Origin of the sequence: Maledivibacter sp., assembly GCA_025210375.1 — a bacterium.
Lineage (GTDB): Bacteria > Bacillota > Clostridia > Peptostreptococcales > Caminicellaceae > JAOASB01.
In genome coordinates this window covers 1-93515 of the sequence record JAOASB010000026.1, presented here as the reverse complement: position 1 = coordinate 93515, position 93515 = coordinate 1, and the positions used below count along the sequence as shown (strand labels likewise).

Below are 93515 nucleotides of genomic sequence, written 5' to 3'. Positions count from 1 at the left end.
TTCTATAAAAACCATCTACTACATGTAGTTTAAAAATCTTCAAAGCTATACCACCAAATATGCTTATATCTTAAGTAATTAAATTAAGGATGATATTCGCATATGCAATTGTGCCAAGTAAGAGTTATGCAATTTCCTCAAATATCTATTCCTTTTAAAATGTTATTTTTTCGATATTTTATATCCCCAAACCCCAAATAATCATTTAGTTTTAGAAATAGTTAGTCAATATAAAAAGCTTCAGTGAAAAATTTTCACTGAAGCTTTTTATATTGACTATTTTACAAAGAAATTCATAAAGAACGTAATTATACCAATATTAAAGAAGTCTATAAACAAACTACCTATTAAGGGTAATATGAAAAATGCCCTTGGAGAAGGTCCAAATTTGCTAGAAATAGCATTCATATTAGCCATCGCATTCGGTGTAGCTCCCATACCAAATCCACAGTGTCCACATGCCATAACTGCAGCTTCATAGTCCCTACCCATTACATTAAATGTCACAAAGTAAGCAAATAATCCCATAAGAACTGCTTGAGCCAATAGCATCACAACAAGTGGGCCGGCTAAATCAGCTAACTGCCATAGTTTTAATCCCATCAATGCCATTGCAAGGAATATGGACAGTGAAGTATTTCCGATAATATCGATTTCTTCTCTATAAACTTTATAGGCACCTGAAAAATCAGATATATTTCTAATAATCGCTGCCGCAAACATTGCTCCAAGGTATGGAGGGAATGTCCTACCGGTCTTCTGAATAAGCATTGATATTATGGTTCCTATTCCCATGGCTAAAATAATTTGTGCAGCCCCTGCCATAAAACTACTTGAATTCAATTCACTTTTTAGACCCACTTCCGCGATTGCTGCCTCTGATAATCCTATATTATCCTTCTTCTGAACTTTTTCTAAGAGATTATTTTTTTCAATCAATCGTTTTCCTAAAGGTCCACCAAGCATACTACCCATGATTAATCCAAATGTTGCTGATGCCATGGCAACTGTAGTCGCTCCTACAGCTCCTTTTTGTTCAAACACTGGGGCAAATGCACCAGATGTACCATGTCCTCCCGTCATTGGTACGGAACCTGTACTAAGTCCTATAAGTGGATTAATATTGAAAACCTTTGCCAAGCCTATGCCAACAACATCCTGTAAAATTACTAATATAATAGCAAATACTAAAAATACTCCGACCTGTAATCCACCTTTTTTAAGCAACTTAAAGCTTGCTGTAAATCCAACGGTTGTAAAAAATGCTGTCATAAATAAATTCTTAAGTGTCATATCCATCTCTAAGGTAAAGATTCCCGTTTGCCTAGATATTAAAATTAAAATTGCAAATATGATTCCACCAATTACCGGAGCAGGAATACAAAATTTCTCAAAGAAATTTACCTTTTTCTTAATTCCTTGACCTAGAAATAAAATTACTATTGCTAATGCAAGGGTTTGTACCACATCAAGATTTAATACCATTCATCATACCTCCATATAATAATTTTATGTAGCGATTACATACTAAAATTATTATACATACGTACGACTTCATCTCCCCTTTTCCGACAGAATGGCACAGCATTTTTTTAGATTTTTCTAATATTTCATTTTCGGTGAAATTTATATTTCATTTGTCTGATAATTCAACTTGGAAATCATACCTTCAATAAATTTTTTAATAGATATCTTTCCACGCTCTTGCTTGGGATTATCAATATGCCTCATTTCTTGTTTAACTTGCTTGAAGTCAAACAACGTTGTACTATACTCTGAAAACTTGGTGTTGTAATAATCATCATGTCCTAATTCCGCAATGGTTTGAAGAGATTTTTGAATAGTTCTTCTGATCCTTTTCTCAATAGTCCTTTTATTAGCAACTTCATCTTCCCCTAAACTCTTTTCCTTTGCAAGCTCATCATATATTTTTTGCAATTGATATGTGGTAGAGGGATTTCTTCGCTTCATATCTATTATTTTATAAATGACTTTTTTTAAATCGCTACTTCCTGTATTTCCAACAATCCCTATGTCGGTGAATATATTAACGATTTGCTCATCTAGGCCAACTTCCCCTGAGGAATCTCTACCCTTTATTTCGCCAATATTTAGTACGGCATTTTTTATTAGTGCCACGGACTTTTCAAGTTCGATATTACGACAGACCCCCTTAATAACATTAATAGCTTCTATATTATTAATTGGCTTACTAATAAAGAATAGTATTCCGCTTTCATAGGCCTTTGAAATCATTTCTTCATCCTCAACCTGAGAGATCATAATAAACTTTCCCTTGTAGCCTTCTAACTTAGCCATCTTAATTATCTCAATTCCATCTTTAATAGGAAGAAGTAAATCTATAAGTATGATATCCGGATTGTAAAAAATGATTTCTTGAACTGCATGTTCTCCGCTATCCAGCTCAGCTACAACTTTCCCAAGTTTCTCTTTGCGTATCAAAAACCCCAACATTTTTCTGATATTAATATCGTCATCAATTATTAAAAAAGTCTTATCCATAAGCATCACCCGATCAATGAATTTTTGGGTATTATTAGGCTTATCCGTGTTCCCATATTTATATTTGATTTTATTTCAATATCACCATCTAGATCCTCAATAATATTTTTTATATGGGGGAGTCCAATACCCGTAGACGATTTTCCCGTTACTTCATCATATTTAGTTGTAAAGCCTGGATTAAAAATATAAGGAAGAATTTCTTCTTCTATACCTTCTCCAGTATCCCTAACTTCAAAGCAAACATTTTCCCCATCATTAAATTGTATGACTTCTATTATATCCCCGTTTCCACATGCATCTATACTATTTATTATTAAATTGTTAAGCATAGAGAATAAAGAATAATAATTCTTTATCTCAAGGTTATCTTTGAAATCAAAGGAAATTTTTATCATCTTATTGGTTTCCCTAAGATATCTAGTTATATTATCTCTAATAATCGCAAAAACATCTTCGAGTGTCATTGTACCATTATTTTCAAAATTTTTCAAAAAACTTTCAAAGCCCTTTAATACCCTATAATAATCCTTTTTTATTTCATGTACTTCCCTTGATATATTCAGAGTTTTTTCCTTCAACTTTTCATTATCTTTGTATTCTTCATATAAACTATAGCTCTTACTCATTACCCTTTCAATATCCTTCATTGATTTTTTCAAGTAGAACATTTCAGCCTGAATATCTGAAATTATCTTATTTAGTTGACTATATCTTTTTTGATGCTCCCTAGCCAATATAAATAATTCCTGCTTTTTATAAAACCAATATATAAAATATGCCATGAAACTCCTAATTAAACCTACGAGAAAAATAACTTTTATCATATTCAATGAAATATTATTCCTTATAACCGCCTCTAGAACATTGCTTAATGAATCAATCACCGTCAGAAACAAAACAGTTCTTAAAAGATTATCCTTATCATTTTTAACCTTCATCCCTTTCGCAAGTAAACCATACAGTATGTAGTAAAACATTGAAGGTATGTTTAACAAAGCAGCCCCACTAATAGTCATGTCTTTAAAAAGAATACCTATGATATTTCTAATTAAAAAAACTGCTAATCCACATAAAAATGATAACTTCAGTTCAGAAATATCATTGATCATCAAAATAAATAGGCTAAGTGCTATAACACCTACGGAGAACCTTAAACTACTGGCGAAGGGATAGAAATATATTTCACTTAAAAAAGCTATAACCAATGTTAACAATAGATATGTTTTGTGGTTTTTCATCTCAACCTCCAATTTTTAGTAAATATAAAAATTCTAATAAATCTCTTGAAAATCATATCGAAAAATTGGTAATGTCAATTGTATAAGCCCATCAGTTATAACTATCTTTATCATACTTTCAAAGAAATATTAGTAAGATAAAATCACCTTCTTATTATTTATAGGTGGTTACATAAGAAGGTGATCTTTAGCAGATTGATAACTTAAAGCTTTTATCATATAGCGATTTCCTTTTAGCTCCCTTTACAAACCAATTTTGTCCTGTTAAAGTAATGCAGTCTATTTACTCTTAGCAAATACCATAAAATTTCCCACGAACCTTCAGTTCATTCTAAAATTTTATTAACTAGATGAAAAACTGGTTTGTAGGAGGAGCATAAAGGGATTATCAGTGACTACTTGAATAGGCAAAACTTTATAAGCGTAAACCTATAACTTCGTCAAATTATAATAGATATTGATTGAATATGAAGAATTCCCGCTATTACCTCGGAAATATTATTACTTGTACATTTTATTGATTGCGTTTTGAATTTCTTCATTTCCAAGGAATTCATCAAAGGTAATTTGTTTATCAAACACTCCATTTGGAGTTATTTCAATAACTCTGTTTGCAATAGATTGAACGAACTTATGGTCATGGGAAGTAAATAGCATAGTCCCCTTAAAGGCTATTAACCCATCATTTACAGCTTGAATAGACTCTAGATCCAAGTGGTTAGTTGGTTCGTCAAGAATCAATACATTTGCCCCTGAAAGCATTAATTTTGAAAACATACACCTTACCTTTTCCCCACCAGAAAGAACACTAGCATTTTTCAAAGGTTCATCACTGGAAAACAACATTTTTCCTAGGAAGCCTCTTATAAATGTCTCAGATTTTTCTTCGGAGTATTGTCTAAGCCAATCAATTAGATTCATATCAACATCTTCAAAATACTCAGCATTATCCTTCGGCAAATATGCTCTTTTGGTGGTAACCCCCCACTTTATGGTTCCCTCGTCGGCTTCAATTTCACCCATTAATATCCTAAATAGAATTGTCTTTGCCATCTCATTTTTTCCAAGAAAAACAATTTTATCTCCCTTGGTTAAAGTAAATGATATATTATTTAAGACCTTTACCCCATCTATTGTTTTACTTATTCCATCTACAATTAAAATGTCCTTACCAGCTTCTCTATCCGGTGTAATTCCCACAAAAGGATATCTTCTTGATGATGGCTGTATATCATCTATGGTAATCTTGTCCAATAATTTTTTTCTTGCTGTTGCCTGCTTTGCCTTTGAAGCATTGGAACTAAACCTTGCAATAAAGGATTGGAGTTCTTTAATCTTTTCTTCTTTTTTCTTGTTTTGATCCTTTATTAGCTTTAATGCCAATTGACTAGATTCATACCAAAAATCATAGTTACCCACAAATAATTTAGCCTTTCCAAAATCTATATCCAGCATATGTGTACATACCTTATTTAGAAAATGTCTATCATGGGATACAACTATAACAGTATTTTGGTAGTTAATTAAAAATTCCTCTAACCAGTTTATGGTCTTGAAATCCAAGTGATTTGTAGGCTCATCTAACAAAAGAATATCTGGATTACCGAAAAGAGCTTGGGCTAATAGAACCTTAACCTTGTCACTACCCTTTAATTCTTCCATTTTCTTATAATGTAAATCCTTAGTTATTCCCAAGCCTAATAATAACTTTTCAGCATTTACTTCTGCTTCCCAACCATCCAATTCTGCAAACTCGCCTTCAAGCTCAGAAGCTTTTATTCCATCGGCTTCACTAAAATCTTCCTTTTGATAAAGAGCATCCTTCTCTTGCATTATCTCATAAAGCCTTTTATATCCCATTATTACTGTATCTAAAACAGTATATTGATCAAATTCAAAATGATTTTGTTTTAGTACGGCTAATCTTTCCCCCGGTGTTATAGACACATCTCCAGTATTTGGTTCTATTTCACCGGATAATATCTTTAGGAAAGTTGATTTACCCGCTCCATTAGCACCTATTACACCATAACAATTCCCTGGGGTGAATTTTACATTCACATCTTCAAATAATTTCTTATCCCCAAATCTTAGTCCAATTCCTGTAACTGTAATCAATTTAATTTGTTATACAACTATATAGAATGTGAATTTATCACCATATCTATACTTGCATAACATCCTCCTCTCAGTTTTATAACTAGAAACAAAAGGGTCTTAAACACTTTTGTTTTTTATGATTTCAAAAAAAATTACACAACTGAGAAAAGCTAAAATTATATAATTTCCTCAATTAATTGTGCAATGTTTTGTACAACCTATTCTATTATACAATCTTTATCTAAATAATTGAATACTTTTTATTTATTTTCATTTTAAGATTTGTTATAATGTATGGGTCTAAAATTATAGTTTTCAAACCATAATTTCCTAGATATTAAAATACATTAAAATACAAACAATATTAGTGGGTGATAATATGACTTATGAATTGAGCATTAAGGAAAATAATACTATTAAAAATTTTGACATCGAAGCAAATGAGCCTGAACTTGCACTCTATGAAGCCGTAGATACTCTACAGCTGTGGATGGGTGCGGATTGGATGAACAATGCAAAGGATAGACTAAATAAATCCTTTAATACCTTCGAGAAAGAACTGGAATCAAAGGGCAAAACTGAATTGGGATATAATATAATACTGAAAAAGAAAAGATAGACGACATCATAGTCGTCTCAGATTGTAGCCAAAGTCTACAAGATGGCAGGTTGCCTAAGAATTCGAAGTTCGAGGCGTGCTGAAAGCAAGAGGCCGCAGCGTATATAGATATACGTAAGGGTTCTTGGTTTCAGCAACAACGAAGAAATTCGGGTTTTTAGGCAGCCTTAGACGACATAATAGTCGTCTTCTTTATTATTACCTTCCCTCGTGGCATGCTTGATCTAACACGATTACCATAGCTAGTATAAAGGGATGACTTTCCCCTTCAGATATATCAACTCCATAGGTATCGGAAAAGGTGAACCATTCTTTACTGATATTTGCTACCACTAGCCCTTGGGATAATATTTTATACTCATGGGCTAAGAAATCGCCTTCTAAAATATATTCTTTTCCCTTACTTTCAATAGAAAATTCAGTTCTGAACAGTGTAAACTTCTTCTTCACTTTAGCTATAACCTCACCATTAACATATATATTGTATACGGGTAAAAAATTGAAAAGCTGCTGCTCGATATATACTAGTTCTCTATCCTCTAGGTCATATAATCTTAGTTTTTTGCCTAAAGAAAATACCTCGCCCTTTATACTATATACATCCTCTTCAAGCTCGTTTTTGATATAAAAGCTCGTTCCTAAGCTAAATATTTTTTGTTTTATAATATATTTCATATTAAACTCACCTCATATAATATTTTATATAAATCTATAGATATCCTAGCTAAAACCTTGACTTATACAAGTCCAAAATGCCCAGAAACATCGCATATTTGTCCATGTATAAGTTAAGTTATACTATGAAAACCCTATATATATAATACATTAAAATTCAAAAATAATCTGTGATATTTTGTGAAAATTTGAATTTAAGGAAATTGCATAACTCTTACTTGGCTAAGTTGCATAATATATACGGTATAGTTCTTAAGGTTTTTTGACTATATATAGTAGATAGTTTTTGCAGAAGGTAATTATGCAATTTGCTCATTTGTTATATCTCATTCACTAAATGCCACTCAAATGAATATTATATATAGATATACTTATATAAGAACGGAGGTATTAATGGTGAAAAGGCTAAAGCCTGAGAAATTAAATGTGGAATTTCGATTAGGGGTCACTCCTAGAAACCCTATTATCCCTCGGCATTATACATTGACCCATTCAGATATAACGGGAGATCTTTTTTTAACAATTGGTAGAAATTATGCATATGATAAGATTATGCCAATTAGGGATGAGGTCTTAGGTAAATGGAGTTTAATAAATAACAGGTATGTTCTTTCCGTATATGTTCACGTTGACGGCCAGAATGGTTTAGCTACGACCTCAAGACGTAATGAAATATTTATAAGAGAACTGCCCTTAGCACTGGAAGCTATACGTTATGGAGACAAGGATTTCTTTAATGCCCATCCTTTTTTAGATAATGCTCCTATATTTGTTCACTTTTATTCAATTTATCCTAAATTTAATCGTATTGAATATTGGGGAACTCCTTCTAATTATAAATAGAATATAACACCACCTTTATATGATCTTAATATTCATATAAAAGTGGTGAGATTATTTTGCCCCTTATTATTTATTTTCAACTATCCTACTAATAAGATCTTCTTGGACAAACTCACTTTTACTCATTCCTTTTTTGAAATTAAAATATCTTATTTGCTTATATTTAATATTATCTATTTCAAAATCCAGTACATCGATTCTATCTCCTTTATAAATCAATGGTTCCCTTTTACCCTTAATAAATATTTTAACCTCCATATCTATTTCTCCTCTTTATACATTTTAGTATCTAATATAAATTGTATAGCTTTTAGGCTAGTCCCAATGCTTTTTTTGCTAATTGATCTGCTTCTTCATTATATCGGTCACCAGAATGTGCCTTAACCTTGACAAATCCTATTTTTACTTTCTTCGATGCTTCATTATAATATTGTTTATATTTTATTGTCCCTGGCTTTCTAGCCTGCCAAGCACCGCTACACCATTTTTCAATTCCTTCATAATCATGATATATTGTTAAGCTGGAAGCATTTTCATCTAAAGCAAATTTCATAGCTATTTCTGCACCTTTAATTTCCCCAGCCACATTCCTCATATCAGCCAATTCCTTATCTTCACCTAATTTGCTCATGGTGATTTTTTCATTGTCATATAATATTACAATACCTGAGGAATACTTATGTGTCCTATTATCATAGCTTCCATCTACATAGGCAATAATTTCACCATTAGAATCATTGGTGATATATATATTAGAACTATCCCCTTTATCAGTATTATTGGCATTAGACCCCTTTATGTATTCTAATGCTTCACCTTCTGTCTTAAATTTTTTAAACTCAGCTCCTGAATATCCCTTTACTTGTTTTTCACATTCTGCCCAGCTATTAAACATCCCAACTTTTTTACCTTTTCTTACAGCGTATATGTATTTATTTTTTTTCTCAGACATTGTTGCCTCCCCATGTGTACTTATATTTATATTCCCCAATTTTCAAACTAATATAAAAACACCACTTTTATATGTTTTAAATAACATAAACAAAAGTGGTGTGATTTTCCATAGCTTAGCTATAGTATATCATTATTTACAGCCAAAAATCAAGGAGTGAACCATTCTATGATTTTTTGAAATATACTATGCACATCTTTTCTTATTTCTCACATTATAACCATTAACTACTTTGTATATTCCTTTCCTATATCCCAGCATTTCGCAACTGCATTTCCTGTACTTAGATATTGTCTTTTATGCATTTCAAATAAAATTGGCTTTGCTTTTTCATAATCGATTTTTCCATCGTCGGATAATACTTCTTCATCCGCATATGTATTTACAGGCTTTACGATACAATGATCATAGGTTTCTGTTTCATATACCTCTACTATTTCACATTCCATAGCAATTGGTGATTTGTGAATAAGGGGTGCCCCCTTTAACTCTCCATTAAAGTATTCAAATACATCTGATTTATCAACTTTTTTACCCGATACCATTCCTACATAATCCGCTTCTGCTAACATACCCTTGTCGACCATATTAACGGAAACAGTCTTATTTTCTTTTAATCCCGTATTTGTATAGTGACCCTTTGCTATACTAAGAAGCATCTTATCCATTCCCCATATGCCTAGATGTGCCACATTCATCCAATTAACCTTTCCCTCAATCTCAGTCCCTATAATAGCCACCGGTGTAGGATATAATCCTACTACTGATCCCAAATTCTTTTTCAAAATCAACACCTCACTTTTTAATTTTAATTCAATCTTGAACTATTTATCTAAAACTTTACTTAAGAACCTGTATAATGATTCTTAAGTAAAGTTCGTAATTGCTTTTACCATCAATGATACAAATTTATCCTTTTCTTGGGGTGTAAATCCTTCATATAGCTTATCTATTAATCTTTCAGAAATTTTATCAAAATCTTCCTTGAGATGAATAGTTTTTTCAGTCACCACGACATAAGTAACTCTTTTGTCGTCCTTACATCCTTCTTTCATCAAATATCCTAGTTTTACAAGCCTGTTTATCATTTCAGTTATGGTGGATTTTTGTTTGAGCATAGTCTCATACAGGGTTTTTATCTGTACCCGCCCACCATTTATATATACAATAGACAACAGTCTTCCATGACTGGGTAGTAAATCCTTATGTCCTATTTCTAGAAGTTCATTTCTAAAAAAGTTATTAATCTTGGTTTGCAGTAAAGAATTATATCTAGCAATGCTCCTATTTTGTTCATACATTATATCACCTATCTTCATTATAGTTCAATGTTGAACCATTGTCAAACTCACAAGTCCCAAAGGAGCAATATGGTGATTTACCATATTTATTTATTTCATCATTCCCTTTGACAAACAATATACAAAAAAGAACATATATATTGTAAATTGGGACTAAGAGATATAAAAGATGTTCTAAGGGTCTATTTAGATCATGTAGTCTTTGAACCATGAGACATGATATACTCCAAACCTCAGCCAATCTTACTATATACCCTAAAGTTTTATGGATTATTATATGGATTCCATCATAGGGATATGCTGTGACAAGGGCACCTATACTTGATTCCAATATCATTAACATAAAAAGATACCCCCAGAAATGACTACGACGTATTCTACCATTTGGTGTAAAAATATTATGCATAAGATCAGCTCCCATCTAAACCGCTAGCCATATTATAGCAAAATCATTAAAACAAGTCTAAATTCACACACAGCCATCCCAAGAAAATTTATGTCAACAGGAACTTAAATATTTTTTCAACTTAAAGAGACTACCCTATCAAACTAAGGTAGTCCCATCATACATCATGGTTTGTCTTTACCTACTATACAAACCAGGTTTTCCAACACTTTTACATTTCTTCATAATTCGTATAAACGTTCTGTACATCATCACAATCCTCAAGAAGATCAATAAGCTTATTCATCTTCTTGATCTGGTCTTCATCTGTAAGAGCAGTCATGGTTTGTGGAAGATATCTAAGCTCTGCCATTGAGAACTCGTAGCCGTCTGCTTGTAGAGCATTTCTAACGGCAGCAAAGTCACCTACCTCAGTATATATCTCGAAGTGAGTTTCCTCTGCCATAAAATCCTCTGCTCCAGCTTCAAGGACTTGCATCATTACTTCTTCTTCGTCCATTGAATCAGTTCTGTCAATTACTAAAACGCCTTTATGGTCAAACATGAATGCTACGCACCCATTTGCCCCTAAGTTTCCATCACACTTAGAAAAATAACTTCTTACATCGGCAGCAGCTCTATTTTTGTTATCAGTCAATATCTCAACTAATACTGCAATTCCACCTGGTCCATAGCCTTCATATGTGAACTCATCAAATATAACACCCTCAAGCTCTCCTGCTCCCTTTTTTATGGCTCTATCTATATTATCATTAGGCATATTCGCGGCCTTAGCTTTTTCAATAGCAGTTTGTAATGCTGCGTTATATTCAGGATCAGAACCGCCTTCTCTTGCTGCAACCATTATATATCTTCCAAGCTTTGTAAATACTTTTGCTTTCTTAGCATCCTGCTTATTTTTTCTATTAACTATAGTACCTATTCTACCCATAAAAAATCCTCCCTTTTTGCATCTGCAAATATTTTATCATATTAAACTGCATTCAACAATAAATTCTAGTCATATTTGGGAGGTGATGGAGGCATTTTTCTTTTATGCTCAGTTCTTTTATTAAGCCCCTCAATTATATCTCTATGCTTCTGGGGTATTTCCTTTCCTTCTACTAAATCATCTATCATATTGTATGTAGTTCCCATCTCATTTTCATCGGTTTGGCCTTCCCAAAGTCCTGCTGAAGGGGGTCTATCTAATACTGTCTGAGGTACCCCTAAATATCTTGCCCATTCATATACTTCTCTCTTTGTTAGATTAGCTATTGGAAGAATATCCACTCCTCCATCTCCATATTTAGTAAAGTATCCAGTATAAACTTCAGCAGCATTATCAGTCCCTACCACTAAATAATTAAGTGAGTTTGCCACTGTATATAGGGTACTCATTCTCATTCTTGCTCTAAGATTTGCATCAGCTAGTTTTCTATTTTTATCTGCATCTAGTTTTTCCTTTATAAGCTCATTAGTTACTTTACCAAAAATATTGTCTTGATCGTCAGTCAAATCCACAGTAATATGTCTTAATTCAGCAGCCTCAGCAACGTCTATAGCATCATTTTTATCTTTTTCGTTACTTTTACAGGGCATAATAACTCCCATAGAATCTTTAGGAAATGCCTTTTTAATAAGAAAGGCTACTACGGAGGAATCAATTCCACCGGAAAGTCCTACAATCAACCCATCGGTTCCTGAATTTTCAACTTGGCTCCTAAGCCACTCAACTATGCGATTAATTTTTTCATCAATAGTTCTATTCATTTTACCACCTCATGTTTTTATATTCAGTTTTATCTTTATTGAGGAAATTGCATAATTCTTACTTGGCTAGGCCTAATATGCGAATATCATCCTTGATTTAATTTCTTAAGATATAAGCATATTTGATGATATAGCCTTGAGGATTCTTAAACTATATATAGTAGACAGTTTTTGTAGTAAGGCAATTATGCAATTTGCCCTATTATCTATATAATAAGATATTATAACATAATTAACGGATTATACCATAATAAAAACTTATTAACCATAGGCAACCGCGAGTTTTACCCAAATACCTCTTTAAAAATTGTGTCCGTTGAAATAATAGCAACTCTATTAACTATATTATATAACCATATAAAATAAATCCCCCCCTACAACAGTTATTGTCATAGGGGGTATTTACATACTCAAGTAGAGTATACTTATACTAAATATTATCTAACTTAGATTATTCATTAAAGTCATAATTTGAATTTTCTAATATGAGTTTTCCTATTTCTAACAAATCCTCATCATCTATTTGTCCATTTACAACGATATCCGTGTTATACTTAGTTAGTTCTGAAGATGCCGGGTCTTTAGAAAAATGTCTGGCATCAATACCTAGGTCAAGCAATGTAAATTCTCCACTATTATTGACATCTGCTACTGCTTCTATTATGATTGTTCCCTGGTCACATTCTTTATCGGCTAAGTCTTTTTCCATATCAATACCGTCTGTTACTCTACCCTTTGTTATATCCACAAGAGCGTCTCCTACTTTGATTCCTTTAAATTTTAATTTAAGCAATATTTTTTTAGAATCTATGATATTTGCTTCACCTTTACTTGCTACTATAACCCTTAAGTCCCCGGTTTCTGCTTTTTCAACGGATTTTACTAACTTCATTCCATCCACTTCTTCGAATCCTAAGAACTCTAATTTTTTTTCATCGTAATCTATTCGTATATCTTCTGCTGATATTTTGCTAATGTTATCTATGACTAAATTAGCAGTTACTATTTCATTTACTTTTATTTTCTCTTTTTCTGGTTCTATGTCCAATACAATAGAATTCCCAATAGGTTCTTTATATTCTATCAATTTTCCGTCTTCATCTATGTCTATGGCGTCTAAAGAAAAATATTTGTTACTACTTAAAGTATTATTAATTATCTCAACTGTATGTTCATCTTGTGATAAACCAGTTTTTTCATATGCAATGGCAATTCCTTTATCTCCGCTAGTAATATATTCACTATAATTATCAATAACACTACCATCCACTTTGACGATAATATTGTTACTTCTATTGTGATTTAAACAAGTAATGATACGAAACTTTGTACCATGGAAACTAAATTTAAAACTATCATCCAATGTTCCATTGTACGAAATACTCCCATTATACGTACCGCCAGCCGACTGACTTAACCAATTCCCTTCTAATTCTATTAATGAATTTTCATCATCATATCTTCTCCATCCATCTTCTGGCTCCGGCAGTCTATCACCAATCTCTACTGCAAAAGCCTGTATTCCTAAACTAGTAAAAACAAAACATACCATCAATAACACTACCCACGATTTTTTACTCTTCATCTTTCGTCCTCCTTAATTTATGTCATTTTACACATATTATAATTTATATTTTTCGACATTTGTAGTAATTTTTACCGACATTTTTCGACTCGCAGCAAAAGTAAGGGTTATTGTCCACCGATAACCTGAATTAGTCCCTTACAGCAAAAAAGATCGCCTTAGCGACCTTTTGATACGATTATAATAAAAAATATTACTTTATTTATTCTTCTGGATAAAAGTTGCTAACGGATAAATATCGTTCACCATAGCTTGGAATTATAACAACTATCTTTTTGCCCTTTCCTAATATCTTTGATTTTTCTATTGCTGCATATACAGCTGCTCCCGATGAAATACCTACTAGAATTCCTTCCTCTAAAGCTACTTTCCTAGCTGTTTCTAATGCATTCTCATCCTCTACTCTGTATATTTCATCAATTATATCCGTATTTAAGATATCTGGTATAAAGCCGGCTCCGATTCCTTGTATTTTGTGGGGGCCTGGTCTTCCTCCGGATAATACAGGGGAGTTTTCAGGCTCAATAGCTACAACCTTGACCTTATCTAATTTACTTTTTATGACTTCGCCAATACCAGTAATAGTGCCACCCGTACCTACCCCTGCTATAAACATATCGAAATCATCATCCATTTGGTCAAGTATTTCTAAAGCAGTACTTTTTCTATGGGCCTCTGGATTTGCTTTATTCTTGAATTGCTGGGGCATAAAATAGGATGGATTTTCCTTAACAATTTCTTCTGCTTTATCGATGGCTCCCTTCATTCCCTTAGCACCTTCTGTTAAGACTATCTCGGCTCCAAAAGCCCTTAAAAGCTTTCTTCTCTCAACACTCATAGTATCCGGCATAACCAAAATAACATTATATCCCTTAGCTGCTCCAATCATGGCTAGCCCTATACCCGTATTCCCACTAGTAGGCTCTACTATTGTTCCTCCTTCTTTTAGGTAACTATCCCTTTCAGCAGCTTTAATCATACTAGCAGCGATTCTGTCCTTTATACTACTGCCTGGATTGTAAAACTCCAGCTTCAAATAAATATCTGCACCATTTTCGGGTTTTAGTTTATTTAATCTTACGATAGGTGTATTTCCTATTAGTTCCATGATACTATTTGCTACTTTCATTTTTGAGGCCTCCTCAATCCATAGTATTCATATCGGTTTTTATGGTTTTATTTTATTCCATATTTAATTTTATGTCAATAGCCACATAGTTGAACTTTAATCCCTATAATATATATTTGCATCTAATACTATTTTATGTATCTAAGCCTTATAAAAGGGTTAAATTAATATAGATACTTTAAATATATATGGTATATAGAGATTCCAGTCAAAACTTCAATTTATACATCTCAAAACTCCCCAGAAACATCGGATATTTAGATATGTATAGATTAAGATTTACCCTAAACTCTCTATAGCGAGGATGGTCTTTATGAAAATTAATATATTCAAAATTAGTATTTTAGGGATATTCACTGGTTTGACAAATGGCCTATTTGGTTCGGGGGGTGGAACTATATTGGTCCCTGGAATGATATTTCTATTAGGAATGGAAGAACATAAAGCACATGCTACAGCTATTTCAATAATTCTCCCCTTAACAATTGTGAGTACTTATATTTATTTGAAATCCGGCATAGTTTCATATAATGTCACTTTTAAAGTGGTTGCTGGAGGTGTATTAGGGGGATATGTAGGTGCTAGACTTCTTAATAAAATTCCTAATAGAATTTTAAGAAAAATATTTGCTATTTTTATGATGATAGCAGCCTTTAGGATGGTGTTCTAAATGTTCTTTTCCATAATTGGCTTTTTCTCTGGCATCATCAGTGGAATGGGTATCGGCGGGGGAACCATACTTATACCCGCTTTAATATTATTCACAAGTTTAACGCAACAACAGGCACAAAGCGTAAACCTTTTTACCTATATTCCAATAGCTTTGATTGCTGTAATCACCCATATAAAGAACAAAAATATAGAAAAGAAAATCTGGATACCATTAACTCTAACGGGGATTATCGGTGCTTATTTTGGGGCCAAGCTAGCGGTCAAGCTTCCCTCTAATCTATTAAAAAGGATCTTTGGAATATTTCTATTTATAATGGCGATATATCAATTTTTTTATAAAGATAAAGATAAAAATAAAAGACCACATAAATAACATGGTCTTTTGCCCTTTATCCTAATGCAACCAATACACAATCATAATAAACATATTTTAAATCCTTTGCTTCCGCCAAATCAATAGTTTCTGCATCGAAGGTACCCGGTTGAAACCACACATATTTTATTCCATTATCAGCAATTTCTTCAACCATTGGTTTACTTATTTTAGGTGAAACCACCATATCTACACAATCTGGTTTAACTGGCAGCTCTGAAATGCTTTTATAAAGCTTTTCACCCTCAAGCTCTTCATATTTGGGATTTATACCATAGACCTCGTATCCTCTGGACTTAAGCTTTTTGAATATCTTATATCCAAACTTTGATTCATCTGGAGTTGCCCCAACAACGGCCCAGACCTTTTTCCCTAACATTTCTTCTTTTACTTTTTCTATATTATCCATTTACTTTCCCTCCAGTATTTTATAAAGACATGTCTTCCTATTTAAAATTATACCCATTTAAGGCGGATTCAAAAGATAAATTATCGAGTTAAGGTATATAGAAAAATCAGTAACCTTTTAATCCTCAATAACCTTTCCGTCATATATGGTTAGATAGACTTGATCCTTTTCTTCTATCATTGCTGTTCCACTGCTTATATCAGTGATTTTGTTGACAAGCTTCTCACTTTCAGAGGGGCTACAATAAACGTAGATATTTACTTTATCATCATACACCGTATCCTTTATACTATATTCCCCATTCATTAGTTCATTTTGAATCTTGCCATGCAATGTATAGTCTATTCTAAATAAATACACATCATTTATGGCCTTTTTAACTACCTTGGCATCCTTTATCGCCAGTTTAGCAGCACTAGTATATGCTCTCACTAGTCCACCGGTTCCCAGCTTTATTCCTCCAAAATACCTTGTCACAACCATAACAACATTCTTTATTTCTTCTTTTTTTAGCATTTCCAATATAGGTACTCCAGCAGTTCCAGAGGGCTCACCATCATCACTATATCTTTGTATTTCATTATTTTCTCCAATTACATAAACCGGTACATTATGAGTTGCATTCCAATGCTGTTTTTTTATTTTTTCAATAAATTCTATAGCCTCTTGTTCAGTGTTCACAGGTTTTGTATATCCAATAAATTTAGACTTATTTATTATTTCCTCCGCCTGTGCATACTGGAGTAACGTCTTGTAATCCTTAGCCATAAATTCACCCGCCAATCTAATATTTAAATTTATACTTAAACCCCCATGTACAGAGAGTTCCAAGTAAATCTTAATTTATACACATCAAAAATCCCTAGAAACATCGGATATCCTGAGATGTATAAATTAAGTTTAACTTTGGGAAATCTATATTATATAGGGATTTTAGTATAGACTTTAACTTATACTATGAAAACCCTATATATAAAATCTAATGCTTACAGGAGTGAGGTTAAATGCATATTGTTTATCATTGTGTCACAGGATGTCATTCTTCATCCACAGCTGCCGCTATTCATCTGGGAATGCTTCCCATAGATTATAAGCCTAGTTACCATGATCTAATAAGTGTTCCTTTTTATGATGAATTGGAAGAAAAGGATCGAGGCAAATTAATTAATAGAGGAACAGATGATAAGGGTAATAGTATATATACCCTTAGCAGAAAATATTTACCCCATCTTATTTTACCAGTAGTCTTAGATACATGGAAAATCTTCAATCAATCCCAAGACCAACTGATGCTTATTAATACACAACCATGTGTAAATGGCTTCATGAAATTGGGAGGATATTTATCTAGAGGCATGAAGTTTACTAAAATAGGTAGACCCATGGTTGCAAAGGGAACGCTTTATTCCTACAATGATATTGCCAATATAGTAAAAAACACAAGAAGTTTACTTAGTTAATCTCAAATTTATATTCTCTATTGATTGTAAATATGCCCTCTTCACGTAATCTTTCTCATGATTTTTCTTTATGGCTTCATTAAGCATATGTAGTGAAGCTTTATTTCCTATATGCCTAAGGGCTTTAGCCGCATACTGCCTAACCTGTGGTTTGTCATCACTCAATGCCTTATGTAGTATTGGTAAAGCTTTTTCACTTCCTATTTTGCCAAGGGCAGAACAAACCATCCTTCTAACATTACCATTGTTATGCAGTATATCTTTAGACAATAATCCTATTAAGCTAACATCCTTAATTTCACCAATCAGCCATATCAATGCAGCTTTATCCTCTGGGTTTTTTATGGAGCCATATTCTTTCCTAATTTGCTCCATGAAATTCTCTAATTCTTCCCTTGGCTTTTCTTGAATACATCTCAAACGTTCTTCCTTAGTAAGCTCCAATACCTTGTCTAGTAAACCTTTTTCATTCTTATCAGATTGAATGGTCCTCAGTTTAATCTTAGCATCAATTATATCCTTTTCTACTTTTTCCCTGGAAATATTTCTAATCCTGCCTATGATTTCTATTGTTTTTCCTTCCCTATATAACATATATGTTATTATACAATCATCAAATTTTTGGGCATCATCCCATGACATTTTTGAAGTACCCACGGTATTTTTATCACCTTTCCTATATATTTTCTAATTCCCAATTATGTATGATTTGTATTTATTGTAATCAGCTTCATTCAACTCAGCCTCTAGATACGTTCCCTTCTCCTCATATTTTACATTATCCACCTTTGTCTTTTCATGCAAATATGAATATATATGTCCCTTTTCATAGGGAATGAGCATTTTACAATTTATCATATCCTTAAACACATGTTTTTTTATTGACTTTATAAGCTCTTCAATACCATAACCTGTTAAAGCAGATATGAAAACTGCATCCTTAGATTTTCCTAATGTATCATTAATATCTTTATCACATTTATTAAAAGCGTAAATCATCGGATTATTTAAAGTATTCAAATCCTTTAAAACTTCATTCGTTACATTCATCTGCATCTCATAATTATCATTGGAGGAATCGACAACATGGATTAACAAATCCGCCTCCACGACCTCCTCAAGGGTTGCTTTAAATGCCTTAACAAGATGATGGGGCAATTTACTTACAAAACCAACTGTATCTGTTAAAACAAACTCCTTTTTATCATCTAAAACTATCCTTCTATGGAAGGTATCTAATGTAGCAAACAACATATCCTCTGAATAAACCTTTTTACTTTCTGATTCCCCTATACTTAAATCAAGTAATTTGTTCATAAGGGTAGACTTACCTGCATTGGTATACCCCACAAGGGAAACCACAGGCACATGGCTCTTGTTTCTTTTTGCCCTTTGTACTTCCCTATTTTTTTTAACTTCTTCTATTTGCTTTTTTATATCACTTATTCTATCTAAAATTCTTCTTCTATCTAGCTCCAACTTTTGTTCCCCTGGCCCCCTAGTTCCTATACCTGCTCCAGTCCTTGATAGTGATCTTCCTAAGCCCACCAGTCTCGGAAGTCTATATCTTAATTGAGCTATTTCTACCTGAAGCTTTGCTTCCCTAGTTTCAGCCCTTCTAGCAAAAATATCTAATATTAGAGTTGTTCTATCAATAATTGACACCTCAAGGATTGCCTCTAGATTTCTAATCTGAGAAGCTGACAATTCATCATTAAAAATAACGGTATTAGCGTCAAATGCGGTACACATCATTTTTATTTCTTCAGCTTTTCCTTTACCTATAAAATATGCAGAATCAACCTTTGCTTTGTTTTGGATGACCATATCTACAACCTCTGCACCGGCGGCCCTACTTAGTTCTTTAAGTTCCTCCATTGATTCTTCAATAGGTATTTCATCTTTCCTACCAAAATTTATTCCCACTAATATGGCTCTTTGCTCAATTTCATTAATAGTCTCATTTTTATCATTAAACAACATATTTTCACCATTCCCATTTATTTATTATTTATTAAACCATAGACATTCAATTAAAACGATTAAGTTTTACTATACATATATTATAGTCTACTTTCTATATTCTTACATCAAAAATATCGAAAAACAGGATACAAACACCCTATCCTGTTTCAAACTTTAATTTTTACTTTATTATTTTTCTTTGGGTTATAATACCCTATTCTTTATCATTATAAAAAATACAAGAACGAACAATATAAAAACATAAATACCCTCGATTATGCTTCCCAACTTACTCCCGGTTTTAACTAAGGGTATAGCTAGTTTTGTATCAAGAATATTATATAATACCATATATATCTTACTTTTTTTTAATACATCATGTATCCTTATTTTTTTTAGTATCAATGGTAATACAGATAAGGGTATCCCACTATTTGTAAAAATATCTGCCAGATATAGATGGCTGAAATAGCCAATAAAAAAAGCTGTAGATATATTTGGAATCATTATTTTTTCTTGCAAAAACTTTACCCCAACAGTAACTAAAATAAGACCTTCCGGTGAATGTAAAAAGGTTCTATGGGGAAATATTGCTATAACTATAAATATAAGACCCCATATCAGTGCTTGTATATTTCCTTTACCAAAGTAAATACAAGCAATACCAACACCAAAGTATATTAACATCATAAAAACTTTTTTTATCCTAGATGCCCCGGTATTTATTGCCTTTAATCCTTCAGTTAAAATAGGTATGTATATTTTTTCTCCTATACTAGATCCCTTCATTGACATTATAAGTAATATAAATACAAAAACTAAAAGCCCTATTGGGTATCTACTATTTCGATACATATATATGCCAATAATAAAAGCAGGAATACTAAAAAAAATGAAAGCAAAAACCTTTTTTAGTAGTTGCTTATAATGATTCACCACTTTATTAGAGGTCTTGAAAACCGGGTTTCTACTATTTATTAAACTGTGGTCTGAATCAGCATCTGGAAATACCGCTCCTATAGCTGCGGCTAAGATACAAACAATCATATTACTAAAATCTGAGAATTCAATTACCGTAAATATTGGTATCATACAAAATAAAAGATAATATAAAACACCAATAGTATAGTGGGTTCTACCCATCATTTAAATCACTCCATATATTGACAAAGACGTCTCACGACGCTTTGTAGTTCTAAGTAAAAAGTTCTAAGCTTTTGGTTATCCTTATAAGTCTAGAAACTATTATAATAGAAATTTCATCATTATTCTAGATAGAACACTATTATTTATAACTAATATAGACAAAAAAATAGAGTAGATTAAAAATTCTACTCTTGATAATACTTTTAAAAATACTATATTACTTTTCTATTGAGCAAATTGCATAATTACCTTCTACAAAAACTATCTACCATATGTAGTCTAAAATTCTTCAAAGCCATACCATATGTATTATGCAATTCTGCCAAGTAAGAGTTACGCAATTTCCTCTATTATTATGATTATCTTTATTAATTTGTTGACTTGAATTTTTTAAATATTCCTCAAAGGTTTTTTCGTTTTTCTTAACGGATTTTTTTGGACTATAGTTATTATATTTTCTTTTATACGAAAAGTCCGGATATAGATAGGACGCTACTATTTTCATATTAAAACTCCCCCATAATAATTATTTTGCTATAGAATACGGGTTAAAATAATTATTTAGGGGACTATTATCATTGGTAATAATTAACATAAACATAAAATGGAAGCTGTGATTTTTACCAGCTTCCATTAAAATTTATAAATATTATTTTTCCCTATTTTTTCTACTATTAGTATTCTTCACTGAAATAAGCTTTTCATTATTTAACATTTCTTCATTATCAACGGCTCCAATATCTCCTGCCATCTCATATGCCATTTCATTGAAAAAATTTTCTTCATTGTTTTTCTTCTTTCTTTTCTTTTTCATTATAAATCACCTCATATCTATTTTTAACCCGATTTTCACTTAGATACTAGGTAATTTGTGGATATTATTCAATAAACAATAGCAATGTCATGGGTCATCACTTCATCCGATTATTTTGTTTCATGGGGTATAATATACGAACCATGTTCATTTTTTCTTATGTCTTTAATATCCTTTTTTAATTCTCTAGCAAGAATTTTCATGATTTTCAGTTCACAAAAGCTTCCTTGACATCTACCCATGGTCGTACCGACTCTTTTCTTCACTCCATCAACGGTAGTTGCCCCTACTTTTCTATGGATACTATCAACAATTTCTCCTTCGGTTATACGTTGACACCTACAAACAACATTCCCATATCTAGGATCTTTTTGAATCAATGCTTCTTTATCTTCATCCTTTAAATCCCTAAAGCGTATTATTCTTTCTCGCACAGGATTAAACATAGGCCTTGGTCTTAATTCTCCCATAATGTCCTTTATTATATTAATTACATGCTGTGCAATAGCAGGTGATGCCGTCAGTCCAGGAGACTTTATTCCTGCAACATTTATAAATCCCTTAGCATCCTTGGATTCCTCTATGATGAAATCACCAAAGGAATCATCTACCTCTATTTCACCGGTTTCTAAGTTTTTATTATATAGTTCAAGTTTAGGTCTCAATCCCGCAAAGGTTTTGATGGTTTCGTCGAAGGGAATCATTTTACTTGTCCATTTAGCATTTTCCCTAATAATATGTAGCTGTTCCATAGTGGTTCTAAGGTCTGTTTTATCATCTATTTCATCACCCGATGGCCCAACCAACAAATTTCCATCTATAGTAGGTAGTACATTTACCCCCTTTATTGACTTTTTTTGTGCCTGAAAGATAACATGTTTTAATAGATTACCCCCACTTTTATCTAGCACAAAGTACTCTCCCCTTTTAGGACAAATTTTAAATGATGGTGATGACACCATATTATTTATTTCGTCTGCGAACAAGCCAGCACAATTTATTATATACCTGCTTCTAATCCTTTCCTTAACGGTGGCTATTTCATAGCATTCCCCCATATTAGTTATGGCTTTAACCCTGCTCTCTAATTTTAAATTCACACCATTTTGAACTGCATTTTCAACCAATGCAATGGTTAATTCCCAGGGCCCAATTATACCTGTACTTGGTGCGTACAATCCCCCAATAACATTTGTGCTTATTAGTGGTTCAAGCTCAAGTATCTGATCTTTACTTAATATGCGTATATCCTTAATATTATTTATTAATCCCCTTTCATAGCGGTCAATGACTTTTTCCATTCCCTCATCATCAAATGCTATCAATAATGATCCAATCCTTTTAAAAGGAACATCTAAATCCTCACATAACCTTTCAAACATCGGATTGGCCATTCGGTTTAATCTAGCCTTTAGGGTTCCTACCCTAGGATTATATCCACTGTGAATAATAGCCGTGTTAGCTTTAGTGATGCCATTGGCAACATCTCCATCCTTTTCAATTAATACAACCCTTAGGTCATATCTTGATAGCTCCCTTGCAATAAATGCTCCTATAACACCAGCCCCAACAATTGCAATATCATACATTGACTTCCCTACTTTCCTAATGCTTAATCTACTCATTGAGGCTTACAGCAAATAAAGGAGCTTGCTGTCCACCGCCTATAGCGGCAATCATAGCAAGACCTTTCATCATCTGTTATCAGTTCTTCTTCCACATCAGGTTTATAGCTTTCACATAGTTTTGCAGCCCTTATAGCTAGCTCCCAGTCCTGTTTACCTCCACAAAATACATTTTGCCCCTTATCATTTTTATTGAACATTTATCTCATCCCCAAGATTCCTTAATTGCTGCTTGTTACAGCATTTATATAATTTGTTCCATTCGTTAATCTCCTTTGGTACAACTAATAAAAGGGATTTGCCACCTCTAAATATAGTTTTGGATTTCAATCCAAATACTATCTTTTCATCTTCTTTGAGAATCTTCCCATCCAAACTCATTATTACATCAATTTCATCATGTTTATATAGCTCCCCTGCTTTCCATACTTCACCTTTTTGAACAAATTTCAAACCACCCTTAAATTCTCCATCATTTCCGCTCAATCTCAATCCCGTTCCGGCTAAGGCCCCTATTATTCCCAGTCCTGTACCTCCATGTTCTGTGAGATGTATGTCTAGTGATCGTGCTAAACCATAGGCCCTTTCCTTGGTTAAAACCTCTTTTTGTGCCTTTTTTCCGAACTCTATCAAGCTCTGCTTATCCTTTAATTCATTTATCTTTACTACACACAATCCCGGGTCAGACCCCTCTGCATGTTCCCGCTTTAAAAACCCCATACTATAATCTATTACATTTTTATAATGCTCATCTTCAATTTCTGCTGCGAAACACATGGAGCTATTATGTGAAGTATAAGGAATATCCTCATGTAATAGCAATTGATGTCTTGTGATCCTCTCACATTGTCCCCACCTATTTTCCTCTATGGTGGTCAAAATAGTCTGGGCCAATGAACCAGTGCCCTTTCCCTTCTCTAAATCATCGGTATCATCTATACATAATAATATTTCCATAAAGACCCTCCATTTCCTTATCTTTTTTATCCCTTAGGTATCCTCATTCCCTTTCCAGATAATATTTGCTCAGCTTTTTCATTCCCTAAATCATAGTTAAAAAACTCTTTATAGAATCTCTTTGTTTCCTTAACCATATCTATATCTTGAAATTTATCTGGGTAAAGGGTCTTAGCAGTCCATAATATAGCTAAGGGAGTCTCAATAGAATATGGATGTCCCCATCGGGAAACTCCATTTGGTAATAAATATACCTTATCATTTAATACAGCATTTACTTCCTTAAACTGATCCTTTGATTGTAAATATAAATCTATTCCATTTCCGTTTGCAATAATCACATCGGGATTCCAAAGACATATTTGTTCAAAGCTAACGAAAAACTTTGTATTAACTAATTTAAATGAATCCTCTAGGCCCTCTGCATGATCTTCTTCAATAGATACGTTCTTGGCTCCGGCAACTTTTGTCCAATCCGCAGGCAATGTATTAGGTGAATCCGTCCTTGCAACTTCATTTATAGCATGGTAAACTCTGACTCTTTCTTTATCCCCTATATCCTTTGTTCTCTCCCCTACCATGGCAACAATATCATCATAATACTTATTATAGCTTTGGGCCTTTGATTCTTCACCAAGAACTTTCCCAATCATTTCCACAGCATATTTCTGTTCTTCTATGTTTTTATACTCCACAATTAGGTAGGGAATTCCTAACTGATTGATTTTTTTTTCTGTGGCATGGTCCTTTATAACATCTGTACTAAAAAATACAACATCAGGATTCGCTTTGATAAGCTCCTCTATATTAAAATGCCCCCCACCCTTTGCTACTAAAGCATCTTTTATATGGGGACAGACCTCGTGGAGCAGTAGATCCCTAGTCAATCCATTGGATATAGCCACAATGCTATCACCTTTGCCCAATATTGTGGCTATATGTCCCGATGTGGCAAATATACTCGCCACTCTTTCTACTTTTTTTGGTATCTCTACTTCTCTGCCGACACAATCTGTGATGGTGATCATTTCTCTATCCGAATTACTCTCAGCGACACCATTATTTTGTGTACATCCAGTAAAAAACATTAATACAATACATAAGCAAAAAACAATTAACTTGTTTTTTCCGTTTTGTAGTCTTGACATTCCTCCACCTTCCTTCTCGTAAATAGGGGTACAATATAGCTGGATTTTTGATATTTGTCATCTTCATAGCATAGAAGCTTGGTTTCAATATTAAAAACCTTGTACATATTTTGTTTACATAAAACTTTACTTGGAGGGCCTATTTCTTTAAGTTTCCTATTATGGAACATGGCAACCGAGGTTTTTATACCACTATTCTCCATATGAAATGCATGGTTTGGAAAATGAGTTGCCATTATTATCCCAAGCTTTTTTTCCCCCATAAGCTCCACAATATTTTCTAAAATCCTATGCTCATGCTTAATATCTAAGTGTGAAGTAGGTTCATCTAAAATAATGAAGGGTGATTCTTGAGCCAAAGCCCTGGCTATCATTACCATCTGAGCCTCTCCTCCACTAAGATGTGTATATATCCTATCCTTAAATCCAAGCATCCCCACCATATCTAAAGCCCCCTCAGCTATGCTCATATCCCTTTGACTAGGAGAAGAAAAAATGGAGGTATATGCCGCTCTTCCCATCAAGACAATCTCCAACACCTTATATGGAAATGTCATCTCATGGGATTGAGGAACATAGGATATCTCCTTGGCGACTTCATGGGGCTTCATCATCCTAATATCGTTACCATTTAGAATAACTTCTCCTTTTTTAAGATTCTTAATTCCTAAAATGCAATCTAGTAAAGTCGTCTTTCCACACCCATTTGGCCCAATTAAGCAAAGTATTTCACCGGGGTTAATACTGAAGCTTATATCACTGAAAATGTTTTTTTCATTATAAGCAAAAGCTGCATTCTTCACCTCTATGGTTCCCATTTACCAACTTCCCCCCTTTGTTTTCCTCAAAAGATATATAAAAAATGGTCCACCAACTAGTGCAGTCAAAATATTAAGGGGTAATTCTGTACCCGTAAGCATTCGCCCTAAGCTATCAATTATGATTAAAAAGCTCGCTCCCAAGGATAGGCTTGTGGGAAGCAAAAGTCTATTATCATTTCCCACTATCATCCTCCCTATATGTGGAATGATTAAACCAATCCATCCGATTGTTCCACTTACGCAAACAGCTCCAGCGGTCGCCATGGCTGTACAAAAAACAACAAGTATTTTTGTCAATCTCACATTAATCCCCAGAGTCCTAGCCTCCCTATCCCCCATAGAAATAACGTTTACACGCCATCTAATCAGCATCAATCCCAGAATCCCCAATAGCATAGGGATCATTGCTATCATGATATCTTCATAGCTAGCCCGTGCCAAGCTTCCCATTAGCCAAAATACAATTGTCGGCAGCTGATCATAGGGATCTGCTAGATATTTTACAAAGGAAAGAAGTGCCACAAATACTGATGAAACCACAATACCCCCTAGTACTAACATCACTGTAGGTGTAGTATTATATATCCTTCCAGTGAGATAACTCAAAGTTACAGCTAAAATCCCAAATCCAAAGGCAAATATGTAGGTCAAATATATATTATTAAACATAACTACAGATAATGCTGCACCAAACCCAGCCCCTGCATTCACCCCTAATATACCAGTATCCACAAGGGGATTTCTAAATAATCCCTGTAGCGCACCACCGCTTATAGCTAAACTTCCTCCAACCATTAGTCCCAATATCGCTCTAGGCATCCTCAAGTTCCAAATAATCGAATACTGCATTTTTGTTATACCTACCATATCATAGCCTAATTTGGAACATAAAATTTTTATGACATCGGAAAATGCTAGTGGATACCTACCAATAAACAATGATAAAAACATAATAAAAATAGGAAGGATTGTTGGTATAATTAAAAATATGGTCTTTCTGCCCTTTTTCAATTTACAACTCCTCCTATTTAGATTTTTTTCTAACGGTAAAGTAGGCCGATACCAAGGCTATTATTACTAACGTACCTAAAATCCATATTAATTTCGACATACCTCCATTTTTAGATATAGTTGTAAATGAAATTTCTATGTCGGACTCCAATGTTACACCACTTTTAGACATTAAATCCTTTGATACAACTACTGTATATTTCTTCCCATAGCCTAAAGCTTCCTTTATTGAAAGTATAATATCATTCCTTTTCTCCCTTTCAATCTGGTCATCGGCCATTATTACTTCAATTGGTACTGCATGTCCATCTTCGTCCATGAGCTTAAAACATTTTTCATTATTCTCCTTAACAAGGATATTTACTACATTTTTGCTAAAGGTTAAATTAATATCCCTATCAATGGAAACCCTCTTCTGTCCATCCGTAGGGTTAGATGTACTTAAAGAAAAGGGTTTATTACCTCCTTCCCCATCGGCGAAGCTGCTCCCCATAGTACATACCCATAATAATAGAGCCAATAAAATAATTAAACCAAATCTCCATCTCATCAATAAGTCCCCCAATCATTAGTCAATAAATAAAAAAAACTTCCTTAATTGCTAAGGAAGACATTACTTAAATTGATTGATTAATTAATCTTATTCCTCCTTTCCAAACATGGGAGGCTATACCGTTTCCAGTATAACCCATAGCTTTACCATCATAGTTCTACCCTTAGAAAAATAAAGTCGGAGATGTAAAAGTTATTAAATTTTGTAAATTCTCATTTATTTGAATCTTTCATCTTAATAACTATATTAATTAAAATACCATGTTTTGTCAATATTTAAGCATAGCAAAAGCGTCCTTCGACGCTTTTGTTGTTTACTTTTGAAGTTCCTTAGCCAATTTGACCATTTTGATGAACTCCATTCTATATCCTTCCTTATCGTCGCCTTTATATTTTTGTGCTAATTCAACAACATGGTCGTAATTTGATGAGCCTTTGAATTCAGAATCCCTTAATAACATACCGAATTCAGCTATGGCACTTGCAAAATTAAAATTTTCAGAGGCCTGTTTAGATATTTTATTATCATCAATTGGATATCCTAGCAATTTACTTACTAAACCCTCAGGGTCTTTGTACCTTAGCTTGATATGCATAATATCATTGCTTTTCTTTACCTTTACATCTTGATATTTTAGTTCATCTACCCCGGGTATTTTTTCATCGGAGTCCGATGGTATTAATTCATAAAATACTGTTACAGTATGTCCTGCACCTATTTCTCCAGCATCCTTTTTATCATCATTAAAATCCTCATCATTTAACAATCTATTTTCATATCCAATTAACCTATAGGCCTTTACTTTACTTGGATTAAACTCAATTTGAAACTTAACATCCTTCGCTATAGTAAATAATGTCGATCCTATTTCATCAACCAAAACTTTTTTAGCTTCTAAGATATTATCTATGTATGAATAGTTTCCATTACCTTTATCAGCTAAAAGCTCAGCTTTAGAATCCTTTAGGTTACCACTACCAAATCCTAATACACTTAGGAACACCCCATCATTTCTATTCTTTTCAATTAAATCACTAAGATCACCATCACTTGATGGTCCAACATTAAAATCTCCATCGGTTGCAAGAATTATTCGATTATTGCCTTCTTCTATGAAATTACCCCTAGCAATTTTATAAGCAAGCTCTATACCTTCGCCCCCGGCAGTAGACCCCCCAGCGTTTAAATTCTCTATAGCGTCTATTATGATATCCTTATTGCTGCAATTTGTTGAATCTAGAACCACCCCGGCGGCACCTGCATAAACTACGATTGAAACCCTATCATCTTCCTTTAATTGATTTACTAGCATTTTAAAGGCTGATTTAAGCAGGGGCAGTTTATCGGGTTTATTCATTGATCCCGATACGTCTATTAGAAATACTAAATTGCTAGGCTTCTTTTTATCCACTTCTAATTCTTTCCCCTTTAAAGTGACCATTGCTAAATCATGCTTATCATTCCATGGGCACTCATTTATTTCGGTTATAACTGAAAATGGGGTATCCCCTTTAGGTTCTGGATAATCATATGTAAAATAGTTTATCATTTCTTCAATTCTTACGGCATCCTTTGGGGGCATCTGACCATCCATTAAAAATCTACGAATATTACTATATGAAGCTGTATCTACATCGATGGAAAATGTTGATAGTGGATTTTGTAAAGATAACTTATAGCCATTTTCCTCTATGTCAGCGTATTCTTCAGTATTCATTTCTCCTTGTATATATTGGGGTTCAAAAACAATACTATTTTCCCATTCCTTATCATGGGAAGCTTGACTTAGTTCTGATTTAAGCCCACTATTACATTTTCCTTCACTTTTGGCTTCCTCCTTGGTTTCATAGATTTGGGATTTCTCAGATAAGCTACTACATCCCGCTATTAAAGTCAAAACTAAAATAATTGAAACAAATTTTATTACTCTTTTATTCATCTCATATAACCTCCCTCTCATTCTTCATTATATATAGACGGATAAATGTGAAAAATGTTCCAATTTTTTATTTTTTTTAAATTGAGGGAATTGCATCCCTTTTTCTCGACTAAATTGCATGATATATATGACTGCTAAACACTTGACAAGGCTTGTCTTAGGATGCTATACTATTCAAGGAAACAGTCCACCTGATCGGGGATTGATTTGTCCAAATACACTAAAGAATCTGAGTACTTTGACGGTAATCAGATTCTTTTCTATTTATGGTATTTTTTCTATAAAATCTAAAATAGAATATTACCTAAGCAAATTGCATAATTACTTTCTATAAAAACCATCTACTACATGTAATTTAAAAATCCTCAAAGCTATACTATCAAATATGCCCATATCTTAAGCGGTTAAATTGAAGATGATATTTGCATATTAGGCTTAGTCAAGTAAGGGTTATGCAATTTCCTCACCTGAAAATCATTAAATTCAAGGTTGAATACAACCCGGAACCTATCCTATATATATAGGGATTTTAGTATAGACTTTAACTTATACAAGTCCAAAAGCCCTAGAAACATCCCATATTTTGAGATACATAAATTAAGTTTAACTTTGGGAAATCTATATAGATATTCCAGTTAAACAGTTAATTTATACACATCAAAAATCCCTAGAATCATCGGATATTTTGAGATGTATAAATTAAGTTTAACTTTGGGAAATCTATACATATTATTTTATATAATGTTAATAATCAGTTCATAATTTGTACATATTGTTTTGATATCATATATACAACTTAAAGATGCTCCCCTTTTATATAGGACTTCTGCCTTATGCAGGAGTCCATCGTGATTTTATATATCTTATACAAACTTAAATATGAAAGCCTCTTTAAAGTAAATTCCTCTCCACACTTAAACCCCATCTCGCCACTTGCTTATTTTTGTAATTAATCCAAAAATTACATTACATTTCTTCCCACAATTTTGATAAAATCCCAGTAGTGCAACAGATCAAATCAATTACTAAATATTTTATAAAGGGAAATTTCATATAAAGGGGTATGCAATATGGAGAATATGTCTAGATTACGTGATTTAATCTTTGAAATTGATGATACTAAAAGAAACCTATACAAATTAATTCAGGAAAAGCAATGGAATTTGCTTGATTCAGAAGTAATTAAATTAAGTCAGCTACTTGATGAATTACTTTTACAGTATCATAATGTAAGAAAAAAATAATAAGCTAAGTATGATTTAATCTGTTGCACTTTTAGCTTATATTCACCTATACAATATCCATTAAGGAAATGCTTATTAGATTTAATATATCTGCCATAGATTTAGTTACAAAAATTGACATTGAATTTTCTGATATTTATTATTAAAATACTAGTAAATCAGGCTACTTCATATCGACCTACAAAGAAGAATAACATTTTTTATTAATAGTTTTAAAAACCCTATGAAACATTGGGTTTCTATATTATAATTTTTAGTATACATAGTATAAGAAGAGGAGGAATTAATATGTCAAAAACAGTAAATATTGAATGGGATAAGTTATCCTTTAATTACATCAAAACAGATTTCCGTTATGTATCTAGATGGAAGGATGGTAAATGGGATGAAGGTGTACTAACTGAAGACAATAAGCTTTGTATTAGTGAAGCTTCAACAGCTCTTCATTATGGACAACAATGTTTTGAAGGATTAAAGGCATATCGTAGAAAAGATGGTAAAATCCAGCTTTTTAGACCTGATCAAAATTCAAAACGTTTAAATAATAGCTGTAAACGTATCTTAATGCCTGAAATACCTGAAGAAAAATTTATAGATGCATGTGTTCAAGTTGTAAAAGCTAATGAGGCCTATGTTCCTCCATATGGAACTGGAGCAACTCTGTATCTCAGACCTTTTGTTATAGGAGTTGGAGATAATGTTGGAGTAAAGCCAGCACCTGAATATATCTTCTGTATATTCTGTGTTCCAGTGGGCCCTTACTTTAAAGGTGGGATGAAGCCTGTAAACTTTATGGTTTCAGAATATGATAGAGCTGCACCATTTGGAACTGGAGCCGCAAAGGTTGGAGGAAACTATGCAGCTAGTCTATATGCCCACGAGATAGCCGTAAAAAAAGGATTCGCTGATTGTATTTATCTCGATCCAATGACTCACACTAAGATTGAAGAAGTGGGTGCCGCAAACTTCTTTGGAATAACAAAGGATGATAAATTCGTCACTCCAAAATCACCATCTATACTTCCAAGTATAACAAAATACTCGTTAATGCACATTGCTGAAAATTATTTGAATATGGAAGTAAAGGAAAGTGATGTATTAATAGCTGAACTAGATAAGTACAAGGAAGCTGGAGCATGTGGAACTGCGGCTGTAATAACTCCTATTGGAGGAATTGACTATCAAGAAAAACTCCATGTATTCCATAGTGAAACAGAAGTAGGTCCTATAACTAAGAAGCTTTACGATACCCTTTATGGAATACAACTAGGTGATGTTGAAGCTCCAGAAGGATGGATTGTTGAAGTAGAATAGATATACTCAATTTCCAATTATAAAAACAATTAACCCAACTAATTTTGAGTAACATCATACTGTAAATTAGTTGGGTTTTACTATTCCTATCTTTTTCTTCTTTATTTGTAATACAAATTGTATACTACCAGATTATACAATTTATTTCTATATTATGATATAATTGTAAAGGAGGTTGATTTAATAACTATGGGAATTTTAATACTTGTTTGTGTAGTTTTTTTGGGAGCCATTGGTCTTTTGTTTATTTTTCTAAATAAATAGTATTAAGTATTAATCATTACCACGGGAAACCACATTCAAGAAATCCTTCTCTGGAACATTTGTATAATTATCAGGAACCCTTCCGACTATTATAGTCTCCGCAATTGGAACAGTTGATTTTACTTCTATGGTTTTTGAGATGAATGGAACGATGGTATTTACGGATAGATATATCTTATGCCTTGTTTGATTTATACCCGATTGTTAAAATTCTGTAAAGAAGTCTACATTAACTCTTCCTATGAGGGTTTAGGATTATAGTAAATATTGGATAAATATGTTTTTATTACCTCGCTCCACCTGGGTAGACTAATTATCACAGACAATTTATGATGAGTTGTTGCAAACTATAATAGAGCTTTACAAATACAGTAACATACTACATTTAAATAGTTGTTTTTACAATACCTATATTAGTTGAATTAATCCTATAGATTAAAGACTAAAATATTCTTGAAAAACTCTTAGTCAACTGATTTAGTAAAATGAAATAGTTTGCATACAATATATAATTTGATATAATGGAGCTATTAGTTTTATGATAGAAAAAAATCGATTTGCATAATTTTTACTACAAATATCATAATTAAACATGTACTTAATCTTTAGTCTAAATAGAAAACAAACTAAAAATCATCCTTTTCTTCCTAATTTTAATGGTGGAAAATTATACAAATTTTTATATGAATCATACAACAAAGGTAGGTAGGTAAAAATGCAATTACATCAAAAAATATTTAATGATTTATTTCGCAAAATATCTAATAGAGAATATAAAATTGGTGAGCTGCTACACACAGAAAAAGAAATGGAAATAATTTACAACACGAGCAAAGCTCCCATTAGACAAGCAGTTGCTGAACTTGTAAATCTAGGAATGGTTGCTAAAAAGCAAGGAAAGGGTACATTTATTACTAGCTATACTCCAAAAGACAACAAGCCTATACTTAGCGGCTTTGACAAAGCTTTTAGAAGTAATAAACATAATCTTACATGCAGTACTATTTATGTAGATATTATAAAAGCGAATATACCAATAGCAAAAAAACTTAATATTAAAGCAAGTGCTAACATTCTTTTAGTTAAGAGAATACGTTACTTAACTGATACACCAGTTTATTTTATTTACCACTATATACCTGATACTAGAATTATTGAAGATATTAGACAAGCAGGTAATTTTGAATCTTTGCGTTCACTATTATCTGAGAAATTTAATCTAAACTCTCATAACATCGTTGAAGAAATTAGCGCTACACATCCAAATATTGAAGTTGCAGAAGCTCTTAATATTAATAGTGTATATCCCTTGATAAAAGTTGACAGAATAACATATAACGAAGATTATAATCCCATTTATTTGACAGAATATTTTGTACGTTCCGAAAACTGGAAATATACTGTTGAATTTAGTCAATAAAATAATTAAAAGGCTGTTATACTCCCCAAGCAGCCTCTTAATATTTTAATTACTTTCTTGTTTCTATTTTAAATAATCTAGTGCAAAACTACATATAACTTTCATACCAGTCTCAATAGCCTTTTCATCAAATATCGTGCGTGGATTATGAAGAGGAAGTTGAGTCTGATAATTTTCAGATTTTGTACCTAATCTTATTAATGCACCTTTACAAAATTCTAAATATTTTGCAAAGTCTTCAGATCCCATTGAGGGCTCCTTTAAATCAACAATATTATCAACACCTATGGAATTTTCAGCACAACGCTTTAACTCTTTAACCAAAGTTTCATCTGCAATTAGAGGAGATGTTTTTTCTTCTATAACCACAGTTGCATCTGCTCTATATGCACTAGCTGTGTTTTCTACAATTCTAGTGACTATATCACTAATAATCTCTTGTGTTTCATTAGTAATTGTCCTAACTGTCCCATACATTTTTACTTCTTCTGGAACAATATTATGACTAGATCCAGCTTCGATTTTAGTAATTGAAACAATTATTGGATCTGTGGGAGCAATCTCCCTTGATGAAATAGATTGTAGACCATTAATAATATATGATGATATAAGAATAGGATCAACACCCTTGTGTGGATGTGCTGCATGTGTACCTTTCCCTTTTATTGTGATTTCCAACATGTTTGAGCTAGCCATCATTGGTCCTGCCTTCAATCCAATAGTTCCTGCCTTTATTTCTGGCCAACAATGAATAGTAGTAATATAATCGATTGCATACTCATCAAAAACACCAGTTCTAATAATAGAATTTGCACCTCTTAATCCTTCTTCTGCAGGCTGAAAAATAAATATAATTCTTCCTGAAATCTCATTCTTCAATTTACTAAGTACCTTGATACAACCTAGTAATGTACTAGTATGAATATCATGACCACACATATGAGCTACACCATCTATTTTTGAAGAAAATGAAAGCCCTGATTTTTCTTCTATTCTTAGAGCATCCATATCTGCTCTAAAAGCAATGGTTTTCCCTTCTTTATCTCCTTTTAAAATAACTACTAATCCTGTTTCTAAGCCATATCTCTTAATATCTACATCACAATCTGAAAGTTCATCAATAATAGTTTGTGTTGTCTTATACTCTTGAAAAGCAAGCTCTGGGTTCTCATGTATTTTTCTTCTTATTGCTATAATATCATCTTTAATATCTTCTATAAGCATTTTATAATCCATTCCATTTTACCTCCTAGAATCAGTATTAAAGATAAACAGTTTCAAGGTTTAATACATTTCAAAGAAGGAATGTAGAAACGTTCATTATCTTCTTTAAAATATATTTTAAGTCTTAATGTTGTTTATCTATATAATAAATTTAAAGAAAGTCCCCTTATATGGGGACTTTTCCAAAATAATTTGCTAATTTAAATATTTAGTACTTTTGTCCAATTTCCTTAATACGGTTGTATGTTTCTTTGCCCCAAACTTCCATACCCAGCTTTTCTCTAACTTTCTCTGTAGCTTGAACAAAAGGCTCAATTTCTGGCTCAATTATTTTTACACCAGCTTCTTCAATTTTTTTCCTGAATTCAACAACTTGCTCAGCAGCTAATTCCTCTGCATATTTTCTTCCTTCATCACAAGCTCTCATAACTAATTCTCTATCCTTTTCTGACAAGCCTAGAATGAATTCATTATTAGCAGATACAAATGCAGGCTTTCTGATATGATTTGTAATGATTATATAATCTTGAATTTCATGGAATCCAGCAGAATAAATTGTTTCTATTGGATTTTCTTGACCATCAACCACTCCTGTTTGAAGTGCTGAATAAACCTCACCAAAGGCAAGTGGAGTAGGATTAGCACCTAATGCTTTAAATGTTTCAACATAATAATCTCTTTCAGGGGTTCTTAACTTCACACCCTTAAAATCTTCAGGAGTATGAATTGCTTTATTACATGATACAATTCTTGGATTTCTAGGTAAAAAACCAATATTTACTACACCCTGCTTCTCTAATAGTATCTTATTAAATTTTTCACCTATATCAGAAGAAAGGACTTCCATCCAGCCATCCATAGAACCCATAAGATAAGGAAGCGCCAAATATTCCAATTCTTTTATTCCTGGATTACCACTAGACATCATCTGAATTGTGTTCATTGCAAGCTGTTCATGTTGTTCCTCTGTAGAACCAAGTTGACTTGAAGGGAATAGATTAACCGTTATTCTATTATTACTTTCTTCCTCTACAATTTCCTTAAATTTTTTCATTCCCTCATATGCAGCCTCACCTTCACTAGCCCAAGTGCTATAACTTATTTCAAATGATTCTTCCTTTGAAGATTTTGCTTCTTTGGAACTAGAGTCCCCCTTTTGGAGATTGCTTTCTTGCTTAGAACATGCTCCTGCCGTTAACAAAACCATAATTACTAATAAAATCGATACAAATTTTTTCATAATCATTCTCCTTTCATTTTATTAATAACGGTGTTAGTATTTATCATTTGTTCAACAAATTTAACACCATATTGAACTAATTTATTAATAATTTTCTCCCCAATTTCAGAATTTCCTATATATGGATCACCAAGGACGCCTTGCTCAGATAAATCTTCCATATCAAAATATATAGAAGTTGTTATATCATCTATTTTAACCTGCGATAATCCACCTACCTGCATAGCTTGCCACGAAGATTTTTGGTCTTTTTCTTCTAATAAATTCATTTTAATATGTTCTGGACATAGATATTTCATAACAGATGTTATTGGTTCTCCTCCGTGCCCCATAGGGTTCACACCTTTTCCATATAATTCATCTTTAAAAGATTGTGATAACGATCGCCACAAATCAATTTTACCTATCATAACACCATGTTCACGTTTCACTTCTCTTGCAACATTATCAATAATTGGTGAATTACCTGAGTGCCCATTAATAAACACAATTTTATTCACTCCATGTTCTAATAAACTCATTAATATGTCCTTACATAATAAATGCATTGTTTTAAGTGAAAGTGAAATAGTTCCTGAAAAGCCTCTAAAATATTCCGAATGCCCAAATGGAATTACAGGCAAAGTAAATGCGTTAGATTTTTCTGAAATTCTCTTTGCTATTTCATATGCCGCAATATAATCACCAGTAATTGAATGGGGTCCATGTTCTTCCATTGATCCTAAAGGAATTAAAATCACTGGATTTTCACTATATATTTCCTTAATTTCTTTCCATGTAAAATACTGTAATTCACTCTTCTTCATTGTTTTCTCCTTTTATCTAAATAATAATATTGGTAAAATCATACTAATAGATGGCACAAATGTAACTAATATAATGGCAATAATAATTGGTATATATAGTGGAGTCACCGCTTTTACAAGTCTTGTAAACTGCAATTTTGAAATATCTGCAACAACGTATAACATCATCCCAACAGGAGGAGTACAACCACCCAAAGTTAAAGTCAATACCATAATTATGCCGAAGTGTACTGGATCAACCCCTATTTCTTTTGCAACAGGTACAAAAATAGGTGTCAGAACTATAAGCGCTTGTGATGGAAGCATGAAAAGACCTATTAATAATAAAAACACAACAAGTATAAATAAAATAATAGTTTCATTGTTAGAAATACTAAACACCAAATCGATGACCATTTCAGGTACTCTAGCTTTTGTCATTACCCAAGAAAAGGCCGTAGCACACGCAAGTATAAATAGGTTATTAACACTTGCAATACTCACTTTTTTTATAGTTTCAAATAACGAACCCAACGTCATATTTTTATATACAACAAGGCCTACAAACACCCCATAAAATACTGCAATCGCTGCAGATTCTGTTGGAGTGAATACTCCTGATAAGACTCCCCCGATGATTATTATCGGCATTATCAAAGCACTAACGCCACTTTTTGTAGCATCTGTAAATTCTTTGAAATTGGCTTTTTCATATCTAGGATAATCCATTTTTTTAGAATAATAATAAGTATAAACCATTTGAGATAAGGCAAGTACTAGTCCTGGTAATATTCCAGCTGCTAACAGTTGTCCAATTGGAACCTGAGCTAAAATACCATACATTACCAGTGTTATACTAGGAGGAATGATTGGTCCAACCATTGATGAAGCAACGGTAATAGCTGCAGAAAAATCTGTGTCATAGCCTTCTTTTTCCATAGCTGGTATAAGTGCTGATCCAAGTGCCGCCGCATCTGCTGTTGCAGAACCAGAAATACCTGCAAAGATAATACTTGCAACTATGTTAACCTGAGCTAATCCTCCTTTAAAATGACCAACAAGAACTTTCGCCATTCGAATTATTCTGTCAGTTACTCCACTTGTATTCATCAGTTCTCCCGCTAAAAAGAAAAATGGGATTGCTAACATTGTAAAAGAATTAACTCCGCGAGACATACTTTGAGCTACGGTGGATAGATTAATAGAATTGACAAACAAATACCATAGAGATGTAATTCCTAAAGAAAATGCAACAGGCATGCCTAATGCAATTAGTACTATAAGTGCAATAAACAAAACTATCATATTCATTACAGGTCACTCCAATCTTCATTAACATTCAAAGGATATAACCCCTTCTTATATAGCCTAAAATTTAATACCATTCTCAAAATTATAAAAATCTGTATAAGCATACATCCTACAGCAGGTGCCCCTCTCCAATACCCAAGAGGTATGTCCATTGCTCCAGATGTAAAGTTCATAGATACTCTTATTAAATCATAACTAGAAAAAATTACTGTTAATAAAAATACTGATGCAATGATTTGTCTGCATATATACAACCAAAATCGAACTTTTCTTGGCAAAATATCAACTAAACTAGTTACACTTAAAAGCTTTTCATTGTAGGCATTAACAGAAACACCTATAAATGTCATCCATATTAATAAAAATCTTGCTAGTTCCTCACTCCAAACCAAAGGTCTGTCCATTATAAACCTAAAAAACACTTGCATCAAAGTTAAAATAATGATACTAAAGAATAATATTCCTGTTTTATTAGAAATAATTTCTATAACCTTCCCTATTCTTTTTTCCATAATTTACTCCTTTACTTAATTTAATTATTCATTAAACTTCTTGTGATAGTATACTTTGTAATTCCAAATATCACTTCTTGCATAGTATTCCATGTAAGCTCTCGGAGTATTATTTTCATCTAGAGATATTCTTTCGATTCTCATAACGGCCAAATCCTCATTAAAACAAAGTTTTTTCTTTATTTCATCATTTGCTATAACTGCCGTTAAGCTCTCAATTACATTTTCCAGCTTAAATCCAAACTTATATATAAGTAAATATCTCATTGAAAAAAAGTTGCCTTCTTCCTTAAGTGAATCCTCATCAACATAAGGCAAATAGTGTGTCATATATATTACTTTTTGTCCATCTTGTTCTCTAATTCGAGTAACTTTTGTTGCAGATGTTCCTTTTTTCACATTTAGCTTTTCTGCAATTCTATCATCTAAAACGCAAGTACTAATTGCAACACACTTACAAGCTCTGGTCTTTGATATAGCCTCTGCATATCCACTCAAAGTATGGTTAGTAATATAATCTAACACATCAAGATTTTTAACAAATGTCCCTTTCCCTGCTTTTCGCTCAATTAAACCAATAGTTGATAATTTTGATAACGCTTGCCTAATTGGCGCTTTACTAACACCATAAATCTTTTCCATCTCTTTTTCTGATGGAAGAATATCACCTTGGGAATAATAGCCAAGTTTTATCTTGTCACATATATCATCATATATTTTCTTATACAGCATCATTTCATCTCCTACCTCCCTCCCTTCTTACCTCAAATTATATTTCGTAGTAAAATTGATTATAACATTATAATATTATAATATTTAATTTTTGTCAATATCTTAGACTCGAAAAATGTAAATTTCAGCTCGAAATATGTCAATATATGACTATACATAATTTATACAATAAATAGACTTAAAATATCTCTATTAAACTTCATCTAGATGCTACGGGTATAAATAGTTTAGTGGAAAAACAATCAGAAAATATATTAAAGAATATGAAAAAAAGAAAAAAATGAAATAATGGAACCCGAAGAAAAGCTTGAGAAATCAAAATATTTCAATTCAAATTCCAAAATGTACAAAATATAGATAAGCAAATGAGTTATAAACCTTCAATCAATAGCTAGATTTATAATTTTATCAATTATGTCCTTACCTCCTCATATATATCAATCACTACCATGGGGAACCACGTTCATGAAGTCCTTTTCGGGGACATTTATATAATTATCGGGAGTCCTTCCACCTATTATTGTTTCTGCAATGGGGAGGGTTGATTTTACTTCTGTGGTTTTGAAATGAATAGTACTAATATCAAACCAAAAAAAGACCGGGAAACCGGTCTTATACTTAACTTACTCTTTATTATCTATGCAAAAAGTTGTGTATTCAAAACTCTATCATCACTCTTATTTTCCAAATTTTTGTTCATTTCTCGAAGTTTTTAAATTTATTAAGGGATAGTGCTTACAACTGTGTTCTAATGTCAAAGCAAATATATTGAGATTATTCATAGAACTTCCTTCTATAATCACTGATTTAACTGTATGGAAAATTCCAAGTTGTTTTTTATCATATTGTTATGTATTTAGGTCTTTATCCCTTGTTTTCTATTTAAATCTTTTTAAATCATTTTTACTAAAGGTCCATTCCGGTGTCCTTATTGTATCGACATCCTTTAATACATACCACGGACTTATATTATCATTATTTGGGTTAACTAATATCTGTATGTCCTGTGCCGGCATATAGCTTTGTGCCAGCATAAAAAGCTTCTGATCAGAATTGTCGTTCTTAGCCATATCAACTACTATAACTGCATGCCCAGGACTTCCACCTTGGATTAAAACATCTCCGATTTCCATATCCTTAAGCTTCACTGTATCAAGCTCCTGAGATAGTGATAACGTCCCTGCATACATAAATATTAACTCCATATAATTACGAAAATCATTATATGTATTGGATTTTTTGTTCTTTTTTATATAACTAGAATTATTTCCATTAATACTCACTCTATAACCATCAATCCATTTGTGATAATCCACCCTAAATCCATTAGTAAGATTAAAATGAATTTTGTCGTATTCACCTCTACTATATAAATACTCTCCCCTAAGCCTCATAATCGCATCAGCACATTGTTGAAGATTCTTCTTGCCAATATCCATATCTATAACCGCCTCATAGACACCATGCTTATTTTTAGCTTGCCCATTATAATATAATACCTTTGCCCCATAGGGCTTTAGTGCTAAATTTCTTAGGTATCCTCCGAAGGAATCCTCTGAGGCTTTTATTCTATTATATCCCTTAGGAGCTTTAAATCTTTCAGCTAATATCAACCCATTCTTATTTATTATTGGTACAGTTGATGTTACCTGCTTTTGAACTTCAATACCTTTATTGTTATTTTTTTCACTATAATCTTCTGGATTTTTAGGATGCTGCTTCAATCCACACCCAGTAAGAACCCCTAATATCAATATTAAGCATACTATTCGCTTCAATTTATTATCCCTACTTCCCGTACTACATATCACTATTTATATGCTTATAGGGATTTTAGTATAGACTTTAACTTATACAAGTCCAAAATCCCCAGAACCATCGCATATTTGTCGATGTATAAATTAAAGTTTTGACCAGAATCTCTATAATTCCATATTTAATACAATCATAACTCATTTTGATATATAGTACAATTTGTGTACTAACTAAATTATATAATCATTAATTGTAAAGAGGAGATTGGTTTAATGACTATGAGAATTTTAGCACTTGCCGATCTTGGCGGTATGGTTGTTTTAGGAGCTATTGGTCTTTTGTTTATTTCTCTAAATAAATAGTGTCTATCTATCAATCACTACCATCGGGAAACCTCCCAGCTATTATTGTTTCTTCAATGGGGACGGTTGATTTTACTTCTATGGTTTTTGAAATGAATGGTACGATGGTCTTTACTTGAGTATTTACGGATAGATATATCTTATGAAATGAAGTAAATATAAAAAATAGTGGTGATCTACTACCCTTAAGCTATTTTGATCCCTAGTTTACTGCTTTTGTATAAAATCTAACTAGCAAAAAAAGTAAAAGAAATAGTACACTTGGTATTCCGCTTATAATTACTGTAATTATTGATAATACTTTTCTTCTTTCTTTTTTAAATAAATCTACAATACCCATTACAAGTGCCGAAAATTGAAATATTAGTGTTACAATCATAATCCAATATTCCTTGTCTCGAGGAACAATAAAACTATAAAACCCAAACATCCCTCCCCAATAAACTAAAAATCCAACTATAAAAGAAAAAAATGCTATAATACTTAGTTTTGATACACTAACTTTTTTCTTCTCTTCCATTGTATTAATCCCACCCCATGCATTCATTTAGAACATTATAAAGGTCTTTTAAAACCCACGAATCCCTTTTATCTGCTCGCTCTATTACTATCTTCTTGTGTTCTTCAGATGCTATGTCTTTGAGTTTTTAGGCTAAGACATATAGTTTTTCTCTGTCATTGCTATCACCATGTATTTTTATTTTTTTTGAGTTCCTCATTTGTCATATTCATTTCTACAGCAAATTTTGTCATGATATACTAACCTTTCTAAACAATTTGAAAATTCTAGGAGGTATGGAGGATTAGGTTCGGGCCATTGCTAGGGAAAGAAACGGAAAATCCTTTAGGTATTCTCCATTGACATCTATTTTAATGAGTAAACAAAGAATTTGTGCTTTTACATCTTTTTTAAAATCTCCAATCATCACCAAACAATCCACCAGTTTTTACCCACGCCTCTTTTGTTATATCTTCACCATTTTGTTTTACTGTATATTGAAATTTATAAATCATTATACCTTTTCCAGCAAATCTAAATGGGCCTTTTTCAAAAACTGACTTTTCAATATTTATAATTTTGCCACCCATTTCTTCAACTTTTCTTTCAATTTTTTTCCTATCCTTTTTACTTCTAAATACATACATAACATAAAGGAGTATTATAGAAAATATTACTATTACTGCTTCCATACTCATCACCTCATTGTTCACTCTATAAATTTTTAAAAATCTCATTTTAATTTTATACTAATATGTAAATTTCTTCAATTAATATTATCTATCAAAGATATAGTTTCAGCTCAATAAGAAAAGAGTAGAGCCTAAGCCCTACCCTACGTTAACTAATACTTCTGCGTCAAAAACAATCAAGGATAAGGTTTTAACCCTATCCTCAATAATATTAATCGTTATATTCCATTACTTCAAATTGTAGAATCTTATCAGCAATAATATAATCTTTTCTACTTTCAAATGGCCCTATATTGTAATCCTTTTTTATTATGTAATATGGATCATCCCTATCTTCAAACCAGTCTATAAAGTCTTCTACGTCACTCATTGATAAATCATATTCGTTTATTGTCCCATTTAGCATTGTAATTCTTAAAAGTGCATTATCTCCGCTACTGCTACTTCCCCCTGGTGTTGCAGATACTTCGTTTGAATTGGGGCTTGTAGCTCCATTTTTTACAGTACATACGACATAATAGTATGTAGTGCCATTATCAAGACCACTGTCTGTATAACTGGTTTCTTTAGTTTCACCTATTTTTTCATATGGTCCACCTTTTTTTGTTGATCTTTTTACAATATACTTATCAGCACCTTTAACTTCATCACATGAAAGAATTACTTTTTCATCTCCTGATGTTGCTGTTAGGTTTACTGGTATATTAGGAGTGTTCATGTCTAATAGTTCTCCATTTTCATCTATATCTATGGCGTCAAAATCCCATCTTCCTGGTGTTTTGGAATATATCTCTACCGAATGTATATTTAGGTTGAGATTCTCAACAGAAAATACTAGTATTTGCTTTAAACGTTCTCCTTTTATGTTAGCTGTTTGGACTTCCTCCCCGTCAATTTTCAATGCTAAAGTTTCTGTATGCTCAGGCCATCTTGATGCAATTATTCTTAACTTACTTCCATAAAATTTAAAATTTACTTTACTATCGTAAATATCTTTTTGCACTGCTCCCACTGGTATATGATGTAAAATATCATTGTATTGAGTAGATTCTTTCCAAGTTGTCCATGTACCAGTATAAAGTATCAAAGCATCAGTATCATCAATTCTTTTCCATCCACTTTCAGGTTCTAACAATTGATCATGAATCTGTGCTGCATAAACCTGTATTTCTGCTCCCACAAACACAAAGGATACCATTAACATAGCCACTACAAAACAAACTCCTAATTTCCTAATCTTCATCTTTCGTCCTCCTTAAATTGTCTTCAAATTCATATATTATTCTATATGTAAATTTTAGAAAGAAACAGTCTGTTTTTATATTTTTTGGTATTATACAATAAAAGTTTACAGAATATTACTTGGTAATTACAGGTATCAATCATTGACATAGGGAAACCTTCCAACTATTATTGTTTCTTCAACGAGAACGGTTGATTCTACTTCTATGGTTTTTGAAATGAATGGTACTAATGTAAAATCAAAAAAGACCGGGTTTCCCGGCCTAATAACTCGTCAAAATCAAATCATTATTTTTTCCCTTCTTTATTAATTAGTTTTTATTTATTTTCTTCCATAATTTCCTTCCCAATTTCTAAACATTCTTCTATTTTAAAAGTAGTAGAAAAGCAAAATTTAAATATTTTTTGTATTTCCCTTGCTAATGCCTCAACGTTATTTGTTTCCATCCTATCAATATAGGCTTTAATTCTCTTTATCTCAACTGAGTATTCATCATTTGGAGCCATATGAAGCAATTCCATAGGATCCCATTGATCAATGATTTTTTTAATATGTTTATAATCTATAATAACCATCTCCTAACACTTCCAATTGTTAATTATCATCTTACAGATTTTTAAAAAACTGTATCATTATACATTATAATAAGTTTATCCCCCTTTTCTACAATAATTATAGCTATATCGTAACTTATATTCAAAACCACTCTAGCTTAACTATTACTTTTCCGTCAAAAATAATCAAGGATAAGGCTTTACCCCCATCCTCAATAATATTAATCGTTATATTCCATTACTTCAAATTGTAAAATCTTATCAGCCACAATATAGTCTTTTCTACTTTCAAATGGTCCTATATTGTAATCCTTTTCTATTATGTAATAGGGATCATCCCTATCTTCAAACCAGTCTATAAAGTCTTCTACGTCACTCATTGATAAATCATATTCGTTTATTGTCCCATTTAGCATTGTGATTCTTAAAAGTGCGTTATCTCCGCCACTGCTACTTCCTTCCGGTATTGCTGATGCTTCATTGGAATCTGGGCTTTTAACTCCATTTTTTACAGCACATACTACATAATAATATGTAGTCCCATTTTCCAGACCACTGTCTGTATAACTGGTTTCTTTAGTTTCACCTATTTTTTCATATGGTCCACCTTTTGTTGTTGATCTTTTTACAATATACTTATCAGCACTTTCTACTTCATCCCATGAAAGGTTTACTTTTTTATGGCTAGATTCTGCTATTAGGTTTACTGGAGTTGATGGTGGTGTGTAATATTCATTATATACTTGTATTTCACCAAGCTCACCGTCGAAAAATTTATCTGGAGCATCGGCTATTTTCCCAATAGACAAATTCAATGTATAACTTGTAACATCTTGGTTTTTTGATGTTATTGTACTAACAGGTATAGTAGTATTATTATCATATAACTTTACTCTATCATCATCAGCACTTCCATCCCATGTAAATAATATATCATGCCATTTATTATCGCATATACTATAAGGTGTGCTTATACTTAAAAAATCATATCCATCATAAAATTGTATATATAATTTCCCACTAGTATGCACAATTGCATGTATCCCCTTTTGAGTTCTACCATCATTAATATTTGAAAATATTACTTGCTCATGTTCTTTAGCTTTAGATACTTTCATTTTGAATCTTATAGTTTTCTCCCCTACAGGTATCACTTTATCACTAAACTGTATATAATCATCTACACCATCAAATGTCATACCTTTTCCATAAGGAGTATCAATCTTAGTAGCTCCATTAATATTCCCATCATAATTGCCTTTATAATCCTTTACCACATCCCCACTATCCTCATCAAAATACCAAGCCGCAACTAAATCATCCTCTGTAAGATTTCCTATACCTATTTTCTTTGCTTCCACTGCATAAGCATTGATACTTACACTACCCATCACAAAGGATACCATCAACATAGCCACCAAAAAACAAACTCCTAATTTCCTAATTTTCATCTTTTGCCCTCCTTAAATTGTCTTCAAATTCATATATTATTCTATATGTAAATTTTAGAAAGAAACAGTCTGTTTTTATATTTTTTGGTATTATACAATAAAAGTTTACAGAATATTACTTGGTAATTACAGGTATCAATCACTACCATCGGGAACCACGTTCATGAAGTCCTTTTCGGGGACGTTTATATAATTATCGGGAACCCTTCCGACTATTATTGTTTCTGCAATGGGGACGGTTGATTTTACTTCTATGGTTTTTGAAATGAATGGTACGATGGTCTTTACTTGGGTATTTACGGATAGATATATCTTATGCCTTGTTTGATTTATACCCGATTGTTGAAATTCTGTGAAAAAATCTACATTAACTCTTCCTATTGGAGTAACCTTTATATTTACCTTGGGTCCATATTGGGCCAATAGCTGGCTTCCAAATATATTCCCTAAAGGCACCTTAATACTTGCAGTTTCCGTTGATCTAATTTTATTTTGCACCGTTAATGCCACATTTGATGCAAGGCTATTCATCATGATGGTGTTAGCCTGCATTACTATACTGCTAAATTTTTATATTAGATCAAGAAGTGCTATTGTAAATTTGGCGTATTGATTAGTCAGTTGCCTATACAACTTAATTTTTGAGCTAAGAATATAAAGACCAAGTCATTTCTGTTATAATTACTTTTTGCTCTTTATATAGTCAATATAATTTAAAACTTCTTTATATTGTTCTTCGCTAAGCATTGATAAATCAACAATTTTTTTCACATATTTTTTGCTATCTGTTTTTTCTTCTCTTTGATTTAAAAAATAAGTTGCAATTGTACCTGTCAACATACTAATAAACCCAATACCTACAATCATAAGTATTGCTGCAATTATCCTCCCAAGAATCGTCACAGGAGAAATATCTCCATATCCTACAGTTGTTGTAGTTACAAAACTCCACCACATAGCATCACCAAAAGAATCGATGGTTTTATCTTGCTCTACAATGTATATGCCTACTGAACCTAAAATAATGGTGGTAATTGTTAGATAAAGAATATTCACGAATCCATTAGTCTTTACAAACTTATCTATCTTACCCCCAAATTTTCTGCTAAATGCAAATAATCTTGCTAATCTAGTTATCTTAGTTAATTTCGATATTTTAGTAATACGAAATATCCTTGTTAATCTTACTATTCTAAAAGCCCTAAAAAGAGAATTAAAAGGAATAATAGCTACTAGATCTAATATATTTTGCTTGAAGAATTCCTTTTTATTATTTGACAATATTAATCGAATTACATAATCAATAGAGAATATTATTAATATACATAAATCTGTATAATATAACACTTCACAAGACTCAATTGATATTTTCCCTGTTAAATCTAAAAGTGATAAACTAACTGCAACTAAAGCTAATAAAGTTATAAAAACCTCATAGGAAATTGTTATTTTTTTATACTTAGTAATGCTTTGCATATTAAATCAATCCTTTACAGTCATATATTTATCCAACAGCTCATTATCCTTTTAAAAACAATTCTCTCTTCTTTTTTCTTTTAGCCTTTCATTTAATTTTTCTATAAGTATTTCTAACTCTCTTTTCCTTAGATAGTGTTTGGATGATCTACTTACATTAGGTATAAGATAAACAAGATATAAAAATATTAATATACAAATAGGTATAATTGAAATAAATATACCCATAATTATAACCCCTACAATACTCCCTATAGTCCCTATATCTCTGTCTAAAATTTCTACAAACCCACCTTTGTCAATTTGAAAAAACATAAGAGCAACTATAATACCTGAAAAACATCCTAACAAAATATTCTGATCAATATCAAAATTTTTCTCTAGTTCATATTTTCTACTTAGTAATTCGTCGGTAGAAAAATAATTTTTATCATAATACTTTCTTATATCTTCAACTAAATCTAGAATGTCTTTTTTTTTATATTTTTTATAAATGCATTTCATATTTTTTCGAATTTTATACTGAGGACCAAAAATCAATTTTATAATATGTGAATAACCCATAAATACCGTAACTATAAAAAAATCTATATACATATACTTGTAATTTACAAAATATGACAGAACAAGAAAAATGATATAAATAATTATGATGAACCTTTCAAGAGTAACTCTAGTATTCTTCATTACCTTCCTCCTAAGATACAATAAAATAAACAATATATACTCCCTAGTATAATATTAATTATGTAAATTTTGTAAAATACCTTTGACTATAATTGTCGAATAGAAAGATATTTTAGAATAGATTGTAGCTGTCTCCTGCCAAGTGTTTCTAGTCAAAAAAATTAAGGATAAGGTTTTAACCCCTATCCTCAATAATATTAATCGTTATATTCCATTACTTCAAATTGCAGAATCTTATCGGCAACAATATAGTCTTTTCTACTTTCAAATGGCCCTATATTGTAATCCTTTTCTATTATGTAATATGGATCATCCCTATCTTCAAACCAATCTATAAAGTCTTCTATGTCACTCATTGATAAATCATATTCGTTTATTGTACCGTTTAGCATTGTGATTTTTAAAAGTGCGTTATCTCCACTACCACTACTTCCCCCTGGTGTTGCAGATGCTTCGTTTGAATTGGGGCTTGTAGCTTCATTTTTTACAGTACATAGGACATAATAGTATGTAGTGCCATTATCAAGACCACTGTCTGTATAACTGGTTTCTTTAGTTTCACCTATTTTTTCATATGGTCCACCTTTTGTTGTTGATCTTTTTACTATATATTTTTCGGCATCTTCCACTTTATCCCATGAAAGGTTTACTTTTTTATTGCCTGATGTTGCTATTAGGTTTATTGGAGCTGATGGTGGATTATAAGCTTCACTATATATTTCTATTTGAGATAATTCGCCTCTAAATTTAAAGTAATTTTCGTCTATTCCTCCATTCACTCCAATTCTTAAATTATAAGTTGGAGAATTTGTTTCTAACTTCTTTGCATTATCAACACTTACTGGAACATTCATATCATCAACAAACAACCTAACATTTTCTGTACCCTTCTTGCCATCCCATGTAAATAGAACATCATGCCATTTCCCATCACATATTGAGTAAGGTGTTGCTATAGGAGTAATTATATCTGAAAATGATCCATTTTGATTCAAAATAAAAACACCTAATTTACCACTCTCTGGTGAAACATTCATATGTAGCCCATAACTATCCTTTTCTGAGCCAACATTAGAAAATATAGCTTCCCAATGCCCATGATCAGGCATATTATCTTTTTTAATCTTAAATCTTATACTTTTTCCACCAATAGGAATTACTTTATCAGCAAATTGTATATAATCATCAACTCCATCGAAACTCCTACCCTTACCATAAGGTGTATCAACTAAAGCAGTCCCATTAACCGTCCCATCGTAATTCCCCTTATAATCCTTTACCACATCCCCACTATCCTCATCAAAATACCAAGCAGCTACCAAATCAGCTTCTGTAAGATTACCTATACCTATTTTCTTTGTTTCCTCAGCATAAGCATTCACACTTGCACTAGACAACACAAAGGATACCATCAACATAGCCACCAAAAAACAAACTCCTAATTTCCTAATCTTCATCTTTCGTCCTCCTTAAATTGTCTTCAATTTCATATATTATTCTATATGTAAATTTTAGAAAGAAACAGTCTGTTTTTATCTTTTTTGGTAGTATACAATGAAAGTTTACAGAATATTACTTGGTAATTACAGGTATCAATCACTACCATCGGGAACCACGTTCATGAAGTCCTTTTCGGGGACGTTTATGTAATTATCGGGAACCCTTCCAACTATTATTGTTTCTGCAATGGGGACGGTTGATTTTACTTCTATGGTTTTTGAAATGAATGGGACGATGGTCTTTACTTGAGTATTTACGGATAGATATATCTTATGCCTTGTTTGATTTATACCCGATTGTTGAAATTCTGTGAAAAAATCTACATTGACTCTTCCTATTGGAGTAACCTTTATATTCACCTTGGGTCCATATTGGGCCAATAGCTGGCTTCCAAATATATTCCCTAAAGGCACCTTAATACTTGCAGTTTCCGTTGATCTAATTTTATTTTGCACCGTTAATGCCACATTTGATGCAAGACTATTCATCATGATTGTGTTAGCCTGCATAAAAGTTATATTGCCCTCACTATCGGTTCTAATAAAATATAAGTCCTGATATCTTATGTCATCGGTGATTTTATCCCGTATTGATTCATTTATAGCCTTAGAAGCTATTTCCTTTGCTTTTATTTCAGCTATAGTCAATACAGTCGGTTTAATTTTTTTATCTACTAATGCAAAGCCATATATTATTAGAAGCAGTGTAAATAAAGTAATTATATATGTATAAGCAAAAATCTTTCTATGATTTCTAGTTGACCTTTTATATTTTTTGCGGGTAAACACAAAAACACCCCCTTATATCTATAATATGATTTAAGGGGATGTTTTAATTCTAGTTACTGATTATGTTTTCTAAGGATATATAAGTATACTATTTACTACAGGTCTTTCTCTTCCGTCAGAAGGTTTGTTGAGGACTTCACCATTATAATAGAAGGTACTTGATCCTCCTCCATCTAGGTTATATGCCTCTTTTACTCCAAGCTCCAAAAGCTTGTCTTGAAGTCTTTCAAGGCTAACACCTACACTCCATTCACCTTGACGACCATCTATTACTATGATAATCAAATCATCATTACTATATTTCCCTATTATTGTACGTGGATGCCTAGTTTCCTTCCAAGGCTTAGGTATTTGAGCCTTCTTCCCATCCTTTAGAAGCATAGGTACAAAGCTCACCCCTTGATATGGATCTAGCTTAAGAATATCATTAAGCTTTTTAGGAACCGTACCAATAACTTGCCCTTTCTTATTTATACCAGCAAAAAAGAAATTCTCTCCATCTTGATAAAATGGCTCTAAAAGCTGTCCATTAACTACGGTATTTGCTGTCATCTTTATAAATCTTTTTCCATTCTTTTTAGTTGAAAAAAAACCTCCTCCATTTATAGCAAGTATTGCACCTTTTCTTTTTGCCATACTGGACACCGTTTCAGCTTCTCCAAGCTTGTCCTTTCCTAGATTAACCTTAAATGCTGAAGGGTCAAATAACTTTACCTTTGCAATATATCCCCTATAGCCCAGTTCTTTCAACTGAAAGACTTTTATCTCAACTTTATCACTAATATGAGCCTTTATAGCTGGCCCAAGCATATCTAATATCTTTTTTTCATAAACATCTTCAGAAAATTCCTTTTGCTTGTCACTGAGATTGGAAAGCTCAGTGATTTTATCACCCTGCCTATTGAATGTTTCACGTTGGTTCTTTGCAACTTCATGGAACTTATATATTTGATTTTCCAAGCTTACAATATTTTCATGAAAGGCCTCAGTTTCCTTGTGCAAATCCTTAATATCATTTTGAACCTCCATGAATGGAAGTTGCATAGCATGAGAGGTTTCAAGAAAATCCATGCTTACAAGAAATAAAGATAAAAAAGGTGCTATCACAAAGAAAATAAAAATATTAATTTTTGACATTAGGTGCCTCCTCTAATATCTTAAGACTCTCTTTAAGCTTTATCAGCTTATCATCTAGATATTTAAGTCTTTCCTCAATATCTTCTTGAATATTGTTAGCATCAGATAATGTTGAATCTGCATCCCTAACCTCTTCCTTTAAATCTTTTATTTCTTTTTGAAGTCTTCTGATATCTGAATTTACTATCTTTACCTCTTCCTTTAATTGTTCAACTGCCATTATATTGTTTTGCTTAACATCATTAATAGATGTATCAATATAGTCCTTGGCATAGATAAATCCATAGTATACTATTCCACTCCAAAGCCCCATGCTTATAATAAACAAAAAAATATTTAACAATATTTTTTTACCCTTCTTTTTCTTACGTTTATTTTTTCTTGAATCATAGCTCTGTGAATTCATACTTTCTGTCATAATATCTCCCTTTACTTTTATAAATTATAGCCCCATATAAAGAGTCTAGGATAGGTCTTAATTTATACATAGCAAAATATCCGATGTTTATGGAGAATTTTGATATGCATAATTCAAAGTTGTGACTAGAATCTCTATAACATGTAAAGAAACTATGTTTTAAGCTACAATACCATTATAGCATAATATTTATACGAGCCTGCATTTACTGATTATTTTTAATATTGTAAATTTATCTCAAAACCATAATAACTAGTTGGATAACAAAGGTTGATTATGGAATTCCTTGAGATCAAGTAAAAGCTTCTGGAGAATACTTTCCTCCAGAAGCCTTCAAAAATAAATGACATCAGGTTTTAATAAATTTTATGTGAAGGGTGTAAAAATTTTAACTATTTGGTAATTTATTTCAAATGATAATTAATTTTAAATATATTAAGATGTTCTATATTAATTATGCTATAATGTTATTATGTCAAATTTATACAGTTTGTCATATAGGGGTTTCATAGTACAGGTTAACGCCTAATTTATAAGACATCATAGGGGAGTGATAGATATGAATGAAAATAATCAAGAAGAAAAATTTGACCATGACGGATCATTAAATATCAATGATTTCGAGGAAGATAGGAGGCTTAAATCTAAGAAAAAAACAATCATTACATTAACTGCATCTATTATTATAATAGCCTTATTAATAGCCCTTACTTTCTCTAGTGAATTTAAATCCTTCTGCTTTAAAAAACGTTATGATATCCATGATACAAGCATTTTACGAGCTATTAAGTCAAACTTCATACAGGATGTTGATATTATGGACCAATACGATGATTTATCCTTTACTGTAGATAATATAATCATCGATAAAAGCAGAATGGTCATATTCTATACAATAGAAAACAAAGGGGCCCACAAATATATTGAATGGTTTGACTATGAAGTGCTTGATGAAATGGGCAATAACATCAAAGCATGCAATCAATATCCAGACTATAGTGATATTGACTTGAGTAAGACAAAAAAAATCCATGACAAATTCAGTTTGATATTATCACCAGAAATTGAAATACCATCCCATATAAGTGTCGAAGTTAAAATTAAAGAATCTCAATACAGTTATGAAGAATATCGGGATATAAAGGATGATAATAATATTCAAGAATCCAAGGAGCTACCATATACTTGGAAAATAGATATACCTATAGATAAGGAATTGTTTAGTAAAAAGAAAAAAATCTCCTACGATATTAATAAATCTGTGGAAATGGAGGGTCAAACAGTATTTTTTGATAAGCTCACCATTTATCCAACAACCGCTATTTTGGATATACACTACGATAAAAACAATACTATGAAGATTTTCTCAATACAAGATTTAAAATTAGTTGCTGGTGATGAGGATTTTACTCCTGGCCTAAACGGCTTGGTCAGCACAAATCCCGACGAGTTCACGAGAAATTTTTATTTTAAAAGTAGCTACTTTAAAAAAGCAAATGAGGAACTTTATATTATGGGTAATGGTATTAAATGTATAGAAAAAGAAAAATTAGATGTAGTTGTGGATATGGAGAATAACAAATTACTTAAATCTCCCGATAAAAATCTTATCCTTCGTGAAATAAGGGATGATGGCGATGCATACACAATCTTTTTTGAATATATAGGTGATGGCTTAACATTTGATTTTGACTTTATGAATGCAAAGGGTGAATCTTTACACGCGGAAAGTATTGGTAATTCCTATAGAGAAGAAAACCGCACTGCAGAAATTCGTTATACTGTACCAAAGAGCCAAAATCTTAAAAGCCCAATCACCCTAAAAATAGACGATTTTCCAGATATGATCGTGAAGCCATTTAAAATAGAAATAAAGTAATATTAACCCTTATCAAAATGGAATACTATTTGTCATTGATCCTTTACCTTCTAAAAAGTTACTCCATTAAATTAAACAATGGTGTGTTTCAGAATAAAGCTAGTCATTCTGAGACACACCATTAATCATTTATTTTCGGTATTAGTAGATATACAGGGGATTTAATTAAAACGACGGAAATTTTTTTTTATTTACTACCCCTTATTCAAAAGGGCTAATACTGTTTCAACCTGCATTATTACCCCTGTTTTCATGCAGTCTTCATCCACCATAAAATGTCTGTTATGGAGAGGTGCCCTTATTCCTTTTTCCTCATTTCCACAGCCTAGATGATAAAAAGCAGATGGAACTTTTTCAGCAAAATAGGAAAAATCTTCTCCTCCCATGCTTGGGAATTCTTTATATACTATATTCTCTTCTCCTAATACATCCATTGCTGTATCCTTTACTACATCAACAACATAGTCATCATTTATCAGTGCAATATATCCGTCTTTAAACTCTACATCTGCACTTCCTCCTAGTCCTACAGCAACATTCTCGGCTATTCTTTTTATTTTTTCCTTTGCGGATACCCTACTCTCAGTATCAAGAGTTCTTAGTGTTCCTTGTAAAACCACCTTATCAGTAATTATATTAGCCTTTTCTCCACCATACATTTTACCAAAGGTCAATACCACTGAATCTAATGGGGACACATTTCTACTCACAAGTGTTTGTAAACTTATAATTACGTTTGCTGCAACAACTATGGCATCAATTGATTTATCAGGATAAGCAGCATGACCAGAATCTCCATTTATTGTGATTTTAACACTTCCTGAATTTCCATTGAGTTTACCATACTTAAGCTCTACTTTACCAACCTCAATATTAGGCATTACATGTAAGCCTATTACATGATCTACTTTAGGATTCTCTAAACATCCATCCTTTATCATTCTATCAGCTCCACCAATTGCTTCCTCAGCAGGCTGGAAAAACAACTTGATATTACCTTTAATTTCATTTTCCATTTCTTTTAATAACTTAGCGGCACAAAGAAGGATGGTGGTATGAACATCGTGACCACAGGCATGCATTACTCCATCGTTGATAGAACAATAATCATAATCCCCGGTTTCTTTAATGGGAAGAGCGTCTATATCAGCCCGCATCCCTATGGTCTTTCCTTCACCTTTTTTACCCCTTATTATTCCTACAATCCCGGTTTCTGCAATACCGGTTTCATATTCAATATTCCATTTATCAAGGTATTCACATATTTTTTCCCCAGTTCTTATTTCCTTTCCACTTAGTTCGGGATGTTTATGAAAATCTCTACGGATTGCAACAATTTCGTTAAACATTTCTTCTACTCTAGCTCTAGTATTCAATTTAAATTCCCCCCCTTACAATAGATAGTTTAATATCCTATAAATCTCTTTATTTTTTATATAAACCCTTGGCGTTCTTCTTGTGATTCTTGTAACTATTTCGTTTTTATTTGTATTCCCAAGCTTTGATGCCTCTTGTATGTCAATGGTATTATTGCTTCCATCGCCATAGATGATTACTTCATCCCCTTCCTTTACATCGGGTATATCCGTAACATCTACCATACATTGATCCATACATATAACCCCTATAACAGGTGCCTTGTGACCTCCTATAGTCACTATACCCACTTCCGCCATATTTCTTGGATATCCATCGGAATAGCCAACAGGTATTGTGGCTATCATACTATCTCTATGGGCCTTCCATTTATAATTGTAACTAACACCTTCTCCTTTTTTAATTGCTTTTATATAATATATCCTTGATTTAAAGGTTAGTACTTGCTTTATATCTATATCATTCTTCCTAAAGGACTTTAATCCATATAATATTGCACCGGGTCTTATCATACTAAGATTGAATTCGGGATAATCAATAGCTGATATACTATCACAAATATGCTTATACTTAAATTTGTTTCCCGACTCTTCAATCCTATCTACGGCATTTATAAAATCCCTAAATTGTTTTTTATTTTCTTCATCGCCTGCAAGGGCAAAGTGTGAGAATATACCCTCTACCCTAAGATTTTCAAATTTGAAGATTTCAATAATTTCATCAATACTTTCTCTACAATCTCTATATCCCAGCCTATTAAATCCTGTATCATATTTAATATGAACTACAGCCTTTTTATTTCTCTCCCTACTTAGATCATTTAATATTGCTGCCTGCTCTATGGAAAAAATACACTGGACTATATCATTATCTACAACGTATTCAAGATATTCATTAGGAGTATATCCCATAATAAAAATCTTATATTTAGGATATGCTTTTCTAAGTTCAATAGCCTCTGTGAGGGTAGCCACTGCAAGATAATCTCCGCCATTTTCCATTATAGTTTCTGCTATTTCTACTGCCCCATGTCCATATCCATTAGCTTTAACCACAGCTGCTATAGCTACATCCTTCCCTACATACTCCCGTATCTTTTTTAGATTATGTGCCATATTATCAAGATTTATTTCTACATATGTGTCTCTTAACATCATGATTGACTCCTCCATATATCCCTATAATCCCATAGCTTTACCATCTCTTCTAGGATCAGCACCTCCGATTATAGTACCATCCTCCATAAATCTTATTCCGTTAACACCGCCCATTTTCTTATCCCATGGAAGGCGTTTTTTCATATCGTGCCCCATATTAGATAATTTGTCAATAACTGAATTTGATATCCTATCTTCATAAAACATATCGTTGCTGGTATTCTGTGTAATTCTAGGAGAACTAATTGCATCTTGAATGTCCATATCATGATCAATCAACTTAGATATGACTTGGACTACAATATTTATTATTCTTGCTCCACCGGGAGACCCTATTACTGCGAAGGGTTTATCATCCTTTAGAATAATAGTAGGTGCCATGGTACTTAAGGATTTCTTCCCACTATCCACTGAGTTTACATCATTCCTTTTTATTGAGAAATCCGCCATAGTATCATTAAGCAGAATTCCTGTATCCTTTGCCACTAAACAAGATCCAAAAAAATGATTGATTGTTTTAGTTACTGATACAAGATTTCCCTCAGAATCCGCTATGGAATAATGGGTGGTATCATGATGTTCATAGGTCCAAGGATCATAGATATTAGGATTTTGAGATCTATTGGGGTCTATTCTATTTGATAAAATCTTAGCATATTCCTTGGAGCCAAGACCATTTAAGGGAACATCAACAAAATTTGTATCACCCATAAATTTTACTCTATCGGCATAGGATAATTTAAAAACCTCTGAAAACAAATGTAAATACTCACAGGAATTCACTTCCAGTTTTCCTACATCAAATCTTTCTAATATATTTAATGTCTGAATTATATGGGTACCTCCAGAACTAGGAGGTGGTGAAGATATAATCTTATATCCTCTATAGCTTCCTATTACAGGTTTCTTTAATTCAACTTCATATTTTTTAAGGTCATTATGGGTCATTATCCCACCCTTATCATTAATAGTCTCAATTATTGCATCGGCTATTTTGCCCCTATAAAATTTTTCTTTCCCTCCCGTTGAAATTTCTCTTAAACTATTTGCTAAATCTACATTTGTAAATATATCTCCCGCTTTATAGTAATTATTATTTCTTAAAAAAATCCTAGACGCATCCTTGCTTTTTCCTAAATGCTCAGCATATTCACTTAGCATTCCTTCCATCATCTTAGTTACAACTATGCCTTCCTCAGCTAATCTAATAGCAGGTTCCATAACCTCAGCGAGGTTCATCGTTCCATATTTTTCCAAAGCATATATCATACCGGCTACTTCTCCAGGGGTGCTTACGGATTTTGCTCCTATAGCATTTTCCCTATTAACTACCTTGCCATCATCGCCAATTTCCCACATATGGGGACTTGCTTTTTCAGGAGCTGCTTCTCTGAAATCAACAAAGATTGGCTTGCCTATAGCAGGAGTAACTATGGTCATAAACCCGCCACCCCCTAAGCCCGATGTAGCAGGCTCACATACCCCTAGGGCAAAACCCACAGCCACTGCTGCATCTATGGCATTCCCTCCCTTTTTAAGAATATCTATTCCTATTTGGGAGGCTTGTGCTTTACCACTGGAAACCATAGCCTTGTTTCCTATACTTCTTCTTTCCATCAATTTATCCATACTTACTCTCCTAATTATTTTTATGTCAATAGCCAATTGCCACTCCATCCCTTCTGGGATCCGCCGCTCCTTTTATTATCATTTCATCATTATATTTAATGCCTTGGACTCCCCCTAATTTTCTATCATATTCTGATAGCATCTCAACATCATGCCCCATATTCCGTAGCTTTGCTATGGAATCCGATGATATTCTACTTTCATAAAGCATGATACCATCCACATAGTTAGATATTCTTGGAGAATTAATAGCATCTTCTATATTCATATTATGATCTATGAGTTTAGATATAACCTGGGCTACTGTGGTAATGATTCTATTACCGCCAGGAGAACCTAGTACTGCAAATGGCTTATTATCCTTTAGTATTATAGTAGGACTCATCGAGCTAAGGGGCTTTTTATTGGGCCCTACTGAATTTGCTTTTCCTTCACCTAGGGCAAAACCCCTCATTTGACAGTTCAATACTATCCCCGTATCCTCTGGTACCACTCCTGATCCAAAAAATGCACTTATGGTTTTAGTTACTGATACCATATTCCCATCTTTATCCCCTATGGAATAATGGGTGGTATCAGTGGGCTCAAAATCAATTGGATAATCATATCCATATTTATTAGCCTTGTCCATGTCTATTTTCCTAGCAAGTCTTTTGGCATATTGTTTTGATATCAACCCATTAATAGGCACATATGCAAAATTAGGGTCACCCATATACTCTAGTCTGTCTGCAAAGCACATCTTGAATATTTCAGAAAATATATGCATATATTCGGTGGAATTGACTTCATAGGATGAAATATCAAAGTTTTCTAAAATATTTAAAATCTGTATAATATGGGTGCCTCCTGAACTTGGAGGCGGTGAAGAAATAATTTCATAGCCCCTATAGGTCCCCCTCATAGGCTTTAATTCATTAACACCATAGTTCTCCAAATCTTCTATGGCCATTATTCCCGAATGCTTCTGGATGGATTTGATTATTCTATCAGCAACAGCCCCTTTATAGAATCCATTTGTCCCTTCTTCACTGATTTTTCTAAGGGTATCTGCCAGTGGTTTATTGGTGATTTTATCTCCTACTTTGTAGTCATTTAGAAACACATTTCCCTTTTCTTCATATTCTAAAAGCTTATTTCTGTAATTATCTATATCCCGTTTAAACATGTCTGAGACGATAAATCCATCCTCTGCTAGTTGTATAGCTGGCTTTAGGACATCTTCCAAAGTCATTGTCCCATAGTTTTCTAATGCCGATATAAGTCCAGCTACTTCTCCTGGAACACAGATCGATTTACCACCTTGGGATTTTTCATCGCCTATGACATCCCCATTATCATCTATTTGCCACATAGATGGATTTGCTAGTGCAGGTGCGACCTCTCTGAAATCTAGGAATATGGTCTCTCCACTATCACCAAGCCTAATGGTCATAAAACCTCCCCCACCTAGACCCGATGCATTTGGTTCGCATACTCCTAGTGCAAAGCCAACAGCAACGGCTGCATCTATGGCATTTCCTCCACTTTTTATTATATCTATTCCTATCTTTGAGGCCTCAAGCCTGGCTGTGGCTACCATACCATTTGAACCCTTATCTCCTCTATTGTTTCTAATTATTTCGCCATTTTCATCGGTCAATTTAAAATGATTATAATTATCCTTCATCCTTCATCCCTCTAATATAATTCAGTATTTGATTCTAAACATTATGAATATATATGGATAAATTCATATATATTTTTTATAATATTATCTTCTCAATAAATTCGGTGATTTTCTTGATTACCATTTCATTCATTTCCTTCCCGAATTCTACACTTGCCCTTGTGGCATCCCCTAAGGCTCCATTCTCTGTAACTTTTCTATAATCCCAGAATACACCACCACCATGGGTATATTCTTTGATTAGATATTTGCTATCATCTCTAAATTTTGCTTTTTCAAGGGAATCATATCGCACGTGGTCTGGAGCTAAATACATGGTTTGAGAAGTTTCAACCTCACAAGCATGGCCTTTAAATTTGGAAAATCCATATTTTTCACTTAATTCTCTCACTAAGCTCCCACCTATACCACTCATATATATATCCATATCAAATTCTTTTTTTGCTTCTGAAGCATATTCTTGAATAGGTCGTTTATTTCCACCATGTCCCGATAAGAATAATATTTTCTTGAATCCATGTTGTTTAAAGCTCCAACATATATCCCTCAAAATTCTTAGGTAGGTTTCCAAGGAAAAAGTCAATGTCCCTGGAAATTTCATGTGATGATAAGAAAGTCCAATAGGTATAGTAGGTGCCACAAGGACCCTCTCTCCGAAAACCTCCCCTATCATCTCACTAATTATCCTTGCTCTTATGGTATCGGTATCAAGGGTTGTATTTGGTCCATGCTGCTCCGTAGACCCCACCGGTACTATTACCAATTCTACTTTATCCTTTATTTCATCTAATTCTTTCCATGTCATATTTTCTAAAATCAATGCTTTACCCATTTTTATCTCCTTTCATATAAATGGCACATTACCTTGTGACCATCCCCCATATCTATTTCTTTGGGTTCTACTGTCTTACATACTTCCATACATTTAATACATCTTGGGTGAAATCTACAACCTGTTGGGAGATTAACTGGATTTGGTGCTTCTCCCTTTATTTTTTGTAAACTGAGCTTCACTTCAGGATCAGGGCTAGGCACAGCCTCTAATAATGCTTCTGTATAGGGGTGATATCTCTTTTTTATTAAAGTTTCTGTATCCCCTTGTTCCACAACCTTTCCCAGATACATAACAGCCGTTCTATCACTGGTATATCTAACAAGGGAGATATCGTGGGAAATAACTATTCCCGCTAAATTTCTGCCCGTAATCATTTTTCTTAACAGCCTTAGTATACCTGCCCTAATGGATACATCCAACATAGATACAGGTTCATCGGCTATGAGGAAATCGGGATTTAGAACCAAGGCCCTTGCAATTGCCACCCTTTGTCTTTGTCCTCCACTCATTTCATGGGGATATCTCTCCATAAACTGCTCCGCTGGTTTTAGCCCAGATTCTTCTAGTATTTTCCTGGCTATTTCATACCTATCATCTTTATCTTTACCAATACCATGTATTTCAAGGGGTTCCATTATTGTATCTTTCACTTTAAATCTAGGATTTAATGATTCGTATGGATCTTGAAAAACCATTTGAGCCTGCCTTCTAAAGCTTTTCATGTCTTTTTTATCTAAATTAGAAATATCCTTGTCCTTCAACATTATTTTTCCACTTGTAGGATTATACAGTCCTAGCAGTAGCTTTGCGGTAGTGGTTTTTCCACATCCACTTTCACCCACTATCCCTAGGGTTTCACCTTCATTAACATGTATATTTATTCCATCTACAGCCTTTAGAGTTTTTACTTCCCTTACTCTACCCTTGCCCTTTACCTTGACTGTAAATTCCTTTTTAAGGTCAACCGCCTCTATTAATTTTGGATTTCCTTTAGTCATATTTTCACTCCTATAAGTTAACTTTCCCATGTATCGGGTAAATCAGCGAGTTCTCTTAACTTCTCTCTTTCGTCACCCCTTATACAATGGAAGAAACCATCCTTCACCTCTGTTTTATCAATATTACCGGTTCTACACTCATCCAATACAAATGGACATCTTGCAGCAAAACGACAGCCCTTTAATTCCTTAGATAAATCAGGTGGACTACCTGCTATTGATACCAATTCCTTCTTTTCTCCCACCAAGGATGGAAATGCATTCTTAAGTCCCATTGTATAAGGATGATTTGGTTTCTTCAGTACTTGTATTGCATCCCCATATTCTATTATCTTTCCTCCATACATAACTGCAACCTTATTACAGGTTTGTGCGACTACAGATATATCATGGGTTACTAATATCATTGAACCCTCATATTCTTCAAGCAAATTATTAATTCTTTCTAGTATCTGGGATTGAACTACTACATCCAATGCTGTAGTCGGTTCATCGGCGATAATCAACTTTGGATTAAGGGCTAAAGCCATTGCTATAATAGCTCTTTGCTTCATTCCTCCACTATACTGATGGGGATAATCTTCAAGTCTACCCCTTTCCAAACCAACAATATCAAATAATTCTCCCGCTCTTTCCATTGCCACACTTTTACTCACCTTGTCATGCTCAATTATGGCTTCTGTAATTTGTTTTCCTACTCTATACACTGGATTGAGTGAGTTCATTGCACTTTGAGTAATCATCGAAATATCTTTCCATCTTCTTTTTCTTATTTCTTCCTTGGACAGCTTGATAATATCTACTCCATCAAATAACATCTCTCCCTGTGAAACTCTACCGTTTGATGGAAGCAATTTTATGATGCTTTTTATAATCGTACTCTTACCACAACCACTCTCACCTACTAAACCTAATATATCTCCATTTTCAATATTAAGTGATACATTATCAACTGCTTTTAATACCCCATCTGAAAGTTTATATTCTATGGAAACATTTTTTAATTCTAACAATGCCATGTTATCTCTCCCTTAACCTTGGATTTACTATTTCTTCGATTGCTCTACCCATCATATACCCGGATAATACCAATAATGTGATTGCTATTCCAGGAGGTATTATCCACCAGGGGGCTTTGAAAACAGCTTGAGATGAATAGCAAGTAAATAGTATTCTACCCCAGCTTACCTGCAATGGATCTCCTAAACCTAAGAAGCTTATACTAGATTCGGACATTATTGCCGATGCCATAGTTGTAGCAACATATACCAGGGAAATTGGCATAACATTTGGAGCTATATGTTTATAAAGTATCCTTGAATCACTAGCCCCACTTAATTTTACAGCTTCAATATATGTTCTATTTTTTATAGATAAAACTTGGGAGCGAATTACTCTTGAGGAGTTTCTCCATGTAATCAAAACAATTGCTAATATAACATTTTGGACGCCGGGTCCTAAAACCGATACAAGTATAAGTGCAAAGGGTAAAAAGGGTAAACCATACATTATATCTACTATACCCATAAGTATTCTATCTACCTTGCCTCCAAAGTATCCGGCAATCAAGCCTATATTGGTTCCAATAAAAGCAACACATACAGCAGAGATACAGCCTACCAATACAGCAACTCTTGACCCTATCACCATTTGTGAGAATACATCCCTTCCCATATATGTTGTACCTAGTAAATGTTCTGCTGACGGAGGAAGTAATCTTTTTACACCACCATCTGGATGAAATAATATTTCCATAGGATCATAGGGAGCTATTTGCTCAGCAAATATGGCTATCAGTACAAAGAATAAAAATATTATAAATCCCAATGCCCCTACCTTATTCTTGCTTAGTAGTTTTAATGCTTTTTTCATGATTCCTCCTCCTAATCTAGGGATACTCTAGGGTCTAAATATGCATATAAAACATCCGCTAATAAATTAAACATAATCGTGGCAAATCCGATAAATAGAAATGCACCCTGTGCCATAGGATAATCTCTAGACCCTACTGCAAGTACAATTTCTCTTCCCATACCAGGCCATCTAAATACGGTTTCCACTAATACTGAACCACCTATGGCACGACCTACTGATACAGCAAATATAGTAACTACTGGAAGTAAAGCCGTTCTCATGGCATGTCTACGCATAACTTTTTTCTCTGGAATGCCTTTAGCCAAAGCGAGTTCAACAAAATCTTCCTTTACTACTTCCAGCATAGATGTTCTCATAAGCAATGTAGGTGTAGCTACAGAATAAAGTGCCGATGCAACCGCCGGTAGTATCAAATGCTTAAGAAAATCCACACTAGATATTTTATCCCAAAAGCTAGTAAAGTTAGTTCCCACAGTGGTCATACCCCCTAAAGGTAGCCATCCCAATTTGAATGAAAATATTGAAAGTAATATCAGACCAGTCCAAAAAACCGGTGCGCATCTTATTAATAATGCCATAATAGTTCCTATATAATCTATTTTGGTATTCCTATGCCAAGCAAGATAGCTTCCCACTATTATTCCTATAGTATAAGCTAAGATAAGGGAAGTAATGGTTAGTATAAGTGTGTTAAGGAATCTTTCCCCAATCACCTCCAACACGGGCTTACCATAGGTAAAGGAATTCCCCAAATCCCCGGTAAATAATCCTTTTATATATATGACATATTGCTCTGGAATAGATTTATCTAATCCATACAGCTCCAAAAGAAGTTCCTGTGATTCTTTATCTAATCCCGAGTCTATAAACATACTGATCGGATCTCCTGGAATCACTCTAAACATGAAAAAAACAATAGTTACTAATATAAATAATGTAAAGAAAGCAATAATAAGTCTTTTCGAAATATATTTAAATAATCTCATATTTTCTTCACTCTATCCTTTTTAGTTATTTTTGTTATCAATTAAGACTTTTTCATTGTTGATATACCCTTCTTATTCTTCATTTGCGTATATAGGGGGCTGTCTCAAAGGACAATGCCTTTAATTCAGCCCTGGGCTATTTCAGAATGAAGGTTAGGGTTTTAAGATTCTCCATTCTGAGTAACCCCAATTCAGCATATCTATTGTTCTGGTAATATAGGTGTTGGTTTAAAATCCTTAGGATAGTACAATGTTCCTTCCTCATCCCATCTATACCCTGCATTTTGAAGTTCTTTACGGGCCTTATCCAGGTCAAAATCAAGTTTTTCTATATCTTGATTTACCCAGAAAGTATTGTCCTCTGAAACAAGGGAAAACGTTTTTAGTGCATCGCCATCAAATACTACATCTAGAATTTTTTGTCTAGGGATGGCCATTGTCAAAGCACGTCTTGCATATACATCTTCAAATGGTGCTTTTCTTATATTGTAGTGTATTACATAACTACCCATATCTGGAAGTTCAAGAACCTCTAGGCCTGGATTCTTCTTAACCTCTTCTAGATCTAAAGGTAATAGGTTTTGAGAGGACATTTCAACTTCCCCAGCAACTAAACCTTGTACTACACCTAGGGATTGTGCATATGGGGTTCTGATTATTCCTTCTATCTTAGGTACTTGGAAATGATCTTTGTTAGCTTTTAATGCAAATTCTTCATTAGGTCTCCAGTAATCAAATATAAATGGTCCTGAACCAATAGCCGGGATATTCTCCCAGGTAAGCACTCCTTCTGCTCCCTTTTCCTCATAAACCTTGCTCCAAATATGTTCAGGAAGAATTAGACATAGCGAAAGGGTATTTGATATAAATGGAGCATAGGGCTCTGTAAGCTTAAATGTCACCGTATTTTCATCTTTGATTTCAACAGACTCAATACTTCTAATATGGGCAAAATATGTTGGTGATTTTACTTCCTTAGCAAAATCAAATGTAAATTTGACATCATCCACAGTTAGGGGTTCTCCATCATGGAACTTTACATCATCCCTAATAGTTACTTCGATGGTTGTATCATCTATCTCATTTATTTCCTTAGCCAACCAATTAACTGGTTTTCCTTCTGTATCTAATCTTACTAATGGATCATAGATATTCTTAAGCATATAGATATCTTGCCCAGTTTTAGTTGTTAATGGGTTTAAAAGTGTAATATCATTCCCTTGACCAAGATTTAAAATCTTATCATCCGTTGTGGGTGTTATATTCATGAAGTTCCAAAAGCTATATAATCCTAGTCCTATACCAGGTGTCACATTAGTAAACTTACCCTTGTTATAGGCATTTCTTATTTTTGTTTTGAACATAGGAGGTTGTGGCACATCTTTAGCTAGAAGAGCTTGCATTTCCTTTGCAGCCTTCTGCCTTTCCTGCATATCAAGGTGGGTTGCAAATATCTTAGCTAATTCATCATATTTAGGATTGATATATCCAGCTACGTTGTATCCTCCCTCTTGAGCTTCAGCGGAAGAATGCATTGAGAACAACCAGTGATATGGATCAACCCTTTCAGGTTTACCTCCCCATCTAACCATAAACACATCATGTTCGTGGGCCTTCATACCTTGAGCAGACATTGTGGCCCATTCCCTTGTCTCAGCACTCACTCTAAAGCCTAGCTTTTTCCAGTTTTCTGATATCATGAGTCCCGCTTCGTATCTTTTAGGATCCTTTGTTTGTGACTGAATCCAAAATTCAATCTCAGGCACTTTGTCTGCAGGATCCAGTTCAGATGAAGGTGTTACAGCTATATCCCCCTTAGCCTTTGATGGATTCTTTGCTTCTTTCTTACCACATGCGGTCACAGTACCAAGTAAAACAACTAACACCATAATTATAGCCATAATCTTACTCATCTTTTTCATCTTCAAATTCATTCTCCTTCCTTCTATTAGTAATCATCTTCTCTAATAATATCAGCAAAATCCATGCCAAACCTTTTCCCCTTCAAATTCAAGTGGAATGTGCAGAATTTTTTCAAAAATGTGAATTGAATAAAAAATAATTGTATTAATTGGTTTTAATTCATCCAATTAATACAATTAATACAATTGTTTTTTATGAATTTAAATAGCTTATGCCTTTTTGTGTTATTTTAGTCCCTCCTCTTCCCTTAGATATGGTCACAAGTCCCTTGCTTTTGAGTATTAAAAGCTCCCTTCTAACCTCTTGTTCACCTAGAAAAACAGACATTTTCATTAATTCCTTAGATATTTGCTTTCTCCCAATCTTTATGTTTTGCTTATTTTTATCATATAATACATCAAGAATGGCCTCTCCTTTTGTTTGAAATTTGAGTTTTTTGATATTAGATGAATCAAGTGTGTCATCATTATTCTTCATATTATCTGGCAAGTCATTAAATGAAATAGTTTCCTTGCCTAAATTTATAAGATATTCTATACAATTTTTTAATTCTCTTATATTTCCATCCCAAGAGTATTGGGTAAAATAGTGTCTAACCTCTTCATCTAGAAGTAAATCTTCTCCATTATCACTTATAATCCTATCAAAAATCTCTAAAACATCATTTCCACGATCCCTTAGGGGTGGAATGTTTAAGGGAAGTACACTAAGTCTATAATACAAATCCTTTCTAAACTTTCCTTCCTTTAGTTGTCTCTTAATATCAATATTAGTAGCTGCTATTATCCTTACATCTATATTTACAATGGTATTTCCCCCTATCCTCATAATCTGCTTTTCCTGCAATACCCTTAGTAATCTATTTTGTAAATGAAGGGGTATTTCACCTATCTCATCCAAAAATAAGGTTCCCCCGTTGGCAATTTCAAACAGCCCTCTTTTACCTTCTTTTTTTGCCCCAGTGAATGCTCCACCTTCATATCCAAACAATTCGCTTTCTAAAAGATTTTCTGGTATAGCTGAACAGTTTACAGCAACAAATTGCTCTTTTTTCCTTCTAGAATTATTGTGTATTACATGGGCAAACAGCTCCTTGCCTGTTCCATTCTCACCTGTTATAAGTACTGTGGAATTACTTTTAGCCATTCTAACCGCAATATTTTTAGCCTTTTCAGTTTCATAACTTGATCCTATAATGTCATGTAAATTATATTTAGATTTATGGCCTTTATCTATAAGTTCATTTTTATACAAGTGCATCTTCATCTCAGCATCATTATATTTCTTAAGTATTACTAAACCATAGTCATTACTTCCTATTGTAATCTTAGGGATAACATTACAAATCAAAGGAATATTATTTATCTTGATTATTTTCTCTACGAATTCACTTTCCAATATAACATCTCTTTTAATAGGAATAATATCGGTAATGTTTTTCCCTAGTATATTATGTGTAGCTTTATCAAGAAATAGCTGGGCACTATTACTACTGCTGGTTACTTGTCCAACACTATCAAAAATAAGAACACCTTCGTTTAGATTTTCAAATAAAACATTTATAATATTTTCAAGCATAAATCTTTCACTAATAACAAAGGATACTCCTTCATTATTGACCCTCTTTATACTACTTCTCTCCATGAGTTTTCCTAATAACTTTTTCTTGTCCAAATCAAAAAATGATATTATTTCTAAAAGTATTTTCGTATCTATAGTGGTATTTAGTATATCTATAACCTTACCCCCATAGTTTGGTACTAATTGGGGCTCTCCTTGAGTCAATATAATATCTAATTTTTTATATTTTTTGATTCCAGGATAATATGGATGAAGATCTAAATCAGTTCTACCTAATGCATATATAAGATATATGCTTTCGGAAACTGTTTTTGGTCCTACGTTTACTATAAGTGCTTCTGATCCATAGGGAATTTCTTTTATCTTTTTAATACCTTCTCCACTAAGGTTTTTTATAATTTTTATAATTTTACAGTTTTTATTAACATATTTCATAATACTATCAATAATCGTATAGGTGGTAATCAAAATCATATCATAGCTGTTAATAACCTCTATATCCTTACTATCCCAGGTAATATAATCAACTTGAATCTCATCAGCAAAAAAGTTCCTAAGCTCCTCACAGTAGTATTCCCCTATACCTTTAGCCTTAGCGACTACAATTAGTTTTTTCAAGAGATATCATCGCCTTTCATTGTACTCATAAAATAATATATTTGATGTTATCCTTATTAAACATTCAAAAACTATATAACCATGTTTTTCTGAGATGATGGTTATACAATTTCCCCTTATTAAGGAATTTACATAATTCTAACCTGGCATAATTGCATAATAAATAGGGTATAGCACTAAGGCATTTAAGACTATATTTGGGAGTAAGTTTTTGAGGATTGTAATTATGCAATTTGCTTAATTGTTTAAATTTTTAGATTTAAGTTTATATAAAAATTATATATTTATATTCACAATAAATCAAATAAACAAGGGTGTCTCAAAATGAACAATTTCAAAAGCTTGAACTTCATTCATTATGAAACACCCTCTGGCTGCCTAAAAACCCAAATTTCTTCGTTGTTGCTTCAAGCAAGAACCCTTACGTATGTCTATATACGCTACGGTCTCTTGCTTTCACCACGCCTCGAACTTCGGCTTTTTAGGTAGCCTGTCATCTTATTGACTTTGTCAACAATCCCTTATTTTCAATATATAGATATTCTAAACCAACCTTACCTGATGATATACCTTCTTTCCCTTTCTTATAAGGAGCTTATCATCCTTGAAATCTTCTTCCTTTAGAATAAGATTAATATCCTTCACTTTTTCATCTTCAATTGATAATCCATTTTGTTGTACTAATCTTCTCCCCTCACCCTTTGATGAAACTATATTAATTCTGGTTAAAAGAGATAGTATTTCCATTCCCTCTGAAAACTCTGTTCTTGGAATCTCAGTAAAGGGAATATTCTCCATATTAGCGCCTTTTCCGAACAAGGCCTTTGCGGCTTCACTAGCCTTTTTAGCTTCTTCTTCACCATGAACCAATTTTGTTACTTCAAAGGCAAGAATTTCTTTAGCTGTATTTATTTCTGCACCCTCCAAGGCACCCAGTCTTCTTACCTCATCCATAGGTAAAAATGTAAGCAAAGATAGGCACTTTTCAACATCAGCATCGTCAACATTTCTCCAGTATTGGTAAAACTCATATGGAGATGTTTTCTCAGCATCAAGCCATATGGCACCGGCCTCGGTCTTACCCATTTTCTTACCTTCACTGTTTGTAAGAAGGGTAAATGTCATACCATATGCTGGCTCACCCTTCATTCTTCTGATTAAATCGGCCCCGGATATGATATTAGACCACTGGTCATCTCCACCAAGCTGAAGCTTACATCCATATCTTTCGTTTAGCTGATAAAAGTCATATGACTGCATAATCATATAGTTAAATTCTAGAAAGGATAAACCCTTTTCCATACGAGCCTTATAGCACTCTGCTGTAAGCATTCTATTAACTGAAAAATGTCTTCCAATCTCCCTTATAAATGGTATATACTCTAAGTTCATTAGCCAATCGGCATTATTAGCCATAATGGCTTTTCCCTCTGAAAAATCCAGCATATTGGCTACCTGCTTCTTAAAACATTCTCCATTATGTTGAATTTGCTCTTGAGTTAACATTTTTCTCATATCAGTTTTACCCGATGGATCTCCTATCATAGTAGTTCCCCCGCCAATTAGGAAAATGGGTCTATGACCTGCTTTTTGCATATGGGACATTACCATTACCTGTAGAAAATGTCCTACATGTAAACTATCTGCTGTTGGATCATAACCTGTATAAAAGGTAACCGACTCCTTACCTAAAAGCTCACGAATTTCTTGTTCATGGGTAGTTTGTTTAATATACCCACGCTCTACTAATACATCATAAACATTTCTCATCGTAATCCCTCCAATTAAATAACAATAAAAAAGACCCTCTCATCTTTATAAGGACGAGAAAGTCGTGGTACCACCTTAATTCGCATATTATAATGCCTCAACCCACGATAACGGATGGTAGCCGTCGAAGCTTTTGGACTTCGAAACTCCAGAGTGTAATTCGTTCATCTATGTACTGTAGACCTCTCACCCACCGGTCTACTCTCTTATATTGTAACCATAGACGACTACTCAATTCCTTCACAGTTTTTTAAGAATAGATATTAGCTTCATGTTACCATAATATATTTATAATAACAACAATTTTTCAAATTATTTTTTCAAAAAATATATCATTAAAAGCAAATCGCATAATTACTTTCTATAAAAACCATCTACCACATGTGGTTTTAGAATTTCAATAGCTATACCATATATATTATGCAACTTCCTCATTATCCAATATCTACTAACACAGTCAATGGCAATAAGCATTTTACTTGATTTTGTGAACATAATTTATCAGTAACATTATCTTAATATTCTCAAATTTTTTATACAATTAACAAGTTTAACATGATGTGATATAATATCTTCTATAGTTTATACTATTTTTAGCCCTTTTATACAAATTGGGAGGTAATTGTAAATGAGTGAAAGCAATAAACGTCGATCATCCAGATCGAAGGAAAGCAAAAAAAAGCCTGAAAAGAAAAAGAAAAATAAGATTTTACTCTTTTTCAAAGTTACTTTTTTGCTCTTAATTATTATTGGGTTTATAGGAGCTGGAGTGGCTGCTGGCCTTATTAAAGCTGCATTAAAGGATGTACAGCCCGTAGATCCATCAAAAATACCATTGATGCTATCTGAAAATTCCGTAGTTTACGATAGTAATGGTAATGTTTTAGAAAAGATACAAAGCGGTGGTTTAAGAACTATTGTTAAATATGAAGAAATTGATGAGGATTTAAAAAATGCCTTTATCGCTACTGAAGATAGAACTTTCTTCGACCATCATGGTTTCAATTTTAAAAGATTAGTTGGTGCTGTTATCGGCGGACTAAAAAATGGTAAGATCAAAGGTACCAGTACAATTACACAACAGTTAGCTAGAAATGTCTATTTGCCAGAAATTAAAAGTCGAAGAAATCTAACGAGAAAAATTAAAGAAGCCTATTATGCAATTCAAATAGAGAAGGCTTTGAAAAAAGAACAAATATTTGAAGCATATCTAAATACTATATCCCTTGGAAGTGGTGCTAATGGCGTTCAAGCTGCAGCGCAAAAATATTTTTCAAAGGATGCTAAGGACTTAGATTTAGTTGAATCTGCTTTAATTGCTGGTATAACACAAAGACCTACATATAATTCTCCTTTTACAACTAAAAAGAAGGGCGATGTAAAAGATGATGACTACATATTAGATGATAGTGATGAGTTATATACCATAGTTTTCAATGAAAGCTGCTTGGAAAGATACACGGATGTTTTATTTTATATGAAAACTATCAATAAAATAAGCGAAGAACAATACCAAGAAGCTAAAAATGTAGATCTGAAAACCCGACTTAAACCTGGAAAAATTAAAAATACCGATATATCTTCCTTCTTTACAGACCTAGTTAAGGATGAGGTTATCGATGCACTAATGGCTGAGTTTGATGTTACAAAAGAAGAAGCAGCAAATATGCTATATACACAGGGGCTAAATATTTATAGTACATTAGATCTGAATATGCAAACTAAGCTTGAAAAGATATATGCCAATAATGAAAACTTTCCTAAAATGCCATCATTAAAGGATAGCAAGGGTAATTTAAGGAATGTTATAAAAAATAATAAAGGTCAAATAGTTTTATATAAGCAAAGTTATATTATCAATCAAAATGGGGATTTAATAATTCCTAAGGGTGACTTCAAGTATGGTGACAATGGAGATTTACTACTATATAAAAACAGAAGGTTAAATTTCAATGCTTTGTATGACAATAACAAATTGGTTGGCATTCAAGTAAGGCTAAAGGATTCATATAAAGCAAATGAAAATAACGATATGTTTATTTATAAAGGTGGTAGTATTAAAGTACCATCTCAGTATAAATCCTTTGATGCAGGTAAAAATTTAATTGTCAGTAATGAATTTTTAAATTCAAAGCCTGACTTCTTTAAGAAGGATAGTGACGGAAACATCCTCATTTCAAAGGAAAATTATACTATAGGCAGCAAGGGTACAATTCAACCTCAATCCTCCACCGTTATACTTGACTACAGGACAGGTGAAATCAAAGCCTTAATAGGCGGAAGAAATATAAAGGGTCAAAAACAATTTAATAGGGCTGTAAATCCAAGACAGCCTGGTTCTTCAATTAAACCAATAGCTATATACGCTCCTGCCCTTGATAATGGCTGGACGGCAGCATCTATAATAGATGACGTGCCCCATTATAATGCTAATGGTAAACTTTGGCCAAGAAACTGGTATAGCCATCAGCAATACCCTTATTGGGGTCTTATGACCCTAAGACATGCACTGCAATGGTCTTGCAATGTTCCTCCAGTCGTCATTTCTGAAAGACTTGGGGTAACTACATCGGTTGAGTACTTAAAGAAAATGGGCATTACGAGTATAGTAGAATCTGGATCAAGAACCGATATGTATTCATCTGCCATGGCATTAGGTGGTATGACAAGGGGTATTTCACCTTTAGAGTTAACAGCTGCCTACGGAAGTCTTGGAAATCAAGGTGTTCATATAAAACCATATTCCTTTACAAAGGTTACCGATAGAAATGGTAATATCATATTAGAAAACAAAGCCTTAAAAACCTTTGTAGTAAACCCTCAAGTATCCTTTTTAATTACAGATATAATGAGAAGTGGTGTAGAAGAATCTGGTGTTGCTAGGAGTGCAAGACTCAAAAGTGGAATGACTGCGGCGGGTAAAACAGGTACTACCTCAGATAAAATCGATGCTTGGTTCGTAGGATATACTCCATATTATGTGGCTGGTGTATGGATAGGAAATGACATACAAACATCACTACCTAATGGAAGTAAACTGAGTGCTATTCTCTGGAATAAAATAATGACGGAGATACATAAGGATCTTCCAAATAAGGGATTTGAAAAGCCCGATGGATTGGTTAGGGTGACTATAGATACTAAATCTGGCAAGCGTGCTACGGAGCTTTCAAAGGAAGCTGGACATATAAGAAACGAATACTTTATTAAAGGTACTGCACCAACTGAATACGACGATGTTCACGTTAAGGCCGTTGTATGCTCTGAAAGTGGAAAACTTGCTACGGAATACTGTCCAGATGACCTTATCGGTTCGCAGATTTTTATCAAAAGACCTATACCATATAAACCGGAAGAACACAATGGCATCATTCCTAGGGACTATACCAATGAGCTTCCTACTGAATATTGTGATATTCATACATCAATTTTTAATAGAAATAATTTCAATAATCCTATTGAAAACTTGCCCTTAGGAACTATAGTTTTACCAAATGGGACTAAGATTTTTCCAGACGGAACTAAGCTTTTAATAGACGGTACCATTATTTATCCGGATGGAACAATTAAATCTAAATTGGATAATATTTTACCAGACAATATTGATCTTCCAGATGTAAATCTCCCCAATATAATCGATAGCGATGATAATAGTTTAATAGATAGTAATGATTAGTGAAACCCCGGTAGAATTCATCTACCGGGGTTTTACCTATTGGATTAGAGTTTTAAATTTATAAAACTCAAGTGAATTTTATTCTACTTTGGTACACTATCATCTGGAGGAGCGGCATCCCTGTCTATAGGGCCTAAAAAACTGGGTCTAGCTTTGACCTCAGGTATTGGCTTTCTGGTGAGTATAGTAGACAATGCCTTCCAATCAAATGGTATCAGCGGCCATGTATATCTTATATACCCTAGGGACTTTGTGGTGACGAATACTATGCATATAAATATAAGAGCTGCAATAAATCCATATATTTTGAACACCCCGGTAGATATAAGTAAAATTAATCCAAATAATCTTAGGGCCATGGAAAACTCGATACTTGGAGTTGCAAACATACCTAATCCTGCTACCGCCATATAAAGTACTGTTTCTGGAACAAACCATCCAACCTTTATGGCGAATTCACTTAGGATTAATCCTCCTATTATTGATAGAGAAGTTGATAAAACATTTGGTGTATGTATTGAAGCCGTCCTTAATAAGTCAATTCCCAATTCAAGTATAATAAATTGTATAAGCAAAGGAATTTCACCGGTTTTTCTGGGCCCCAGAAACTCAAGCCATTCTGGAACACTTCCCTTATAATATACCAACAAAAGCCAAAGAGGGGGAATTATTAAAGAGAATATCATACCAATAAATCTTATCCATCTAAAATAAGTTCCAACCGCAGGATTTTGATAATAATCCTGTGCATGTTGTGTAAAATGAAACATAGTAACGGGTACTATCATAACACTTGGTGAATTATCTACTATTATGATTATATGCCCTTCCAATAGATGTGAGGCTGTAACATCTGGCCTTTCTGTATACCTCGCCTGGGGCAAAGGATTCCAATTTCTTCCCAGTATAAATTCTTCCAAGGTCTTTTCTGACATTTCTAATGCATCCGTATTGATTTTATCTATCTTTTTCTTTAGATCATTGATTAGTTTTGGATTGGCTATATCCTTTATATACCCTATGACAACATCTGTCTGAGATCTCTTCCCAACCTTGGTTATTTCAAACCTTAAATTTGGATCTCTTATTCTTCTTCGTATTAATACAGTATTAAATACTAAAGTTTCTGTAAAACCATCCCTTGACCCTCTAGTCACCTTTTCTAGTTCCGGCTCCTCTGGCCCCCTTGCAGGATAGGTTCTAACATCTAGTATAATTGCCCTATCCTCCTGATCTATTAATATGGCTAAAGCACCGGATAGAACCATAAATTCTATTTGCTTGACTTCCGATGTGGTTTCAACCTCTAGATAAGCTATCTCCTCTGTCATTAACTTTTCAATGGTATTAGGATTTATATCCTCTTTTTCCAATCCTTGAAGAGTTTTCTGGATAAAAAGCATTATGTCATCCTTGGCAAAACCATCTATAAATAGCAATGAGGCAGCTCTGCCTCCAATTTTTACTTCTCTATTAACTACATCAAAGCTTTTCGATATGCCAATTCTTTTATCCAATAATTCTATGTTTTTATCTATTTTTTTTGACAGCTTCATCCTTACTCCCACTCCTGTTAATTATTTCTTCCATAGCCTTTGTTATGATAGGGGCTCCAATTTCACAATCATCCTTGCCATCCATCTTTCCTATATCTCCTATGCCAACAATCAAAGGAATATCATATTCTCCTAACACATCAACAGTATCTCCGAAGAGAATCTTCTCATCGGTTCTTTCTCCGGATTTATTGACGGCTCCTTTTATTACTTCACCATCACTTGTTATAGAAAAGTCAACTTCTACTCCATTGACATAATGAGTATTAGATGCTACAGCAATCACTCCCAAGAGTTCTATATCTTCATGGTTCACAATGTATTCTAAAGCTTCTTCGCCTTTTCCCATTCTATTATGTCCTCTGTCATCTACCATAACTACAACGGGATCATGCTTGGCACTTTTTATATTTTCAACTATTTCCTTTCCCCTTAAAGGAGTGGGATTCCCGGCGGATCTAGAGATACATCTTCCACCTACATTTTTTGTGGCTCTTTCTACTGCTCTCCTAGCAAATCCATCACCATCTGTAACAATTATTATTTTTCTCTTATTTTCCATAATTTTGACCATCCTAACTTATTTAGTCTATTTTTTACTCTTAGGAGTAAATATTACTGCCATGATATATCCAAACACAATAGCTGCGGCGACACCACCTGCCGTCGCTTGAATCCCTCCACTAAAAGCTCCAAGTATACCTGCCTTCTTAACCCCATCTATTGCTCCCTTTGACAAGGAATAACCAAATCCTGTTAGTGGTATGGTTGCCCCTGTGCCACCAAACTTTACTATGGGTTCGTATACTCCAAGGGCCCCCAAGATGGCTCCCGCTGTTACAAATGAGACTAATACATGGGCAGGAGTAAGCTTTGTCCCATCCATTAAGAGTTGTCCTATGACACATATGGCTCCGCCCACTATAAATGCTCTTATATAATCCATATAAAGCCTCCTAACTACCTTTATTTATTATTGAAACAGCATGGGCAATTCCAGGAATTGATTGACCCTGTTGTGTACTTGTGACCGATAACAATGCTCCTGTGGAAATCAAAAGTACTTTGTTTAAATTATTTTTTGACATTTCTTTAAAAATATAACCACAAAATACCGAAGCAGAACATCCACATCCACTGCCACCAGCATGGGTATCCTGAGCGTCATTATCAAATATTAGTAGCCCACAATCGTTATAATTGCGTAAAATATTGTAACCCTTATCTAAAACCAATTCTTCGGCTATTTCTTTCCCAATTTGACCCAAATCCCCTGTAACAATCAAATCATAATAATCCGTGGGAAGTCCTGTATCCTCAAAATGCTTAACTATGGTATCCGCAGCTGCTGGAGCCATTGCGGCTCCCATATTATTAACATCCTTTATACCTAAATCAACAACCTTACCAGTGGTTACATAATTGATTTCTGGCCCCTCTCCAAAGGAAGAAACCACCGCTGCACCTGCACCGGTTACTGTCCATTGTGCCGTAAGCTTTCTTTGATTACCATGCTCTAATGGGAATCTAAACTGTCTCTCGGCAGAACTAAAATGACTAGAGGTGACTGCTATTATATTGTCTGCATAACCTCCATCCACAATCATCGACCCTAAGCTTAATGACTCTGTCATGGTAGAGCATGCTCCATAAAGACCAAAAAATGGTATGCCTAAATCCCTAGCGGCAAAGGATGCTGACATTAGCTGATTTAGCAAATCTCCAGAAAACATATATTCTATATCGGATAACTTTTTATTCGACTTTTCTACTGCTGATTTTACAGTTTCACGGAGCATTTTACTTTCCGCAAGTTCCCAACTCTTTTCCCCGAAAAGATCATCCTGTAGTATTACATCGAAATATGGACTAAGGGGCCCTTCTCCTTCTTTGGGTCCGACGATACTACTGGTTCCTGTTATTATAGGTGGACTATCAAATTTTACGGTTTGAGTTCCTATTTTTTTTATTGCCAAATCTATCCCTCCCTATTTAGTCAAAAAATAGTAAAGTAAACCAATAATTACTGAAGATCCAAATCCATATACTAAAACTGGACCAGCTAAACTAAACATCTTTGCCCCCACACCAAGTACATAGCCTTCTCGCTTGAATTCCATGGCTGGTGCCACAATGGAGTTGGCAAATCCTGAAATTGGCACTATAGATCCAGCACCTGCTACTTTGCCGAGCTTATCATATATCCCCAATCCAGTTAGAAATGCTCCCAAGAATACCATTATGATTACTGTCACTGTATTAGCATCGGTCTTATTCAATCCTGAATCCTTTAAAGTATTCAAAATAAACTGGGCAAATGTGCAAATTGCTCCACCTACTATGAACGCCCAGATGCAGTTTTTGAGATAGGTGGGTTTAGGCACTTTCTTATTTACATATTCCTTATATTCCTTTTCCTTACTTACCTGAGTGATTTGTTTTTTCACCTTAACACCTCCATGGAGAAGTCATATCCCGGTCAATTTTTGATATCCATTAAACTGGTTTTAATATCTTTCCCCGTGATATCCTTGTTAATCATTACATTATCACACTGATGTCTCTTTTCATGCTCTTCATGGTTTTTAATAAACAGTAAATTTGAGCTAATATTCTTTTTATAGTCTAAATCCATAATGATTCCTCCAAAACTATCTATAATATGGAACTAGATACATCTGTATCCGTATAAACTAGCTTTGCAGCAATTGGTCTGTTGCTTTTATTTTTTTTATATGAATAATAAAATGTGGTTGCCGAAAGCATAATTATAAATACTATTATTATTGTTTTTTTACTAATTGAATTCCTCATTATACCACCTCAATATATTTATTGATGAAATTGCATGATAGTTTTAATGAAAGTTAATTATGCAATTTGCTCTATTAATTATAGTATTAACCATATTACTATTTATTAATTCCAAAAAAATAAAGACATGATAATCACGTCTTCTCTAATATTTTTTTCATTAAACCTAATACTTTCTTTTCAATCCTAGAAACCTGTACTTGAGATATGCCCAAGCCTTCAGCGATTTGTGATTGAGTTTTATCCTTAAAGTATCTTAAAATAATTATCTGCCTTTCCCTAGGCTTTAATTTACTTAAAGCTTCCTTCAAGGCAATATTATCAATGATCCTTTCATTATCATCGCTCTTAGTTTCACTTATTTTGTCAATTAAATGTATTGGTGATCCATCATTTTGATGTATTACGTCATATAGGTAGTCAGGATGGATATTTGATTCTAGTGCCATAACAATTTCTTCTTTATCAATCTTTAGTTCATCGGCTATCTCATTTATTGTTGGCTCTCTTCCCAATCGCTTAGATAGTGCCTCCTTTGTATATTTGACCTTTGTTGCAGTTTGCTTTAGGCTTCTACTTACTTTGATAATACCATCATCCCTTAAAAATCTTTTGATTTCTCCGATTATCATTGGCACTGCATAAGTAGAAAATCTGACTCCATAACTTGAATCAAATTTATGTATTGCCTTAATTAATCCAATGCTACCTAACTGAAATATATCATCCCTTTCATAGCCTCTATTATCAAATCTACTAACTAAGCTTTTTACTAATCCTAGATTTTCGTCAACTAATATAGCTTGAGCTTCTCTATCGCCATTTTGAGCCTTGTCTATTAAGAACATTGTTCTTTCTGTATCAAAGTTATTATTCTCTTTAAATGAAGCAGTCACCCCATAATATCTACTCCCCATCTTCCCCAGCCCTTATCCTCTTTTTCATACTAATTTTTGTTCCTTCACCTTTTTCGGACTCAATATAAATATCATCCATAAAGGTTTCCATTACGGTAAAACCCATACCAGATCTTTCTAGTTCTGGCTTTGAAGTATATAAAGGCTGTCTGGCAAGTTCAATATCCTCAATCCCATCGCCAAAATCTTCTATTACAATCTCTATAGTATTTCCAATTATTTTACATTCTATAACTACCTTTTCATTTGGGCTCTCATAACCATGTATTATTGCATTGGTAACGGCTTCGGAGACTGCAGTTTTTATATCAGCTAATTCCTCTATAGTTGGATCGAGCTGTGATACAAATGAAGCTACAACAACTCTTGCAAAAGATTCGTTTTGAGATTTGCTTAAAAACTCTATCTTCATATAGTTTTGGAAATTCAATCTATTCACCCCTTTACATATTAGCTAAAGCTTCTTCTTTTGTAGAGTACTTATTTATGATCTTATATATTCCCGCCATTTGAAAAATCCTATCTACGTGGGGATTGGAAATAACAACGCCTACTTTTCCCCCTAGATTATCTATCTTCTTATACCTTCCAATAACGACACCAATGCCAGAACTATCCATAAATTTCATATTTGACAGCTCAAAAATTAAGTTCCTAATATTCTTAGAATCTATGGCAGAGTCAATATCTTCTCTTACCTCTTCAGCAGAATGATGATCCAATTCTCCATCTAGATAGACAACTAATATATTATTTTCTACTTTTAAATTAAGTCGCAATCGAATCCCCCCTATATTTCTTTGTGTTATATTATATTCTTGAATCCATGTATTTTTCCTTCAATGAAATTTAGCTATTTTTGTAAATACTGGTTCTAATTTTGTCAAATAAAGGGTCATTAGTTTCTTCGATTTGACTTACAAATAAAAAAAAGGCGTCAAAATGACACCTGAAAATTAATCGAAGAAATTGCATAATTACTTTCTATAAAAACCATCAAATATGCTTATATCTTAAGTAATTAAATTAAGGATGATATTCCCATATAGAGATTCCAGTCAAAACTTTAATTTGTACATATCAAAACTCCCCAGAAACATCGGATATTTTGCTATGTATAAATTAAGATTTACCCTAAACTCTCTATATTAGGCTCAGCCAAGTAAGAGTTATGCAATTTCCTCAATCCTTAATATTGTTTAGTCTTCATGTTTTGCTATGATTACTTCCATATGACTAATTGCATCATTAATTAACCCTTCTACATCCAGTAGTTTTTCAGACTCTAAAATTTTATCAAGTCTTGGCTTTGTAACAGGCCTATCGGGTAAGAATACTGTACAACAATCTTCAAAGGGTAATATTGATGTTTCATAGGTATCTATTATTTTAGAAATCTTTACTATATCCATCTTATCCATAGCAATTAGCGGCCTAAATACTGGCATATTTACAGTGGCATTTGTTACATTTATACTCTCCATAGTTTGACTTGCAACCTGTCCAATGCTTTCTCCAGTTACTAATGCTTTACATTTTCTATCTAATGCCACCCTTTCAGCTATTGCCATCATAAATCTTCTAGAAAGTATTGTCATCTCCTCAGCACGACAATTTTCATTTATAGCTTTCTGTATATTTAAAAGATTAATGGAATGTAATCTAACTCTTCCACAATATTTACTTAAAATCTTAGCTAAATCTATTACCTTCTCCTTGGCTCTATCGCTTGTAAATGGATAACTATGATAGTGTACTGCTTCAATTTCCACCCCTCTTTTAGCTACAAGCCACCCTGCCACAGGACTATCTATACCTCCAGAAAGCAATAGCATTGCCTTACCACCAGTTTTATAGGGCATTCCACCAAAACCAGGCATTTTTCTAGAATAGACATATGCCTTGTCCCTCACTTCTACATTGATTATAACATCGGGATTATGTACATCAACCTTTAATTCATCAGTATTTTCTAATATATAACCCCCCACTGTCCTGCTTATCTCTGGTGACTTAATAGGAAATCTTTTATTCCCCCGTTTTGATTCTACTTTAAAGGTTTTTATATCATCTTCTTCTATACATTCCTTGGCTTGTTCTAAGGCCATTTCACAAATTCTATCCATTTCCGCTTCAAAAATATATGCCACACTTACTGAAACTATTCCGAATACCTTAGTAACAGTTTCAATTACTTCCTCTTCATCATATGCCTCTAGATCTATATAAATCCTACCATGAGCCTTGTATACATTCATTTTCCCAATGGATTTTATAACTGTCTTAATGTTTCTCAAAAGTGTATTCTCAAAATATGGTCTATTAAGTCCCTTTAAGCTTATCTCTCCACATCTAATAATAAGTACCTTTTCCATTTTATCATCTCCTACCAATAACTTTTCTTAGATCTTTAACCGTACTGCAAAGCTTGTCTATGGTATATTCAATTTCCTCTACAGTATTCTGAGGACTGAAGCTAAGGCGTATAGCCCCTTCCACTTCTTCATTAGTAAGCTTCATTTCCTTTAAAACATGACTAAATGATTTCTTCTTAGAAGAACATGCAGAACCCGTCGAAACATAAATACCTTCTTGTTCCAGAGTATGAAGTAATACCTCACCTCTAATTCCTTTAAATGAAATATTAAGTATATGGGGTGCGGAACCTTCACCAATTGCTCCATTTAATTTTATGTCTTCTAAATTATTCTTGATGCCTTGTAAAAGCTTTGCCTTTAGGTTTTTCATACTATTGATGTTTAAATCAAGTTCATTCTTCACAAGCTCAGCCGCAACTCCCAATCCAAGAATCCCCGGTACATTTTCAGTCCCTGATCTTAATCCCAATTCTTGATTTCCGCCAAAAATGATTGACTTGATTTTTGTTCCCTTTCTTACAAATAAGGCTCCTATCCCCTTTGGACCATGTATTTTATGTCCACTTATAGACATAATATCCACCTTAAGCCTTTTTAAGCTAAAGCTTACTTTCCCAAAGGCTTGTATAGCATCTACATGAAACAGCGGTCTATTTTTTCTATTCTTAATTATATTACATATCTCAGATATGGGCTCTATGGTTCCAACCTCATTGTTTACATACATTATACTTATTAAAACCGTATCATCCCTTAATACTTTTTGGAATTCATCAATATCTATTAATCCATTTCCATCAACCCTCAGATATGATACATCATACCCCTGTTCTTCTAATTCTTTAAATACATGTAAGACAGAAGGGTGTTCTATCCTAGTAGTAATTATATGTTTTCCTTTTCTTTTATTACCTTCCAAGGCTCCTAAAATAGCTAAATTATTTGATTCAGTGCCCCCGGATGTAAAATATATTTCCCCTTCATTGGCACCCAAAGCCTTAGCCACTTGCCTTCGAGCTTTTTTTACCAGCCTTTCAATCTCAACACCCTTACTATGCAATGACGATGGATTTCCATAGTATTCTTCCATTGATTTTATCATTATATCTATTACTTCTTCCCTTGGCTTTGTCGTAGCTCCATTATCTAAATATACTTCCATTCAAAACACTCCTGCCACATATTATTAAATGTTCTTTCCATATTTTATCTTACTCAATAGTTTTTGTAAAGGGAGACGTTATATTCAGATATTATTCATGAAAAAAGGAAGTGATAATTCACTTCCTCAGATTGTAGACAAAGTATGCAAGATGACAGGCTGAGACAAACGCCCAAGTTCAAGGCACGTTGGAATTGAGGAACGGAGCTTGCTTTGACTGCAAGTGAGTACCGGAAATTCCAACAGCAACGCAGAAATTGGGCATTTGTCATCGGCCTGGGGAAGTGATAATTTACTTCCCCATTCTATCCAAAGAATAATTTAATCGTATCCTCATCACTTTTTTTACCCATCAAGCTTCCTATTATAAATGCCGCTAAGGATATTAGTACAGTAGGTACTATCTGATGCATTCCTAACCATTTTATCTTCAGGATTGTAAAATAAAAATATGCAGCAATCCCTGTGATCATAGACAATAAAGCCCCTGTGGAATTTGCTCTCTTCCAATACAATCCCATGATAGTAGGCCACAGGAATGCGGCTTCAAGACCCCCAAAGGCAAATAAATTGATCCAAACCAACAACTCTGGAGGCTTTATTGATAATAAGAATACTATAATCCCTAAAATAGCAGTTGTATAAAAGCTCAATTTACTGACCTTCTTTGATGATATATCCTTCCCTCCATAATTTATATATAAGTCTTTAATTATGGTAGCTGACGCTAGTATGAGCATAGAATCAACCGTTGACATTATAGCGGCTAATGGTCCAGCAATAAATATCCCTGCTAAAATAGGATGTAATACCTTCAAAGTTATATTTGGTACGGCCAAATCTCCTACCTGTATGTCTGGAACTATAACTGAGCCCAAAACCCCTACTAAATGCATTCCAAGCATTAAAAACCCAACTACGGCAGTTCCTATTACCATTGCATTATGTAGGGATTTAGAGTTTTTGAAACCCATACATCTAATTGTAGTTTGGGGTAAACCTAATACTGCAAAACCAACTAATACCCAAAATGATAGAATGAAGGGTTTCGCTATTGCTCCACCGGAATCCGGTGTTAATATGGCAGGATTAATCTGATATAATGAATCCATTATATTTTTTAATCCTCCACCGTTTTTTATAACTGCAAAGAATAGAAATATCGTAGCAAAAATCATTACAACACCTTGTATCGCATCTGTCACAGCCACTGCCCTAAATCCACCTATAGCTGTATAGATTACAACAGTAATTCCAAATATCATAAGGCCTACAATATAGGGATACCCTGTAACAGTTTGGAATAGCCTTGCCCCTCCAATGAATTGGGCTATCATTGCGGCTGAAAAAAATACGAGAATAGCAATAGAAGATAGAATTACAACCCCATCACTTTTATACCTAGCTCTCAGATATTCAGTTACTGTAACCGCACCAATCTTTCTAGATATTATAGCAAATTTTTTACCTAGAACCCCTAACGTTATAAATGCAGTAGGTACTTGTATCATAGCAAGTAAAACCCACCCAAGTCCTAGCTTATAAGCTACTCCTGGCCCTCCTATAAAACTACTGGCACTAGTGTATGTTGCTATCAAAGTCATAGCTAGTACAAAGCCTCCCATACTCCTGCCACCAATAAAATATTCCTGTAAAAATCCTTCTCCCTCTGATTGTGTAGTTACTCTATTACTACGGTAAGCTATGTATAACATAAGTGCTAAATAAACTATCATTGGTATAATTATTTGAATATTACCCATATTGACCTCCTTTAAAAAGCTCCCTTAGGAACATTATCTAAAAATTATTCCTCATCAAAATCAACATCAACAAAAAATTTCTTCACTACAAACCATAACAATAGACATATTACTACATAGCCTAGTATACAGCTATAGAAAAACCAGCTCGGAAACCCTAAAACATATGAATACTCAGAAGGGTCCTTTGATCCTAGCCCATAGGCAAAACCATACCACCATATAAAAAAGAAAATATAGAGACCAATAGTTATACAAGCTTCCTTGTTTAAGATTCTATTTTTTTCCCTGTTATTCATGTCCAATCACTCCCTTCTTTTTTAACCCAGATTATCCATAGAAAATTTAAAACTCTACTACGTCCTTTTGTTTCTAAGGCATTCATCAAATCTTCGACGTACCGTCTAGGTATGCCTTCGAATTTGATAAATGTCTTAGAAATCAAAACTACTTGCACTTTTTCAACCATTCTATGAATAATATGGGTTTAATCAAAAGCTTTCTTAATAAATTAATTGCAACAAAAAAACCCTTTCTGAGTCTAGTATGTACAAAAAGACATAGAAAGAGTCGATATTTATATTAAAAGTCTATAAAATAAGACTATTAAACATTCAACACTAATTCCTTCTGTCTCGGTCCATATAGCTGGCTCAGAGCAGATCAACCACGTTATTATGTTTTAAATAAAACTATCTACGGTATAGCTCCTATAGAAGATACTATCCGATAATATTTTAGCATAGTAAAGCAGTATATTCAAATCTATTTTTGAAATTTTTTAATTTTTATTATAATGCATTGAATTTTTCTCTTACTTCCTTTATTTCTCCACAGGTCATGCTTCCCTCAGGACAAGGAGCATTCAAACAATTTGGTCCAGAATATTTAAATAAAGTTGGTGCCACAGCCTTTACCTGTCTAAGCATTTCAGTTGCTAATTCTCTGATCTCCCATTGAGCCCTATTACAGCATCTATGCTTAAAAAAGTTAATTAATGCCCTGGCATTCATAGTAACAACAATCTTAGTTTCACAGGCATTCGGAAAAATATACCTTGCATCCTCTATGGCCCTTTTCTCTGCAAACCCTTTAGCTTTCTTCTCACTACATCCATCTTCTACGTAGCTCTTAAAATGTTTTTCAAACAATATATCGGCCAATTCATTGTAGGTTCTTTGATCTTCTTCCATGGCTTTAATAAATTTTTCCTTCGCCTCGGGAACACTCTCTATTGCAGGTGGTATTATGTACTCGAACTGGTCTAACTTAACATATCTTTGGGATTGCTGTGAATAGGAACATCCAATTCTATGCCTTACTAGTTGATGGGTAAGCACCCTACTAACACCCTCAACCCCAAAGGTAAAGCTAACATGTTCAATGGGTGATTCATGTCCCATTCCCATTAGCATATTTAAAAATTTATCAGTATTTTCCCCTGTTAGCTTGTCTTCTATTTTATCTACTCCAACCGCTGAATAACAAAGCTTAGCCGCTGAAGCAATGAGTTTTTCAGCATCTGGAGTATATCTTAAAAGATTCACCTTTAATTTAGCACTCATTTTGTTTCCCCCTCATAATATTTTACATGCTTATTATTATAACATAAAAGACTAGGGGTTGATATAATTATGTTTACCAATAAAGCTCAAAAAACAAAAGTATTAAATGAGCTTTTTTTATTTGAGGAAATTGCATAACTCTTACTTGGCACAATTGCATATGCAAATATCATCCTTAATTTAATTGCTTAAGATATAAGCATATTTGGTGGTATAGCTTTGAAGATTTTTAAACTACATGTAGTAGATGGTTTTTATAGAAAGTAATTATGCAATTTGCTCATTTAATATTAACTATCCTTTTATCGGTTATAATACATCCTACAGGTATATCCAACTCATCCACGGGTACCTTATCAATTAATTGGTAATCATAGCATATAGCAATTGTTATGGTAGTATTTTTTAATCTTTTAAGAAATCTATCATAATAGCCCCCTCCAAAACCTATCCTATTGCCGGATTTATCAAAAATCACCCCAGGAACTATTACTAAATCTATATCCTCTGTTTCTACTTCCCTCAGGTTTGCTAAGTCTGGCTCCTTAAAACCAAGGGAACTAGTTTTAAGCTCAATATCGGGATCTTTTATCTCACTAGGTACTATTTTTCTTTCTTCCTTTATGCAATATGGTACAATAACTCTTTTCCCATTATTAAAGCAATCCTCCATAAGTTTATATGTATCAACCTCATTATTAAAACTTAAGTATATCATAATATTTTTAGATTCTTTAAAAGCTTTTAAACCCATTAGCCGATGGATTATACTTTCACTACATTTTATAGCTTCTTCCTTCTTCATCTTCCTTCTTTTTTTCAAAAATTGATTCCTCATAGCATCCTTAGTACACATATGATTATCCTCCTATACATATCCCATTTATCACTATTTATATTTTACTCCACTTCACAGAATAATCCAATAAATCATTGCAAATACTACCTACTTTATAAATTCATAAATTGGAAAATATTTTTTCTACTTTTTTTGACAATTTCCTTGCATTCTTTGTCGAATTTTGTTATAATTTCTATGTGGTTATCCCCCTGGAAAACCTCAATCATATAATCTCTATTCCCAATACCCCAAGTAAAAGATTTACCTTTGGTAAATCTTTTACTTTTTTTTGTTCTAAATTATCATCTCTATACTAGGCATCACATTGAAACCCCCTAGAAACATCGGATATTTTGAGATGTATAAATTAAGTTTAACTTTTGGAAATATGTATAGATATTCCAGTTAAACAATTAATTTATACACATCAAAAATCCCTAAAAACATCGGATATTTTGAGATGTATAAATTAAGTTTAACTTTGGGAAATCTATACATTTAAATTGATTATTATAATTTATTTAATATATCTTAATATTCTTTTATTTAATGATATGGTTATTATATAATAATAATAGTATAAGCTTTTTAAAGGAGGTACTTTATGGCAAATAAGAAGGTAGCTGTTGTTTTTACGGGGGGAACTATATCAATGAAAATTGATCCCAGAATTTCTGCCGCTATTCCAGCTTTATCCAGTGAAGAAATAATGTCTATGGTTACAAATATAGATAAGTTTGCGGATATAGAAATGGTTAATTTTGAGACAATACCTGGTCCCCATATGACCCCACAAAAAATGATGAATCTATCTAGACTAGTAAAAACATTGATACAAAGAGATGATATTGACGGGATCGTGATTACCCATGGTACTGATACCTTGGAAGAAACAGCCTTCCTATTGGATTTAAATATATTCTCAAATAAACCCATAGTTATTGCTGGTGCAATGAGAAATGGTTCAGAGCTAGGCTATGATGGCCCAAGTAATCTAGCTGCGGCCATATGTACTATTATTTCTGACCAAGCACAAAATAAAGGTGTCCTTGTTGTTATGAATAATGAAGTAAATGCTGCTAGTGAAGTTACTAAGACTCATACCCTTAGCTTGGACACTTTTAAATCCTTAGAATTTGGCCCTTTAGGCATAGTAGATAATGACGAAGTTATATTTTATAGAGACATTGTGAAACATCATCATATCGAAACCGACAGCATAGAAGAAAATGTATACCTTATTAAGACCTATGCAGGAATAGATTCTTCCCTAATAGACTTTTGTGTTGACAAGGGTGCTAAGGGTATAGTAATAGAAGCAATGGGCAGGGGTAATATTCCTCCTATGATGGTATCGGGTATCAAAAATGCTATATCTAAGGGAGTAAAAGTTGTTCTTGTATCCCGATGTCCAATGGGAAGGGTTCTTGATTCCTATGGCTATGATGGAGGAGGAAAAACTCTAAGAAACCTAGGGGTTATATTTGGAGGCAGTCTTAATGGACAAAAAGCTAGAATTAAACTTATGTTAGCACTATCAATTACTGAAGACGGTAAGAAAATCAAAGAAATTTTTGAAAAAGATTTTTATACAAAATAGAAAGTTTATATAAAAAGATACCCCTTTCAGCTCAAGCTAGTAGGAGCTAAGAATGTAGTTATTTGTCATTCTTAGCTCCTACTTTTTTTAAAAAACGAATGGCACTTTATGAATATGTATCTGTTTATTAGTCAATCCTATTGCATAATATTTAACCTATATCTCCTATATATCCGGTAGTTTTCTTGATATAACAATAGTTAAAACTAAGGCAGTAACTAATCTCATGGTTAGCAATAGAAATCCATTGGCTCCAACAGCAACAAAAATCAAAGTATCTTCAATAACTGCGTGACAACAGACTAGAAAGATGGACACAAGAATTAAGCTTCTCTTATCTAAATTTCCTTCCTTTGCACTTTGTATTATTATTCCCGCTCCATAGGCCAACCCAAATACTAGTCCAATAGCTAATGGAAAAGCTGATTCCTTTGATACCCCCATCCATTTTGTTAAGGGTTTACAGAAATCTGCAATTTTATCAAGTAAATTTAAATCCTTTGCTATCTCCATTAGAATCATAAGTGGAAATACTATGATTGCTATATTAAAAACAGATTTGAATCCTCCTATTAGCCCTTCCGTCACTATAGTCATTATTTCAGTCATTTATAGTTCACCCCCTACTCAGATTATTAGATTGAGTATTAATCCCGAAATGATAGCTAAGCCAATTCTAATCACCAACACTACTGCAACACTAACTCCTACCTTCTTGCTAACCGCAGTCTCCACGGGTAAGGTATGGGAGAATGATAACATGACTGCTATAATAGTGATTTGTTTAGCCGTTAAAGTTATGGAGGATATAGCTCCTATGGCTGCATAAATATTAAGTACATTTCCTAAAACTAGAACTACTGCTGCTTCTCCCGGTAACCCAAAAGCTTTCATAATAGGCTCAAACCACGTAGCTATATAATTTAAAACCTGAGTATATTTAAGGATTGTAACAATAAAATAAACAGGTATTATAAACTTGCCTAGATCTATTACAGTATTAAAACCATTTTTTGTACCCCGTTTAATAGTATCAATATTAACCATCCAAATCCTCCTAACTTATTTTTAGAAAACTTTCAGTACTTATATTATCTATAGAGCAAATTGCATAATTACCTTCTACAAAAACTATCTACCATATGTAGTCCAAAATTCTTCAAAGCCATACCATCAAATATGCTTATATCTTAAGCAATTAAATATAGGATGATATTCGCATATGCAATTCTGCCAAGTAAGAGTTATGCAATTTCCTCTATAGATAACTCAGGTTAATAATTAATTTTTACACATCAAAATTCCCTAGAAACATCGGATATTTTCAGATGTATAAATTAAGTTTAACTTTTGGAAATCTCTATATTAAAGCTCTTTGTAACTTATTTATATTCTACATATATATAGAATTATCCTTTAACTAGTAATTGGTTTAGGTCTAATATTTTGTATACGTCTATTCGATTTTTCAGTTCCTTAATTTCAGAACATATTTTTATAATATCATCGCACCATTTGCATAGGTGTGTCTGTAAATATTATTTCATCTTAATTCTGGACATCTTTTATTGTATAATATATACAGTATAGTTAATCTATCTATTTCTAACTCAAATGCATTATGTTATTTTAGGAGGTTTAATAATGGATATAATAACAAATAGCAAACAAATATCTTATAGTTTGCCACCTATCTTTAATGAGCTGCTACTAGACAATACAAGGTCTGTTCTTTTTGATATAGAAACCACTGGTTTAAATAGAAATTATGACAAAGTTATCTTAATTGGAGTCTTGTATCAAGAAAAGGAAAATGTTATAATTAAGCAATTTTTTTGTGAAAATTCTAGCGAGGAACTAGAATTACTTAAAGCCTTTATTGCTACCTTTAAAGACTTTAACCTTTATATTACATACAATGGAGCTAATTTCGATATACCATTTCTAAACAAAAGGTTTTTAAAACATAATCTGAATTATCAAATAGAGCCTTATTATAATTTTGATCTATATAAAGCGGTTAGAAAAAATAAAGGCATGCTAGGCTTAGATAATTGCAAACTAAAAACCGTTGAAAGATTCTTAGGTATAAATAGAAAGGATACAATAGATGGTAGAGAAAGTGTTAGACTTTTTAAAAAGTATGAGATCACAAAGGATATCAGTTTGAAAAAGAAAATCTTACTCCATAACTATGAAGATATATTACATCTTTTGCCTACCCTTAAAATCCTAAACTTTATCAATAAAGATAGGGTTTTCACCCATTTTCCAAAGGAATTTTCTGTGAATAGTGAGCTCAAGATCAGAATTCTTGGATACCATATAAATAAGGATTTCTTAGAGGTGTCTGGGAATTTTCAAGGAAACTTACCCCAAGACATTATACTTTATAATCCCAATTACAATTTTAGACTTATGAAAAAGGATACTAAATTCATATTCAAAATCCCCTTATTAAATGCTAATATCGAAGGTGTGGGAAAATATTCATTTATAAATTTAAATGAAATTAACTATAAAGATTATAATTTATCTGAAATAGATAATGAGGAAAAATTGAAATACTTAGTTAAAATAGATAATGAAATTAAAGATATTAACATCTATAATTTCATTAAGGATTTCTCTTCATATATTATAAAGTCCAATCTATAGGTACATATATCTACACTAGCAAAACTATAGAACATAAAAAAAACTATATGCAATTGCATATAGTTTTTAATGGTGCCCAGAGGCGGAATCGAACCACCGACACGGGGATTTTCAGTCCCCTGCTCTACCGACTGAGCTATCTGGGCAAATCTTGGTGGACCTTCAGGGACTCGAACCCCGGGCCTGCCGGTTATGAGCCGGACGCTCTGACCAACTGAGCTAAAGGTCCATATTAATTGACATTAAAGTTTTGTTGACTTGGTGGGCTTAAGTGGACTTGAACCACCGACCTCACGCTTATCAGGCGTGCGCTCTAACCAGCTGAGCTATAAGCCCTCACAATGGTCGGGGTGGCAGGATTTGAACCCGCGACCCTCTGGTCCCAAACCAGATGCGCTACCAAACTGCGCTACACCCCGAAAACACATTTAAAACTTTCCTCTAAAATCAAAACTGGCAGGGGTGGCAGGACTTGAACCCACGACATACGGTTTTGGAGACCGTCGTTCTACCAACTGAACTACACCCCTACTATAAAGTTAATAAGGAAGTCTTTTTACCTATCGGTAAAAACCACAAAACTTTTCTCGAGCTAAAGCTCGCTATAAAGTTTTGTTGACTTGGTGGGCCTTCAGGGACTCGAACCCCGGACCTGCCGGTTATGAGCCGGACGCTCTGACCAACTGAGCTAAAGGCCCCTATACATGGCGGAGAAGGCGGGATTCGAACCCGCGCGCCGGTAAACCCGACCTAACGGTTTAGCAAACCGTCCTCTTCAGCCTACTTGAGTACTTCTCCACATATTGGCGGAGGAGGTGGGATTCGAACCCACGGCCCCTTGCGGAGTCACTGGTTTTCAAGACCAGCTCCTTAAACCACTCGGACACCCCTCCGAATAAGGTAGTTAATTACCAAAAGGTACTTAGCTTTTATTTGTTCGAAAAAACAAATAAAACTGGTGACCCATCCGCGACTCGAACGCGGGACACCCTGATTAAAAGTCAGGTGCTCTACCGACTGAGCTAATGGGTCATAATAATAACCAACATCAAAGCTAGTTATGTAAAATTGGCTGGGGATACAGGACTCGAACCTGTGAATGACGGAGTCAAAGTCCGTTGCCTTACCGACTTGGCTAATCCCCAATACAATATATATGTATATGGCGTGCCCACAGGGATTCGAACCCCGGACACACGGCTTAGAAGGCCGTTGCTCTATCCTGCTGAGCTATGGGCACATATTGGAGCGGGTGAAGGGGATCGAACCCTCGCAACCGGCTTGGAAGGCCGGGGCTCTACCACTGAGCTACACCCGCATATAAGGGAATTTATTTACCAATTTGGCAAACACCATAAAACTTTTTTCAAGCCAAAGCTTATTACAAGTTTTTTTATCTTGGTGGAGGGAACTGGATTCGAACCAGTGTAGTCGTCGACAACGGATTTACAGTCCGCCCCCTTTAGCCACTCGGGCATCCCTCCGGATTAAATATTAAAATGGAGCTGGTGATGGGACTTGAACCCGCAACCTGCTGATTACAAGTCAGCTGCTCTGCCAATTGAGCTACACCAGCAAAATGGCGATCCAGAAGAGACTCGAACTCTCGACCTCTAGCGTGACAGGCTAGCGTTCTAACCAACTGAACTACTGGACCATAA

91 protein-coding genes, 15 tRNA genes, 1 riboswitch and 1 other annotated feature are annotated in these 93515 nt (G+C 33.4%); of the genes, 12 read left to right on the top strand and 94 right to left on the bottom strand.

The annotated features are described in order from the left end of the window. Window positions 1–276: 276 nt before the first annotated feature. The 4 genes from gltS to N4A68_09510 form a co-directional block, all read right to left on the bottom strand. Entirely contained in the window at window positions 277–1485 is a 1209-nt protein-coding gene (gltS, locus tag N4A68_09525) for a sodium/glutamate symporter (protein MCT4564531.1), read from the bottom strand. A 141-nt stretch (window positions 1486–1626) separates the two neighbouring features. Next, window positions 1627–2523, bottom strand: coding sequence for a response regulator (locus tag N4A68_09520; GenBank protein ID MCT4564530.1), 897 nt, complete (start codon window positions 2521–2523; stop codon window positions 1627–1629). A 5-nt stretch (window positions 2524–2528) separates the two neighbouring features. Next, on the bottom strand, window positions 2529–3764 hold the full coding sequence (locus N4A68_09515) for an ATP-binding protein (GenBank protein ID MCT4564529.1): 1236 nt from the start codon (window positions 3762–3764) through the stop codon (window positions 2529–2531). Between the two features lie 501 nt (window positions 3765–4265). Continuing rightward, entirely contained in the window at window positions 4266–5882 is a 1617-nt protein-coding gene (locus tag N4A68_09510; protein MCT4564528.1) for an ATP-binding cassette domain-containing protein, read from the bottom strand. Between the two features lie 361 nt (window positions 5883–6243). Between N4A68_09510 and N4A68_09505 the strand changes: the two genes are divergently transcribed. After that, on the top strand, window positions 6244–6483 hold the full coding sequence (locus N4A68_09505) for a hypothetical protein (protein ID MCT4564527.1): 240 nt from the start codon (window positions 6244–6246) through the stop codon (window positions 6481–6483). Window positions 6484–6681: 198 nt separating this feature from the next. Here the strand turns inward: N4A68_09505 and N4A68_09500 are convergent, their stop codons facing one another. After that, window positions 6682–7158: an LURP-one-related family protein gene (locus tag N4A68_09500; protein ID MCT4564526.1), complete on the bottom strand. Its 477-nt coding sequence runs from the start codon at window positions 7156–7158 to the stop codon at window positions 6682–6684. Window positions 7159–7554: 396 nt separating this feature from the next. Here N4A68_09500 and N4A68_09495 point away from each other — a divergent pair, with 396 nt between their 5' ends. Further along, window positions 7555–8001: a staygreen family protein gene (locus N4A68_09495; GenBank protein ID MCT4564525.1), complete on the top strand. Its 447-nt coding sequence runs from the start codon at window positions 7555–7557 to the stop codon at window positions 7999–8001. A 66-nt stretch (window positions 8002–8067) separates the two neighbouring features. On the opposite strand, the gene N4A68_09490 is transcribed toward N4A68_09495, so the two are convergent. The 9 genes from N4A68_09490 to cysK form a co-directional block, all read right to left on the bottom strand. Beyond that, window positions 8068–8259: a hypothetical protein gene (locus N4A68_09490; GenBank protein MCT4564524.1), complete on the bottom strand. Its 192-nt coding sequence runs from the start codon at window positions 8257–8259 to the stop codon at window positions 8068–8070. Window positions 8260–8311: 52 nt separating this feature from the next. Then, entirely contained in the window at window positions 8312–8953 is a 642-nt protein-coding gene (locus N4A68_09485) for a ribonuclease H family protein (protein ID MCT4564523.1), read from the bottom strand. A gap of 227 nt (window positions 8954–9180) precedes the next feature. Then, window positions 9181–9738: a flavin reductase family protein gene (locus N4A68_09480; GenBank protein ID MCT4564522.1), complete on the bottom strand. Its 558-nt coding sequence runs from the start codon at window positions 9736–9738 to the stop codon at window positions 9181–9183. Window positions 9739–9819: 81 nt separating this feature from the next. Beyond that, window positions 9820–10254, bottom strand: a complete 435-nt coding sequence (locus N4A68_09475) for a MarR family transcriptional regulator (GenBank protein MCT4564521.1) — start codon at window positions 10252–10254, stop codon at window positions 9820–9822. 4 nt (window positions 10255–10258) lie between these two features. Continuing rightward, window positions 10259–10660 (bottom strand): DUF805 domain-containing protein, encoded by a 402-nt coding sequence (locus N4A68_09470; GenBank protein MCT4564520.1) that lies wholly within the window; start codon window positions 10658–10660, stop codon window positions 10259–10261. A gap of 211 nt (window positions 10661–10871) precedes the next feature. Then, window positions 10872–11591: a YebC/PmpR family DNA-binding transcriptional regulator gene (locus tag N4A68_09465; GenBank protein ID MCT4564519.1), complete on the bottom strand. Its 720-nt coding sequence runs from the start codon at window positions 11589–11591 to the stop codon at window positions 10872–10874. Between the two features lie 65 nt (window positions 11592–11656). Next, window positions 11657–12412: an NAD(+) synthase gene (nadE, locus tag N4A68_09460; GenBank protein MCT4564518.1), complete on the bottom strand. Its 756-nt coding sequence runs from the start codon at window positions 12410–12412 to the stop codon at window positions 11657–11659. 451 nt (window positions 12413–12863) lie between these two features. Further along, complete coding sequence (locus N4A68_09455; GenBank protein MCT4564517.1) at window positions 12864–13997, bottom strand: cohesin domain-containing protein; 1134 nt, start codon at window positions 13995–13997, stop codon at window positions 12864–12866. Window positions 13998–14199: 202 nt separating this feature from the next. After that, window positions 14200–15126: a cysteine synthase A gene (cysK, locus tag N4A68_09450; GenBank protein ID MCT4564516.1), complete on the bottom strand. Its 927-nt coding sequence runs from the start codon at window positions 15124–15126 to the stop codon at window positions 14200–14202. Between the two features lie 313 nt (window positions 15127–15439). On the opposite strand from cysK, the gene N4A68_09445 reads away from it, so the two are divergent. Beyond that, window positions 15440–15796, top strand: coding sequence for a sulfite exporter TauE/SafE family protein (locus N4A68_09445; protein MCT4564515.1), 357 nt, complete (start codon window positions 15440–15442; stop codon window positions 15794–15796). Further along, window positions 15797–16171, top strand: a complete 375-nt coding sequence (locus tag N4A68_09440) for a sulfite exporter TauE/SafE family protein (protein MCT4564514.1) — start codon at window positions 15797–15799, stop codon at window positions 16169–16171. It abuts the gene before it with no gap. A 16-nt stretch (window positions 16172–16187) separates the two neighbouring features. Here the strand turns inward: N4A68_09440 and N4A68_09435 are convergent, their stop codons facing one another. Further along, a complete protein-coding gene (locus N4A68_09435; protein MCT4564513.1) occupies window positions 16188–16580 on the bottom strand; it encodes a CoA-binding protein in 393 nt (130 codons plus the stop codon). Window positions 16581–16697: 117 nt separating this feature from the next. Beyond that, window positions 16698–17348 (bottom strand): YigZ family protein, encoded by a 651-nt coding sequence (locus tag N4A68_09430; protein ID MCT4564512.1) that lies wholly within the window; start codon window positions 17346–17348, stop codon window positions 16698–16700. A 236-nt stretch (window positions 17349–17584) separates the two neighbouring features. Here N4A68_09430 and N4A68_09425 point away from each other — a divergent pair, with 236 nt between their 5' ends. Next, entirely contained in the window at window positions 17585–18040 is a 456-nt protein-coding gene (locus tag N4A68_09425) for a DUF3189 family protein (protein MCT4564511.1), read from the top strand. Here N4A68_09425 and N4A68_09420 read toward each other — a convergent pair. The 13 genes from N4A68_09420 to N4A68_09360 form a co-directional block, all read right to left on the bottom strand. After that, window positions 18029–18697 carry a HEAT repeat domain-containing protein gene (locus N4A68_09420; protein MCT4564510.1) on the bottom strand — a complete coding sequence of 223 codons (669 nt, stop codon included), beginning with the start codon at window positions 18695–18697 and terminating at the stop codon, window positions 18029–18031. The genes N4A68_09425 and N4A68_09420 overlap by 12 nt on opposite strands. A gap of 30 nt (window positions 18698–18727) precedes the next feature. After that, a complete protein-coding gene (gene hflX, locus N4A68_09415) occupies window positions 18728–20020 on the bottom strand; it encodes a GTPase HflX (GenBank protein ID MCT4564509.1) in 1293 nt (430 codons plus the stop codon). Window positions 20021–20209: 189 nt separating this feature from the next. Beyond that, a complete protein-coding gene (locus N4A68_09410) occupies window positions 20210–21151 on the bottom strand; it encodes a metal-dependent hydrolase (protein ID MCT4564508.1) in 942 nt (313 codons plus the stop codon). A gap of 289 nt (window positions 21152–21440) precedes the next feature. After that, window positions 21441–21656, bottom strand: a complete 216-nt coding sequence (locus N4A68_09405) for a hypothetical protein (GenBank protein MCT4564507.1) — start codon at window positions 21654–21656, stop codon at window positions 21441–21443. Window positions 21657–21800: 144 nt separating this feature from the next. Further along, window positions 21801–21965 carry a hypothetical protein gene (locus tag N4A68_09400; protein ID MCT4564506.1) on the bottom strand — a complete coding sequence of 55 codons (165 nt, stop codon included), beginning with the start codon at window positions 21963–21965 and terminating at the stop codon, window positions 21801–21803. A gap of 110 nt (window positions 21966–22075) precedes the next feature. Beyond that, entirely contained in the window at window positions 22076–23554 is a 1479-nt protein-coding gene (locus N4A68_09395; GenBank protein MCT4564505.1) for an NAD(P)/FAD-dependent oxidoreductase, read from the bottom strand. 32 nt (window positions 23555–23586) lie between these two features. Further along, complete coding sequence (locus tag N4A68_09390; protein MCT4564504.1) at window positions 23587–23790, bottom strand: hypothetical protein; 204 nt, start codon at window positions 23788–23790, stop codon at window positions 23587–23589. Then, window positions 23780–24547 carry a hypothetical protein gene (locus N4A68_09385; protein ID MCT4564503.1) on the bottom strand — a complete coding sequence of 256 codons (768 nt, stop codon included), beginning with the start codon at window positions 24545–24547 and terminating at the stop codon, window positions 23780–23782. Before N4A68_09385 ends, N4A68_09390 begins: the two co-directional genes overlap by 11 nt. 26 nt (window positions 24548–24573) lie before the next feature. Then, on the bottom strand, window positions 24574–25695 hold the full coding sequence (locus N4A68_09380; GenBank protein ID MCT4564502.1) for an ABC transporter substrate-binding protein: 1122 nt from the start codon (window positions 25693–25695) through the stop codon (window positions 24574–24576). After that, window positions 25662–26513 (bottom strand): ABC transporter ATP-binding protein, encoded by an 852-nt coding sequence (locus N4A68_09375; protein ID MCT4564501.1) that lies wholly within the window; start codon window positions 26511–26513, stop codon window positions 25662–25664. The genes N4A68_09380 and N4A68_09375 overlap by 34 nt, the downstream gene beginning before the upstream one ends. Continuing rightward, window positions 26514–27527: an iron ABC transporter permease gene (locus tag N4A68_09370; protein MCT4564500.1), complete on the bottom strand. Its 1014-nt coding sequence runs from the start codon at window positions 27525–27527 to the stop codon at window positions 26514–26516. It abuts the gene before it with no gap. A gap of 13 nt (window positions 27528–27540) precedes the next feature. Further along, window positions 27541–28077, bottom strand: coding sequence for an Ig-like domain-containing protein (locus N4A68_09365; protein ID MCT4564499.1), 537 nt, complete (start codon window positions 28075–28077; stop codon window positions 27541–27543). Between the two features lie 80 nt (window positions 28078–28157). Beyond that, window positions 28158–28275, bottom strand: a riboswitch (molybdenum cofactor riboswitch). A gap of 118 nt (window positions 28276–28393) precedes the next feature. Next, window positions 28394–30019, bottom strand: coding sequence for a VWA domain-containing protein (locus tag N4A68_09360; GenBank protein ID MCT4564498.1), 1626 nt, complete (start codon window positions 30017–30019; stop codon window positions 28394–28396). Between the two features lie 1070 nt (window positions 30020–31089). Between N4A68_09360 and N4A68_09355 the strand changes: the two genes are divergently transcribed. Both N4A68_09355 and N4A68_09350 read left to right on the top strand, forming a co-directional pair. Next, window positions 31090–31263 (top strand): Spo0E family sporulation regulatory protein-aspartic acid phosphatase, encoded by a 174-nt coding sequence (locus tag N4A68_09355; protein ID MCT4564497.1) that lies wholly within the window; start codon window positions 31090–31092, stop codon window positions 31261–31263. Between the two features lie 288 nt (window positions 31264–31551). Next, entirely contained in the window at window positions 31552–32577 is a 1026-nt protein-coding gene (locus N4A68_09350; GenBank protein ID MCT4564496.1) for a branched-chain amino acid aminotransferase, read from the top strand. A 273-nt stretch (window positions 32578–32850) separates the two neighbouring features. Here the strand turns inward: N4A68_09350 and N4A68_09345 are convergent, their stop codons facing one another. Beyond that, a complete protein-coding gene (locus tag N4A68_09345; protein MCT4564495.1) occupies window positions 32851–33036 on the bottom strand; it encodes a sporulation protein YunB in 186 nt (61 codons plus the stop codon). Window positions 33037–33556: 520 nt separating this feature from the next. Between N4A68_09345 and N4A68_09340 the strand changes: the two genes are divergently transcribed. Continuing rightward, on the top strand, window positions 33557–34261 hold the full coding sequence (locus N4A68_09340) for a GntR family transcriptional regulator (GenBank protein MCT4564494.1): 705 nt from the start codon (window positions 33557–33559) through the stop codon (window positions 34259–34261). Between the two features lie 63 nt (window positions 34262–34324). Here the strand turns inward: N4A68_09340 and N4A68_09335 are convergent, their stop codons facing one another. From N4A68_09335 to N4A68_09245, 19 genes are all read right to left on the bottom strand, one after another. Continuing rightward, entirely contained in the window at window positions 34325–35497 is a 1173-nt protein-coding gene (locus N4A68_09335) for a M20 family metallopeptidase (GenBank protein ID MCT4564493.1), read from the bottom strand. Window positions 35498–35693: 196 nt separating this feature from the next. Next, window positions 35694–36725, bottom strand: coding sequence for a TRAP transporter substrate-binding protein (locus tag N4A68_09330; protein MCT4564492.1), 1032 nt, complete (start codon window positions 36723–36725; stop codon window positions 35694–35696). A gap of 2 nt (window positions 36726–36727) precedes the next feature. After that, entirely contained in the window at window positions 36728–37531 is an 804-nt protein-coding gene (locus N4A68_09325; protein ID MCT4564491.1) for a creatininase family protein, read from the bottom strand. A 12-nt stretch (window positions 37532–37543) separates the two neighbouring features. After that, on the bottom strand, window positions 37544–38821 hold the full coding sequence (locus tag N4A68_09320) for a TRAP transporter large permease (GenBank protein ID MCT4564490.1): 1278 nt from the start codon (window positions 38819–38821) through the stop codon (window positions 37544–37546). Then, on the bottom strand, window positions 38821–39333 hold the full coding sequence (locus tag N4A68_09315) for a TRAP transporter small permease (protein MCT4564489.1): 513 nt from the start codon (window positions 39331–39333) through the stop codon (window positions 38821–38823). Before N4A68_09315 ends, N4A68_09320 begins: the two co-directional genes overlap by 1 nt. 24 nt (window positions 39334–39357) lie before the next feature. Next, a complete protein-coding gene (locus N4A68_09310; protein ID MCT4564488.1) occupies window positions 39358–40068 on the bottom strand; it encodes a GntR family transcriptional regulator in 711 nt (236 codons plus the stop codon). Window positions 40069–40943: 875 nt separating this feature from the next. Then, on the bottom strand, window positions 40944–41843 hold the full coding sequence (locus N4A68_09305; GenBank protein ID MCT4564487.1) for a DUF4846 domain-containing protein: 900 nt from the start codon (window positions 41841–41843) through the stop codon (window positions 40944–40946). A gap of 541 nt (window positions 41844–42384) precedes the next feature. After that, window positions 42385–42702, bottom strand: a complete 318-nt coding sequence (locus N4A68_09300; protein MCT4564486.1) for a hypothetical protein — start codon at window positions 42700–42702, stop codon at window positions 42385–42387. A gap of 389 nt (window positions 42703–43091) precedes the next feature. Continuing rightward, window positions 43092–43373, bottom strand: coding sequence for a hypothetical protein (locus tag N4A68_09295; GenBank protein MCT4564485.1), 282 nt, complete (start codon window positions 43371–43373; stop codon window positions 43092–43094). A gap of 211 nt (window positions 43374–43584) precedes the next feature. Then, window positions 43585–44616 carry a hypothetical protein gene (locus tag N4A68_09290; protein MCT4564484.1) on the bottom strand — a complete coding sequence of 344 codons (1032 nt, stop codon included), beginning with the start codon at window positions 44614–44616 and terminating at the stop codon, window positions 43585–43587. Window positions 44617–44933: 317 nt separating this feature from the next. Then, complete coding sequence (locus tag N4A68_09285) at window positions 44934–45191, bottom strand: YugE family protein (GenBank protein ID MCT4564483.1); 258 nt, start codon at window positions 45189–45191, stop codon at window positions 44934–44936. A gap of 200 nt (window positions 45192–45391) precedes the next feature. After that, a complete protein-coding gene (locus N4A68_09280) occupies window positions 45392–46621 on the bottom strand; it encodes a hypothetical protein (protein MCT4564482.1) in 1230 nt (409 codons plus the stop codon). Between the two features lie 135 nt (window positions 46622–46756). Continuing rightward, a complete protein-coding gene (yunB, locus tag N4A68_09275; GenBank protein MCT4564481.1) occupies window positions 46757–47173 on the bottom strand; it encodes a sporulation protein YunB in 417 nt (138 codons plus the stop codon). Window positions 47174–47302: 129 nt separating this feature from the next. Next, window positions 47303–48097, bottom strand: coding sequence for an ion transporter (locus N4A68_09270; protein MCT4564480.1), 795 nt, complete (start codon window positions 48095–48097; stop codon window positions 47303–47305). A gap of 51 nt (window positions 48098–48148) precedes the next feature. After that, the gene (locus tag N4A68_09265; GenBank protein MCT4564479.1) at window positions 48149–48784 is read right to left on the bottom strand and encodes a hypothetical protein; all 636 of its coding nucleotides are present in this window, start codon (window positions 48782–48784) and stop codon (window positions 48149–48151) included. 197 nt (window positions 48785–48981) lie between these two features. Further along, window positions 48982–50241: a LamG domain-containing protein gene (locus N4A68_09260; GenBank protein ID MCT4564478.1), complete on the bottom strand. Its 1260-nt coding sequence runs from the start codon at window positions 50239–50241 to the stop codon at window positions 48982–48984. 135 nt (window positions 50242–50376) lie between these two features. After that, window positions 50377–51072 carry a sporulation protein YunB gene (yunB, locus tag N4A68_09255; GenBank protein ID MCT4564477.1) on the bottom strand — a complete coding sequence of 232 codons (696 nt, stop codon included), beginning with the start codon at window positions 51070–51072 and terminating at the stop codon, window positions 50377–50379. Window positions 51073–51141: 69 nt separating this feature from the next. Further along, window positions 51142–52209 (bottom strand): phosphodiester glycosidase family protein, encoded by a 1068-nt coding sequence (locus tag N4A68_09250; protein ID MCT4564476.1) that lies wholly within the window; start codon window positions 52207–52209, stop codon window positions 51142–51144. Then, window positions 52196–52627 (bottom strand): hypothetical protein, encoded by a 432-nt coding sequence (locus N4A68_09245; protein ID MCT4564475.1) that lies wholly within the window; start codon window positions 52625–52627, stop codon window positions 52196–52198. The genes N4A68_09250 and N4A68_09245 overlap by 14 nt, the downstream gene beginning before the upstream one ends. Window positions 52628–53186: 559 nt before the next feature. Between N4A68_09245 and N4A68_09240 the strand changes: the two genes are divergently transcribed. Beyond that, window positions 53187–54506, top strand: coding sequence for a DUF4179 domain-containing protein (locus tag N4A68_09240; protein ID MCT4564474.1), 1320 nt, complete (start codon window positions 53187–53189; stop codon window positions 54504–54506). A 194-nt stretch (window positions 54507–54700) separates the two neighbouring features. On the opposite strand, the gene N4A68_09235 is transcribed toward N4A68_09240, so the two are convergent. The 12 genes from N4A68_09235 to tyrS all read right to left on the bottom strand — a co-directional run bounded on the left by N4A68_09235 (window position 54701) and on the right by tyrS (window position 70924). After that, a complete protein-coding gene (locus N4A68_09235; GenBank protein MCT4564473.1) occupies window positions 54701–55882 on the bottom strand; it encodes an amidohydrolase in 1182 nt (393 codons plus the stop codon). 15 nt (window positions 55883–55897) lie between these two features. Then, window positions 55898–57040 carry an alanine racemase gene (gene alr, locus N4A68_09230; GenBank protein ID MCT4564472.1) on the bottom strand — a complete coding sequence of 381 codons (1143 nt, stop codon included), beginning with the start codon at window positions 57038–57040 and terminating at the stop codon, window positions 55898–55900. Window positions 57041–57061: 21 nt separating this feature from the next. Then, a complete protein-coding gene (gene ggt, locus N4A68_09225) occupies window positions 57062–58669 on the bottom strand; it encodes a gamma-glutamyltransferase (protein MCT4564471.1) in 1608 nt (535 codons plus the stop codon). 25 nt (window positions 58670–58694) lie between these two features. Further along, window positions 58695–60338, bottom strand: coding sequence for a gamma-glutamyltransferase (gene ggt, locus N4A68_09220; GenBank protein MCT4564470.1), 1644 nt, complete (start codon window positions 60336–60338; stop codon window positions 58695–58697). Window positions 60339–60414: 76 nt separating this feature from the next. Further along, window positions 60415–61170: a creatininase family protein gene (locus N4A68_09215; GenBank protein MCT4564469.1), complete on the bottom strand. Its 756-nt coding sequence runs from the start codon at window positions 61168–61170 to the stop codon at window positions 60415–60417. A gap of 2 nt (window positions 61171–61172) precedes the next feature. Further along, complete coding sequence (locus N4A68_09210; GenBank protein MCT4564468.1) at window positions 61173–62171, bottom strand: ABC transporter ATP-binding protein; 999 nt, start codon at window positions 62169–62171, stop codon at window positions 61173–61175. Between the two features lie 17 nt (window positions 62172–62188). Then, window positions 62189–63190 carry an ABC transporter ATP-binding protein gene (locus N4A68_09205; protein ID MCT4564467.1) on the bottom strand — a complete coding sequence of 334 codons (1002 nt, stop codon included), beginning with the start codon at window positions 63188–63190 and terminating at the stop codon, window positions 62189–62191. A 1-nt stretch (window position 63191) separates the two neighbouring features. Further along, the gene (locus N4A68_09200; GenBank protein MCT4564466.1) at window positions 63192–64043 is read right to left on the bottom strand and encodes an ABC transporter permease; all 852 of its coding nucleotides are present in this window, start codon (window positions 64041–64043) and stop codon (window positions 63192–63194) included. Window positions 64044–64054: 11 nt separating this feature from the next. Beyond that, window positions 64055–65032 carry an ABC transporter permease gene (locus N4A68_09195; GenBank protein MCT4564465.1) on the bottom strand — a complete coding sequence of 326 codons (978 nt, stop codon included), beginning with the start codon at window positions 65030–65032 and terminating at the stop codon, window positions 64055–64057. 200 nt (window positions 65033–65232) lie between these two features. Continuing rightward, window positions 65233–66954 carry an ABC transporter substrate-binding protein gene (locus tag N4A68_09190; GenBank protein MCT4564464.1) on the bottom strand — a complete coding sequence of 574 codons (1722 nt, stop codon included), beginning with the start codon at window positions 66952–66954 and terminating at the stop codon, window positions 65233–65235. A gap of 193 nt (window positions 66955–67147) precedes the next feature. Continuing rightward, window positions 67148–69154: a sigma 54-interacting transcriptional regulator gene (locus N4A68_09185; GenBank protein ID MCT4564463.1), complete on the bottom strand. Its 2007-nt coding sequence runs from the start codon at window positions 69152–69154 to the stop codon at window positions 67148–67150. A gap of 543 nt (window positions 69155–69697) precedes the next feature. Then, window positions 69698–70924 (bottom strand): tyrosine--tRNA ligase, encoded by a 1227-nt coding sequence (gene tyrS, locus N4A68_09180; GenBank protein MCT4564462.1) that lies wholly within the window; start codon window positions 70922–70924, stop codon window positions 69698–69700. A 46-nt stretch (window positions 70925–70970) separates the two neighbouring features. Then, window positions 70971–71177, bottom strand: a binding site (T-box leader). Window positions 71178–71552: 375 nt separating this feature from the next. Here tyrS and N4A68_09175 point away from each other — a divergent pair. Further along, window positions 71553–74600, top strand: coding sequence for a transglycosylase domain-containing protein (locus N4A68_09175; protein MCT4564461.1), 3048 nt, complete (start codon window positions 71553–71555; stop codon window positions 74598–74600). Between the two features lie 83 nt (window positions 74601–74683). Here the strand turns inward: N4A68_09175 and N4A68_09170 are convergent, their stop codons facing one another. From N4A68_09170 to N4A68_09095, 16 genes are all read right to left on the bottom strand, one after another. Then, complete coding sequence (locus N4A68_09170; protein MCT4564460.1) at window positions 74684–76156, bottom strand: spore germination protein; 1473 nt, start codon at window positions 76154–76156, stop codon at window positions 74684–74686. After that, entirely contained in the window at window positions 76131–76718 is a 588-nt protein-coding gene (locus tag N4A68_09165; protein MCT4564459.1) for a stage V sporulation protein AE, read from the bottom strand. The genes N4A68_09170 and N4A68_09165 overlap by 26 nt, the downstream gene beginning before the upstream one ends. A gap of 27 nt (window positions 76719–76745) precedes the next feature. Next, the gene (gene spoVAE, locus N4A68_09160; GenBank protein ID MCT4564458.1) at window positions 76746–77102 is read right to left on the bottom strand and encodes a stage V sporulation protein AE; all 357 of its coding nucleotides are present in this window, start codon (window positions 77100–77102) and stop codon (window positions 76746–76748) included. 10 nt (window positions 77103–77112) lie between these two features. Continuing rightward, on the bottom strand, window positions 77113–78132 hold the full coding sequence (gene spoVAD / locus N4A68_09155; protein ID MCT4564457.1) for a stage V sporulation protein AD: 1020 nt from the start codon (window positions 78130–78132) through the stop codon (window positions 77113–77115). Between the two features lie 12 nt (window positions 78133–78144). Then, a complete protein-coding gene (spoVAC, locus tag N4A68_09150) occupies window positions 78145–78603 on the bottom strand; it encodes a stage V sporulation protein AC (protein MCT4564456.1) in 459 nt (152 codons plus the stop codon). Window positions 78604–78635: 32 nt separating this feature from the next. Beyond that, window positions 78636–78791: a hypothetical protein gene (locus N4A68_09145; protein MCT4564455.1), complete on the bottom strand. Its 156-nt coding sequence runs from the start codon at window positions 78789–78791 to the stop codon at window positions 78636–78638. Between the two features lie 20 nt (window positions 78792–78811). Continuing rightward, the gene (locus tag N4A68_09140; protein ID MCT4564454.1) at window positions 78812–78970 is read right to left on the bottom strand and encodes a hypothetical protein; all 159 of its coding nucleotides are present in this window, start codon (window positions 78968–78970) and stop codon (window positions 78812–78814) included. Between the two features lie 134 nt (window positions 78971–79104). Next, complete coding sequence (gene sigF, locus N4A68_09135; protein MCT4564453.1) at window positions 79105–79887, bottom strand: RNA polymerase sporulation sigma factor SigF; 783 nt, start codon at window positions 79885–79887, stop codon at window positions 79105–79107. Next, window positions 79877–80299 carry an anti-sigma F factor gene (gene spoIIAB / locus N4A68_09130; GenBank protein ID MCT4564452.1) on the bottom strand — a complete coding sequence of 141 codons (423 nt, stop codon included), beginning with the start codon at window positions 80297–80299 and terminating at the stop codon, window positions 79877–79879. The genes sigF and spoIIAB overlap by 11 nt, the downstream gene beginning before the upstream one ends. A 31-nt stretch (window positions 80300–80330) precedes the next feature. Next, window positions 80331–80666, bottom strand: a complete 336-nt coding sequence (spoIIAA, locus tag N4A68_09125) for an anti-sigma F factor antagonist (GenBank protein MCT4564451.1) — start codon at window positions 80664–80666, stop codon at window positions 80331–80333. A 420-nt stretch (window positions 80667–81086) separates the two neighbouring features. Continuing rightward, window positions 81087–82262 (bottom strand): tRNA 4-thiouridine(8) synthase ThiI, encoded by a 1176-nt coding sequence (gene thiI / locus N4A68_09120; protein MCT4564450.1) that lies wholly within the window; start codon window positions 82260–82262, stop codon window positions 81087–81089. Window positions 82263–82266: 4 nt separating this feature from the next. Continuing rightward, on the bottom strand, window positions 82267–83427 hold the full coding sequence (locus tag N4A68_09115) for a cysteine desulfurase (protein MCT4564449.1): 1161 nt from the start codon (window positions 83425–83427) through the stop codon (window positions 82267–82269). 305 nt (window positions 83428–83732) lie between these two features. Next, a complete protein-coding gene (gene panF, locus N4A68_09110) occupies window positions 83733–85190 on the bottom strand; it encodes a sodium/pantothenate symporter (GenBank protein ID MCT4564448.1) in 1458 nt (485 codons plus the stop codon). Window positions 85191–85234: 44 nt separating this feature from the next. Then, window positions 85235–85489 (bottom strand): YhdT family protein, encoded by a 255-nt coding sequence (locus N4A68_09105; protein MCT4564447.1) that lies wholly within the window; start codon window positions 85487–85489, stop codon window positions 85235–85237. Window positions 85490–85981: 492 nt separating this feature from the next. Continuing rightward, on the bottom strand, window positions 85982–86755 hold the full coding sequence (thyX, locus tag N4A68_09100; protein MCT4564446.1) for an FAD-dependent thymidylate synthase: 774 nt from the start codon (window positions 86753–86755) through the stop codon (window positions 85982–85984). A 280-nt stretch (window positions 86756–87035) separates the two neighbouring features. After that, complete coding sequence (locus N4A68_09095; protein MCT4564445.1) at window positions 87036–87611, bottom strand: 5-formyltetrahydrofolate cyclo-ligase; 576 nt, start codon at window positions 87609–87611, stop codon at window positions 87036–87038. A gap of 589 nt (window positions 87612–88200) precedes the next feature. Here N4A68_09095 and N4A68_09090 point away from each other — a divergent pair. Then, the gene (locus tag N4A68_09090) at window positions 88201–89196 is read left to right on the top strand and encodes an asparaginase (protein MCT4564444.1); all 996 of its coding nucleotides are present in this window, start codon (window positions 88201–88203) and stop codon (window positions 89194–89196) included. A 165-nt stretch (window positions 89197–89361) separates the two neighbouring features. Here the strand turns inward: N4A68_09090 and N4A68_09085 are convergent, their stop codons facing one another. Both N4A68_09085 and N4A68_09080 read right to left on the bottom strand, forming a co-directional pair. Continuing rightward, window positions 89362–89805 carry a nucleoside recognition protein gene (locus tag N4A68_09085; GenBank protein ID MCT4564443.1) on the bottom strand — a complete coding sequence of 148 codons (444 nt, stop codon included), beginning with the start codon at window positions 89803–89805 and terminating at the stop codon, window positions 89362–89364. A gap of 18 nt (window positions 89806–89823) precedes the next feature. Next, the gene (locus N4A68_09080; GenBank protein MCT4564442.1) at window positions 89824–90243 is read right to left on the bottom strand and encodes a nucleoside recognition protein; all 420 of its coding nucleotides are present in this window, start codon (window positions 90241–90243) and stop codon (window positions 89824–89826) included. A gap of 597 nt (window positions 90244–90840) precedes the next feature. Between N4A68_09080 and N4A68_09075 the strand changes: the two genes are divergently transcribed. After that, window positions 90841–91854 carry a ribonuclease H-like domain-containing protein gene (locus N4A68_09075; GenBank protein ID MCT4564441.1) on the top strand — a complete coding sequence of 338 codons (1014 nt, stop codon included), beginning with the start codon at window positions 90841–90843 and terminating at the stop codon, window positions 91852–91854. Between the two features lie 70 nt (window positions 91855–91924). Here N4A68_09075 and N4A68_09070 read toward each other — a convergent pair. From N4A68_09070 to N4A68_09000, 15 genes are all read right to left on the bottom strand, one after another. Continuing rightward, window positions 91925–92000: transfer RNA gene (locus N4A68_09070), tRNA-Phe, on the bottom strand. Window positions 92001–92006: 6 nt separating this feature from the next. Beyond that, a tRNA-Ile gene (locus tag N4A68_09065) sits at window positions 92007–92083 on the bottom strand. Window positions 92084–92113: 30 nt separating this feature from the next. Beyond that, window positions 92114–92190 (bottom strand) — tRNA-Ile (locus N4A68_09060). Between the two features lie 6 nt (window positions 92191–92196). Further along, a tRNA-Pro gene (locus N4A68_09055) sits at window positions 92197–92273 on the bottom strand. Window positions 92274–92308: 35 nt separating this feature from the next. Next, window positions 92309–92384, bottom strand: a tRNA-Trp gene (locus N4A68_09050). Window positions 92385–92475: 91 nt separating this feature from the next. Then, window positions 92476–92552: transfer RNA gene (locus tag N4A68_09045), tRNA-Ile, on the bottom strand. A 7-nt stretch (window positions 92553–92559) separates the two neighbouring features. Further along, window positions 92560–92652 (bottom strand) — tRNA-Ser (locus N4A68_09040). 6 nt (window positions 92653–92658) lie between these two features. Beyond that, window positions 92659–92747 (bottom strand) — tRNA-Ser (locus N4A68_09035). 63 nt (window positions 92748–92810) lie between these two features. Next, window positions 92811–92886: transfer RNA gene (locus N4A68_09030), tRNA-Lys, on the bottom strand. A 37-nt stretch (window positions 92887–92923) separates the two neighbouring features. Further along, window positions 92924–92999: transfer RNA gene (locus N4A68_09025), tRNA-Gln, on the bottom strand. Between the two features lie 18 nt (window positions 93000–93017). Beyond that, a tRNA-Arg gene (locus tag N4A68_09020) sits at window positions 93018–93094 on the bottom strand. 4 nt (window positions 93095–93098) lie between these two features. Then, a tRNA-Gly gene (locus tag N4A68_09015) sits at window positions 93099–93172 on the bottom strand. 81 nt (window positions 93173–93253) lie between these two features. Continuing rightward, window positions 93254–93338: transfer RNA gene (locus N4A68_09010), tRNA-Tyr, on the bottom strand. Window positions 93339–93354: 16 nt separating this feature from the next. Then, window positions 93355–93430, bottom strand: a tRNA-Thr gene (locus tag N4A68_09005). Window positions 93431–93434: 4 nt separating this feature from the next. Beyond that, window positions 93435–93511, bottom strand: a tRNA-Asp gene (locus N4A68_09000). Between the last annotated feature and the right edge of the window lie 4 nt (window positions 93512–93515).

Coding starts and splice junctions, on each gene's coding strand:
- gltS (MCT4564531.1), bottom strand. CDS start 1,485: ATGGTATTAAATCTTGATGTGGTACAAACCCTTGCATTAGCAATAGTA.
- N4A68_09520 (MCT4564530.1), bottom strand. CDS start 2,523: ATGGATAAGACTTTTTTAATAATTGATGACGATATTAATATCAGAAAA.
- N4A68_09515 (MCT4564529.1), bottom strand. CDS start 3,764: ATGAAAAACCACAAAACATATCTATTGTTAACATTGGTTATAGCTTTT.
- N4A68_09505 (MCT4564527.1), top strand. CDS start 6,244: ATGACTTATGAATTGAGCATTAAGGAAAATAATACTATTAAAAATTTT.
- N4A68_09500 (MCT4564526.1), bottom strand. CDS start 7,158: ATGAAATATATTATAAAACAAAAAATATTTAGCTTAGGAACGAGCTTT.
- N4A68_09490 (MCT4564524.1), bottom strand. CDS start 8,259: ATGGAGGTTAAAATATTTATTAAGGGTAAAAGGGAACCATTGATTTAT.
- N4A68_09485 (MCT4564523.1), bottom strand. CDS start 8,953: ATGTCTGAGAAAAAAAATAAATACATATACGCTGTAAGAAAAGGTAAA.
- N4A68_09475 (MCT4564521.1), bottom strand. CDS start 10,254: ATGTATGAACAAAATAGGAGCATTGCTAGATATAATTCTTTACTGCAA.
- N4A68_09470 (MCT4564520.1), bottom strand. CDS start 10,660: ATGCATAATATTTTTACACCAAATGGTAGAATACGTCGTAGTCATTTC.
- N4A68_09465 (MCT4564519.1), bottom strand. CDS start 11,591: ATGGGTAGAATAGGTACTATAGTTAATAGAAAAAATAAGCAGGATGCT.
- nadE (MCT4564518.1), bottom strand. CDS start 12,412: ATGAATAGAACTATTGATGAAAAAATTAATCGCATAGTTGAGTGGCTT.
- N4A68_09455 (MCT4564517.1), bottom strand. CDS start 13,997: ATGAAGAGTAAAAAATCGTGGGTAGTGTTATTGATGGTATGTTTTGTT.
- cysK (MCT4564516.1), bottom strand. CDS start 15,126: ATGAAAGTAGCAAATAGTATCATGGAACTAATAGGAAATACACCTATC.
- N4A68_09445 (MCT4564515.1), top strand. CDS start 15,440: ATGAAAATTAATATATTCAAAATTAGTATTTTAGGGATATTCACTGGT.
- N4A68_09440 (MCT4564514.1), top strand. CDS start 15,797: ATGTTCTTTTCCATAATTGGCTTTTTCTCTGGCATCATCAGTGGAATG.
- N4A68_09435 (MCT4564513.1), bottom strand. CDS start 16,580: ATGGATAATATAGAAAAAGTAAAAGAAGAAATGTTAGGGAAAAAGGTC.
- N4A68_09430 (MCT4564512.1), bottom strand. CDS start 17,348: ATGGCTAAGGATTACAAGACGTTACTCCAGTATGCACAGGCGGAGGAA.
- N4A68_09425 (MCT4564511.1), top strand. CDS start 17,585: ATGCATATTGTTTATCATTGTGTCACAGGATGTCATTCTTCATCCACA.
- N4A68_09410 (MCT4564508.1), bottom strand. CDS start 21,151: ATGATGGGTAGAACCCACTATACTATTGGTGTTTTATATTATCTTTTA.
- N4A68_09405 (MCT4564507.1), bottom strand. CDS start 21,656: ATGAAAATAGTAGCGTCCTATCTATATCCGGACTTTTCGTATAAAAGA.
- N4A68_09400 (MCT4564506.1), bottom strand. CDS start 21,965: ATGAAAAAGAAAAGAAAGAAGAAAAACAATGAAGAAAATTTTTTCAAT.
- N4A68_09395 (MCT4564505.1), bottom strand. CDS start 23,554: ATGTATGATATTGCAATTGTTGGGGCTGGTGTTATAGGAGCATTTATT.
- N4A68_09390 (MCT4564504.1), bottom strand. CDS start 23,790: ATGTTCAATAAAAATGATAAGGGGCAAAATGTATTTTGTGGAGGTAAA.
- N4A68_09385 (MCT4564503.1), bottom strand. CDS start 24,547: ATGGAAATATTATTATGTATAGATGATACCGATGATTTAGAGAAGGGA.
- N4A68_09380 (MCT4564502.1), bottom strand. CDS start 25,695: ATGTCAAGACTACAAAACGGAAAAAACAAGTTAATTGTTTTTTGCTTA.
- N4A68_09375 (MCT4564501.1), bottom strand. CDS start 26,513: ATGGGAACCATAGAGGTGAAGAATGCAGCTTTTGCTTATAATGAAAAA.
- N4A68_09365 (MCT4564499.1), bottom strand. CDS start 28,077: ATGAGATGGAGATTTGGTTTAATTATTTTATTGGCTCTATTATTATGG.
- N4A68_09360 (MCT4564498.1), bottom strand. CDS start 30,019: ATGAATAAAAGAGTAATAAAATTTGTTTCAATTATTTTAGTTTTGACT.
- N4A68_09355 (MCT4564497.1), top strand. CDS start 31,090: ATGGAGAATATGTCTAGATTACGTGATTTAATCTTTGAAATTGATGAT.
- N4A68_09350 (MCT4564496.1), top strand. CDS start 31,552: ATGTCAAAAACAGTAAATATTGAATGGGATAAGTTATCCTTTAATTAC.
- N4A68_09340 (MCT4564494.1), top strand. CDS start 33,557: ATGCAATTACATCAAAAAATATTTAATGATTTATTTCGCAAAATATCT.
- N4A68_09335 (MCT4564493.1), bottom strand. CDS start 35,497: ATGGATTATAAAATGCTTATAGAAGATATTAAAGATGATATTATAGCA.
- N4A68_09330 (MCT4564492.1), bottom strand. CDS start 36,725: ATGAAAAAATTTGTATCGATTTTATTAGTAATTATGGTTTTGTTAACG.
- N4A68_09325 (MCT4564491.1), bottom strand. CDS start 37,531: ATGAAGAAGAGTGAATTACAGTATTTTACATGGAAAGAAATTAAGGAA.
- N4A68_09320 (MCT4564490.1), bottom strand. CDS start 38,821: ATGAATATGATAGTTTTGTTTATTGCACTTATAGTACTAATTGCATTA.
- N4A68_09315 (MCT4564489.1), bottom strand. CDS start 39,333: ATGGAAAAAAGAATAGGGAAGGTTATAGAAATTATTTCTAATAAAACA.
- N4A68_09310 (MCT4564488.1), bottom strand. CDS start 40,068: ATGATGCTGTATAAGAAAATATATGATGATATATGTGACAAGATAAAA.
- N4A68_09300 (MCT4564486.1), bottom strand. CDS start 42,702: ATGGAAGAGAAGAAAAAAGTTAGTGTATCAAAACTAAGTATTATAGCA.
- N4A68_09295 (MCT4564485.1), bottom strand. CDS start 43,373: ATGGAAGCAGTAATAGTAATATTTTCTATAATACTCCTTTATGTTATG.
- N4A68_09290 (MCT4564484.1), bottom strand. CDS start 44,616: ATGAAGATTAGGAAATTAGGAGTTTGTTTTGTAGTGGCTATGTTAATG.
- N4A68_09285 (MCT4564483.1), bottom strand. CDS start 45,191: ATGGTTATTATAGATTATAAACATATTAAAAAAATCATTGATCAATGG.
- N4A68_09280 (MCT4564482.1), bottom strand. CDS start 46,621: ATGAAAATTAGGAAATTAGGAGTTTGTTTTTTGGTGGCTATGTTGATG.
- yunB (MCT4564481.1), bottom strand. CDS start 47,173: ATGCAGGCTAACACCATCATGATGAATAGCCTTGCATCAAATGTGGCA.
- N4A68_09270 (MCT4564480.1), bottom strand. CDS start 48,097: ATGCAAAGCATTACTAAGTATAAAAAAATAACAATTTCCTATGAGGTT.
- N4A68_09265 (MCT4564479.1), bottom strand. CDS start 48,784: ATGAAGAATACTAGAGTTACTCTTGAAAGGTTCATCATAATTATTTAT.
- N4A68_09260 (MCT4564478.1), bottom strand. CDS start 50,241: ATGAAGATTAGGAAATTAGGAGTTTGTTTTTTGGTGGCTATGTTGATG.
- N4A68_09250 (MCT4564476.1), bottom strand. CDS start 52,209: ATGTCAAAAATTAATATTTTTATTTTCTTTGTGATAGCACCTTTTTTA.
- N4A68_09245 (MCT4564475.1), bottom strand. CDS start 52,627: ATGACAGAAAGTATGAATTCACAGAGCTATGATTCAAGAAAAAATAAA.
- N4A68_09240 (MCT4564474.1), top strand. CDS start 53,187: ATGAATGAAAATAATCAAGAAGAAAAATTTGACCATGACGGATCATTA.
- alr (MCT4564472.1), bottom strand. CDS start 57,040: ATGATGTTAAGAGACACATATGTAGAAATAAATCTTGATAATATGGCA.
- ggt (MCT4564471.1), bottom strand. CDS start 58,669: ATGGATAAATTGATGGAAAGAAGAAGTATAGGAAACAAGGCTATGGTT.
- ggt (MCT4564470.1), bottom strand. CDS start 60,338: ATGAAGGATAATTATAATCATTTTAAATTGACCGATGAAAATGGCGAA.
- N4A68_09215 (MCT4564469.1), bottom strand. CDS start 61,170: ATGGGTAAAGCATTGATTTTAGAAAATATGACATGGAAAGAATTAGAT.
- N4A68_09210 (MCT4564468.1), bottom strand. CDS start 62,171: ATGACTAAAGGAAATCCAAAATTAATAGAGGCGGTTGACCTTAAAAAG.
- N4A68_09205 (MCT4564467.1), bottom strand. CDS start 63,190: ATGGCATTGTTAGAATTAAAAAATGTTTCCATAGAATATAAACTTTCA.
- N4A68_09200 (MCT4564466.1), bottom strand. CDS start 64,043: ATGAAAAAAGCATTAAAACTACTAAGCAAGAATAAGGTAGGGGCATTG.
- N4A68_09195 (MCT4564465.1), bottom strand. CDS start 65,032: ATGAGATTATTTAAATATATTTCGAAAAGACTTATTATTGCTTTCTTT.
- N4A68_09190 (MCT4564464.1), bottom strand. CDS start 66,954: ATGAAAAAGATGAGTAAGATTATGGCTATAATTATGGTGTTAGTTGTT.
- tyrS (MCT4564462.1), bottom strand. CDS start 70,924: ATGAGAAATGTTTATGATGTATTAGTAGAGCGTGGGTATATTAAACAA.
- N4A68_09175 (MCT4564461.1), top strand. CDS start 71,553: ATGAGTGAAAGCAATAAACGTCGATCATCCAGATCGAAGGAAAGCAAA.
- N4A68_09170 (MCT4564460.1), bottom strand. CDS start 76,156: ATGAAGCTGTCAAAAAAAATAGATAAAAACATAGAATTATTGGATAAA.
- N4A68_09165 (MCT4564459.1), bottom strand. CDS start 76,718: ATGGAAAATAAGAGAAAAATAATAATTGTTACAGATGGTGATGGATTT.
- spoVAE (MCT4564458.1), bottom strand. CDS start 77,102: ATGGATTATATAAGAGCATTTATAGTGGGCGGAGCCATATGTGTCATA.
- N4A68_09145 (MCT4564455.1), bottom strand. CDS start 78,791: ATGGATTTAGACTATAAAAAGAATATTAGCTCAAATTTACTGTTTATT.
- N4A68_09140 (MCT4564454.1), bottom strand. CDS start 78,970: ATGAGGAATTCAATTAGTAAAAAAACAATAATAATAGTATTTATAATT.
- sigF (MCT4564453.1), bottom strand. CDS start 79,887: ATGGGGAGTAGATATTATGGGGTGACTGCTTCATTTAAAGAGAATAAT.
- spoIIAB (MCT4564452.1), bottom strand. CDS start 80,299: ATGAAGATAGAGTTTTTAAGCAAATCTCAAAACGAATCTTTTGCAAGA.
- thiI (MCT4564450.1), bottom strand. CDS start 82,262: ATGGAAAAGGTACTTATTATTAGATGTGGAGAGATAAGCTTAAAGGGA.
- N4A68_09115 (MCT4564449.1), bottom strand. CDS start 83,427: ATGGAAGTATATTTAGATAATGGAGCTACGACAAAGCCAAGGGAAGAA.
- panF (MCT4564448.1), bottom strand. CDS start 85,190: ATGGGTAATATTCAAATAATTATACCAATGATAGTTTATTTAGCACTT.
- N4A68_09105 (MCT4564447.1), bottom strand. CDS start 85,489: ATGAATAACAGGGAAAAAAATAGAATCTTAAACAAGGAAGCTTGTATA.
- thyX (MCT4564446.1), bottom strand. CDS start 86,755: ATGAGTGCTAAATTAAAGGTGAATCTTTTAAGATATACTCCAGATGCT.
- N4A68_09095 (MCT4564445.1), bottom strand. CDS start 87,611: ATGTGTACTAAGGATGCTATGAGGAATCAATTTTTGAAAAAAAGAAGG.
- N4A68_09090 (MCT4564444.1), top strand. CDS start 88,201: ATGGCAAATAAGAAGGTAGCTGTTGTTTTTACGGGGGGAACTATATCA.
- N4A68_09085 (MCT4564443.1), bottom strand. CDS start 89,805: ATGACTGAAATAATGACTATAGTGACGGAAGGGCTAATAGGAGGATTC.
- N4A68_09080 (MCT4564442.1), bottom strand. CDS start 90,243: ATGGTTAATATTGATACTATTAAACGGGGTACAAAAAATGGTTTTAAT.
- N4A68_09075 (MCT4564441.1), top strand. CDS start 90,841: ATGGATATAATAACAAATAGCAAACAAATATCTTATAGTTTGCCACCT.